Genomic DNA, 115343 nt, shown 5'->3' on the forward strand with positions numbered 1-115343 from the left:
CCCTCGCGGGCGGCCATCAGCCTGGCCCAGGCCAGCCGGTATACGGCCAACTGGGTGGCGACAGCCGGTTGTTCGGCGGCGCTCGGTTCGGCACCGGTCTTCCAATCCACCACGACCCAGCCGCCGCCCGGTTCGGCGAACACCGCGTCCATGCGACCGCGAATGACGGTTCCCGCGATGGAGGTTTCGAAGGGGATCTCCACCTCGAGCGGACTGCGGTGCGCCCACGGCGAGTTGAGGAAGGCGTTCTGCATCTTCGTCAGCTCGGCATCAGCACTGGCGTCGGCGAATTCGTTGTCGGCGGCACCGGGCAGTTCATCGAAGCCGAGCAGGCGATCAGCGGCGAACCAGCGCTGCACCCAGGCGTGGAAGGCAGTTCCGCGCCGCGCCATGGGATTCGGCGGGAACGGCAGTGGACGGCGTAGCCGGGCAGCGAGCCTGGCGGGGTCGGCGCGCAACTCCACCAGCGCGGTCGCGGCGATCTGGCCCGGTAGCTCGACCACCTGCGCAATCGCTTGGGCCGCTTCATATTCGGCAAGCAGGGCATCGACGTCTGCGGCCCACCCGTCGGGGTCGTCGGCAGCAGGGTCTGGTTCGAGGTCGGCGTCGGCGTCGGCGTCACGGCCGGGGCCAGCGGCGTCGAAGTCGGTGGCGGCAGGGAGGTCGGCAGCGACGAGGTTCACCGGAGCGGCGGTGGCGTGCGGGGTGGCAGGTTGCTGGCCGGGGGTGTTCGGTGAAGCCGACTTGTCGGAGGGGGCGCCTACTATCCCTGTTATGTCGTCGGACTCGTCAACCAAGCGCAGTTGCGCGAAATCGTCTGGGGCGCGGGCACTGTCGCGAACCTTGCGACCTTTGGCGGCTCGTGGAGCGGATAGCTCCGCGAGGGCGGCGCGCACGAGGGCGGCACCCTGTTCGATGGGGTCGCGACGGTTGCCGAGCGGGTCGCGTGGCCAGCGCGCGGTAGCTGGGTTGTCGGTGAAGGGGTTGACGGCCTCGACGGCGGGCGGCTCGTCCCAGCGGTCGATATCGACCGCGCCGAAGGCGGGACTATCGGAGGATTCGCTGGCATTTTTGAGTTCGAGCAGGAAATCGGAGGGCCCCTTGGGGGAGGCGCCGGTTTCGGCCCAGTGGTGTGCCGAAACGAGAAGAACGCGTTCGGTTCTGGTGAGCGCGACATAGAAGAGGCGGCGATCCTCATCAAGGCGGCGACGATCCAGCGCTTCCTTGTGCGCCTTGATCGCCCGCTCGAGGTCGGCGCGGTCATAAAGGTCCGAAAGGTCGAGAACGGGAACGCCTTCCGCCGCGTCATCGGTTCGGCGATCGCCGCGCAGGGTCGTCGGCAATTCGGCTAGCGCGCCCAGCCAACTGCCCGACGCGGCCCCCGAGGGGAATACACCGCGAGTCACGTGCGGCACCGCCACGATTTCCCATTCCAAGCCCTTCGCGGCGTGCACAGTCAGCACCTGCACCCGGTCGCGTGCCACCTCGACCTCACCCGGTTCCAGGCCGTTCTCGACCGCCTCGGCTGCAGCAAGGAAGGCGAGCAGCCCGCCGAGCGATGCCCCCGAATCGCTCGCATACCCGGCCACTACCTCGGCGAAAGCGTCGAGATGTTCGCGGCCCGCACCGGCACCCGCCATCGCCCGGCGAGCCTGGGTCTCCACCCCGACTCCGATGGTGCGCTCCACGTCGGCGACCAGTTCGGTAAGCGGCTGCCCACTGCGTTCCCGCAATGCGGCGAGCTCCTTGCCCAACGCGACGATCCGTGCGCGACCCACATCCGAATACTGTTCGCGCGGACCGGGATCGGCAATCGCGTCGGCCAGGCCCGCCTGTTCGGCCGGCTCCGGCGCAACCTCGCGCAGCGCGGCGGCCAGCGCGGCAGTATCGGTTATCTCGTTCGCATCGCCGTTGTTCAATCGGCTGATCGACAGGTCACGGGCCCGCCGCGCGAGCGCCGCGATATCGGCGACACCGATGCGCCAGCGGGCGCCGGTAAGCACGCGCATCGCCGCGCTGCCCGCGCCGGGTTCCGCGATCAACCGCAGCGTGGCGACTATATCCGCGACCTCGGGTGTCGCGAGCAGCCCGCCGAGGCCGACGATCTCCACCGGAAGTCCTTGTTCTCGAAGAGCTTCCGCAAGAGGGGCGGCATCGGCGTTACGGCGCACCAGCACAGCCGAGGTCGGTGGCGGCTGCCGCGCCTCGTATCGCAGCGCCCATTCGGCGGCGATCCGGCCTGCGACCCAATCTCGTTCGTCTGCAACAGTTTCGGTCAGCGCCAGCGCGACTATGCCCGGCTCCGCCTCGGGTTTCGCACGCAGTGCGTCCACCGTAACGCCATCACCATCGATGGCCTTGCGCCGCAATGGGTCCGCCACCAGGTTCGCCAGTGCGAGCGCCTCCGGCGGGTTGCGCCAACTGGTCAGCAACGGCAGGGTCGGCGCGGGCACCCCGGGGGCACTGGGAAAGTCGGTAGCGAAGCGGGGCAGGTTCGCGGCCGAAGCACCGCGCCAGCCGTAGATCGACTGCATCGGATCACCTACCGCGGTAACCGCCAACCACTGCTGACCGGATGAGATGCCGCCGAACAGCGCGGAAAGCAGCACGCGCTGGGCGTGGCCGGTGTCCTGATATTCGTCGAGCAGCACGAGACGAAAGCGGGCTCTTTCAGCGGCCGCGACCTCGGCGTGTTCTGCGGCGAGACGGGCGGCCAGCGACATCTGAGCACCGAAATCCAGGGCGCCACGTCGGCGCAGTGCTTGCGCGAGCTGATTGACCAATGGCAGCAAAGCGACGCGTTCACTTTGAGCGGCAACAATATTCAGCAGGGCTTGACTCGGCCCGCCGCGCTGGCGCGGGCCCGCGGGCAGGGTGTGGACCAGCTTCTCCAGTTCGGTGTGTGCCTCGGCGAGTTGCTCAGGCTCGACGAGATGTTCGGCGAGCTGCCCGGAGAGCGCGAGCACGGCCTCGGTGACCGAGACGGGGGTGCGATCGGTGTCCAGGTCGCCGTCCCAATTTCGCACGACCTGGTGCGCCAATTGCCACAGCTGAGTTTCGGTGAGCAATGTCGCCGAGGGTTCCACCGGCAGCAGCAGGCCGTGCTCGGTGAGCAGCCTGCCCGCGTAGGAGTGGTAGGTGCTGATCTCGGGTTCCGCACCGGCCAATTGCGCCCGCAGCTCCCCCGACGCGTCGAGTTCGCGCAGCAATGGCGAACCCGCCAGCCGTGCCAATCGAGTGCGGATGCGAGAGGTCAACTGTTGGGCTGCTTTTCGGGTGAATGTGAGACCGAGCACCGCGTCGGGCAGCACGAGCCGATTGGCCACCATCCACACCACACGGGCGGCCATGGTCTCGGTTTTACCCGCGCCCGCACCGGCCACCACCAGGGTCGGTCCCGGCGCGGCCGCGATCACCGCGGCCTGCTCGTCGGTGGGCGGCGGCAGCCCGAGCGCCTCGGCCAGCCGGTAGGGCGTCACCCGAGGCTGTGTCACTCGTCGGTCACCTGCCTTCCGGTGTCCTGGACCGGGCAGCTACCCGCCACAGCGCAATGCCTGCAGCCATCGTTGCGCATCGCGAGGTAGCTCGGCCCCTGAGTTGCCGCCGCCGCATCGTGAATTGTGCCGCGCCACTTATCGAGCGCCGCTGCGTCCAGCGGCGGCTGCATCCGCTGGGTAGCCCCCTCCTTACTACTCGGCTTAGCGACATACACCAGCCGAGCCCCACCGGGTTCGCTCAAACCGGCACCCACTTCGCCTACCGCGCCATCGAACTCACTCCCCGCAACCACACCGGAATCACTCGCCACACCACCTGATTCGCCTGTAGCATCGCCAAGGGCCCAGGATTCGACTGTCGCGCGGCGGGTCTCGATATTCGGCACGCTCGATTCTCCCGCAGCACCATCGGATTCGGCTGAGGCATGCCCCGCACTCGCATCGCCGACGGACTCGCCCAGCGACGCGTCCAGCGCGCCCAGCGCGGCAGCGACCTGGTAGGTCGCCAGTTGGGGATGGTCGACGGCGGCCTGCTTGGTGATGGGTGACTTTCCGGTTTTCACATCGACGATGACGAAACGACCGAGAGCATCGCGTTCCAGACGGTCGATGCGCCCCCGAATCCGTACCGGCCGTTCATCTTCCGTGCGCGCCGGTAGCACGCAGTCGACCGGAATCTCGACACCCGCCTGGGTGAGTTCGCCACGGGTATTGCGGACCCAAGCCATGAACGTCTCCAGCATGGCCTCGGTGCGGCGCAATTCCTGACGCGAGTGCCAGCCGGTACCGGGATCGACAGCCTGCCATGCCTTGTCGAGCGTGGCCCGCACCTGCGCCTCGGGCACCTTCCCGGCTAGGGCCTGCACCAACGTATGCACCAGATTGCCCTTGACGGCGTGCGGATTGTCGCCGTCGGTGCCGCCGTGCCGTTCCAGCGCCCACCGCAGCGGGCAGGTGCGCAGCAACTCCACCGTCGACGGTGACAGCGCGACGGCGGCCTCATCCTCTTCCCACAGCGAGCGCCGCGAGCTGAGATCCGCAGTGCCGTACCAGTCTTCGGGGTGAGTGCCGGGAACCCCCGCATCCGCGAGCCGGGCCAGCTGATGCGCGGCGCGGCGGCGGCGTTGCGGATCGGCGTCGAAATCGCAGACCACGCCGCGCAGTTCGGCGACGAGCGAATGCATGACGAGCGCCCGGCCGGGATCGGCGACCGGCAGCGCGCCGAGTTCGCTGTCGTCGTCGTGGCCGAGGAGTTCGGCGAGGAAACGCGAAGGCACGAGATCGCGTTCGCCCGAGACCGATTCGACGGCGGTGACCAGCAACGATTGCCTGGCCCGGCTACACGCGACCAGCAGCAGCCTGCGCTCCTCGGCTAGGATGGGCGCGGCCCGACTCACCCGCTCCCCCGCGTCGACAATGCCCGCAGTGAGGTCGACCAGGTCCTCGTTGCCCAGCAGCGTCCCGCGTGGCCGCGGATTCGGCCAGATACCCTCCTGCACGGCCGCGACCGCGACCACATCCCATTCGCGGCCCGCCGACGCGTGTGCGCTGAGCAGCGCGACCGCCTCGCCCGGCGCGGTCAGCGCGCGGCTGTCGTGCGGAATCTCCTGCTGGAGAAGATATTCGACAAACCCTTCGATGCTCGCGCGTGGCAGCCGGTCCACATAGGCGGCGGCCGTGTCGAACAAACCGACGGCCGCGTCGAGATCTCGATCGGCCTGCATACCGACCGCACCGCCACGCTCGGACTGCGCGACCCAGCGCCGCTCCAGCCGCGACCCGGTCCACAGCGCCCACAGCACATCCTCCAGGCCGGCACCGCGGCGGCGGGCCTTGACAGCGCGATCCAGTGCGGCGAGCACGCGGCGCAACGGCGCGGCCTCGACCTCGGTGAGCCGCTCCAGAATTCGACTGTCGGCCTGACCGATCAGCACATCGCGCAGCATCTCCGCCGAAGACCGGTCGACGTTGGTGCGCCATTCGGCCGCACCGTCACCGGGCCCGGAGGCCGGCTTACCGACTCCCCGCTCGGCGTTATCCGATTGCGCTGCAACGGTATTCGCATCCGATTCGCCTGCCACCCATCCAGTTTCGGGTTGGTCGCGTTCAGAGCCGTCGTCTCCGTCCGCGATTTCAGGTTCGGGATTCGCGCCTGGCCATTCGGAGTCGCGAATATCCCACTCGGGTTCGACGCCGTACCAATCGGCATCGTCGGCGGCCCGCTCGGGGGCATATCCGCCCTGATCGACCGGGTCGTATTCGGTCCTCGGCTCACCTGCCTCGATATCGGTGATGTCACGAGGTTCGGCGGTGCCCCATTCGGCCTCGTCGATATCGGGCACTGAGCTCATCTGCCGCGCGCTTGCGGCCTCCAGCACGCTGCGCCTGATCCCGCGCCGCAGTCGGCGCAGGGTGATCTGGTCGGCGCCACCGAGCGGGCCCGCGAGCAGATCCATGGCGTCCTCGGCGGAGAACATGGCATCCTCCCCGCCGCGTGCCCCCCGGTTCGCCCGCTCACCGGCGAGGACAGCCCGCAACGCGAGCAGCATCCAGGCCGCGCCACGGCGGCGCGCCAGCGGCGCGTCGAGCGCGGGCTGCTGGACCGGCACACCGGCCGCGAGCAGGGCGCGGCGCAGCGGCGCCAGCGACAACGGGATAGAGCGCACGATCACCGCCATCCGCGACCACGGCACACCTGAGGTGAGATGGGCCCGGCGCAAATGGTCGGCGATCAGCGCGGCTTCCTTGGCCGGGGTGGCCAGCACTCGCACCCGCACCTCGGTGCCGTCGAGACCCGGTTCCGTCGCGTGATCCGGCAGCGGAAACCGTTGCGGCGCACTGCCGGGTAACTTGGCCGCGACCCGAGCGACGGCCGCCTGCACCTGACCACCCGATCGGTGATTCTCGCGCAGGATGATTCGCTGCCCATCGGGCACGTCGAGATCGGCGACAAACCGTGCGTCGGCACCGCGGAAGGTGAAGATGCCCTGATCCGGATCACCCGCCACCACCGCAGTGCGTGCGGCGGCGCCGATCACCCGCACCAGTAACGCGGCCTGCGGATCGAGGTGCTGAGCGTCATCGGCCAGCAGATACCTGATCCGGGATCGTTCCTCGGCAAGGAGATTCGCATCGCCTGCCAATGCGTCCAGCGCCGCGCCGATGAGTTCGGCAGCATCCAGGGCGGGCGCGGTAGCCTCGGGCGCCTCGACCCCCACCGACCAGCGCAACAGCATCGCCTGCTCGTAGCGCATCGCGAACCTGCCTGCGGCCACCCATTCCGGTCGCGCGTTCTCGCGGCCGAGCCGCGCCAGATCCTCGGGGCCGAGGCCGCGTTCGGTGGCGCGCAACATGAGGTCGCGCAACTGTTCGGCGAACCCGCCGAGCGCCAGCGCGGGCTGCAACCGCTGCGGCCACAGACCAGTCGCCCCCGCCGCGATATCGAGCAGGTCGCCGCGCAGCATCTCGCGCAGCACCGCATCCTGTTCGGCACCGGTCAGCAAACGCGGCGGCGGGTTGCCGTGCGCGGTGGCGTGTCGCCGCAACACCGAGAAAGCGTAGGAGTGCAGGGTGCGCACGAGCGGCTCTCTGGTGGCACCGGGCACCCCGGATTCGAGGTCGCCGCGCCCGGTCAGCCGCGCGGTGACGGCATCGCGCAACGCACCGGCGGCCTGCTTGGAATGGGTCAGCACCAGCACCGATTCCGGATCGGCTCCCGCGCTGATTCGCTCGGCGGCCAGCTCGATCAACAGTGTCGTTTTGCCCGTGCCCGGCCCGCCGAGCACCTGCCACGGCCGCCATCCGGGGCGGAGCGGGCCGTGGGCGGCCTGGGCATCGAACAGCGCGCGGACATCGGCACCCCAGACCCGAGGCCGGGGTGCCGCCACATTTCGGCGAACAAGTCGCACCGCGCTATCCGATCGCACCACGCGGGCTATTGCAACAGACGCGTCCGACACTCGCCGCGCCGCTGCGCACTGCGACGAGTTTCGATACCCGTCAAACTGGATCCGTGTCCCCCCTCAATGTCTATCACTTCGGTCCCCCCACCGGACCGATCGTGCTGGCCCTGCACGGTGTAACCGGCCACGGTAAACGCTGGGAAGCCCTCGCCACCGAGCATCTGCCCGATGTTCGAATAATCGCCCCCGACCTGCGAGGACACGGCCGTTCGACCGCATTGCCGCCATGGAATTTCGAAACCATCGTGCAGGATCTGGTCGAGCTTCTCACCGCCGAGACCGACGAGCCCGTGGTGGTGGTCGCGCACTCCTTCGGCGGCGCGTGTGCACTGCATCTTGTCGATAGCCACCCGCACTTGGTGCGGAAACTTGTGTTGCTCGACTCGGCGATCGCGCTGGAACCGGAGCTGCTGATGGATATCGCGCTGTCGAGCCTCGCCTCGCCGGACTACGAGAGCTCCGAGCACGCACGCCGAGACAAGGTGGCGACCGGTTGGGGTGAGGTGGAACCGCGTCTGGTCGACGCCGAACTCACCGAGCATCTGATGCCTATCACCGATGGCCGCGTGGGCTGGCGGGTCAGCCTGCCCGCCATCAACTCCTACTGGGGCCAGCTGGCCCGTCCCTATCGGCTGCCCCCCAAGGAGCTGCCGACGGTGCTGGTTCAGGCTATGAAGGTGCGGCCGCCGTTCGTGACGCCGGAGTTCCGGGTGGCGCTGACCGAGCGTCTCGGTGACAATCTGACCCTACTCGAGTGGGACTGCGAGCACATGGTCGCCCAGGCGCGTCCCGCGGAAACCGCCGCGCTCATTCGATCGGTGCTCTGAGTCTCGATGGCCACCACCGACGACCAGATCGAGCGGGTCCGCGAACTCGTCGCCACGATCCCGCCCGGCCAGGTTGCCACCTACGGTGACATCGCGGCCGCCGCCGGACTTTCGACGCCGCGCACGGTCGGCTGGATCATGCGAACGGACTCCGCGGATCTGCCCTGGCATCGAGTGATCGGGGCCGGCGGGCGGCCTGCCACGCATCTTGCCGACCGACAGTTGCGGCTGCTGGCGGCTGAGCGGGTGCCGATCCACGACGGGCGAGTCGACCTGCGTGCGGCCCGGTTTCGGTTCCCCGACACACCGAGCGACCACCCTCACGCAAATCCGGCCCCGCCGCCCACGTTCGGCGGTTACCGTTGAGTCATGTCCACCCGCCTGGCGTGTGTCGTGTTCGATACGGACCGGCCCCGGTCCGTCGCGAACTTCTGGGCCGAGCTGCTGGGCTGGGGCGTCACCGTAGACAGACCCGATGAGGTCGATGTGGCGGCACCCGATCCCGACGGTCACGAACTCGCCCTCGCCTTCCTTCCCGCGACACGCGCGAAGGCCGGCAAGAACCGTATCCATCTCGACCTCGCCAGTCGCTCCATCGACCATCAGCAGGTGCAGGTGGATCGCGCGCTTTCGCTCGGCGCGCGACGCATCGATATCGGGCAGGGGGCGGTGTCGTGGGTGGTGCTCGCCGATCCGGAGGACAACGAGTTCTGTGTGCTGGAGCCACGGGAGGAGTACGTGGACACCGGCGCGGTCGCGGCGATCGTGGTCGATACCCGCGACCCGGTGCGGCTGGCCGAATTCTGGTCCGCCGCGTCCGGGTGGCCGGTGGAGCACGTCGGTGCGCGAATGGCCGGACTGCGCTCGGCGACGGGCGTCGGCTCCTGGTTGGAGTTCGTCCGTACCCCCGAGGTGAAGGCCGGGCGCAATCGGCTCCATCTGGACCTGGCGTCCTTCCCCGCCGAACGCCAGGCCGACGAGGTGGCTCGGCTGCGGGCGGCCGGCGCGGTACCGCTCGACGCACCGGGCGGCGGTGGCGCGCCCGGGCAGATGCTCGCCGATCCCGAGACCAATGAATTCTGCCTGCTCCGGCCGGCCGCCGACTTCTCCGCCGTGTGATCGACGTGGCCACGTCGGCGGCTACGGGGCGCCGACGAATTAGCATGTCGGCCATGTTGTCCCTCGCTCCGGGCCCTCGCCGGTGACGGCCGCCGACGCGATCATCCTCGCGGGCGGACGCGCCAGCCGTATGGGCGGTGTCGATAAACCCGCCATCGTCATCGGCGGGCGTTCCATGCTGGACGCGGCCCTCGCTGCCGTCGCCCGTTGTGGCCGCACCGTGGTCGTCGGGCCGCATCGAACAGAGCTGGATCCACTGGTGCGACAGGTTCGGGAGGTACCACCCGGTTCGGGCCCGGTGGCGGCGCTCGGCACGGGACTACGGGCGCTCGGGACCGACACCGCGCCGCTGGTGGTGGTGCTCGCCGCGGATATGCCGTTCCTTACCGACGCGATGGTCGCCGAATTGATCCGGTACGCGACCGAATCCGGTGCGGACGCGGTGTTCGCGGCCGACAAGTCGGGGCGGCCACAGTATCTGGTCGGGGTGTGGCGCCGCGCCGCACTCGCCGCGGCACTGGCGGCGCTGGGTTCACCGGTCAATCAACCGATGAAGGCGTTGATACCGACCGATAGCGCGACGGTCACGATGGCGGGGATCGCCGATTGCGATACCGAGGAGCAGGTCCGGCTGGCGCAAGCCGCCGTGAGCGATCGACTGTCATCCGAAATTTCTTCGGGCACAATACCTTCGGAGCGACCGCCCTCAGCAACCGCGGCCGCCATCGAGCGTCTCGCATCCCGAGATCACCCCGTGCTCGCCCTGGACGACGCTCGACAGGTGCTGCGGACGAACATCTCCCGGCTCACTCGGTACCGAGCCGAACTCCGCTCGGTACCGGGCGCCGCGCTCGCCGCCACGCTCGAGGCGGCGGGCCCACTACCTCGGTTCGATGTATCCGCGATGGACGGATATGCCGTGGCGGGTCCGGGTCCGTGGCGGGTGCGGCGCGATATCGGGTTCGCGGGTGGAGCGCGGCCGGTCGGGTTGCTGACCGGTGAGGCGGTGCGTATCGCTACCGGCGCGCATGTCCCCGATGGCACGACCAGCGTCGTCCGCGACGAATTCGCGCGAATCGAAGAGGCCGAGACGCTGCATCGCCTGCCCGGCACCCCACTGCGCGAGGACATCCGCCGTCGCGGCGAGGACCGCGACGCAGGCGATCTCATCGCGCCGGTGGGCACCCCGGTCGATGCGACCCTGATATCGGCCGCGGCCAGCGTCGAAGTGAACGACGGCTTGGTGCGCGGGCCCGTGCGGGCGCGCATTGTCATGACCGGCGACGAAATCCGCAGTGCGGGGCCACTGCGGATGGGGCAGACCCGCGATTCGATTGGTCCGATCCTGCCGGACATGTTGTCCAGGTATGGAATTCACACGACCGACCGTTTCCACCTCCGCGACACTCCCAATGGTTTCGACGAAGTCCTTTCCGCCGCAACACATTGCGATTTGCTGGTCGTTGTCGGAGCTACCGGCGGTGGCGCCGCCGACCAACTGCGTGGCGCCCTGGCACGCGCGGACGCCCGAATCCTGGTACACCGCTTGCGACTACGCCCGGGCGGTTCCACGGTGGTCGCCGAACTCACTACCGGCGCCGTTGTCCTCGGCCTGCCCGGCAACCCCTACGCCGCCATCGCCGTCCTGATGACACTCGTACCGGCCATCGTCAACGGACGCACCGGCAGCACCCCGCATCGGCCGCTGTACGGCCCTCTGCACAACGCCACCGATATCGCCGGTCCGGTCCCGCGCGTCGTGCCCGCACGCATCGCCCCCACCGGCGGCTGGGACGGCGACCCACACATCCGAACCGCCCATCTGGGCGGCCTCATCGACCGCGACGGCCTGGTCATCGTCCCGGCCGACGCCATCGACGGTGATCCGGTCGAATTTCTACCCCTCCCCACCTGATCCGGAAACTATTTTTCGCCTGTTCCCAGCCGTAATTGCCCCGCACAATCGGCGATTACAATTTTCCTCTTCCCCGAATGATGCATGCTCGCTACTGTGTGATGGTTAGGCGAAAACTAATCCTCCGGAAAGGACCGAGTGGAGATGGCTGAAAAGTCGAAGAAGACGCCTAAGAAAATGCCCAAGCAGATGCCGAGGCAGCAGCAACAGCAGCGCCAGGAGCAAGGGGTACCGCCGAACGAACGTCGTCAGCGCGAGGACAACGATCGCCGCCCTGACCAGCAGCGGCGGTCATAACCGATCAGACCTGAGCTGATCGGCGACAACTGATCCAAATCTTGTGTAAATGGGCCGCCGGTTCCGCATAGCGGGGCCGGCGGCCTATTTCGTATTACGCACCCAAACGCAATAGTGGCGTATCGGGGTACACATCTTCCACCACCATTCTGCGCGCGAAAATATCCACCCCCTCGAACAGGCCGCGGCTTTCCGCTCAGGAGCCGGAGATGCCGATCGGTGGGCGGACCGCGGCAAGGTTGCCCGGCTGCACCGACGCGAAGATCCGCCGTGCCTGCACCGCGACGGTACCGGTCGACCACGGCGCCAGCGCCGTGGTGAACATCAACTCACACCACGACATGGCGGGTACGTCACCGGCGGCAAGCGTTGCGATGAGCGACATTTCGGTATCATGGCCCGCCCACGCGGCGATCAACCAGGCCGCGTCGAGGCGGCCGAGAAACTCCTCGGCGTCCTCCGGCGGCCCGTGCGGCGTATCGACCGCGAGGTGAACGATGGCAGCGATCGCGTGCCGCATACGAACATCCAGTCCCACGGCATCGTGCAGCAGCAACGCTTCCAGTGCGGCGCGCAGTTCAACGTCAGGATCGATCGGCGGCTTGGTGGCACGCGAAGTGCGGATCATGGCAATCGTCTCCCTCGAGTCGGTGTTGAGTTGTGTCGGAGCGGTAATCGAACGCAGCGCGCAGTTCTCCCGCGCGGCGGCGTCGTCGCCGTCTTCGACCAGGCTGACCAGTGCGCCCGGGTTCCAGTCGAGTTTGCCGAAGACCCGGCACCAATCCAGCGCCGGATTATCCTCTGCCACCATCACATCCAGCGCCAGCCCCGAAATCGACGCGGCGCAGGCCAGTGTGACCGCGTCCACATCGGGCTCGGTGATGGTCAGATGGAGGGTCGCCTCGTTGTGGCCGGCGTCGGCGCGGACCCGGCCCGCCAGCCAGACCGCCCGCGCGGCCGCGGCCATGGCTCCGGCGCGTCGATTACCGTGCGGGTGATCGGCATCGCTGTCGAGGAAGGGGCCGAACCACAGCACACGGCCCTCGTCGCCACACACCGCGAAGGTACCGTTGGCGCAGTCCGCGGCGGCGGCCAGCGTGATGTGGGGTACGAACTGGTTCTCATTCACCATGGAACACTCACTCCCGCAATGCGCGCGCTACCTGTCCCCATCCAACGGTAAGTCTCGGTGTCTTCGTTAACTCCGAAATCTCTGATAGACGGATCAAATACGTTCTCGTGTAGGTTGTCCAGGGCAATCAATAGCGTCGCGCACGCCCTGTGGGGTACTAACACCATCCAGTGAAATCCCTGCTCGGGCAATTTGGGGGTCAAGGCCATTACGGCAAGTTACGGTCATACCGTGCGCCATGATCGATCAGTCTCTGCCACAGTCATTTTCACATTCGGCCGGGTTCATGGCCTTGGCAATGCCGGTCGAACTCCCGTTCGATCGCGCGCGAAAACTGTTGGCAGCAGCAGGAATCAGTTCGTATGCGTGAAATCTGGACGCCTGCAATGACTTTGCGCGATAGTCGCGAATCCTCCGATACCCGCCTACGGACCGGCGGACGCCGGGCAGGTCGTTCGTATCCCGAGAAAGAACAGCACCCGGCCCGGATAACTGCCGGAGTCCACCCGGAACATCTGGACATCGAGACTGAAGCACTCCATGGTCTCCAAGTCGCGGATATGCATCGGCTGGTCCCGGCCGTACCTCGTACCACCCGAGGTCCACATTTCGCGGAACTCCGGATAGCGGCCGAGTTCGTCGAGCAGGTCGGTGGCCCACGCGGTATCGCCCGACTGGCCGATCAGCCCGCGCAACCAGTCGACCGTGAGCGCGGCCTCGCGCCGCCAGTCGACCATGACCCGCCTCGACAGCTCGTTGCGGAATAACCACAGCAGGATATTGCCGTCATCGGCCAGCCCGGGGAAGGTCGAGATATAGGCGTCATTGCACGCCAGTACGTTCCAGCGGGTATCGAGATAGCTCGCCGCGTTGGGGCGGTGCAGCCGCAGGCCGTTGCGCATGTCGTCGCTGATCTCGGCACGCAACTGCGGGACCGCCGGAAAGGTGTCGTCGTAGAGACCAGCCAGATCGAATAGATGTCTGCGTTCGGAATCGGCGAGCGGGCTGATTCGATCCAGATATCCGATCAGTGCGGTCACCACCGCCCTGGTGGGATGGTCGCGATCCCCACCCTCCAAATGGGTGATATAGCTGGAGCTGACACCCGCCGCGAATGCCAGCTTTTCCCGGGATATTCGGCGCTCATCGCGCAATCGGCGCAGTAGGCCCCCGAACGTTGGCGGTCTCAATTGACCACTATCTCCGGCGTCGGTCGACTTGCTCAGCACAGCAATCCACTCCTACGAAGCTGTTGACACATCAAGGTTGGGCACTTCCGAATGGGAAGTGAGCCGAGCTACCGACGTCGCCTGCGACACCGGCTTCTGTGGGGTATACATGGGTCCAATCGTCGACGATGCGAGCCACGCCCACGACACATGAATATAAACGATATTGTTTCTTTATATTCGATTCTTCCGTATTTAACCGCTACATCACAGCTACCAAATGAGTGCGAATCCGCCTCGCCTCCACCAACATTCGGCGCCGACGCCGCGAGTCGGATCATCAGCCCGATTCCACAGCTCGAAGGGGACGTCGTGGTCAGTTCATGCACCAGCTGATGCCGGCGACGCACTGCTTCGATTGGGTAAATACTTTCGCCGGGACGAGGTCTCCGCCGATCAACGCAGCCTTCATCAGGTCGGCGGGCGCGGGGCAGTCGAATTCTACCGAGACCGCTGGTCACACGACAAGGTGGTGCGCTCGAAGTACGGCGTCAACTGCACCGGGTCGTGCTCATGGACGATCTATGTCAAGGACGGCGTGATCACCTGAGAGTCATCCGGTATTCCCACACAGAATCAGACTGTCTAGTTGCCGTGATGCCCAGGGGCAGACAACATCTGATGCCATGCCGTCGAATTCGTTGAACCCCGCGGGCGATGTTCCGGATACCGGGATCCCTGCAACTCTCGCCGCCGATATGACGATCGCCGAGCAGCATGCGTGGCATCGAGCGCGCCTGCGGCGCCATCCGGTCTCCCGGCGCAATGTGTTGCGCGGTGCGGCCGCGGCGGCGGCCGTCGCGGCCGCAGGCACCTCGCCATTCGGGCGGCGCGCGTACGCCGAAGATGCGCAGCTCGCGGTCGGCGGACGGCACGTGGGATACGGGCCGGATGCGGCCAGTCAGCTGCGATTCGCCGCGCAGCTGTCGCGTCCGCCCGCAGGCACGAAGGTCTTTCTCGATCATGGGCCGACTCCCGCTCTCGGTGGGTCTATCGAAGCGGAGGTGCGCAATCTGCTGACGCAGGTGCCTTCCTCCGACGGCGGAGTGCTTGCGGCCGAACAGTTTTACGTGCACGCACCGGTCGACGGCCTACCGGGCCGGGTGCCGCATTTCTACCGGTGGCGGACCTCCGATGGCTTCGTCGGTGACATCAAATCCGCCGCACCGGCCATGCCGAGCGCACGGGCCGCGATCCTGCCCTTCCGCTTCACCATGATGGGCGATCAAGGCACCGACCAAACTCCCGGACAACCATTGGGTGTCGCACCCGGTGACTACGACGACAAGTACTACAAGCCCGACAACGACCCGGCAGTGCCGCACGCGTCCAACGTGATTCGCCAAATCGTCGCGGCCGAGCCCGATTTCCATATTCTCGCCGGAGACATCGCCTACGCCGACCCCTCCGGAGGCGGTAAACCGAACCAGTTCGTCGCGCACGGCGGACAACTGCCGAGCGGGTTCGACAAGTACAACCCGTATGTCTGGGATGTCTACTTCGGTGCCATCGAAGCCAGCGCTTCCCAGACGCCGTGGATGTTCACCACCGGCAACCACGACATGGAGGCCACCTACGACACACACGGCTACGGCGGACATTTGGCGCGGCTGGACTTTCCCGGCAACGGTCCCGCAGGCTGTCCGTCGGCGTATTCGTTCACCTACGGCAACGTGGCCGTGCTCTCGCTCGACGCCAATGACGTCACCTACGAGATCCGCGCGAACACCGGCTATTCCGGTGGGGCACAGACGAGTTGGGTCGAGCGCAGCCTCGCCGCCTATCGTGCGGACCCGGACATCGATTTCATTGTCTGCTTCTTCCACCACTGCGCTTACTCGACCACGGAGTCACATGCCAGCGACGGCGGCGTCCGCGACGCGTGGGCCGGGTTGTTCGACCGCTATCAGGTGGATCTGGTGCTACAGGGCCACAATCACGTCTACGAGCGCACCGACCCGATCCGCGCCGGTGCCGCGACCAAGGTGGCCGGCGACAACTCGATCGTCTACCCGGAAACCGACGGCACCATCTACTACACCGTCGGCGGCGGTGGCCGTCCCCGATACGAATTCCAGTCCGGTTCACAGGAAACCTTCCGAGGCCACGAACTACCCGACACCGCCGTCCCCAACAGCTATGTATGGACACCGGGCGGCGACAAACAGGACGAGGACGCCGTATGGTCGCGTGTCCGCTTCCGCAACTACTCGTTCTTGCGAGTCGACGTCCGACCCGGCATATTCTCCAGCGAAATGGACGTGATCGCAGTCGACGAATACGGCCGCGAATTCGACCGGGTCACTTTCCGCCGCATGGCGGTTGCTTGACCGACGACAGACCGTTCACCGAAACAGTGCCTCCACCAGACGAACGACGGCGACGGTGTCGGCGACTACCCCCACGGGCTCCCCCAGAGCCGACACCGGATACCACTCGATGAGATCCGGAATGGCCAGTCCGATGGTGTCCACCCCATCCGCATCGCGATATCGGACCCGCTCTACAGAGGTGAAATCGTCGGGCACCGTCCCCGGCACGACCTGACACACCACGACACGGCCTTTCCCAGCCGAAAGATATCGAGGACCGGATAGCACCAGTACATACACCGGTACGACCGACTTCACGGCAAGCAAGCGGCGAATCTCACCCTGCCTCAACGGGAATCGGCCGAACGCACCCGATCTCGCAGCCGAATCCGCTCGGCCATCCAGTCCTCGGTGATGCCGAGCAGCGCGTCGACCTCCTTGGACGCATTCCACATGTCACGATCCAAACGGTCCTGGATTGCCTCGGTCACCCATTGCGAGACATTGCCTGCCGCTGCCGCACGTAATCGCGTATCGAGATCGTCGGAGATCTTCATCGATAGCTGCTGAGTCATACTTGTTAGGTTACCGCCCGTAACACCACCTGTCAGGCGCCGATGGCGGCGGCGAAGATGGGCCAGGAGAGGTGGACGTCGTCCTGCCAGTAGGACCAGGCGTGCGGCGCGGAGCGGAAGTTGACGGTGGCGGGGATGCCGAGGGCGGCCAGGCGGTCGGTGAAGGGGCGGGTGCAACCACCGATGACGGTTTCCATCACGCCGCCGACGAGCACGCGATCCAGCAGCCGTATGGGGTCGCCGTCGATACCGGGATCGCTGAGGGTCTCGTGTGCGCCGGGCGCACCGTTGCCCGCGGAAATGTAGAGGGCGACACCACGCAGGCGCTCCGCGTTGACCATCGGGTCGTGCTCGGCCCAGGCCGGGTTGTCGGGCGCACCCCACATGTTGTCGGCGTTCGCCCCGAACAGCGCGAGCTGGGAATGCACGTACGCGTTGGCCACCGCGTCACTGGTACGCGGGCAGCCGCTGTAGGCGCCGACCGCCTGATAGAGACCGGGCGCACCGGTCGCCAGGTTCAGCGCGGAGGTCGCCGACATGGACAGTCCCGCAATGGCATTGCGCCCGGTCATCCCGAAACGGGATTCGAGCAGCGGCGGAAGTTCCCTGGTCAGAAAGGTTGTCCACTGATTGCGCCCGAGTGCCGGATCGTCGCGCAGCCAGTCGGTGTAGTAGCTGGCGCGTCCGCCCATCGGCACGATCACGTTGACGTTCTTGTCCGCGAAGAAGTCCGCGATATCGGTGCGGCGCATCCACGGTCCGCCGTCCTCACCGCCATCGACCGCGTTCAGCAAATAAAGTGCGGGCGCACCGGAACCGGGATGCGACATCCATAGCGTGATCGGACGATCCATCGCCGCGGAGTGGACCACCACCTCGAATTCGCGTCCGCCTAGTGGACGTACGTCGAGAATGCGGGAATCACCGGGATCGGCCGCGGCCACTGCGGCCGGGACCATCGCGGCGATCAGAATGAGAAAGGACACCAGGCATCGCATCAGCCGGTACATGCCATGGATTCTCGCGCACTGACGCCACGGCGCGCGGACATTCAGTGGGCGTGTTCGCCCCGATTTGCCCGCATGGACTCATTGCCCATTACTCACGGCAACGGCAGGTTCGGCGACGCGCGAGATGGCAGGCCAGGGGCCGGGCCGATCACCGCGACCAGGTCGGAGTTGGTGAGCTGAGCGTGGAAATACAGATGTGGGCCGGTATCCGCTCCGGCGGCCGGCCCGGTAGCAGGCGGTGATTCGGTCAGACGACGCGAGCCTGTACCAATTCCCGTGCGGCAGTTCGGTAGCGGTGGGCTATGAGACGGACCACGGCCGGGTGGACGCCGATGGGTTCGGCGACGCCGTCCGCGCCCGCGTCGTACAGTCGCTGCTGGAACAGGCCGTGCGCCAGCAGGTATGAAGCGATGAACACGCGCCGAGCACCCGAATCACGCAGCGAGGCGACGACGTCTCGCACGCGAGGCGACCCCGTGGCGACATAGCCGATTCGGACCGGCGAACCGAGGTACTCGCTCAATATGGCCGCCGCACGTCGAATATCCTGGCGGGCACGGGCATCGGAAGATCCGGCCGCCGCGAACACCACAGCGTCACCGGGTCGCCAACCGGCCGCACGCAAGCGCATGAGCATGACACCGGCCAGCGCCGGGTCCGGCCCCATGGCCGCGGTGACGACAACCTCGGGATGCCCGCTCTCGGCCACCTCGCGTGGGACATCCCGATACACGTGATAACCCGATGCCAGGAAGGCCGCAACCACCACCGCGGGAACAGATTCCCCTGCGGCAGCGGTCAGATCGCGTAGCACCTCCGACGGTGACGGACCGAGCACATCCACGAATGCGGTTCGCACCCAAGGTTTCTCGGACGCGATACCGACCGTCTCGGCAGCACGTGCGTCACGCCCCGCAATCATGGCACCGAGCTCGACCGGCACCGCCTCGGCCAGCGTCGCGATCATCTGCACGCCCCGGGTACTCCTGGTGCCGTGCGCCACCAGTACCAGGGCCGCAGGCGTCACAGGCTCCCCGCGATCTGTGCGTATCGTGGTGTCCGGGCCGGGTTCGCGATACCGGCGGCCGGGGTGACGGCCCGTGGGTAGTCGGCGGGGTCGAGCGCCAGCCGGTAGCCCCGTTTGACCACTGTCTGAATCGCTTTCGGCGTGCCGAGCCCCGCACGCAACCGGGCGATCGCGGTTTCCACGGCATGGGTGTCGTCACCGCGGCCGGGTAGCGCGGCGAGCAGATCCTCCCTGGACACCACCCGGCCCGGCTGACGAGCCAGCGAACGCATCAACGCCATCGGCGCGGGCGCCAACTGCCGCACCGAATCGTCGACCACCACACAGGCCCCGCGCACGCTGATCGTGTGCCCGGCCGCCGAGATCCGATTCGCCCGGCGCGGTAGTTCTTCGGCGACATGCCGGGCCAGCGCACCCAGGCGCGCCCGCCCCGGCATAGAGGTGGGAACGCCGAGGTCTTCCAGCGGCGCCGCCGTGATAGGGCCGACACACGCGGGCAGCACGCGCCCGCGCAATGCGTGCAGTACCCCCTCGAGCAGTCCGGTTTCCTTGGCGCGCATCAACAGTGACGCCACGGCCGGCGCACTGGTGAAGGTCACACAGTCCAGGCTCGCGGTGACGATACCCTCGATCAGCTGATCCATCGGGGTCTGATCCTGCGGCGGTGTCCAGCGATACACCGGCACCGGGATCACATCCGCTCCGGCGCAACGCAATACCTCGCAGAAGTCGGGAACCGGCTCCCATTCGGTGGTAGCACCGTGCAATTGGACCGCGATCCGCACGCCCTCCACGCCTTCGGCAAGCAAATGATCGAGCACCTCGGCGGAAGATTCCGAGGCGGGCGACCATTCCTCGCGCAGTTCCGCCGCCCGGATGGCGCCCTTGGCCTTCGGCCCGCGCGCCAGCATCCGTGTCGCGCCGAGCGTGGTGCGTAGGTCCTCGGCCAGGCCCCATCCTTCAGCCGCCTCCATCCAGCCGCGAAACCCGATTCCCGTGGTCACGACAACGAGCTGCGGCGGATTGGCGACCAACAGCCTGGTCACCCGCTCCAATTCGGTGTCGTCGGCGAGGGGAATGATGCGAATGGCGGGTGCGGAAACAATGTCCGCGCCACGCCGGGTCAGCAGCGTGGCGAACTCGTCGGCCCGCCGCGCCGCCGTAATGCCGACCGTGAATCCGGCGAGGCTGGAGCCCGCGTCGGGAGTTGTCATGCCGATCCACCGTCCGAGTAGTCGAGTCCGGCGACCGGCTCGTTGGAAATCGAAACGATGCCATCCTCGACGCGCACCGCATAGACCGGCAGCGCTGCCGAATCGTCGTCCAGGCAGCGCCCGTCGACCAGGGAGAAAGCCTGCTTCAGCAGCGGCGACGCAACGACCGGGACACCGCCGCGATCGCCGGCGATGCCGCGCGACATCACAGCCGCCCGGCCGATCGGATCAATATTGCCGACCGCGTAGACAACGCCGTCCGACAGCAGGAACACAGCGGCCTGGCGGCCACCCCTCAGCAACACCGCAACGCCGCGGCCGGGAATCAGGTAGTCGAGCCGGCACGCGTGCGTCCACCCGACGGTGGTAGTGGTGGTGGTGCGGCCGGGGTTATCGATCACGGTCATCGGTGTCATCCTCCAAACGCCTTACCCATTGGTACCGGCGCCCTGTTTCTCTGGGGTTAAGCGGTCATTGCCCACGTGTAGCGACCGGGACTTCCGGCATGCCGAGCAACACAGGCACCTTCCGTGCCCCGCTGTCATCGAATGAGATGGTCGGGTCGGCCTCGGTGGGAGCATTGACGAAGGACACGAATCGCGACAGCTTCTTCTCGTCATCGAGCACCGCCGTCCATTCATCGCGGTAACCCGCGACGTGTTGGTCCATCGCCGCCTCCAGATCGGCGGCGATCCCGAGGCTGTCCGCGCAGACGACCTGCTTCAGGTAGTCGATGCCACCCTCGAGGGCCTCCTGCCAGGGCGCGGTGCGCTGTAGTCGATCGGCGGTACGGATGTAGAACATCAGATACCGGTCGATGTAGCGGATCAGCGTCTCGTCGTCGAGTTCGCCCGCCAGCAATACGGCATGCTTCGGGGTCAGGCCGCCGTTGCCGCCGACATACAGATTCCAGCCGTTCTCGGTAGCGATGACCCCGACGTCCTTGCCGCGCGCCTCGGCGCACTCGCGGGCGCACCCGGACACCGCCAGCTTCAGCTTGTGCGGCGAACGCAGCCCCCGGTATCGCTTCTCCAGCAGCACCGCCATGCCGACCGAATCCTGCTGGCCGTAGCGGCACCAGGTGGACCCGACGCAGCTCTTCACCGTGCGCAGCGACTTACCGTAGGCGTGGCCGGATTCCATGCCCACATCGACAAGGCGCTTCCAGATCAGCGGCAGTTGCTCGACGCGCGCGCCGAACAGGTCGATGCGCTGACCACCGGTGACCTTGACATAGAGCCCGAATTCCTTCGCCACCTCACCGATGGTGATCAGTTGCTCGGCGGTGACCTCGCCGCCCGGCATCCTCGGCACCACCGAGTAGGTGCCGTTCTTCTGCATATTGGCCAGGAAGTGGTCGTTGGTGTCCTGTAGCGCCGCCTGCTCGCCGTCGAGAATGTGCTCACTCGAGGTCGAGGCCAGGATGGAGGCGACCGTCGGCTTGCAGATATCGCAGCCACTGCCCTTGCCGTGCTTGGCGATCAAACCCGAGAAGGTGCGGATGCCGGTGACCTGGACAATCTGGAACAGCTCGGCACGTGACTGCGAGAAGTGCTCGCACAGCGCCTTGGACATTTCCACACCGGACTGTTCCAGCAGCTTCTTGATCATGGGAACGCAACCGCCGCACGAGGTTCCGGCTGAAGTGCACTGCTTGATACCAGCGATATCGCAGGCACCGTCATCGATGGCCCCACAGATCGCACCCTTGGAAACGTTGTTGCAGGAACAGATCTGGGCGTCGTCGGGTAGCGAGCTGGCACCGAGTTCGGCGACGGCCGGTGCGATCAGCGCGGCGGGCTCGGCGGGCAGCGGACGCCCGACCAATGGCCGCAGCGCGGAATACGCGGTGGCATCGCCGACCAGGATGCCTCCGAGCAGTATCTGCGCGTCATCGGAGACAACGAGTTTCGCGTAGGTGCCCTTGGCCGCATCGTGCAGCACCACCGACAGCGCGCCCTCGGTGGTGGCGTGCGCGTCACCGAAGCTGGCGACATCGACACCGAGCAGCTTGAGCTTGGTCGACATATCCGCACCCGGGAATTCGCCTGCGCCACCGAGCAATCGGTCCGCGACGATCTCGGCGGTGGTGTAACCGGGGGCGACCAGGCCGTAACAGGTTCCCTCGACGGCGGCGCATTCGCCGATGGCGTAGATGCTCGGATCCGAGGTTCGCAGTCCGAGATCGGTGATGATGCCACCGCGTGGGCCGACATCGAGACCGCTGTCGCGAGCGATCTGATCGCGTGGGCGTACCCCGGCGGAGAAGACCACGAGCGCGGCATCGATCGCCGACTCGTCGGACAGCGTAACCGTCACGTGCCCAGGCGCTTTCGCCTCGATCGAGGACGTACCGACGCCGGTGTGGACCTGAAGTCCGATCTCGGTGACCAGTTTCTCCAGAATCGCGCCGCCACCCTCGTCGACCTGCGCCGGCATCAATCGCTGGTTGTACTCGACGACATGCGGGGTCAGCCCGAGCAACCGCAACGTGTTGGCCGCCTCCAACCCGAGCAGGCCACCACCGACCACCACGCCGACCGCGCCAGGTCCAGCCGCCTGCGCCACCGTCCGGATGCCGTCCAGATCATCGATGGTCCGGTAGACGAAGCATTCCGGCAGATCGTGACCGGGCACCGGCGGTACGAACGGATACGAACCGGTGGCCAGCACGAGCGCGTCGTAGGCGATGGTGTCACCGGCCGAGGTGGTGACTTTGCGTGCGTCGCGATCGATGGTGTCCGCGCGCTGCCCGAGCCGCAGTTCGACAAGCTCGTCACCGGCGTATTCGTTGCCAGGCAGAGCGAGTGCGCTCGCATCCCAGGTCCCGACGTACGAGGACAGGCCGACACGATCGTAGGCGGGCAGGCGCTCCTCGCAGAGCACGACGACCTGCCACTGCGCGACCCCGTCGCGAGAACGCAGCGCCTCGACGAACCGGTGCCCGACCATGCCGTGGCCGACGACGACGGCGGTCTTGCGCCGGTTGGGCTCGACGATGGGATTCATGATGTCCTCCTGGCGGGTTCGAGCGTCAGGCGCGAGCCGACGTGCTGGCGGAAGGTGCGGCGGCAGTACCGGAGGACGCGGCACCGGACGGTTCCGAGTGCTCGGCCTCGAGGACGAACGCCTCGGCCTCCGCGATGACGGCGGAATCGACCGAACGCAGGCTCGGGCGGCGCAGGAAGACCGCCCAGGTCACCAGGGCACACAGCACATAGAAGGCCATGAACACCCAGAACGCGGTCGTCGCGGACGCGGTAGCGGCGTATGAGGAACGCAGCACCAGGTTGATCCCGACGCCACCGAGGGCGCCGACCGCACCGACGAAACCGATGAGTGCACCGGAGGTGTTCTGGGCCCAGGCCGCCCGCGAGGCCGGGCCGACGTCGAGACTCTTGGACTTGGCGTCGAAGACCGACGGGATGATCTTGGTGACCGACCCGTTACCGATACCCGACAGCACGAACAGCGCGATGAATCCGAGTACCAGCGCGGCCATCACACCGCCGGTGGGCACACCACCGTGGCTGTCACCGATGGTGCTCGCCACCGCGACGAGCACGGCCGCGGCCATCATGGCGCCGAAGGCATAGAACGTGACCCTGCCGCCACCGATCCGGTCCGCCCATTTGCCGCCGTAGGGGCGGGCCAGCGAACCGAGCAGCGGCCCGATGAACGCGATTTGCGCCGCGTGCAGCGCGGCCTGCGCGGCGGAATCGCCACCGGCCTTGAAGCTGATCTGTAGCACCTGGCCGAAGGCGAAGCTGTAGCCGATGAACGAACCGAAGGTGCCGATGTACAGGAACGCGATAGCCCAGGACTGCGGCACTTTCAGCGCCGTGATCATGTACGACAGGTCGGCCTTCTGATTACGCAGGTTGTCCATGTATAGCGCGGCGCCGACACCGGCGAGCGCGATGAGCACCAAGTAGATCGCGCAGATCAGCGAGGCGTAGGAGTTGCCGAGGGTCGCGATGACCAGCAGCCCGACCAGCTGGATCACCGGCACACCGATATTGCCGCCGCCCGCGTTCAAACCCAGCGCCCAGCCCTTGAGCCGCTGCGGATAAAAGGCGTTGATATTGGTCATCGAGGAGGCGAAATTGCCGCCACCGAAACCGGCGAATGCCGCGACGATCAGGAATGTCGTATACGACGTGCCCGGCTGGTTGATGAAATACAGCGTCAGCAGCGTCGGGATGAGCAGCAGGACCGCACTGAAAATGGTCCAGTTCCGGCCGCCGAACCTGGCGGTGGCGACGGTATAGGGGATCCGCAGGATCGCGCCGACCAATGTCGGCATCGCGACCAGGAAGAACTTGCCCGCCGTATCGATGCCGAACTTGTCGGTCGGCATGAACAACACCATCACCGACCAAATCGACCAAATCGAGAACCCGACATGCTCGGCGAACACCGACCAGATCAGGTTCCGTGTGGCGACGTCCTTACCACCCGCCTCCCAGGCCGCAATATTTTCGGCATCCCAATGCTCGATGTTGCGGTTGCGCGTCAGCGTGCTCAACAGGGCCTCCCAAAAATGCGGTTGGCCCAACGGTATGAAACGGGTATTGCCGAAATGCTGCGCGAAATGACCGTCAAATCAACGGTTGCTCACCCGTCCACTCGGCAGCGGGTGAGAACCCATGGAATGTTTCGAGCATGTGACACAAAGGTTTCCGCGCGTCACAAACAGCCGACTCGAGGATTGTCGACGCGTGAGGTGTGACCTGTCACGCACAGCATGACCGGCCCCGCACACTCACGCGACTCGAGCGGTGAGCATTTCTGGCGTCAATTCCGGCCTTGCGTCAATTCCAAGTGTCTTCCAGCATCCGCGGCTTGCATGCCTGCCAGGCACCGGTCAACAGCACCAGCACCGCGACGGTCAGCATGGCGAACGGGGCCAGCCAGCCGCCGGTGGCGGTACGCAGCATGCCGAACAGCAGCGGCCCGACGCAGGCCACGGCGTAGCCGACACCCTGGGTGAAACCGGACAGCGAGGCCGAACCCTGTGGCGTGCGGGTGCGCATGTTGATCAGCGTCAGCGCCATCGGGAACGTGCTCGGGCCCAGGCCGAGCAGCACCACCCACAGCACCGGCGCGCTCATGGGCGCCGTCAGCAGCCCGGCGAACGCGATGAAGAAGAAGACCGCGCAGCCGACGACGAACGGGAATGGGTTGCGGAAGCGCGCCACCACGGTCGGAGCTGTGAATGCCGACACCAACCCGACCAGTGAGAACAGGCCGACCATGGTTCCGCCGAACGTGGCGCTCGCCCCCGCCTCGGCGAGGATCTTCGGCAACCAGGTGAAGATCGCGTAGGTGGTCAGCGAGGTCATGCCGAACATGCCCGCCATCCCCCACGCGACCGGCGAACGCCACACCTTGCCCTTCGGCTCGGCATCGGCGGCGGGTAATCCGGTGGTGTCCACCAGATCTCGGCCACGCCGGTCACGCAGCACACCGATCCACGGCAGGGCCGCCGCGAATCCGAGCACCGCCCACAGTCCGAGCGAAATCCGCCAGCCGTACGCGTCCGCGACCGGCACCGCGATCAGCGCGGGCACCACCGTGCCCACCTGCACCATGGTGATGTAGAGCGAGCTGATGACCGCGAGGCGGTCCGGGAAGTACCGCTTCACCAGCGGTGGGATCACCACATTGCCGATGCCCATGCCGGTCAACGCCAGCGCGGAGAACACGAACAGCGCCGCCGTACTGGAGACCATGGCCCGGATCAACATGCCGGACCCGGCCATCAGCATGGCGATCATGGCGGTGCGCTCCAGGCCGAGCCTGCGCACGAAGATCGGCGTGAGCAGACCGGAGACCGCGAACATCGCGGTCGGAATCATGCCGAAGACGCCGATGACAGCGGTCGAATAGCCGATATCGGTACCGATCCGCTCGGCCAGCGGGCTGAATGCGGTTACCGCAACACGGAGGGTGAGCGCCGACATCACAATCGCCGCGAGGACGAGCAGGCGCCCCTTGGTCAGTGCGCGCCGGCGCTGCTCTACTGGGGCAGTGTCGGGTGCGACGGCGTCGGATCCGGTCGTCGTCTCCTCGAAGGTTGCGGTCACCGAGAAATCATAGGATGACCCGATGATAGGGGGCAACAATTTGTGATCAGCGGTACCCTGATGCGGTGCAACCAGTCCGGCGCACCAGCCTCATAGCCCAGGTCACTGAGCAGCTGCGTGCCGAAATCCGTTCCAGCCGTTGGCCTATCGGCTCCCGAATCCCCACCGAACCGGAGCTCACCGAACTCACCGGCACCGGTAGGAACACGGTGCGCGAGGCAGTACAGGCGCTCGTCCACGCAGGCGTGCTCGAACGCCGCCAGGGCTCGGGAACCTATGTGATCGCCGCCTCCGAAGTCGGCGGGACCCTCGCCAAGTACTTCGCCGACGCGGAGGAACGCGACGTCCTCGAGCTACGCCAAGCCCTCGACGTCACCGCCGCCGCGCTGGCCGCACGCCGCCGTGACGACTCCGACATCGTGAACCTCGAGCGCCTGCTCGAAGAACGCAACCAGGAGTGGAGCACACAGAACAGTCCCGCCGTCGAGGCGGATGTCGCTCTGCATCGCGCGATCGTGGTCGCCAGCCACAACGCGGTATATCTGGAGTTCTACGATTCGCTGCTGCCGACCATCGAGCAGGTGATCCGCGCACGTACGCTGAAATCCGACGACGCCTACGACATGGAACACAAAGATTTGGTGCAGGCGGTCATAGACGGGGACTCGGATCGGGCCGCGCAAGCCGCTCGATGCTTCCTCGGCTCGCTCATCGCCGAATACCCCGACGCCAGGTAATTCTGAACGGGCGGTAACCGGTAGCCGAAACTGGTACTTCGACGCCGCGGGGTAGTCCGGCGCAAAGCAACTGTCCAGCTGTATCACCCCTCTGCGGGGAGGCCCGGCTCGCCCGGTAGCACGATGTGAATCAAAGTGCCGCCACGTTCCGATGTCTCGACTGCGATTGTCCCGCCATGCTTGGTCACTACCTGTTCGACGATTGCAAGACCCAGCCCTGACCCTGGCATCGACCGTGCGGCCGTCGCCCGGTAGAACCTCGCGAAGACCAGCTCGCGCTCGGCTACCGGGATTCCCGGGCCGGCATCATCCACCGTGAACGCCATAAGGCCCGACGTGTTCTCGCGCATGCGGACCCGCACGCGTTCACCCACCGGGCTCCACTTGGCCGCGTTGTCGAGCACGTTCAGCAGCGCACGCTCTAGGCCCGCCTCGTCGCCGACGACGAACCACGGGTGCAGTTGGGCTTGGAATTCGATGCCGCTGCGTCGCCGCCGGACTCGCTCTAGCGCGCGTTCGGCCACATCACTGATATCGATCTGCTCGTAGACCGTCTCCGGGGCGTCCTCGCTGGCCAGATCCACGAGATCGCCCACCAGCGTGGACAGTTCCTGGATCTGCCCCATGACGTCAGCGCGCAGTTCGACCATGTCCTCGTCAGGTATGCGTCGTGCTCCGGGCCGCGAGGACGCGATGAGTAGTTCCATGTTGGTACGCAGCGAGGTCAGCGGCGTCTTGAGTTCGTGGCCCGCGTCGGCCACCAATTGCCGCTGCCTTTCGCCAGATTCGGTCAGGGCGCGCAGCATGGCGTTGAAACTCCTGGCGAGCCTGGCGAGTTCGTCGTCACCGGTCACCGGAATCGGGGTCAGGTCGTCGGTGCAGGCCACCCGCTCGGTGGCGGCGGTGAGCCGGGCGATCGGCCGCAAACCGGTGCGGCCCACGGCCGTTCCCGCCGCAGCCGCCAGCATGACGCCGAAGCCGCCGACCACGAACAGCAACCACGCCAGCCGATCGAGGACTTCCTGAGTGGATTGCAGACGTTGTGAGATCACCAGAGTGGAACTGGAATGTGTGCGCTGTGCGAGTACGCGCTGATTGCTCACGGTGCGCAGCGAAAAGCTCGCGTAGCCACGCGCAACCGCAATCTCCGCACTGCCGATCGGCGGCGCGGCGCTTTGTCCGATCACGTAGCCCCCCGATCGACTGTCCGGGTAGATCAGCGCGACGCCGATATCGTTGGAGTACAGGCTTCCCACGGTCAGGGCCTCGAGATAGTTCATGCTTTCGACGTTTTTGGCGATCATGACCGAAGCCCTCGTGCGCAGTCGCGAATCCACATCCGCGTACAGCGACCGAGCCACCATCGAGTAGGCGGCGATGGAAGTGAACGCGACAGCGACAGCCACCACCGAGGCGGCCAGCAATGTAACCCGCCAGCGCAGCGAAACCGAGCGCATCAACGGAATCGGTGGGCGCATGTCAGTTTTCGGCACATGCCGCATGACCATAAGTCTGCCCACAGCGACTGAGAGACTACTGAGAACGGCCACTGCGCCGGAGCGAGTCAACGCGGGAGCTGAAGCGCCTACGTCGTGGAATCGCTCACCTTCCGGTCGCACTTGATGTTCGCACCACCTGGAGACTATTGGTCAATACGGTAAATGGATGCCGTCGCGGACTTCGGTGACGGTACGGGTGATCATTTGCTGGAGAGTGGTGGTTATTCGGTCGTTGGTGCTGGGTTTGACGGTTATGGTGTGGGTGCCGAAAGTTACGTAGCGGCCATCGTTTTCTATGTCGTTGATTTGGAAGTCTTTGCGGCCGTGAATGTGTCGGTTGTCCGCGCTGCCCATTGCGTAGACGCCGACGTGGCTGATCATGGTTGTCACGCGGGTGAAGAATTGTTCGAATTCCTCGCGTGGGGTCGGTCGCCAGGTGTCGCGGACGGGCGGGCGGGGCCGGTCGAGTTCCTCGGCTGTTACTTCCAGTTTCTTGCCTTTGCCGGTGTCGCAAACGGGAAGCACGTTGACCACCGCGCGCGCTACCGCACCGGCGGGCAGCAGCGTCAGAACCACATCACCGTCGGGGTCTTCGCGCGGTCCCGGTTCCTGCACCGCGATCGCGCCGTGCTGGTAGTGCACCCCGGCGTGCGCGCGCAGCTTGCGTTCGCGGCGCGCGCCGACAAAACCGGCGAGCTCCACCCTGGCCTCCGGCGCGAGCAGCACCTCAACCGCTCGCACCAGATCGTCGTCGATGTGCGGCCGCACCGACCGCGCCGCCTCCTGCCGCAATCGCAGTGTGTCCGAACGGAATTCCGTCGTGTACTGGTGACGTAACGGATAGGGCAGTACGTCGCGGCCGGTGGACTCCCACAGTGTCCGGAAATCGAGCGCGCTGAACCGCCAGCTCCGCACCTCAAGCATCAAGAATGTCCTTGTCGTATCGGGTTATTCACCGATGACCGGCGGCACCGTCTTGGGCAGTTCATCGAGCCCGGTGAGTTCGTCGCCGTGTTCCTGAGTGATCAGGTAATCGGGCGTGCCCTTGCTGGACTCTTCCTCCGATTTGCCGCCGCGCGCACCCGGTCCCATCCCACCCATGCCGGGCATACCGGAACGCCCGCCCGCAGACCCGGATTTCCCAGCAGCCGGGCTCGCCGACGACGAGTTGTTCGGCGTGCCGGGAATCGAACTACCCGCGCCCGGGACCCCCGAACCCGGCGAACCCGAACCGGACGGACTTCCGCTGCCCGGCGATCCCGGGCCGGAGCCAGGGGTAGTGGGCGAGGATGGCGTGGCCGCGGCCGGCGTGGTGCCGTCACCGGCGTCGGCCGACTGCGGTGTGGTGGTGTCGGAACTATCCCCGGACTGGTTACTCGACGGCGTGGTCGGCTCGTCGGCTGATTCGGAGCCGGTTGAATCCTGTCCGGGGGTTTCTGTGTCCGAAGGCTTTTCGTTCTCGTTGTTATTACCGCCACCAGGTTTGTCATTGCCGCCACCGGTCGGGCGGTCGCCACCGGGAGGCCGGTCGCCGCCGTCGCCCGGCTTCGCGACCTGCGCCGGACGCGGTATCACCGGCACATTGGTGTCAGCTTCCTTCACCACCGGGGCGTACACCGTGCGCAGCACCCGCAATGCCTCGGTCTTCGAATTAGCCTCGGCGACATCATCATTACGCCAGCCGCGACCGGCCGTCCAGGACCGGAGATTGTCCACGCCGCTGCGATGTTCCGGCACATGCGGGACCAGTTCCTTCGTCGGCGCCAGCCCGGTCTGTAGTTCGGACAGCTTATTGCCGGTTAACCGGGCCGCGTTCGTAACCTGCGCGCCCTGGGCGGCGTAGTCGCGGACCGCGCCGGCCGCAGAGTTGCGTGCTTCGCCCCGCCACACACTGTCGTCGGTGGCCTTGGCCATTGCCTGAGTAAAGGTATCGAGGGAGGTCTGGTGCTGATCGGCGATGGTGTTCCACGCGGTCACCAGATTGCTGACCGACTCCAGATTGATCTGGTCGACCTTCCCACGCAACGTGGCGAGGGTGTCCTTTTCGAATTCATCCTCGACGAGGACTTCCTTCGCCCGGAATTCCCCCTGGAATCCGACATCGGCGGCCTGGCCACGCACACCATCGCGCTGCCGGTTGTATCTGTCCTGAACCTCGTACGGATCGGAGTCGGCCTGTAGGTCTTCACCGGCGATCCAATCGGTGATACCACGAAGCAGCCTCGGACCCACATCGAAGATCTCCAGGCTACTGAATGGATTACCCATCAACCCACCTGCTCTCGGACCTCGGCATTGCCATTACTCATACAAAAACCTCCCCGATTAATGCGGTAGCTCCGGCACAATTGAATCGCAGGCGCAAGACGAAATGGCCCAGCGATCTTCGGGATTGTCGACCGCCCCCTTGTTCGGCACCCTCACAGGTTTCCCCACACCCGGATCGGACTGGTCGGCAATCGCAGCGGCACAGGTACTCGCATTCGATGTCGCATCCACGGTGTCCCCACACCCGACGCCACCACGAAACCAAGCGGCATAATCCGGCGCCTCATCCCCACCCTCTCAACCTGCGACGACTCAGGATTCGCCAACTCTAGCAGACGACCAGTTCAGCCCACTTGCGTGTCCGACCTGGCATTACGCCCGAATTCCACTGTGGCGAAATGGCGGATATCCGCGTCCGGTAGCACCGATGGAATGTCCGCGCGAACTGGTCCGCCGCCCGGTCGAGCAGTGTGGGTTGTTCGGTTCCGCGACAACGGCACTCGCGGCTCGTCAGACGCTGCGCGTACCGGCCGACAGTGCGGCTGATCAGGATGATGTCATGCGTGGGAAGGTGCTAGAGGCGTCCGGTGTTGTTCGATTGCCTATATCGGACGCGGCTGGTCGCCGTGCAATCGCTGCCCAGGAGATGGACTACATGACGACAGCAGTCGATCACGGACATGAGGGTTTACGGCTCGATGAGCTGCCCGTCCGGCCTATCCATCGCAAACTTGTGGTCCTCGTCGGCATCGGCCTGTTCTTCGATCTGTATGAGCTGTTCCTGGCCGGGACCGTAACCGGCGTGCTGAAGCAGCAGTTGCATCTGTCGACGTTTCAGCTCAGCGGAATCCTCGCCTCGGCCTTCGCCGGTCAGTTCCTCGGTGCGCTGGTCATCGGCAGGCTGTCCGATGTTTTCGGGCGGCGGCGCATGTTCCTGGTGAATATCGCGCTCTATTCGGGCTTCACGCTGCTCGGCGCGTTCAGTCCGAACGTGATGTTCCTGATGGCGACCAGATTCCTGGCCGGGCTGGGTATCGGCGCGGAAATGACCGTGTCGGACACCTATCTCTCCGAGGTCGTTCCGCCGCAGGTCCGTGGCCGCATGATCGCCATCGCCTACACCATCGGCTTCCTCGCCGTGCCGTCCGTCGGCTTCCTCGCGAAATGGCTGGTTCCGTTGGAGCCCTTGGGTTTCGACGGCTGGCGCTGGCTGTTCGTGATCGGCGGGCTCGGCGCGGCGCTGGTGTTCGTCGCACGTCGCGAAATGCCGGAGTCGCCGCATTGGCTCGCACGCAAGCAGCAACGGGCGCCGTCCGCACCGTTCAGCGCTATCATGCGGCCACCACACCGACCGCGCACCGCGCTGTTCTCCGCGGTCATGATTCTGGAGGTCTTCGGCTACTACGGGTTCGGCACGCTGGCGGTCCTGGTGCTCGACCACAAGGGATTCACCGTCGTGACCTCCTTGGCCTATCTGGCCGTCACCTATCTGGGTTATCCGCTGGGATCACTGGTGGCGATCCCGCTGATGGAACGCTTCGAACGCAAGCATCTATTGATGGCATCGGCAGCGCTGATGGCGGTATTCGGGCTGATATTCGGGTTCGGCACCACCGCGGCGGTCATCATGATCTCCGGCGGGCTCTACACCATGGCAAGCAATGTGTTCTCCGACGCGCTACACGCCTATCTCCCCGAATCGTTCCCGACGACCGTGCGCGGCACAGCCGCGGGCGCGACCTACTCACTATCGAAGCTCAGCACCGCCATCCTGCCGTTCGTCCTGCTGCCACTATTGGACCGCCCGAACGGCCCCGGCCTGGTCTTCACGGTCATCACCGCGGCCATGGTGACACTCATCGTGCTGGTAGCGGCGTGGGGGCCGGTCACAGGAAGACGAGCGCTGGACGCGGAGTGACCGAACCCGACCGATAACACAGCGGCCAAGGAGCCATGACCACGCGAATATCAGTGGCTACCAATGAAGTTCGCTATCGCTCGGCTGGTCCGGGTGCACCCGCCCACTGCGGCAGTGGCTCGCAACGGGAAGCCCATTCGGCCGGAATGCCCGAAAGACCCAGGCGCGCAGCGAGAATGCCGCCGACAATGGCGCAAGTGGTGTCCACATCACCGCCCGCGCTCGCGGTTGCCCAGCAGGCTTCGACGAAGTCCGTGGGATGCTTCGCCACAATCCACAGGCAGAACGGGACGGTATCGGGCGCGGAGACCTCGCGGCCATTGCCCAGCGTGGCGGCGGCGCTGCGCGGATCTCGCAGGCTCGAAAGAGTTCGCGCGGTGGCGATTCCGTCGCGAACCAAACCTGCGGGAGTGTATTCGGCCACCGCGTCGAGCAATTCGGCACCGGTCAGCTCGGGTCTGCACGCCGCCAGCGCGGCGGTGATCGCTACCGCGACGGCCCCGGCGACGCCCTCGGGATGGGTGTGGGTGACCTCCGCCGAAGCGATGGCTTCGCCCGCCACCCGGTCGAGATCGTCAGCGAAGTAGGCACCGAGCGGCGCGACTCGCATGGCCGCACCGTTGCCCCATGAGCCGCGCCCGTCCCACGCCTGCGAGGCCAGTTCGCGCCAGTCCCCGCCTTCTTGGCGAATCAGCCGCAGCATCCGGTTCACCCCCGGCCCGTAGCCACGGTCGAAATCGTGGTGCGCTGCAAAGGATTCGGCGAGCGCATCCTGATCGATTTGCCCGTTCCGATCGAGTACCGCGAAAATGGAACAGGCCATCTCGGTGTCGTCGGTCCACCACCACGGATCCGGCGGCAGCGAACGCGCCTGCAACGCAGGCAGATTAGCGGGAACGAAAAAGCAGGAGCCCCATGCGTCGCCCACGGCAAGACCGTGCAGCGACGCGACGGCTCGGGAGCGACAGTCAGCGATCATGAAGAACTAGTCTTCCAGACCATAACCCGGCCCGTCTACCACCGGGAACTCGAGCGAGTCAGCTCTCGCGTGTCCAAGCAAGCGCGATGTGCATCTCACGAAATTGCCAGCCGACCGGCGTTCGCACTGCAATGCAGGCGACTTGCAGGCCACATGCTCGGTGGGTGGCTCGCCATCGCGATAGAAGTGCACGAGCTGGCTGATCACTCAGCTGGCCGCGCACGCCCACCGGCTGGCCTCCGACGGATTCGCCGGAGTGGGGGCGCGCGGATACCTCGCTTCGGACTCGAAGCTTGCCTCGGTGAAGTGCGGCGCGCTTCATGACTGTTCCGGCACGACAAAGCGCACCCAATCGTTCCCGACCCCGAGGGCTACCTCAATGAAGCACGGCACGTTCCATGTCGATGCCGAGTCGATCACGGCGGCGGCGGTCGGGATGGGTGGTGTTGGTGTGTGAGGTATTCGTCGGGGTGGTGGTAGTGGTTGATGCGAGCTCGTTGGTTGGGGTCGATGGATTTTGGTGGGATCCATTGGGTGCGTGCGGGTTTCGGGCATTTAGTGGGGGTTGCGGTGGTGGTCCAGTGGCGGGGGCCTTTGCCGATGAGGTGGTGGTGGGGTTCGCAGGTGAAGGTCAGCTGGTCCGCGTCGGTCGCACCACCATTGGCCCACTCGTCACGATGGTGGGTTTGACAGAGATAGCCGGGTTTGGTGCAGCCGGGAAAAGTGCAGCCGATGTCGCGGGCATGCAACATGATGCGTTGGTCGGCTGAGGCGATGCGTTTGGTGCGGCCGAGGTAGAGGGGGCGTCCGGTGGTGTTGTCGAACAGGGCGAGGTAGTGGTGGGCGTGGGCGGCCATTCGGATGAGGTCGTGGATCGGTAGGAGGCTGCCGCCGCCGGTGACGACTGGTGGCCCGGATGCCGTCAGTCGGCCCGAATGTGTTTGCTCGACAGCGTTTTGCAGCTGTTGAATGGTGGCGGTCGCGATCACTGTGACGGGTAGTCCTCGGTGCTGTCCGAGGTCACCGGAGGTGAGCATCGCGCGTGCCAGCGTTTTCAGGGCGTCGTGTTGACGTTGTCCAATGTTGCGGTCATCGCGCTCGACTGCGTCGGGGTCGGGTTCGCCTGCTACACGTACTGGGGCGGGGCCGGGTTCGCTTGTCACTTGTGTCGGGGTGGGGTTGTCGGGGTTGTTGATGCCGGGTTTGGCGAGTTTCGCGAAGCAGGCTTCGAGGTAGGCGCGTAGTTCGGGGTCGGCGATGAGGGTGCATTTACTCATCAGGTCGGGGCCTTGGCGCCCCATGGTGAACGAGCGGCGGCGGGCGCGGTCGGTGTCGTCGAAGGTGCCGTCCGGATTGATAATCGCTTCCACCCGTTGCGCGACCTTCCGCAACTGGTCGGGCCGCAAAACCTTTGCATGCCCCGCTAATTCGGCCTCGGCACGCACGCGGGTCGGGGTGTCGACGCACGCGGGCAGGTGCCGAAAGAACTCCCGCACTACCTGTACATGTGCCGGCCCGATCGTGCCCGCGCATTGCGCGGCGGCAGTCGCGGGCAACTCCGGTTCCAGGACTTCCCCATCGAACATGCTGCGATGCGCCAACTCTCGCGCTAACCGGCACCGCGCACGCGCCTCTCCGGGACTGATCCGCAACCCGTCAGCCAAGGTATCCGCCACGGTGTGGGTAGCGAAATCGCTATTGCTCCACTGCGCATCGATTTGCGCGATCAACTCCGAACCCAACCCCGGCAATGCCCGCACCACAGTTTCCAGCCGCGCCAGCACCCGCAACCTATCCTGATTCGAAAGGCGGTCGGTCCGCGTATTCATCACCTGGGAAAGTCCGGCCTCGAGGGCGCACAACGCCGCCTCCACCGACGGATCGGCAACCGGGGCGGAGTTCGAAGGCATGTTCGAATCCTATCGCGAATCCTATTGCCGGTCACCCCTTTTCACATTCCGGGCCGTCGACACCGCACAATGTGAATATCCGCTATTCCATTCCACCGCAGGGGATTTCGGATTCGAATATTCGGCAGCGGAATATTCCGATGATCAATGCGGGCCGACCGTGAACGTCGTTCGAGCCTGGAGCGGCTGCGGACACCGAAGCGGGGCATGGATTCCGGCCGAGCCCACCGAGATGCGGTCGACAAACGACAGCGTGTGGACGAAGACACCTTGAACATCCGAAACATGATGATTCGATGTCGACAATCCCCTTGCCGCCGAACAGGTTACGGATCAACCCACCTGATCGGTAGCATTCGCGATCGGAGCCGCGTTCTCGATATCCTGACCGGTAATGCGCTTGAAGGAAATCGCCATGACCTCGCGCATGTTCTTCACGGTCTCGACATTCTCCGCAATGACTTCTGCGAGCGAATTTCCGGTGCCGCTGGCCTGGGTTCTGAACTTGGCTTCCAGCGCCTTTGCCATCTCGAAATTGCCGAAACCCGAGACGCTTTCGGCCTGCTGTACCCGCTCCGCCAGTAGGTCAAGGGCGTCGATGCGCTGGGCGCACGCCGCGAAGCATTCCCGTGCAGCAACCTCATCATCGAGGTAGAGTTCCCCGCCCCTTGCCTGCTCTGCCAGGTTTCGCCATTTCTCTACGTCGCTCACACCTGTTGCCCCCGGTTCTATCTACTTCGGCAGTATCGGAACAATTTTTTCACCAACGCGCGCCAAGACGCTACACGGGTCCTCCGGGTTGTCGACACTCATACGGCCGAGGATCTGGACCTGTAGCGCGCCTTGAGCGGCCGGAAACACGGCGTTGCACTGGGTCTCCCAGCCTTCCGCACGGAACTCGCGGCCCTGGCGTCCCGCGATCGTCACGTCCTGGAAACCGATGTTTCCCGGCTTGGTCTCAAACTCGGACACCGGCTTACCCGTCGAATACAGGCTTATCGCGTACGCCGGACCGCGCCATTTGCAGACTTCCAAACCGACCTGGTGCACACCCGCGATCCCAGCCTCCTTGGTTGCCGGATCGACCCCCGCCGCCCGCAACGCGTCATCAGGAACCTCCGTGCACGGATCGAACAGAGCAGGGGCCGCAGTCGTACTACTCGCACTCGGCGACCCATTCGTGGTAGTCCCGCACCCAACTGCACTCGACGCCAACACAATACCGAGCAGCGTCAACGTGATTCGGCGCTTCATCCCCACCCTCTCAACCTGCGACGATTCAGGATGCGGCAACTCTAGCAGACGACCAGGTGGGTTCCTCAGCGTGCGAATCTCTACGCGGCGGATCGGTCGATCGTCACCGTTCGAGTCCCCTTGCCATGTTCCTGAGCAGGTCTCTCGATGGCTGTTCTTCCAGCGCGGCGGACTCCAGCTTTGCGCGAATCGCCTGGAAACGCGTTACGTCGTACTCTTCCTCGAAGATCATGGTTCCGACTGCACCTTCGGTATAGACGACCGATGGCTCGCGATTGGGAAAGTCCAAAATAATGTATGGGGGTGTCGCGATACCGGACGGAAAACCGGCCGCGAACGGCACGATTCGGACTGAAACGTTGTCGCGAGTACTCATATCCGCAATATGACGGAGCTGCGATGCCATCACTCGGGTAGATCCTACGATGGTGCGCACGACGGACTCGTGAAGCAGGAAGTCGGCAGGCACTGGTTTGATTCGTCGGGTAAGGATCTTCGCTCGACGTGTTCGCAGCACTACGCGCTGAACCACGTCTTCAGCAGTGCCGGATATCGTGAGCACTTCGATATTTCTCGCGTAGTCGGCGGTCTGCAACAGCCCCGGTATGACGAGCGACTGGAAGAAGTGCAGCCCGGTCGCCGCCCCTTCCAGTTGGAGATATGGGTTGAACCCCGGTCGGCTCATGCTGCGATGATCCTGCCACCACACCTTCGTATCCGCTTGCTCTACAAGTGATTTCAGATACTCGATGCGATCTTCCGGTAGCCCGTAGTACTCACATAGGTAATCGATGTCCCGAACCCTGATCTTTTCGTTCTGCCCGAGCTCCAGCCGCCCTAGCGTGGATCGGCTCATCTCCAAGACCTCGGCTACCTGCTCGAGGGTGTAGCCGTTGGACTGGCGCGCGTCACGCAGCACTCGGCCCAGTTGGCGACGCGGGAGCGTCGTGCTGCTGAGGTCCGACTTGGTACCCACCATCGTGCGTGTCCCCCCTGACTTCTCGTGGCATGACCTGTGTTTTCCCACGGCGAGCATGATCGTGCGCCAACTCGGGAAACTGTCAGGCCGTATGGGCTTCTTGCTGCACACCACCCATTTCCAGTCTCCTGTCACGCGCGCACTCCGCAGCATATGCCCATGGCCGAACAACACGGAAGCAGTTTCGGAGCGTCCGCGAAACCACAAGTCGCACAAGCATTTACACCGCCCCAAAAACCGGACCGTCCGAAAGCGGTCGGGTTCGTACGGGATGAGTCGCCGGGTGCCGACGCGTCTCGGCATGCGGTCGCGGTGCGGCGGCACGCACGCTCGCTGGGATATGAGTACGTGTACACGGTGCGGCCGCCGCGCGATGTCACCGATCCGGTCGGGTTCGTGCTCGGTATCGCGGCGGGGCTCGCGGTGGCCGCGATCGTGGTCTACGACCTGACCTGCGTCGACGACCTGCCCGCCCGCGTGTGTGACGCCTTCGACCTGGAAACGGTGTGCCCACCGATCACCTGGGCGCGGGTCGCCGCGACGACACCTACGGCGGAGATGCCGCAGTGAACGACGCAATGCATCCCGCACCCGAAGTCCACAACCACACCGAGGCAAGCCTGGCCCCTGGCGGGGTCAGCGAGGCGCTGCGTGCCTGGCCGGAGGTCTGCGGCTACGCCGAGGTGGACCTGGCCCATGAGCAGATGCGGGTCCACCGTGGCTGCCGGATCGAGCGATGCGCGTGGAAGGCGGCGGCTTATCACACGCTGGTGTCGGCGGGTCGGCTCGCGCCGCAGGCGATGAGTCCGCGCGAACGTGCCGCCGCGCACGGCGCGCGGTTTCCACCGCTCGACGAGCCCGGCCACACCGTCCCAGGTCCGCCCGCGCACACGCTGCACGAGGTGCTGGCCCGCCTGTCCGAGCTGACGACGGCGCCGGACGCATTCGGAAGGTGAAACTAGTTGCGCCAGACCATAATCGGAGATCTCCACGCCGGTTGGCGGATCGTAGGACATCGCATCGAAGTCCTCTGCCTCTGCGACGACACCGACCCGACCCCCGCCTACCGCATGCGCAACGGCGGCAAAACCGTACCGATTCCCTTGGGACAGCGCGGATTCATCGCATTCGACGAACGCGCCCTGCCAGACCTGGCACAGGTACGGGAATGGTTCCCACACCACCACCGACTATGGGACGCCGTGCGCGCCCAATTCTGGGACGCCCTATTACCCACTGGCACCCCGCGCTCCCGAAACCCTCCCACCAACACCAACCACCGCTAACCCCAACCTTTCCCATCCAACAAAGCACCGACTGGCACCCAGCTCTGCGTCGCGGCACGCACCGACCACACCCACGACCTCATACGGGTCACCGACCGAAGAGGGGACATGTCCCAGCGCCGAAATCAACCACGGCACCGGCCGAAGGCACCGCGACCGGCGAAGCCGGATGCGATCCGATTCCCGCCGCGTGCCACCATCGACGCCCTACTCAGCGCCATGATCACCGAACATAGCTGCGGCACAGGTGGATACGACATCATCCACTTCTGGGGATTCGCCCGCACCGGCGATCCGGCCACGCATGACACTGCCCATATCGCGATCGATCCGGACCCCGACGCCGCACGCTCACCGGTTCTGGATTCCGCCGAATGGCTGATGCGGCGATTCCCGGGCCGCATCTGGGGATTCGGGCTGGCCTATCGGACATTCGGTGAACTGTTCACCCGCCCCGGCGACGCGCTACGAGCCGCCCGCGCAGGCCGGACCGACCAGCGCGACACCGTCGAAACTATATGCGCAGCAACAATTTTCGACGCCCGCGCCCGCGCGTACACGGCACTGACCTACACCCACCTCCCCGAACTTACCCCACCTCCCACCTGGATGGACGATACCCGCGAAACCACCGACACTTGGATCGATCTCTTCGATCGCCGCAGCGCCGCCGCACACGCCTGGGCCGCGGCGATAACCCTCGACCCCGAGGCCAACCACACCGCCATCACCCGCCTGCGAACACCATGAAACCTGGCCACGGTTCCCGGGCCACAAGAATTTTCGGACCACAGGAAACAGCCCTACAGCATCAAGCGAACCATGTCGGCGGTTCGAGCCAGACCAGGGAACGCCTCCGGTGTCGAACGCGGGTGCAACGCGTGCACGGCGAGGCGGAACATGACCGCGCGCAAACACATCTGCGGCCATTCGGGTAGGTCCGACCAGCGCTCGAGCAAGCCGTCATCGGCACCGCCCCAGGCGAGCGCATCGACGACGATAACCCCGGACGCCCACGGCGCCGGACGCCAATACGGCGTGATGTCGGTGAGCCCGGGAGTGAGCGCACCCTCGAAAAGGACGGTGCCGAACAAATCACCATGCACCAGCTGCGCGGGCGTCTGCACCGGCTTGCGGAGGGTGGCCAGTTGGCCGATCAACTCCATGCTGCGCTGCGTATCGGGAGTGGTAGCCAGTGGAACACCACCGGCACGCAGGCTGCGCAACGGCACCGCCTCCCAGGCGGCGCGGTCGGCGGCGACGAACACATCGACATCGACCCACGGCGCCACCGGCGGCTGCACCAGAAAACGGGGCCGCTCGAGCTTCGCGGTGGCCTGATGCAGGCGCAGCGATACCGAGACGACCTCGTCGTGCCGAGGCTCGGGAACCCCCTCCAGGAACGTGTCCCCGCGCCAGCCGGACACCACATACCGGCCGTCCGTCGCACGCACCGGGCGCGCCAAACGCAGACCGTCGACCTTCAATGTCTCACGCACCCGAGCCGACCACGCAGCCCTGGCATGATCGGCGACCGGACTGAGCACCACGTCACCGAGACGCCAGCCACCATCCCAGTCTCCCAGCGGAACCGGGGTCACTTCGCGTAGACCGAACGTGGCGCGCACGTGCTCGGGAGGTTCCACAGAAGTCACGGCCGTACCGTAACTCGCGCATGTTTAGGCACGCCTGCGGCGCGCCGTGTCTGATGGCAGCGCCTGCGGCGCTGCGTGTTCGCGGCCCCCAAGTCTCGAGTCCGCGGACTCGAGACTTGCGCCTGCGGCGCGTGCGCTTCGAGCCCTCGGACGCAAGCCGGCCGCGAACGGTCGCTCATAAGACTCGCTCCGTAGTGGGTGCGTTCGGAGAGTCTGTTGCGAGCCTGTGTCAGTACACCGGCAGCGACGGGTCTATCTGGTTCGCCCACGCGATAACGCCACCTTGCAGATGCGTGGCGTCGGAGAACCCGGCGCGCTTGAGGGCGGCAAGGGCTTCCGCGGAACGGATACCGGTCTTGCAGTGCAGCACGATCGGACGGTTCTGCGGTAGCTCCGACAGCGCGTCACCGGAGAGGATGCGATCCTTCGGGATGAGCTTGGCACCCTCGATGTGCACGATGTCCCATTCGACGGGCTCGCGCACGTCGATGATCTCGACTTCCTTGCCCGCGTCGATCAGATCCTTCAATTCACCCGCGGTAATCGTCGAACCGGCTGCGGCGGCCACGCCTTCTTCGGACACCACACCGCAGAACGCCTCGTAGTCGATCAGCTCGGTGATGGGCTGACGATCCGGGTCACGACGCAGCTTGATGGTCCGGTAGGTCATGTCGAGTGCGTCGTAGACCATCAGCCGACCGAGCAGCGGCTCACCGATGCCGGTCAGCAGCTTGATCGCCTCGGTCACCATCACCGAACCGATGGACGCGCACAGCACGCCGAGCACACCGCCCTCAGCGCACGAGGGCACCATGCCGGGCGGCGGAGCCTCCGGGTAGAGGTCGCGATAGTTGATGCCGCGCCCGTCGGGAGCGTCCTCCCAGAACACCGAGACCTGGCCCTCGAAGCGGTAGATGGAGCCCCAGACGTAGGGCTTTCCCGCGAGCACCGCGGCATCGTTGACCAGGTAGCGGGTGGCGAAGTTATCCGTGCCGTCGACGATCAGATCGTATTCGGCGAACAGCTCGACCGCGTTCTCCGGTTCCAGCCGAATCTTGTGCAGCCGCACGTCGATTCCCGAGTTGATCTCCAGGATGGAGTCACGCGCGCTGTCGGCCTTCGGGCGACCGATATCGGATTCACCGTGAATGACCTGACGTTGCAGATTGGAGGCGTCGACCTCGTCGAACTCGACGATGCCGAGCGTGCCGACCCCCGCGGCGGCCAGGTAGAGCAACGCGGGCGAGCCGAGCCCACCGGCGCCGATCACCAGCACCTTCGCGTTCTTCAACCGTTTCTGTCCGTCCACACCCATATCGGGGATGATCAGGTGGCGGCTGTAGCGGGCGACCTCGTCCCTGGTCAGCTCCGCGGCCGGCTCGACAAGCGGCGGGAGGGACTTAGGTGATGACACGTCCAGAACTCCTCGAATCGAATTGGCTGATCGCAATGTGCGGCTATGCGGTACGTAGCTATCAACACCGACGATCGAACCGTTCTTCCCGAATCATCGTCGCGCATCAGAAACCGGGCGCCACACCCACCCCATCAACCACGTGGGAAGGGCCACGGGTTGAACCGGCAGCGCTTGCCGTCCATGGGGACCACGCCGTCCGGGTCGAGCGCCGCGATGTCGTTGTTCCTGATGCCGAAGGTCTGCTGCATCATCACCGGCGCGAGTCCACCGTCGGTTTCACACGGCTGATGCTGGTGGTAGCCGATGGCGTGGCCGACCTCGTGATTGATCTGGTACTGCCGGTAGGAACCGATATCGCCCTCGTAGGCCAGCGCGCCGCGCACCCAGCGGACCTCCGACAACACCACCCGGCGCAGATCGGCGTTGAAGCACGACGAGTCGATCGGGATATCGAATCCGCATGCCTTACGGGAGGATTCGCGTGAGGTGAGCGAGACACGGAAGTCGGGCTCACCCTTGTCGATGCGGCGGTAAGCGAATTTGGGATCGTGCGCCCAGCTCTTGGGATTCCCGAGGGTGCTGTCGACCATTTTGGCAACCGACTCGTCGCCGCCGAACCCGGAAGTATCGACACCATCCTCGATCTCTACGGTATAGCTGAATTTGAACTCCGCGCCGGTCCCGATCTGGGCGGTGGTTCCCGGCACCACATGCCAGGTGCCCGCGGCGGTCTCGGTGAGGGCGCCGCCCTCGGGTAGGGCCCCGCTGGGCAGATCGGCCGGAAAGTGCCCGTCACCGGGTGGCGCCCCGATGATGCCCGCCGAGGCCGCACGTGGGCTCAGCTGCCCGAATCCCGGCGCACCCCCCGAGCCCGCGATGACGTCCGATCCGTCGCGTACCGCGTCGACGACCACCAGCACGGTGACCACGAACAGCACCGGGAGCGCGTACGCCCGCCAACCGTAGGTGGATACGAAACGGCCGAGCGCACTTTGCTTTTTGGCCGCGCGCTCGGGGCGGGGCGTGCGCGAAGGACTGTCATCGGGTGCGGTGGGATCCCAGCGCGCACGTAATGGCTGATGGGAACGATCCTGGGTTTCGTGCACGCCGAGCGGGTCGTAGACCTCGACGCCGCCGTGCTCACGAACACCCTGGTCCTGCTCATTGTGCGGTGTGATTCGTGGCCTTGTCACAGGGCCGGCCCCTGCGGAATGGGACGCGGCGGGGCGGCGGGGCGGTACGGTTCTCGCCCGCCGCCGGGTCTTGCCGGTCGGTCGGTCACACCCATCAGACTCTCACAGTGCGCGACAACAGCACTCCGCAAGACCCGAAAGTCACCGACACCGCATCGTAGGGTTTGCTGCGACATTCCTCACCGTCAACGGCGGGAAACGACCCGGGTCGGCGCAAACGCGATGAGCGGGTATCGTTCTGGGGATACCCGGTGCGCACCCCTTTCTTGCCGGGGCATTGACTGGGAGAGCCGAAAAATGACTGACCTCGCGGACCGGATGACGTCCCGCAGATCGTCGCCCGGCGCCGCAACACCGCCAAAACGCGGTACCCGGCTTCCACGCGACGAGCGACGGCTACAGCTGCTCGCAGCGGCAAGCGAAGTGTTCGTGCAGCGTGGCTATCACGCCGCGGGCATGGACGAAATTTCACAATGCGCCGGAGTGAGTAAGCCGGTGCTCTATCAGCACTTCACCAGCAAACTCGAACTCTACCTTGCGGTTCTACAGAACTACGTCGACATGCTGGTGTCGAGTGTCCGCCAGGCGCTGCGCTCGACCACCGACAACCGGCAGCGCGTCCGCGCCGCCGTGCAGGCGTACTTCGACTTCGTCGACAACGAAATGCAGGGCTTCCGACTGGTTTTCGAGTCGGATCTGACCAGCGAGCCGCAGGTTCAGCGCCGGGTCGAACAGGCCACCGAGGCGTGCGTCGACGCGGTCTTCGATCTGGTCGCGCACGATTCCGGCTTGGACCCTTACCGCGCAAGGATTCTCGCGGTCGGCCTGGTAGGCACCAGCCAGTTCACCGCCCGCTACTGGCTGGAGGCGGACCGGCCGATCCCGAAGGAAGAAGCGGTCGACACCACCGTCGCACTGGCGTGGGGTGGCCTGTCGCACGTCCCGCTGTCGCGACTGAACTCGCCCTACTGAGCTTCAAATGAATAGAGCCCCTGTCCTGGCGAGGACAGGGGCTCTTTTCGGTCCTCAGACAGCCGCGAAACCGACTCGGCCACCCGTGACGGTACCGATTTCGACGTAAGCGACCTTGGCGGCCTGGATCAGGAACTTGCGGCCCTTCTCGTCGGTGAGCGACACGACGCCGCTGTCGCCGCTCAGCGCACCGGACACCAGCGCCTCGACCTCGTCGGGGGTCTGCGAGCTATTGATCACGAGCTCCCGCGGGCTATCCGAAATACCGATCTTGACCTCCACGGCCAACCTCCGAACCTAGAGTTCTGTGCTGTCGATCCAAGGCTAATGCAGGCCGCTGCGGCCGGATGCACGCCCACCTGCGCTGTCAGCGAACATCAGTACGAGGCCCGGTATCGAAGGTGCACGGACGTTACTTGGGTTCGATCAGCTGGATCTCGAGTTCGATCTTGACGGCGTTGCTGAGCATGCCGGGCATCGGTCCACCGACGCCGAAGTCGGTGCGCTTGATAATGCCCGTGGCGGAGAAACCGGCGTGCCGATCACCAGTGCCCCCGAATTCCTGCACCCCGCCCCATTCGACCTCCAGGGTGAGCGGCTTGGTGACCGCGCCGAGCGTGGCCTCGCCGGTCACCTCGAAGGTTTCGGCGATCACGACCGGTTCGGTGACACGGAAGGTCAGGGTGGGACGGTTGGCGACATCGAGGAAGTCGGCGCTGCGGATGTGGGCGTCGCGATCGGCGTTGCCGGTGTCGAAGGAATCGGTGTGGATGGTCGCGACCAGGGTGGCGGCGGTGCCGGACTCATCCACGACGAACTCGGTCTCGAAGTTGGTGAACCGGCCCCGGACCTTGGAGATGCCAAGATGGCGAATGCTGAACTCGACCGAGGAATGGTTGGTGTCCAGCGCCCAGAAGCCGGAGGCGAGCGACGTCGTAGCGGTTTCGGAGGAAGTAGTCATGTCAAACACAATGACCGGACCACGGTCCGGTAGCCAGACCGTGATTATCCTGGACCTCGCAGGGCGCGGATAACTACCCCAGGACAAGGCACGATAAATCATGGCACGAAACGGATTCGCCGAATTCCTGGTCGCACGACGCGCGGAATTACGGCCGGCGGACGTCGGGATGCCCAAGGGCGGACGACGCCGGACCCCCGGGCTGCGCCGCGAGGAAGTCGCTGTGCGCGCCGGGGTCAGCGCCGACTATCTGGCCAGGCTCGAGCAGGGCCGCGACATCAATCCTTCGGTCTCGGTCGTCGACGCTTTGGCCAACGCGCTGCTGCTGGAAGGCAAGGAGCGACACCACTTCGGTTGGCTGGCACTGACTTCCACCAAACCGCAACAGTGCCCGAAGGCCGAATCCGCCGAGGAAACCCTGGCGCCGACGCTCGAAGCCATCCTGCGCGCACTGCAACCCACGCCCGCCTTCGTGGTCGGCCGCGGCCTCAACGTGCTCGGCTGGAATCCGACGTGGGAAGAGTTGGCGGCCCCGCTCGGCCTGCTCGACGATCCGGACCACCTGAACCTGGTCTGGTATGTCTACACGCATCCGCAGGCCAGACGGGTGCTACGAAATTGGTCCGAAGTCGCCGACAATTTCGCCGCCGAACTGTCCCGCGCCGACATGCGCTGGCCCGGCGACGATCAACTGCGCGAGATAATCGGCGCACTACGGCAACACCCGGATTTCGCGGGCCGCTGGCACACACATCGCCTAGCCGAGCACAGCACCGGCCTGCTGCGGTTCGACCATCCGGAGCACGGGCATCTCGATATCACCTTCGAGACCCTGCAAGCCGACAGCAGTCAAAGCGTCGTCGTCTGGCTCAACGAGCAGACCCAGGTGCGTGTCCCCGAACTACGTCTGGTGGACAACCGGGCGGTGAACGAGTGAACCGCTCAAATTCCTAGGACGGCCATCCGTTCGGCGTGGCTGGCCTGCATGCGCTCGAACAGCGCCGCGATGCCGTTCAAATCGCCGGTCGCGGTGAGCACGAGATCGGTGAGTTCGTCGCGCTGGGCCATGACGTACTGCGCCTGGGTGATGGCCTCGCCGAGCAGCCGCCTGCCCCAGAGGGTGAGCCGGTCGCGCTCGGCGCGGCTCGTGGCGACCGCGCGGCGAACCTCCTCCACCACGAACTCCGAGTGGCTGGTTTCGGCGAGTACATCGCGGACCACGGCGGCGACCTCGGGGCTCAGCGCGCCCGCGATTTCGGTGTAGAAATCGGCGGCGATGCCGTCGCCGACGTAGAACTTGACCATCGACTCGAGCCAGGTCGATGGGTCGGTGGAGTCGTGGTAGGCATCGAGTGCCCGCACATAGGGAGCCATGGCGTCGAAGACTCCGACGCCACGCGCGGCCAGTGCGGACTCCACTGTTTCGAAGTGCCGCATCTCCGCGGCGGCCATCTTCGCGACGGCGACCTTGCCCCGCAGCGTCGGCGATAGCTTGGCCTCCTCGGCCAGCCGATAGAACGCGGAGATCTCGCCGTAGGCGAGGACCGCGAACAGTTCGGTGACCCCGGGTTCGTCAGCGACGATGGATGAAACTCCAAGTGCGGCGGATGGCTGGGCTCCCATGAGTCACAGCGTAGTACTCGGCTGGGATCACGCGGCTTCGCGCACGAATTCCGTACGCGATCCATCCACTCGACTACGGCCACGCCCGGCGCGCAATACCGACGCCACCGGAGCCGGATTCGCCACGCGAGTTGAATTGGCATGTCGCGCAGCTCCCGTCGAGGGATTTGGCAAGCAAATGAGACTTTTGTCCCGGAATTGCCGAGGCGGCAATTCGAGCCACGCACAATATCACGCTACAATCATTGCGGACAACGAAAATTTTCGCCGACCGAGGTTGCCGGAACCAGTGTTCGCCACGGCTCGTGGCGATTCATATTTCGGCCCCGGACGGGCTTCGATGTCCGAGAAAATGTGCGCGCACCAGATCCGCATCACCAATGCGCCGCGCCGATGTCTCCAGGTAGCTGCCGCGCAGATGGCACCCACTGACATCAGGCTGTAGCCGGGGTGAATATCACAGGCGGATACGTGGTTGTCGCGGGCCGGCCGGTCCGCCCCACGCCTCGTGCGCGCGTGACGCGATAACGAGGAAAGGCACCATCCTGAGCAAGATCACTGTCGAACAGGAACCCGGCATCGCAGACACTCTGCTGACCGCCGAACTGGACGAAACACACTCCGCCCCGACATTCACCGAATTGGGTGTGCGCACGGAAATCGTGCGGGCACTCGGCGAGATCGGAATCGAACGCACTTTCGCAATCCAGGAACTCACCCTTCCGCTGGCGCTCGCCGGTGAGGATCTCATCGGCCAGGCGCGAACCGGTATGGGTAAGACTTTCGGATTCGGTGTGCCGCTCTTGCACCGCATCACCACCACCGGCAGCGGGACGACGCCGCTGGATGGAACCCCCCGCGCACTGATCATCGTGCCGACGCGCGAGCTGTGCATCCAGGTCACCCAGGACCTGGAGAACGCGAGCAAATACCTGAAGAACCACCAGGGCCCGCTGCGCGTGCTGTCCATCTACGGTGGGCGCCCCTACGATTCCCAGATCGCGGCGCTGCGCTCGGGCGTCGACGTAGTCGTCGGCACTCCCGGCCGGCTGATGGACCTCGCCGATCAGGGACACCTGATCCTGGGCAAGATCGGCGTGCTCGTCCTCGACGAGGCCGACGAAATGCTCGATCTCGGCTTCCTGCCGGATATCGAACGCATTCTCGGCATGGTGCCCACCCAGCGTCAGACCATGCTGTTCTCGGCGACCATGCCCGGCCCGATCATCACCCTGGCCCGCACCTTCCTGACCAGGCCGACGCATATCCGGGCCGAGGAGCCACACGATTCCGCGGTCCACGACCGCACCGCGCAGTTCGTCTACCGGGCGCACGCGTTGGACAAGAGCGAGTTGATCGCCCGCATTCTGCAGGCCGAGAGCCGCGGCGCGACGATGATCTTCACCCGCACCAAGCGCACCGCGCAGAAGGTAGCCGACGACCTCGCCGAGCGCGGATTCTCCGTCGGTGCCGTGCATGGCGACCTGGGACAGATCGCCCGTGAGAAGGCACTCGGCAAGTTCCGCAAGGGCGCCATCGACGTGCTCGTCGCGACCGATGTCGCGGCGCGCGGTATCGACATCGACGACGTCACCCACGTCATCAACTACCAGTGCCCCGAGGACGAGAAGACCTACGTGCACCGGATCGGCCGCACCGGCCGCGCCGGACGTACCGGTGTCGCGGTGACCCTGATCGACTGGGACGAACTCAACCGCTGGGCCGGCATCGACAAGGCGCTCGGACTCGGTATCCCGGAGCCGGTGGAGACGTATTCGCGCTCGCCGCACCTGTTTTCGGAACTCGGCATCCCGGAGGGCGTGACCGGTACCGTCCGCAAGCCCAAACCGGAACGCGACGACGACGCGGTGGTCGTCGAGCGGCCCGCGCGCGCTCCGCGCAAGCGCAACCGCAGGCGGACCAGGGCGGGCGAGCCCATCGAGAGCGACACCAGCGCCACCGTGGACGACGCGACCGCAACCCCCGAGGACGCGGATAACGGCGCCGGACCGGACAACGCGGAAGAGAACGCCGACAAGCCAGCCCGCCGTCGACGTCGCAGGCGCAAGCCCGCCGACGACACCACCGCCGCGGATAATGGCAACACCGCGCCCGAGCACACCGAGGCCGCAGCGCATACGCCCGCGACCGACGACGACACCGGCGAAGACCATAACGGCAATGGCGCCGGCGACTCGGACGAGCAGCCTGCCCGCCGTCGACGGCGACGGCGCAAGCCCGCCGACGCGACTGCCAGCGATAACGAAGCGGCGAACGGCTCGGACGCGCCGTCCATCGCGGCCACCGCCTCGGTCTAGCGACCCAGATCCGCTACTCTCGCAATCGTGCTCGCACCTGAGCGGCGGACGCGCGCCGACATCATCGCCGCAGTCGCGATCGTCGCACTTGTCGGGATCGCGGCGGTCTTGGTGTGGGCGCGCGGCGACGCCAACGGCACCGAATCGGTGACCGCCGACCATCCCGCATCGACCCCGGCGACGGCCGATCGACTGCCGGGCACCCTGCGCGAGCTGTGGCATGCCCCCGACGGGGCCGCGTCCAGGGCGCTGGCCGCGGCGGGGGCGGTGATCACCGCCGATGACGGTGCGGTGGTCGGCCGGGATCCACAGACCGGTGAGCAACTGTGGCTCTACCGCCGCGATATGCCGTTATGCGGGGTGGAGTCGCAGTTCGGCACGGTCGTCGCGGTGTACCGGGATCAGCGCGGCTGCAGCCAGACCACCCAGCTCGCCGGGGACAGTGGTGCCCGGCGTACCGCGCGCAGCAGCTACATGGATCCCACACTGCGGTTGTCTGTCGACGGCACCTACACCCTCGCGCAGGGACCGCAGCGGCTGGAGATGTGGCGCTCGGATCTGGTGCGCACCCTCGAATACGGCTACGTCGACGCGCCGGTAAACGTGAAAACCCAACCGCGCAAAGGCTGCTCGCTGCTGTCGTCGGCATCGAGTTCGTCGCGGCTCGCGGTGCTGGAACGCTGCCCCGCAGATCCCGCCAACCGATTGACCGTCCTCAATCCGGCACCCAAGGAGAACACGGTGCCCGAGGAGTACGGCTCGCACGTCCTCGTCGGGCCGGGCACCGATTCCGCCGACGCGCGAGTGCTCGCGGTGTCCGACAACCGAATCATGCTGTATCTGCCGGGCGAGCCTGCGGCGGCGGGCGCCGAGGCGGCGGTACCACGGCTGGCGGTATACGACGCGAACGGGAATCCGCTTGTGGTGCACCAGCTTTCCGCGCCGCTGACCGAAAATTCGGCGACGGTCCGAATCAGCTCGGCCTTTTACGTTTTCACCGGCAACAGCGTGATCGCCTCGAGCGCAAGCACATTCGATCCGCTGTGGACGACACCCGACGCACTCGGCACGCCCGCGTTGATGGCCGGTCGGGTGCTGGTCCCGGTGGCAGGCGGGCTCGTTGCCCTCGATCCCGGCTCCGGTGCCGAGGTGGCCCGCATCCCCTTCGAGCGCACCGGCTACGACGGCTCCCCCATCTCGCTCGCGGTGCTCGGCTCCACCATTCTGGAACGGCGCGGCGGCGAACTGTACGCACTCGGCTGACCACGCGCACCCGCCGTGGTGGACGTGCCCCATGATGGATTCATGTCCGCACTGGAAAATGTCCGGCTTGTGCTGTTGCGGCACGGCGAAACGACCTGGTCGACGCAGCAGCGCCATACCGGCCGCACCGATCTGCCGCTCACCGAGCGCGGCGAGGAACAGGCCAGGGCGGCCGGGCAATTGCTGACCGCGCTGAAGCTGCGAGGCCCGCTCGTGCTCACCAGCCCCCGGGAGCGCGCGATGCGAACGGCCGCGCTCGCGGGGCTCACCGACCCCACCGTCGACGACGATCTGTCCGAATGGGACTACGGCGACTACGAGGGAGTCACCACCGCGCAGATCCGTGAGACGGTGCCCGGCTGGACCATCTGGACCGGCACGGTACCGGGCGGTGAAACCGCCGAGGATGTTCGTGCCAGAGCCGACCGGGTGCTCGCGTCGGTCGAGCCGATACTGCCCGATCGGGATGTCGTGCTTGTCGGCCACGGGCACTTCTCGCGGGCGCTGATCGCCCGCTGGGCCGAGCTCGAGTTGCGGGAGGGCCGCCGGTTCTTCATGTCGACCGGCGCGGTTTCGGTTCTCGGTCATGACCACGATGTACGAACCGTCCTCGCGCACAACCTCGTACCCGCGTCGAACGGAGCCGTACTGTGACCGCGACCGGCCGCATCCGCCGCGCTACGCCCGCCGACGTGCCCGCCATGGTCGAGCTCGTCTATGACCTCGCCGAGTACGAAAAAGCAAGGCACGAGTGCATTTTGACGGTCGATCAGCTGCACACCGCGCTGTTCGGACCGACGCCCGCGCTGTTCGCGCACGTGGTCGAAGAGAACGCCGGTGTGGTCGGCTGTGCCATCTGGTTCCTGAACTTCTCCACCTGGAAGGGCGTACACGGCATCTATCTGGAGGACCTGTACGTCAAGCCGGAGACGCGAGGGAAGGGCTACGGCAAGGCCCTGTTGACCGCACTCGCCGAAGAAGCGGTCGCCAATGGTTACGGCCGCGTCGACTGGTCGGTGCTCACCTGGAACACCCCGTCCATCGATTTCTACAAATCGCTCGGCGCCGCCGGACAAGACGAGTGGGTCGGCTACCGCCTCGAAGGCGACGCCCTGGCCACTCTCGGCCGCGGCGCACCAGCCGGGCCGAGCTGATCGGAAGCGGCGATGATCAGCCGGGGACTCGGCTAATCGGGATCGATCCCGTATTCCTGTGCCATCCACCGCGAGGAGGGCGGCGCGAACAGCAGCACCAACGCGGCGACCACCACCACGCCGAGCAGCCCACCGAGTACCGGCCGATGCGAATCGGTGAGCAGTGACCAGGTAACCGGCAACAGCAACAGTTGCGCGATCACCGCGATCGCGCGACCCCATCGCTGTCCGAGCAACAGTCCGATTCCCGCCGCGAGTACCGCACCACCGAGAATCCCGAACCAGGCCGCCGTGCCGTACCCGTTCGCGGCGGTCTGGTCGTGTCCGAGCAGCCCGCGCACGATCAACACGATCGCCACGATCACCGCGACGCCGCCCTCCAGCGCTACCAGCCCACCCGCGCCTCGCACCGTTATCGGCACCGCGGAAATCTCATCCTTGTCGCTATCGGCCACGCGCTCAGCCTAAGCGCGCCCACTAGGCTGCGAGCGTGCGGACGTTGCTGATCGTGAATCCGAATGCCACCTCAACCACGCCGGCGACGCGAGACTTACTCGCGCACGCGTTGGAGAGCCGGACTCAGCTGACCGTTGCGCACACCCAGCATCGCGGCCACGCGGCGGAATTGGCGCAGTGGGCATCGACCAACGAAATGGACCTGATCGTCGTGCACGGCGGCGACGGGACGGTCAACGAGACCATAAACGGCTTCCTTCCGCTGCCCGAGTTGAATGATGGCCAGGCCTGGCTGCCCCGGCTCGGCGTGATCCCGGGCGGCTCGGCGAACGTGTTCGCCAGGGCGCTGGGAATCTCGCCGGACCCGGTGACGGCAACCAATCAGCTCATCGATCTGCTTACCCTCGACCGCGACCGCAAGATCGGTCTCGGCATCGCCGATGATCGCTGGTTCACCTTCAGTGCCGGCGTCGGCCTCGACGCCGATGTCTGCGAAGCGATCGACGCGAGTCGCGCCGCCGGGCACACGGCAACTCCATCAAGATATATTCGAACAACTGTGCGACAATTCTTTCGGAACAAGCGTAAAGAACCAAGCGTCCGAATCGAGATACCTGGACACAAACCCATCGAGGACGTGCACTACGCATTCGTCACGAACGCAACGCCTTGGACATTTCTGAACTCGACCCCGGTGCACACCAACCCGGGCACGACGTTCGAAACAGGCCTCGGAGTGTTCGCCGTACGTTCGATGGCGGTGGTTCCGACGCTGTTGCTCGCCCGCCAGCTCCTGGCCACCGACGGAAATCCCAAGTCGCGCAATTTATTTCGAGACGACGACGTGCCATCGGTGCGGGTCGAAGCCGCAGCACCGATCGGCCTGCAAATCGATGGCGACTTTATCGGAAAACGCAACATGGTGGATTTCACAGCCGTGCCCGAGGTGCTCGAGGTCGTCGCACCACGCCCCTCCTGAGCACGAAACGCGCGAAAAACATCGCTGTTGCGCTGCAAAAATCGGATAGAGCGAGTAAAACTTACCGAGCAGGGGCCCCAAGCGGGACCCTGATGGCGTGAGCTTCCCCACGGTGCACTAGATACCTATTGACATCTACGGTGTTCGTGAAAGCATTCACAAGCAACCGTGCGGAAACATTCGATACGCACAAGTGAACGATCCACAAACCGTCGGCGCCCCTTGTGGCGTCCAGTAAAGGAGCAGAGGAATGGACTGGCGCCACAAGGCCATCTGTCGCGATGAGGACCCCGAGCTGTTCTTCCCGGTGGGTAACAGCGGTCCCGCGCTCGCGCAGATAGCTGATGCCAAGCTGGTCTGCGCTCGCTGCCCCGTTACCGCCGACTGCCTGTCCTGGGCCCTGAAGTCCGGACAAGACGCCGGTGTATGGGGTGGCATGAGCGAGGACGAGCGCCGTGCGCTCAAGCGCCGCAACGCGCGCACCCGCACCCGCACTGTCGTCTGATTTTTCGGGCGACCGGCGTTACCGGGCCATTCAGCCCGGACCGGTAACGCATTAAGCCCGGCACCCCTCGAGGTGCCGGGCTCAGTTGTTTATTACGGCCCGAGGTAGGTAGTTTCTAGCGGCCCGAGCGCCGTCCGAGCGGGACCCGCAACACCGCGTCGGTGCCGATGTCAGCGCCCGGATGCAGTCCGATGGAGCCGCCCAATTCGGCGGTTACCAGGGTCCGCACGATCTGCAGCCCGAGGCGGTCGGAGGACTCCATGCTGAAACCGGGCGGCAGACCACGGCCGTCGTCGCTGATGATGACATCCAGCCAGCGGGCCGAACGCTCGGAACGTATCGTCACCGAACCGTTTTCGCCGGAATCGAAGGCGTGCTCGATGGCGTTCTGAACCAATTCTGTCAGCACCATAACCAGCGGAGTCGCGCGCTCGGCGGAGAAGACACCGAGCGAACCAGTCCTGCGTACCTTGATGCGCGCGGTATGCACGGTGGCGACATCGGCCATGATCGGCAGCAGCCGGTCAACGACCTCGTCGAGGTCGACCTCCTCATCCACCGACATCGACAGCATTTCGTGCACGGACGCGATCGAGGTCACCCGGCGCACCGATTCGGTAAGGGCGACCTGCGCCTCCTCGTTCTCGGTGCGGCGGGCCTGCAACCGCAGCAGGGCCGCCACAGTCTGCAGATTGTTCTTCACCCGATGATGAATCTCCCGGATCGTCGCGTCTTTGCTCAGCAGCGCTCGATCCCGGCGTTTGACCTCGGTGACATCGCGCACGAGCACTGCGGCACCAGCCAATTCACCGTGCGGACGCAACACCAGCGTGCGCAACAACACGGTGGCGCCGCGGGCCTCCACTTCCATCCGGCGCCCGGTTCGCCCGGCCAGTGCCGCCTGGATATCGCCGACCACCTCCTGGGCGTCGAACGGATCGGTGATCAGCGAACGGGTGGTGACGGCCAGATCCTGGCCGGCCAGATCGGCTTGCAAACCCATGCGGTGATACGCCGACAATGCGTTCGGGCTGGCATAGACGACGATGCCTTCGGTGTCGAGCCTGATGAACCCATCGCCCGCGCGCGGGCTGGAATGGGTTGCCGCCCGATCCTCGGTGGTCGGGAAGGTGCCGTCGGCGATCATCTGGCACAGGTCATCCGAGCAGGCCACATACGCGATCTCCAGGGTGCTACGCACCCGCGACCGCTGCCGGTCGGTGTCCCGGCTGAGCACCGCGATGACATCGTCGCCGCAGCGAACCGGAATGGCCTCGCGCACGGCGTGCACCGGACGCGGGTGATAGACCCCCTCCGCCTCGGCATCGCTATCGGCGCGCACGATCTTGCCGGTGGACAACGCCTCGAACACCTGCGGATGATCGGCCTTCGAAGCCAGATCACCTACCCGATCCTCCAGATGCACGGTCGGCGCCGTCGTCGGACGGCATTGCGCGACGCACACGATATCCGCGCCATCGGTGATGGGGCCCGCACCGACCCAGAGCAGCAGATCAGCGAAGGACAGATCGGAGAGCAGCTGCCAGTCCCCGACCACACGTTGCAGATGATCCACGGCGACGCCGGGGAGATCGGTGTGCTCGGCCAGGAGCTCGCTCAGTGTCGCCATGCTCTAGGTTAACCGCGTCGACTCGCTCAGGAGATAACCGCGATCAGGTCACCCTGTTGCAGAACCTGCCCCGGCTCGACCGAGATCGAGGTGACTTCGCCGTTGATCTCGGTGAGGACCGGGATCTCCATCTTCATGGACTCGAGTAGCACCAAGGTTTGGTCGGTCTCCACCTTGTCGCCCACTGTGACCTCGACGGTGAGCACCGTCGAAACCATCTCCGCGCGTACTTCCTCAGCCATGACACCCCATTCGCTAGTCGGCGCTGTATCCGCTGAAGCTACAGCCAACCACACATGAAACAATGGCCTTCAACAGAAGGGAGACTACCGATGGGTAAGCGTGGTCGTAAGAAGCGCAGCCGCAAGGGCAACGCAGCAAACCACGGCAAGCGGCCAAACGCCTGAGCCGTTGTGCTGACAGAACGCGAGCGGCACGCCCCTCCTTGACGGAAGAGCGTGCCGCTCAGTCGTTTTCGGGCCCGGTCTATCTCAAGCCTCGGGTGTCTCCACCCGCGCCACCGTGACCGATCGCCGAATCTCGACGGTCAGCCGGTCGCGCAGCGAATCCGGGGCCCGGTCACCGCTGCATTTGCGACTGAGCAAACCCTTGACCTTCTCCTCGATGCCGTACGCCTCGATGCACGGCGAGCAGTGGTCCATGTGGTGTTGCAGGCGGGCTCTGGTCGCCGCGTCGCATTCGCCGTCGAGCATGAGCCAGACGTCGGCCAGGACAGCCGTGCAATCGAGTTCCATATCGGGGTCGCGCTCCGCAGCCGAGTCCGTGGTTCGCTCGCTCACTGCTTGACCTCCTGGCGTTCCGCCCCATTGCGGTTGAATCCACGTTCGCGCGCTACATCGGCGAGCAAACCCTTCAGCTGCTTGCGACCGCGGTGCAGCCGGGACATCACCGTACCGATGGGGGTGCCCATGATGTCGGCGATTTCCTTATATGGAAAGCCCTCGACATCGGCGTAGTACACCGCCATCCGGAACTCTTCCGGCAGCTCCTGCAACGCGGCTTTGATGTCGTCATCCGGCAGCGCGTCCAACGCCTCCACCTCGGCGGAACGCAAACCCTGCGAGGTGTGCTCCGCGGTGGCGGCGAGCTGCCAGTCGGTGATCTCGTCGGTCGGGTACTGCGCGGGCTGACGCTGCCTCTTGCGATAGGAGTTGATGTAGGTGTTGGTCAGGATCCGATAAAGCCAGGCACGCAGATTGGTGCCCTCCTTGAAGGATTTGAATCCCTGGAACGCCTTGACATACGTCTCCTGAACCAGGTCCTCCGCATCGGCCGGATTCCTGGTCATGCGCAGCGCGGCGCCGTACAACTGGTCGAGCATCGGAAGCGCGTCCCGCTCGAACCGCTGTGCCAGCGCGGTTTCGTCGACCGCGGCGCCGACCGCACCGTCGGTCACCACATCGTCGTCGCTCGTCACACCTGTCCCTTCGATTGCCGTACCTGCCAAATCTACCGGCAGTGGCATTTCCGAGGGGAAGTGGTCATTCATCGGCGACGCCCCGGTCCATACCGGACGTTCCTCGACCAGAACGGACACCCGACACATCTCCTTTACGTCGCGCACAACGCTGCTTGTGTATTTGCGTGCAACAGACAAGGCCCCGGCTGTGTTCCCGGCGCAACGTCGCGGCATCGGAAAATAGGTGCCGAACCCGGGCCGGGGAGACACTATGGTGTCCGGCATGGCCGCAGCCTCGACTCCGGCGATTCGCACCCTGGTCACGGCCGGAGTGGCGCATCGCGTACACGCCTACACCCACGATTCGCGCGCCGACTCCTATGGCGCGGAGGCGGTCGACGCGCTCGCCACGCAACTCGATGTCACGGCGGCGCGGATCTTCAAGACGCTTGTGATCGAACTGTCCACCGGAACGCTGGCCGTCGCGGTGCTGCCGGTGCCGAACACGTTGTCGCTCAAGGCCGCCGCGGCGGCCCTCGGCGCACCCAAGGCCGCGATGGCCGACAAGACGAAGGCCGAGCGGGTCACCGGTTACGTGCTCGGCGGCATCTCCCCGCTCGGTCAGCGCAAGCTACTGCCGACGGTCGTGGACGCCTCGGCGCTGGAGTCCGACCGGATGCTGTGCAGCGCGGGGCGGCGCGGGCTGGAGATAGAGCTGGCGCCCGCCGATCTGATCCGGCTGACCGGCGCCGTCACCGCGCGAGTGATATCGGTGTAATTGACTCCGATTCGCGGCGAACTATGCGTTACTGGACGGGCCAGATTCGTCCGACCCCGAGGATGTGATGCGAAATGTCTCTGCGCACCATGATCATCTCCCTGCTCGGTGCGCTGGTCCTAGCCCTGAGTTCGGCGGCACTACAGGCCCCTACGGCCGCAGCCGCGCCGGACCACCCCTCGGTGACACAGGTCGGTGACTTCCCGTTCGACGGGCTGGGCACCGGTGACACACCGAAGATTCCGTACAAACAGGGCACCCCGAAGAAGGATGAAAAGGCCGACAAGGCCGAGAAGCTCGGCGGCAGCCTCGCCGGCAAGGTCATCGACCTGCTCTCCGACGTCGTCAAGTGCGGGCTGAATATCGCGACGCCGAGCGTCAAGTGCCAGCTCTGATCTGACAAGACCGAACGGGCTGGGCGATCACAACAGGCTGATCTGCCCGGCCTGTTCCGTGTCCGATACCGGCCCACCCGAGACCGTGGCAAGCAATTGTGGCCCGTTGTTCCGGACACTGTTGACCAGATCCGGCACCGGACGTGCCACGATCCCCGATACCGTGTCAGCACTCGGCGTCTCGAGCAGCGATGCGGGCGCCGGATGGCCCGGATCCAGCCAGGCGTCCCAGCTCTCGCGCGGCATCGGCAGCGGCATTCGATCGTGGACGCGGGTCAAGTCGCCGACCGCGTCGGTGGTCAGAATCGTGCAGGACAGCAGTGGTTCGCTCGTCGGCTGCGCACGGTCGCGCCACACCGACCACAGGCCGGCCATGTACAGCCGGGAACCGTCGGCGGCGGACATGTAGAACGGATGCTTGGCCGCCTTCCCCTTCGCCCCGGCCAGCACGTCGGGCTCGACGACCCATTCGTACCAGCCGTCCATCGGCACCAGGCAGCGTCGGTACTTCACCGCGTCACGGAAGGACGCGGTGGTCGCGGCCTTGTCCGCGCGCGCGTTGAACAGCGGTTTCCCCTTGACCGGCACTCCCGGCTCGGCAACCTTGGTCCACACCGGGATCAGGCCCCATCGCATACGCCGGACCCGCAGTTTCGGATCGTCGTCGGGGTGGTCGCGGTCGTGGCGCTCGACCACCGTCAGCACCTGTGTCGTCGGCGCTACGTTGTAGTTGGCGAACCCGCCGGTCGGAGTATCGGCGCCGGTCTCGTCGACGGCGTCCAGCTCGGCGGCGAGCCGACCTGGGGCGGTGGTCGTCGCATATCGTCCACACATACCTCGATAGTCCCACCCGAGGTGGATAAAGTCCGGAACAATGATGGATAGACGGTGACGCCATGAGAGTTCTGACATAGCATCCTCTCAAAGAATGAGCAGTAACTTGTGCCATCCGTCAATGACACACCGCCGCCGCACCCGGTAGTGAGGAGAAACCCACCGTGACAACCACCGAAACCAGCCCCGCGGCGCCGGAAACGAGGCTGACGTCGGTCGACCCTGCCACCGGCGAGATCATCGCCACGCATACCGTCGCCGATGCGGACGCGGTGGCCGCGGCGGTGGCCACCGCACGTAGCGCCGCGGCCACCTGGGGTACGCTGAGTTTCGACGAGCGCCGCAAACACCTGCTGCGATGGTCGACCCAACTGGTCACGAGATCCGACGAATTCTGCGCACTGATCCACCAGGAAAACGGCAAGCCGGTCGACGACGCCTTCCTGGAACTCATGCTCGTCCTCGAGCACATCGCTTGGGCCGCGAAGAACGCCAAAAAGGTTCTCTCGCCCAAGAAGATCTCACCCGGCGCGCTGATGTCGAACTTCTCCGCCCGCCTCGAACAACACCCACTCGGCGTCGTCGGCGTGATCGGCCCATGGAATTATCCGGTCTACACCCCGAACGGCTCTATTGCCTACGCGCTCGCCGCGGGCAACACGGTGGTGTTCAAGCCGAGCGAATTCTCCACCACCATCGGCAATTTCCTCGCCGACACGTTCAAGAAGGCCAACCCGGAATTGCCCGACGGCGTCTTCGAGACCATCAACGGTTTCGGCGCTACCGGCGCCGCACTGGTCACCTCCGGTGTGGACAAGCTCGCGTTCACCGGGTCCACCGCCACCGGCAAACGGATCATGGCCGCGGCCGCGGATTCGCTGACTCCGGTGCTGCTGGAATGCGGCGGCAAGGACGCCGTGATCGTGGCGGGTGACGCTGACATCAAAGCCGCCGCCGACGCCGTCGCCTGGGGGGCGACCTCCAATAGCGGCCAGACCTGCGCCGGTGTGGAGCGGGTGTATGTGGATCGGTCCGTGCGCGAACCGTTCGTCGCGGAAGTGAAGCGCATTCTGACCGGCGTCAAGCCCGGTTCCGGCAGCGACGCCGCCTACGGCCCGATGACCATGCCCAGCCAGGTCGATATCGTGCGCCGCCACATCGATGACGCGCTGAAGAATGGCGGCACCGCCGTGCTCGGCGGACCGGAATCGGTCAAGGCACCGTTCATTGAGCCGGTCGTGCTCGTCGACGTGGACGAGAACTCCGAGGCCGTCTGTGAGGAAACCTTCGGCCCGACCGTCACCATCCGCACCGTGGACAGCGTCGACGAGGCGGTCGAACTGGCCAACAAATCCAAGTACGGCCTCTCCGCCGCGGTGTACTCGAAGAAGGACGGCCTCGAAACCGCGCGCAAGTTGCATGTCGGCGCCACCTCGGTCAATTCGGTGCTCGCCTTCGCCGCCATCGCAGGACTGCCCTTCGGCGGTGTCGGCGACTCCGGCATCGGCCGCATCCACGGCGAACCCGGTCTGCGCGAATTCTCCCGCCCGCATTCGATTGCCGTGCAGCGCTTCGCGATCCCCGGTATGGCGCTGCTCAGCTACTCGCGCACCAAGTCCACCATGAAGCTGCTGCGCAAGCTGGTGCCACTGCTGCACGGGCGCCACAAGTAGCGCGTCAGAACATTTGGCGCGACGATTCCAGGACGACCGACCAGGACTCGATTCGGCTCCGGCCTCGTGTCCGAACCGGCGATAGGCGAAGATGGACGAGTGAGTCTCTGGCCAGCGCCCCATGTCGATGTACCCGTGCACGCGACCGTGACCTTGCCCGGATCTAAATCCATTACGAACCGGGCGTTGATCTTGGCAGCCCTCGCTGACAGACCGTCGACGATCTCCGGTGCGCTGCGTAGCCGCGACACGAATCTGATGATCGGCGCGCTGCGGGCGATGGGCGCGGGCATCGATGGCGCCGGCGACACTCTCACGGTCACGCCCGCCGCGCTGGGTGGCGGCACCGTCGATTGCGGTTTGGCCGGCACCGTGATGCGGTTTCTGCCGCCGGTCGCGACGCTGGCCGACGGCGATGTGGCCTTTGATGGTGACGAGCAGGCGCGGGTCCGTCCGCTCGGCACCATTCTGGACGCGCTACGCGGGCTCGGGGCCGATATCGACGGCAACGCCTTGCCGTTCGTCGTGCGTGGCGGAGGCGGGCTGCGCGGCGGCAAGGTCACCATCGACGCGTCCGGATCGTCGCAGTTCGTCTCCGGGCTCTTGCTGTCGGCGGCCCGATTCGATGAGGGCGTGGTCGTACACCACACCGGCAAGGCGCTGCCGTCGATGCCGCATATCGAGATGACCGTGGAGATGCTGCGGCGCGCCGATGTCGCCGTCGAGTCGCCCGCGGACAGCCGTAAGGCGCAGACCTGGACGGTGACGCCAGGCCCGATCCGCGCGGTGGATTGGGATGTCGAGCCGGATCTGTCGAATGCCACGCCGTTCCTTGCCGCCGCGGCTGTCACCGGCGGCGAGGTTCGCATCCCGCACTGGCCGCGAATCACCACCCAGCCCGGTGATGTGATCCGGGAGATCCTGGTGCGGATGGGCGCCGAGGTCAGCCGGTTCGACGGCGTGATCACGGTGCGCGGCCCAGAACGGCTCGCGGGTATCGATATCGATCTGCACGATGTGGGCGAGCTGACGCCGACGGTGGCCGCCCTTGCCGCACTGGCGGATTCGCCGTCGTGGCTGCGCGGCATCGCCCATCTGCGTGGCCATGAGACCGACCGGCTCGCGGCGCTGTCCACCGAGATCAACCGGCTCGGCGGCAATGTCACCGAGACCGAGGACGGGCTGGAGATCACCCCAGCACCGCTGCACGCGGGCACCTGGCATTCCTACGCCGATCACCGAATGGCAACGGCGGGTGCGATTCTCGGGCTGCGGGTGCCCGGGATCGAGATCGAGGACATCGGCACCACCGCGAAAACGCTGCCGGGGTTCGTCTCGTTGTGGGAGCGGATGCTCGATCCGACGTTCTCGGATCAGGGAGCGGCACACTGAAACGTCCCAGGGGAAACGCGGGTTACGACGAAACCGATGTCCGGGTTCGTCCGGGCAAGAGTTCCCGTCCCCGCACGAAAACCCGTCCGCAGCACAATGAAGCGGAATCGGCGATGGTCGTCGCGGTGGATCGCGGTCGCTGGGGTTGCGTACTCGGCGGTGATCCGCACCGCCCGATCGTCGCGATGCGGGCGCGCGAACTGGGACGCACCCCCATCGTGGTGGGTGACGAGGTGGACGTGGTCGGCGATCTGTCCGGTAGGCCGGACACTCTCGCCCGCATCGTCCGGGTCACCGAACGCCGAACGGTGTTGCGACGCACCGCCGATGACAGCGACCCCTTCGAACGGATCGTCGTCGGGAACGCCGAACAACTCTTCATCGTGGTCGCGCTCGCCGATCCGCCGCCACGCACCGGGTTCGTCGAACGCGCCATGGTCGCCGCGTATGCCGGTGGACTGCAACCGATTCTGTGCCTGACCAAACACGATCTGGCCACCGAATCCGAATTCGCGGCCGCCTTCGACGATCTCGATCTCACCATCGTCTACGGCGGCATCGACGATCCACTCGAACCGATCAACGAACTACTCGACGGCCACCTCACCGCGCTCATCGGGCACTCCGGTGTCGGCAAGTCCACCCTGGTGAACCGCCTTGTCCCCGACGCGGATCGCGCGGTGGGCATCGTCTCCGGTGTCGGCAAGGGACGTCACACCTCCACCCAGTCCGTCGCGCTGCCGCTCCCCGCGGGCGGCTGGGTCATCGACACCCCCGGCGTGCGCTCCTTCGGCCTCGCCCACATCACCCCCGACGACGTCATAGCCGCCTTCACCGACCTCGCCGCAGCCATCGAAGACTGCCCCCGAGGCTGCACCCATCTGGGTCCACCAACCGACCCGGAATGTGCCCTGGACCAACTCTCCGGCAAAGAACGCCGAGTCGCCGCCATACGCCTACTACTGACAGCACTGAACTCCAACGACCCATGGGTAGTCGGAAACAACTAGCTGTGGGCGGCCAGGATGTTGGGGCGGCTGGCCGGCGAGTGCAGCACCCGAACCGCTCAAACAACTCCCTCGCAGCGAGCCACAACGATCAGTTGTGCGCCCATAGGATGGGCCAATGGACACCGAGGCAGTGCGATCGTTCGTCCGGGCGGCCGAGCTCGGACAGCTGCAACACGCAGCCGACGAACTGGGCGTAACACAGCAGGCGGTCTCGAAGCGGATCGCCGCCCTAGAACGCGAGCTGGAGGTCCGCCTGTTCACCCGCACCGCCCGAGGGGTCGAACCGACGCTCGACGGCCAGGCGTTCCTCCCACACGCACGGAGCATCGTCGCGGGTGTCGACCGCGCCATCACCGCGGTCAGGCCGGGCTCGCGGGCCCTTCGGATCGACGTTCTAGGCCTGCGAAGCGCGCAGGCCGTCGTTCTACACGACTATTGGCGGTCGAATCCCAAAACCGACCTCGACGTAGTGACCCTCAGGGTCGACGACCCGCACGTGGCCGCCGCCGCCGTCCAGGCAGGCGATATCGACGCCTCGTTCCGCACCGTCACCGATCCGGCCACGCTGCCGCGCGACGTGCAAATGATCCACGCCTTCGACTCCCCACTGGAACTCCTGGTCGGCCCCAGGCACCCACTCGCCTCCGCACGAACACTGACACCACCCCAGCTGCGCAAGCTTCGGATCTGGGTGCCGGGTATCGTGCCCCGAAGCGAATGGGCAGAGTTCTACGATCAGCTCGCCACCGCCTTCGACCTCCGCATCGACGCGGCAGGCCCGAACTTCGGTAACGAGGTACTCCTCGACACCCTCGTAGACTCCGCCGACGTAGCCACCCTCGTCGGCGCACGCGACCGGTACATCTGGCCGACGAACTACGACCTACGCCGCATCCCGATCGCTAACCCGACACTCGCCTACCCGCTGTCCCTCATGCTTCCTAGAACGAATCCGCACCCCGGACTTCAGGCGCTCATCAACCACCTCGCAAGCCTGACACCGCTCCCCGAAACCGCCTGGCTCCCGTCCTGGGCAACAACACCACGCCGCAGCACCGACGACATCACGCACACTCACCCCTAACAGTCGTTTGCGCAAGTCCATCACCACCATGACTCGCCCAACCGCTCGCCACCGAGTCGACTCGATCTGCCGCCCCGATACCCGAAGGCGCCCATGGACAAGGGCGCCTTCGTGATTCGGTGCGGCTAGTGCCGCCGACGCGACCTCGGCGCTTTCTTCGGCTTCGCCTGGGCGCGCGCGGCCTCGCGGCGTTCCCGGCGGGTGGCGCCATCGCCGTATTCCTCGGTATCGCTGTGCACGGCAGCGCGACCATCCTCGGCGGGACCCGAGTAACTGAAGCCGCGGGCGTTGGAGTCGTCGATTCCCTTGGCGCGCAAGGCAGCCGGGGCACCATTGGACGCGGCGGGGGCCTCTTGAGTTGGCAGCGGGCGGGGCGCGGCCATGGCGCCGACCGGCGAGCGCAGACCCGCGTCGACCGAAACGCCCTCCGGCTGCGGCTGCTGCACCTCAACCTGCAGGTTGAACAGGAAGCCGACCGACTCCTCCTTCAGGCCCTCCAGCATCGCGGAGAACATGTCGAAGCCCTCACGCTGGTATTCGACCAGCGGATCGCGCTGCGCCATCGCGCGAAGGCCGATGCCTTCTTTGAGGTAGTCCATCTCGTAGAGGTGCTCGCGCCACTTCCGGTCGAGCACCGAAAGCAGTACCTGGCGTTCGAGATTGCGCATACTGCCCTCGCCGGCCACGCCGTCGATCTCTTCCTCGCGCTTCTCGTACGCGTCGTGCGCATCGTCGAGCAGCGCCTCGGCGAGTTCCTCCTTGGACAGGTCACCCGCCTCACCGACGGATGTCTCACCGGTCAGTTCCTTGGAGTCGACAGCCACCGGATACAGCGTCTTCAGCGCGGTCCACAACTTGTCGAGATCCCAGTCCTCCACGTACCCTTCGGCGGTCGCGCCGTCGACGTAGGCGGTGATCACGGCCGAGATCATGCTCTGGACCTGCCCCTCCATATCCTCACCGCGCAGGATCCGGTTGCGCTCGCCATAGATGACGGTGCGCTGCTGATTCATCACCTCGTCGTATTTGAGGACGTTCTTGCGGATCTCGAAGTTCTGCTGCTCGACCTGCGTCTGCGCGCTCTTGATGGCCTTGGAGACCATCTTCGCCTCGATCGGCACATCGTCGGGCAGGTTCAGTCGCGTCATGATCGATTCCAGTGCGGCACCGTTGAATCGGCGCATCAGCTCATCACCGAGCGACAGGTAGAACCGGGATTCGCCCGGGTCGCCCTGACGGCCGGAGCGACCACGCAGCTGGTTGTCGATACGACGTGATTCGTGCCGTTCGGTACCGAGCACATACAGCCCGCCCGCGTCGCGGACGGCCTCGGCGTCCTGCGCGGTCTTGTCCTTGACCCGCTCCAGCGTCGGCAACCACGCGGACTGGTACTCATCCGGCGTCTCCACCGGATCCAGTCCCTCCTTGCGCAGGATGATGTCGGTGATGATGTCCGGGTTGCCGCCGAGCACGACGTCGGTACCACGACCGGCCATATTGGTCGCCACGGTCACCGCGCCCGGCCGGCCGGCCTCGGCGATGATCTCGGCTTCCTTCTCGTGAAACTTCGCGTTCAGCACGGTGTGCGCGATGCCGCGCTTGGTGAACTGCTTGGACAGGTACTCCGAACGTTCGACGCTGGTGGTACCGATCAGCACCGGCTGGCCCTTTTCGTGCCGCTCGGTGACGTCGTCGACCACGGCGGCGAACTTGGCCTCTTCGGTCTTGTAGATCAGGTCCGATTGATCGTCACGGATCATCGGCTTGTTCGTCGGGATCGGGACCACGCCGAGGGCGTAGATCGAGTGCAGCTCGGCGGCCTCGGTCTCGGCGGTACCGGTCATGCCCGATAACTTGTCGTAGAGGCGGAAGTAGTTCTGCAGGGTGATGGTGGCCAGGGTCTGGTTCTCCGGCTGGATCTCGACGGCTTCCTTGGCCTCGATCGCCTGGTGCATGCCCTCGTTATAGCGGCGCCCGACCAGGATGCGGCCGGTGAACTCGTCGACAATGATCACCTCGCCGTCGCGGACGATGTAGTCCTTGTCGCGCGCGTACAGCTCTTTGGCCTTGATGGCGTTGTTCACGTAGCTGACCAGCGGCGAGTTGGCCGCCTCGTAGAGGTTATCGATACCCAGCTGGTCCTCGATGAACTCGACGCCCGCCTCATGCACGCCGATAGTCCGCTTCTTGATGTCGACCTCGTAGTGCAGGTCCTTCTTCAGCAGCGGCGCGATCCGCGCGAACTCGGCGTACCACTTGCTGGAGGCGTCGGCCGGGCCGGAGATGATCAGCGGCGTCCGAGCCTCGTCGATCAGGATGGAATCGACCTCGTCGACCACGGCGAAGTTGTACCCACGCTGCACCAGATCGTCGAGCGAGTGGGTCATGTTGTCGCGCAGGTAATCGAAGCCGAACTCGTTGTTGGTGCCGTAGGTGATGTCGGCGTTGTAGGAGGTGCGCCGCTGCGCCGGGGTCATACCGGACAGGATCACGCCGACCTCGAGTCCGAGGAAGCGGTGCACGCGACCCATCCACTCGGAGTCACGCTTGGCGAGGTAGTCGTTGGTGGTGACGATGTGCACGCCCTCGCCGCTGAGCGCGTTCAGGTACGCGGGCAGCACCGAGGTGAGAGTCTTACCCTCACCGGTCTTCATCTCGGCGATATTGCCCAGATGCAGCGCCGCGCCACCCATGATCTGCACCTTGTAGTGCTTCTGGTTCAGCACGCGCCAGGACGCTTCGCGGGCCACCGCGAACGCCTCGAGCAGCAGGTCGTCGAGCGACTCGCCATCGGCGTAGCGCTCCTTGAACTCATCGGTCTTGGTCTGCAGCTCAGCGTCGGTGAGCAGCTCGATCTCCGAACCGAGCGCAAGGACCTCGTCCGCGAGATGGGCCAGGCGCTTGACCGTGCGACCCTCACCAATCCGTAGCAACCTCGTCAGTGTCAGCGCAGGCACGGGTCTCGTCAGTCCTCTGGTCGGTGTGTCAAATGTTCGGCCCCACCCGGGTCGGGCAGTGTGCGCAGCCGGTGCGCACGTTCCCCGCCGGACATGGCGGAATCCGCAGCACGCCCCATGGTAATGCGGCACCCATGGTAGGCGCCGATGACCTGCGACATACCGCCCCACCCCGCGCGAGCACGGAGCCCGCGGGCCGTTTCAATTCACCGTACTCGTCCAGCGTCGGGAGGCGACGACACGTCGTAGCACGCGGCAAACCCGCCCCGACGCGCGCCCATCGTGCAATCATTCGGCGAATCGAATTGCTGCCGAACCCGTTTCAGCACTGTGTCGTACGATGTAAGCCGCCTATCGTTCCGGTGCCGAGGGCAACGCCGGTCCGGCTCCGCTCGCCATGAGACGACACGCGATGGCGGCCACGGTGGCGCGGCTGATGTGGGCAGCCACGAGTAGCGACCCCCGGAATACGCACCTCCTCCTCTGTGATCGATTCGAGTTCATTCGAGCTCGAATCGGTGGAGAATGCGATGAAACCAGGCAAGGGTCGACAGGTGTTCATCGAAAGGAGCATCGGACAGCGTGACCACGAGGTTGACGCCGCAGGACACGGCGTTCTATCGGCTCGAGTCGAGCAGCAATCCGATCCACATCGGCTCTCTCGCGATCGTCCGGAATACCGAGTCCGGGAAACCAGTGCTCGACTACGACCGGCTCGTCGACGTCGTCGAAGCCAGGCTCTCCCTGGTTCCCCGCTACCGCCACAAGGTCTGCGAGATCCCATTCGCGCTCGGCCGCCCCGTTTGGGTGGAAGACAGCGCGTTCGACATCACCTTCCATGTTCGGCATTCAGCGCTGCTCAGCCCTGGAACCGACGAACAGCTGCACGAACTCGTGGCCAGGCTGGCCTCGCGCCCGTTGGACCCGACTCGCCCGCTGTGGGAGATGTATCTGATCGAGGGCCTGTCGGACGAGCGAAGCGCGATCTTCACCAAAACGCATTCGGCGCTCGTCGACGGGGACACCGCGCTCGAGATCGGGCACGTGATCCTCGATAGCGGCGCCTCCCAGCGCCGGACCGCCGACGACGCGTGGGTCGCCCCACACGAACCCTCCGAGGTGGAGCTGTTGGCCGGCGCGCTCACCCACCTCGCGACACAGCCGCGGGAGGCGTTCGAGGTGGTTCGGGACGCGCGCGCGGTCACGATGATGGGCGCCGCGAGCAAGGCCGTCGAGTCCGTGGTGTCGGCGGTACGCGCGGCCACGACCAGCACTCCGGATAGTCCGCTCAATGTCAAGACCTCACGCGATCGATGCCTGGACATCGTGCGCACCGAGCTGGACGACTATCGCAAGATACGCACGAAGTTCGACTGCTCGATCAACGATGTGATCCTCGCGGTAGTCACCGGCGCGCTGCGTAATTGGCTGCTCTCGCGCGGCGAGGCGTTGACCGAGTCGACGACGGTACGCGCGGTGGTGCCGATATCGGTCTACGTCGAGGGGATGGACGGCGACCAGCCGGAACCGACCAGCGAGGTCTCCTCGTTCCTCATCGACCTGCCAGTGGGCGAACCCAATCCGGTGATGCGGTTGTCGCACATCGCGCACGCCGCGGAGGCCAATTGCAAACATCGGCGCGGCGTTCGGGCGCGCACGCTGATGCATCTGGCCGGATTCGCTCCGGCCAGCCTGCATGCCATGAGCGTGCGCGCGGCGAGTACGTTCGCAGGGCACACGTTCAATCTGGTGATCACCAACGCGCCGGGTCCGCAGCTGCCGATGTACATCTGTGGCGCGCGGATGCTGGAGACGTACCCGGTGGCGCCGCTGCTGCGTAATCAGGCCGCGAGTATCGGGATCACGTCCTATGACGGACGCGTCTTCTACGGGCTCAATGCCGACCGCGACGCGATGGCTGATATCGGTGTGCTGGCCGCGTCGGTTCACGAATCCATGGAGGAGATGCTCGGTGCCTGCGTCTGATCACGGCAAATCCGATCGCACCGCGTTGCGGGTCTACATTCCCGCGACCGTCCCGATGCTGCGCGAACTCGTCGCGAACCGGGAGCTGTTTCCGATCGGCGGCACCGCCTTCGCGGTCACCCCGACACTGCGCGAGGCCTATGCCTCGGGCGACGACGACGAACTTGCCGAGGTCGCGATGGGTGAGTCCGCCCGCGCCTCGCTGCGCCTACTCGCTGCCGAGCGTGACGATGTCGCCGAATCATCCGAGCCCTCCGAGGGCGGTACCGACCCGGTCGGCGGCACCGAGCCGGGCGCCGCGAGCCACCGTCCGGTCTACCGGCGCGCGGTGATCGCCGCCGACGTGACCGACGCGAAACTACGCCCAGACCTCGACGACGCCGTGGTGCGGCTGACCGGCCCGATCACCTACGAACGGATCGCCTCGGTGCACGTCGATCTCGCCGAGGCCGAACCCGAGGTGGCCAAGGCGGTGGATGTGGTCGACGCCGCGGACCTGGGCGATACCGACGCCGAGTTCGTACTCGGTGACGCCGAAGACCACCAGCTCGCCTGGTACGCCGCGCAGGAACTCCCCTTCCTACTCGATTTGCTGTGAGCCCTCGCACTCGGCCTCACCACTCCACCTAACCTACGATGCCGTAACCTAGCTTCGAGACGGCTTCGACGACAGCCGCCACAACAGGAAGACGAACGGCATCAATGGTCTTGAAAAAAGGGGGATTCTCGATGCGGGGTGTTCGCGAGTGGCTGGAGGCACCAGCCGCTGACGTTGCCGAGCGCGGTGGCCGGCTCAACGTGCTGCGTGGCGCTGTCGCCCGGGTCACCACCCCGTTGCTGCCAGACGATTACCTCCACCTGGCGAATCCGCTGTGGTCGGCGCGCGAGTTGCGCGGCCGAATCGTCGAGGTGCGCAAGGAAACCACGGATTCGGCCACCCTGGTTATCAAACCGGGCTGGGGTTTCGACTGGAAGTATGAGCCGGGTCAATACATCGGCATCGGCATCCTGATCGACGGCCGCTGGCATTGGCGGTCGTATTCGCTGACCAGCCCACCGAACTGGACCGCCCCCGAGCACGGCGGCAAGCGGCTGATCTCCATCGCGGTCAAGGCCATGCCGGAGGGTTTCCTGTCGAGCCACCTTGTCAGCGGCGTCGCCAAAGGCACCATTGTGCGCCTGGCCGCGCCGCAGGGCGGCTTCGTACTGCCCTACCCGCCGCCGGAGAAGGTGCTGTTCCTCACCGCGGGCAGCGGTATCACGCCGGTCATGTCGATGCTGCGGGCGATGGATCGCCGCGAGAAGGTGACCGATGTCGTGCACGTGCACTCCGCGCGTACCGCCGACGATGTGATGTTCGGCGCCGAACTGCGGGATCTGCACGATCGGCACCCCAGCTTCTCCTCACATCTGCAGCTCACCGGCGAACAGGGCAAGTTCTCGCTGGCGAGACTCGACGAGCAATTCCCCGACTGGCGCGAGCGCCAGACCTGGGCGTGCGGCCCGGCCGCGATGCTCGACGAGATCGAGCACCACTGGCGCGACGCGGGCGTCGCCGACCAGTTGCATATCGAGCGATTCGAGATCGAGCGCTCCGCCGTCGGTGAGGGCGGCACCGTGACTTTCGGCAAGTCCGGGCGGTCCGCGGAGGTGGACGGCGCGACGAGTCTGCTCGAGGCGGGCGAATCGGCGGGTGTTCAGATGCCGTTCGGCTGCCGGATGGGTATCTGCCAAACCTGTGTGGTGACAATAGCTTCCGGCCACACCCGCGATCTGCGCAATGGTGACGAGCGCCGCGAGGGCGACAAGGTGCAGACCTGTATCTCGGCCGCGGCGGGCGACTGCACACTCGACGTGTGAGCACCGGCATCGTGAGCGACCCCGAGGCGTAGGCGTTGCCAGGTACCCTCGGGGTACAACCCGCAGCGAAAGGACCCCGGTGGCCATCACCGACATCAAGGCGTTCGCTCATCTCACCGCGGCGGACATCGAGACGCTGGGGCAGGAGCTCGATTCGATCCGCCGCTCGGTGGAGCTGTCTCGCGGTGAGCGCGACGCCAAATACATTCGACGCACTATCGCCGCGCAGCGCGCGCTCGAGGTCGCCGGACGCGCCGCACTCTTCGGCAGCCGCAACCGCTGGGCCTGGCTCGGCGGCACCGCGCTGCTGTCGGTCGCGAAGATCATCGAGAACATGGAACTCGGACACAACATCAGCCACGGGCAGTGGGACTGGATGAATGACCCGGAAATCCACTCCTCCACCTGGGAGTGGGATCAGACCGGGCCGTCGTCGCAGTGGCGGCGGGCGCACAACTACTCCCACCACACCTATACCAACGTGCTCGGCAAGGACGAGGATCTCGGCTTCGGCATCCTGCGCATGACCCGCGACGAAGCGTGGCGGCCAGTGCATCTGGTACAGCCGTTCGCGAATCTGCTGCTGGCTGGGACTTTCGAGTGGGGTATCGCGATCCACGACTGGTCCATCGAGAAGGAACTCTCGGATCCGCCGCCCTACCGGCTGATATCCGAGCCGGACCGTGAGTTCGGGCGGAAGATCGCACGTCAGGTCGGCAAAGACTTCGTGTTCTATCCCGCGCTCACCGGCCGGGCCTTCAAATCGACGATGAAGGCGAACGCCACGGCCAACCTGGTGCGCAACCTGTGGGCATACGCCGTGATCTTCTGCGGTCACTTCCCCGACGGTGCCGAGAAGTTCACCGTAGAACAGTTGAAAGGCGAGACCAGCGGCGAGTGGTATCTGCGGCAGATGCTGGGGAGCGCCAACTTCGAAGCCGGGCCCGCGATGGCATTCATGAGCGGCAACCTCTGCTACCAGATCGAGCACCATCTGTTCCCCGACCTGCCGAGCAACCGGTACTCGGAGGTCGCGGTGCGGGTGCGTGAGCTCTGCGACAAGTACGACCTGCCCTACACCACCGGCTCACTCGGCAAGCAGTACCTGCTCGCCTTCCGGACCATCCACAAGCTCGCGCTGCCGGATCGGTTCCTGCGACGCACCGCCGACGATGCCCCGGAGACATCCTCGGAACGCAAGTTCGCGGGAATCACTCTGCCTTCGCTGCCCAATACCGAACGCTGGTCGGAGACGTGGGCCGAGACCCATATCCTGCCGGTGGACCCGACGACCGGCCGCAGGTACGGACTGCGCTCCGCGATGCGTGAGGTGAAGGTTGTGCTGCGAGAGAAGGCACGCCAGGAGAAGGAAGTGCTGCGCGAGGCGAAGGTGGCGTTGCAGGAGAAGGCACGGCAGGAGAAGTCATCGCTGCAACAGAAAGCCGTGCGCGAGAGGGCAATGCGCCGAATTCGGCGCAATCGCCGCTAGCATGCTCCGATCATGATCGCAATGGGGGATTTGCCACACTCTCCATAACCTACGGTCTCGTAACTTACGGTACTGTAACCGCCATGGCAATCTCGGATGTCAAGGAATACGCCCATCTCACCGAAGCCGACGTGGAAGCACTCGGCGCGGAGTTCGACGCGATTCGGCGCGATATCGAATCCTCGCGCGGCCAGCGCGACGCGCAGTACATCCGTAACGTCATTCGACTGCAGCGCGCACTCGAGATCAGTGGCCGCGCCGTACTTTTCGTCAGCTTCCTGCCGCCGGCCTGGCTGGCCGGCGTAGCCCTACTCGGCACGGCCAAGATCATCGAGAACATGGAGATCGGGCACAACGTCATGCACGGGCAGTGGGACTGGATGAACGATCCCGAGGTCCACTCGAGCTCCTGGGAATGGGATAACACCGGCCCGTCCAAGCATTGGAAGCAGACGCACAATTATCTGCACCACAAGTACACCAATGTGCTCGGTATGGACGACGATATCGGCTACGGACTGCTGCGCGTTACCCGTGACCAGCGCTGGAAACCGTTCAACATCGGCAATCCCGCCTACAACCTGCTGCTGCAGCTGTTCTTCGAGTACGGCGTCGCGGTCCAGCATCTCGAGCTGGGCAAGGTCGGGCGCTACAAGCCGGGCTCACCGCAGCGTGCCGAGTTCGAGGTGAAGCGCAACGAGGTACTGCTGAAAGTCGGCAAGCAGGCGGGCAAGGACTACGTGCTTTTCCCGCTGCTGACGGGGCCCGCGTTCTTCTCGACACTGACCGCGAATATTGCCGCGAATATAGTCCGCAACGTCTGGACCAATGCGGTGATCTTCTGCGGGCACTTCCCCGACGGTGCGGAGAAATTCACCAAGGCCGATATCGATGGCGAATCCAGGGGCCAGTGGTACCTGCGCCAGATGCTCGGCAGCGCCAATATCTCCGGCGGCCCGGTCACGCACTTCATGACCGGCAACCTGAGCCATCAGATCGAACACCACCTGTTCCCGGACCTGCCGAGCAACCGGTACCGCGACATCGCGGTGCGGGTGCGCGCATTGGCCGAGAAGTACGATCTGCCCTACACCACAGGTGCGCTGCCGGTGCAGTACTTCAAGGCGTGGCGCACCATCCTCAAGCTGTCGCTGCCCAACAAGTATCTGCGCGCCACCGCCGACGACGCCCCCGAGACCGCCTCGGAGCGCAAGTTCGGCGGCGACGCCTACCCGACGGTCGACCCGGTCACCGGCAGACGCCGCGGCCTGCGCAGCGCGCTGGCCAAGGGCAGGCTCCCCCGTCGCCTCGCCGGATCCCTGGCGAGCCGGCGCCCGAGCTGACTCCTGGTCGGTTCCCCCCGTGCGGCTACTGGTTGACTGAGCGGATGTGTGCTGCCGAACTGAGTGTTTACGAAGCGATCCGAATGCGGCGCGACGTGCGCGCCGAGTTCACCGGCGACGCCATCGACGAGGACACGCTGTTACGCATCCTCGAGGCCGCCCATTGCGCGCCGAGCGTTGGTAACTCGCAACCCTGGGATTTCGTCGTCGTCAGGGAGCCCGCCACCCTGCGCACATTCGCCGATCATGTGGCGGCCAAGCGAACCGAATTCCGCGACGGACTGCCGCCGGAGCGGGCCGCGACGTTCGAGCCGATCAAGATCGAGGGCATTACCGAGAGCGGCACCGCGATCGTGGTCACCTACAACCACGACCGTGGTGGTCCGCAGGTTCTCGGCCGTGCCAGCGTGCCCGAAACCGGTATCTACTCAACGGTTCTGGCGATCCAGAACCTCTGGCTCGCCGCGACCGCCGAGCAGGTCGGCGTCGGCTGGGTGTCGTTCTATGAGACCGACTTCCTCGCCGAGCTGGTCGGGCTCCCTGATGGCATCCGCCCCGTCGCCTGGCTGTGTATCGGACCGGTCGACGAATTCCAGCGGGTTCCCGATCTGGAACGGTTCGGCTGGCGCACCGGGCGACCACTCAGCGATGCCATCCACCACGAGCGATATCAAGCCTGACCGCCAACATCAATCACGATGTCCGCATGGCACCTCGGTTCGATCAGACTCGTTCCAGCACCGCCAACGCGCCGATACCGCCCGCAGCGCCAACTTTTCGATACTGGTGCCCCCGCGGACCAGGCCGTCCCGTGTGATCTCCGTGCCCTCGGGTGGCCAGCGCCGAGATTCGACAGAAAAACCCGGCCGACGCGATCGGGCACCGGCCGGGTTAGACATATTCCTACGCGAGCCGAATCAGGCCGTAATCGAAAGCGTGACGACGGTAGACAACCGACGGCCGGTCGGTCTCCTGATCCTGGAACAGGAAGAAGTCGTGACCGACCAGTTCCATCTGGTACAGGGCGTCATCAACGGACATCGGGGTCGCGGTGTGCACCTTGGTACGGACAATGTGTCCGGGACCGGCCGCGTAATCCAATGCCTCCGACTCGGGAGAACGGCCATTGTCACTGTCGGGATGATCGTGTGCCTCGACCGTGCCGTTGGCCTGAACGAACAGGGAGTCGTCGGTCAAGTCGGCGGTGGCTTGGGCAACCGATACCGGCGTTTTGTCCCCATAGTGCACCCGGCGCCGATCCTTGGTGCGACGCAGCCGACTCTCCAGCTTCGCGGTCACGGACTCCAACGCCGCGTAGAAGCTGTCCGCGCATGCCTCGGCCCGGACGATCGGGCCCTTGCCGCGCGCGGTGATCTCCACCCGCTGGCAGCTTTTGCGCTGGCGGCGGTTGCGTTCGTGGAACAGCTCTACATCGAAGAGGAAGATCGACGGATCGAAGCGTTCGAGTCGGGAGAGTTTCTCCGCGACATAGATTCGGAAGTGATCAGGTACCTCGACGTTGCGACCTTTCACAACGACGTCCGCACCGGTGATCCTTGGTTCGTCCGTCGGGGGTTGCTCTGTCGGCTCGAGGGCGCCGGAATCCAGCACCAGAGAATCGGCATCTTTCACTGAAGGTCGTGAAGAAGTCGTCACGCGTACCTCCGAGATATGGCCGCACGGACCGATGCGCGTGCGGCGGGATTGAGCTGTGCCGATCGAACAATCTCTCGGCACACGGTGTCCGAGGCGCCACCTCCAAACTCTCGGTTCGGGTGTGTGACCGCGACGCTAGTACGCCAACCGGTGGTCCGCCAGTATTCACGCAAATTTCCCGGCGTCAAGCCGCACACATCACCAACACGGCACGTATACATACTCCGATTCCTGCCAGCGCGCGGACCGATTCGCGGGCCGTCGCGCCGGTCGTCAGCACGTCGTCGACCAGGACTACCTCGGCATTTACCGGGATTTCGGCGGCTGTGCCGTGATCGGAGCAGACCATGATCCGACCACGGAGATTATGCCGCCGCTCACTGGGTGTCAGGCCCACCGAATCCCGCACTCCCCACCACATCCGCACCAACGGCACCGCCTGGCAATCGGGTAGCCACCTCGCCGCTTCCCGGGTCGCCCTCAGCACCGGGTCACCGCCGCGTCTGCGGGCCGCCGCCGCCCGACTCGGTGCCGGAATCAGAACCAGTGGCCGATCCGCCGCTCGCAGCCGTGCCAGCCCACCCGCAAGTGCCAGCCCGAGCGGCTCGGCCAGATCGAGCCGCCCGCGTTCCTTCGCCGCGAGTACCGCGCGCCTGCCCGGCCCCGCATATGGTCCGAGCGCCCAGCATGGCACGCCGGGATCGGTGCGCGGCCGGACCCGCACCGGGGTCGCCGCCAGCGCCGCAGCACAGTCCACGCACCAGCGCACCCCCGCCGCGCCACATCCGGCACAGGCGGCGGGCAGAACCAGATCCAGGAGGGTCAGCATCGAGCAAGTCTGCGCGACCCCACCGACAAGGTCAGCCGGGCAGCACCGGAACGGCATTCGCACCGAGGCCGGGCACCTCGCGCCAGTACGATTCACCGCCCGCGGGACTGCTGGTGAATTCGAGCACCGCGCGCGAATCGGCAACATACTGATGCTCCGGAGACACACTGACCAGCCGAACCGGCGAGGTCAGATTGCGACCGGTCACCGACGACAAACCGGAGCCGTCGATCTGCACCGTGCGCACCGGATCCACGTTGCCCTGGCAAGCGATCATGATCGTGTCGCCGGTGAACCAGTCCAGCGATATCGCCGGGGTACTCAACTCGAGCGCCACCGGAAGCGGCGAGGACAGTGCGTACTTGCCGTTGGGCTGCGGGACGACGACCGCGATATAGACCTTGCCGTCCGCGATCAGCGCGGCCCGCGCTCCCGTCCGGGAAATTCGCAGTTCGGTGATCGGCAACCGCGGTGCCGAGGCGGACGTCGCGTCGGTCAGCGCCGAAATGTCGACATCCTGCACCGAGACGGTTCCGGTGCCACGATCATTGACCGCGCGGATCACCCGTTCACCATCGATGACCGCCCACGCTGCGCCACCGTCCGCGGTCCAAGACGGTCTGGTGATGGTAGCGCCCTCGGCGACCGGGAAGGCGCTGCCACCATAGCTGCCGATCATCAGTGTGCGCGCAGGCTCCGGTCGCGGCCGCCCGGCATCGGCGACGGCGGCGACGAGTTGACCATCCGGTGACAGCCCGACCGACTGTAGATTGTTGACGGCACCGAAATAGCCCGGCGGTGTAACCATGCCGTCCCCCGTGACCTGCACCAGGGAACCATTGCGCACTGCGTGTAACCCGACGCGATTCTGGGTGTGCTCCACCAGATTGAGCTGATCGACGTCGGCGACCGACCAGCCGTTCGCAGCGTAGCGATCATCGAGGGGCTTCCCGTCGGCCAGCAGCATGTACGGACCGAGGATGTCGGCAGCGGCCAGGGTGAGCACCACCTGTCCGGCGAGCAGCTCGCGGTCTCGCTGAGACAGGCCGCCCGCACCGGCGAAATCGATGCGCACCCCGCCGAGCCCGACACCGACCTCGCCGGAGTCACTGGATGCCTTGGTGATCGGGCCACGCACCGCGACGGGCGCGGCGAGTTCATTGCGCACCACCGGTGCCAGCTCGGGCTGACTGCCCTCGGTGAGCAGGCTCAACAAACGTTCGGTTAGCTGGCTCTTGGCCACCGAGATCCATCGCAGATCCGGGACAGCGGCGGTGCCCGACTGATCGATGAAATACAGCACGTTGCGCTGGTAGGACTTGGCGAAGGCGGTCTGGTCCATCACCACACCGTCGGGCAGCTGGTCGATGCGCCATTCGTCGTCGACCTTGCTCATCTCGATCTTGTTTTCCAGGGTGCCTTCGGTGGCCTTGTAGGAGCCGTTCGGTGCCAGCTCGCCTACCTTGCGCGCCCGAATCACATAGGTGGCCTTGTCACCTGAACGGGATTCGCGCAGCGTATCCGCCTTTTCCACGATCGTGGTGCTCTTCGCGTCATCCCAGCGCGCCGCCTCCGACACTGTCATGTATTGCCTGGCGGCCGCATGCCGATTCGTCGGATCGGCGGTCGCCTGCAGGAAGTCTCCCAGCAACAGGTCCGGATCGCGGCCTTGGATGGGCGACGGCGGCCCATCGGTGGCGGGTGCGCGGTTGATAGTGCCCAACGCTTGTGGAGCGGAGGATTCCGGCAGGCTCGCGCACCCGGTGAGTACCAGCAACGTCACGAGAGCGGTCGCGCCAAGCCCGGCCCGCCGCCGCAACCTCCGGTACGTCGCGCGCATGTTCATGACTGTACGTCCCCGCCACGGCCGAGCAGGGTGTCGCCTGACTGTCCGGACTTGCCGACGCCGGCGTCGTCCGCGCTGTCCTCGGCGTGCGGGCCGACACCATTCGTAGCCTCGGTCTTGGTGGGCTCGCCATGGTCGACGGACTCCGCCCGGTCGGCGGAGTCGGCCACCGGCTCGACAGCCCGGGGCGTGGACTCGCCGGATCGAGGCACGGACTCGCCGGACTCGGTCACCGCTTCGACGGCATCCGCGCCGGGATCCTCGGTCGCGCCCTCATCCAGCTCGACACCATCGGCAGCCACCGGCTCTACCAACCGAACCTGCGGATGTTTGCGCGACGCGGGTTCCAGCGCCAGCGGACTCGTGCCGAGTTTCTTGCCACGCACCAGCGGCAGCGTGAGCCGGAAGCTGGCGCCGACACCGACCTCGCCCCACGCCTCGAGCTTGCCCTCGTGCAGATTCGCGTCCTCGACACTGATCGCCAAACCCAGCCCGGTACCGCCGGAACGACGCATCCGCGACGGATCCGAACGCCAGAACCGGTTGAAGACCAGCTTCTCTTCGCCCGGTCGCAGCCCGATCCCCTGGTCCCGGACGATTACCGCGACCGCATTCGCGTGGAGGTCACCGCGCATCCGGATCAACACCGGCTTACCCTCGCTGTGGTCGATGGCATTGGCTAGCAGATTGCGTAGCACCCGCTCCACCCGGCGTGGATCGACCTCGGCGACCAGCGGTTCCTCCGGCAGGTCGATGACCACCTCCACACCCGCCTCCTTCGCCAGGTGCCGGACAGTGGAGATCGCGGCACGCGCGCACATGCGCACGTCAAGGGATTCGACCTGTAGTTCGGCGACACCCGCGTCGTGGCGGCTGATCTCGAGCAGGTCATTCAACAGACCTTCGAAGCGGTCGAGCTCGGTGACCAGGAGTTCGGCGCTGCGCGCGAGTGCGGGATCGAGGTCGCCGCTGCTGCCATGGATCAGATCGGCTGCCATACGCACCGTGGTCAGCGGGGTACGCAACTCGTGGCTGACGTCCGAGGTGAACCGGCGCTGTAGGTTGCCGAACTCCTCCAGCTGGGTGATCTGGTTGGACAGACTCTCGGCCATCTCGTTGAAAGCCTGAGCCAGCCGTGCCATGTCGTCTTCGCCGCGTACCAGCATGCGTTCCTTGAGCCTGCCGTCGGCGAAGCGTCCCGCGATCCGGGCTGCCGAGCGGATCGGCAGCACAACCTGGCGCGTCACCAGCGCGGAGATCGCGGCAAGCAACACCAGCAGGACGACGCCGCCGATCATCATGGTGCCGCGCATCAGCGACAGGCTGCGTTCCTCGTTGGCCAGCGGGAAGATCAAATAGATCTGCAGTGTGGGGATATCGGCACTCGGGCTGCCGATGATCAGCACCCGGCCGTGATAGCCCTCCGGGTTCGCTATGGTCGCGAACTGGTAGCTGACCTGGTTGCGCTCGACGAATCGGCGTAGTTCCTCCGGCACCTCCTGGATCGGACCGGAGTGGATCTGCTGCGGCGGCATGCCGCCGACGACGCTCAGCGCCGAATCGAAACTGCCCGCAGCGCCAGTGGATTGGCCGGTGCCGCCGCGGCTGGACAGCGCGTTGCGCGCCTCTTCCAGCCGCTGCGGCTGGGCGCCGATATCGTGCACACCAGCCAGCTGGCTCTCCACCGTGTTACGCGCCCGGTCCATCTCCTCGACCGCGGCGTTGATCTTCGCGTCCAACAGTCGGTCGGTGATCTGGCTGGTCAACACGACACCCAGGATCGTGATGACGATCAACGACAGCGTGAGTGTCGAGACGATGACGCGCAATTGCAGCGAACGGCGCCAGACATGGCCGAGCGCGGTGCCGACGTCCTTGAACCAGGCCATCGTCGGCGCGAGCGATCGTTCGAGACGTTGGACTACCCCTCCTGGGCCACTCGAACGATCGGCATCGCCTTCGGTCACGGGGGTCCGGCCTTGTAACCGACACCGCGGACGGTCAGCACAATCTCCGGATTCTCCGGGTCTTTCTCGACCTTCGCACGTAGTCGCTGGACGTGCACGTTCACCAGGCGGGTGTCGGCGGCATGCCGGTAGCCCCAGACCTGCTCGAGCAGCACTTCACGGGTGAAAACCTGGCGTGGCTTGCGGGCCAGCGCGACAAGTAGATCGAACTCCAGCGGCGTCAGCGAGATCTGCGCGCCGCTGCGGGTCACCTTGTGCGCGGGTACATCGATGACGATGTCCGCGATGGACAGCAGTTCGGCCGGTTCCTCTTCGGTGCGGCGCAGGCGGGCACGTACCCGCGCGACGAGTTCCTTGGGCTTGAACGGCTTGACGATATAATCGTCGGCACCGGACTCCAGCCCGAGCACGACGTCGACCGTGTCGGTCTTCGCCGTGAGCATCACGATCGGCACTCCGGAATCGGCCCGCAGCACGCGGCACACATCGATGCCGTTCATGCCGGGCAGCATGAGGTCCAGCAACACAAGATCGGGGCGGATCTCACGAACGGCCGCCAGCGCCTGCGTGCCGTCGCCGACCACATGCGGGTCGAACCCTTCCCCGCGCAAGACGATCGTGAGCATCTCAGCGAGCGCCATATCGTCGTCGACGACCAGAATCTTCGGCTTCATAATTACTATGGTGTCATCTCTCCGGTTCGGATCGGGCCGCCACGCCAACACTCATGGGATCCCGCGGCACATCCAACCTTATCGGCCCACGATTTCGGCGAGTCGCGCGGCCAATGCACTCGGATCGTCATCGGATCGGTATATCCACCACGGGCCGTACCAGTCGCGTTCGGCCAGCTGTCGATACACCGCACCGGTGCGGGCCTGGAGCCCACCATCGCGCTCGTAGGCGTCGAGCGCGCGAGTGTCGTCGAGTTCGCCTCGCCTGCGCGCCCGGTCGGCCGCCACCTCGGTGGGCACGTCCAGCAACAGCTGCGCATCCGGCACCGGCAGCGCGAACCTGCCGAACTCCAATTCGCCGACCCAATCAACGATTTCGCCGTCGGCCGACTGTTGTGCCCTAGCCGCCGAGTAGGCCGCGTTGGAAGCGACGTAGCGATCGAGGATCACAAGGTCGTTGGCGTCCAAAAGATTCGACAGTTCGATCCGGGCATCGGCTCGGTCCAACGCGAAAAGCAACGCCATGGCGTTGATCGAGGCGGCGAGATCGCCATGGGCACCACGTAGCGCCTGCGCCGCGAGATCAGCGTGCACCGATCGACCATAGCGCGGAAACGCGAGCGTACCGGCCCGCACACCACTGTCGCGCAATCCGGTGAGCAGCTTCTCGATCAGCGTCCGCTTTCCGGCACCGTCGAGGCCCTCTACCGCGATGAAGACGCCCATGCGCAGGAGATTACAGGCGACCGTGACGCGGCTTCGGGCACCCCTTCGGAATTCCGTTCGAGATGTTACAGCTTCAGTTGCCCGCAAAATTCAGGTCTAACGGAGGAAGGCACCTGGCGGGCAAAGTAATTCACGATCCATCACCTATCGCGAAGGACTATCCGTGACCTCGACCACCAGCCGTCGCACCCGACGAGTCGCCGTAGCCGTGTTCACTTTGGCGATCAGCGCCGGCATCGCCTGCGGCACCGCCGCCGCCGCACCGCTGCCGCTGACTCCCGCCGAACCAACGCCGAGCCCGGTGGTCGACACCTCGCAGGGAGCCGCGATCGGAGCGACGGGCAGCGCGAGCGGCAACCCGTTGAGCAAGATCGATCCGCTGAGTGCATGCTCGCCCGGCACGGTCTGCTGATAACGGCCATACCAGCACCGCCAGCCGAAAAAGCGCAGGCCCGCTGACCGGAAAGGTCGACGGACCTGCGCTTTTCTATTGCTCAGTACCGGTAGTGCTCCGGCTTGTACGGGCCCTCGACATCGACGCCGATGTATTCGGCCTGGTCCTTGCTGAGTTTGGTCAGCGTGCCGCCGAGCGCCTCGACGTGGATGCGAGCGACCTTCTCGTCCAGGTGCTTCGGCAGTCGGTAGACCTCATTGTCGTATTCCTCGGGCTTGGTCCACAGCTCGATCTGCGCGATGACCTGGTTCGAGAAGCTGTTGCTCATCACGAACGACGGGTGGCCGGTGGCGTTGCCCAGGTTCAGCAGACGCCCCTCTGACAGCACGATGATCGCCTTGCCGGACTCCTTGAACGTCCACAAGTCGACCTGCGGTTTGATGTTCAAACGTGTTGCGCTGGAATGCTCCAGCGCCGCCATGTCGATCTCGTTATCGAAGTGGCCGATATTACCGAGGATGGCCTGATCCTTCATCGCCTTCATATGGTCGAGGGTGATGATGTCCTTATTGCCGGTCGAGGTGATCACGATATCGGCGTTGCCGATCGCCTGCTCGACGGTGACCACGTCATAGCCATCCATCAGCGCCTGCAGCGCGTTGATCGGGTCGATCTCGGTGACCTGCACCCGGGCGCCCTGTCCCGCAAGCGATTCCGCACAGCCCTTGCCGACATCGCCGTAACCACAGATCAATACTTTCTTACCGCCGATGAGCACATCGGTGCCGCGGTTGATCCCATCGATGAGCGAGTGGCGAGTGCCGTACTTGTTGTCGAATTTGCTCTTGGTGACCGAGTCATTGACGTTGATCGCTGGGAACACCAATTCGCCCGCGGCAGCGAACTGGTAGAGCCGCAGCACGCCGGTGGTGGTCTCCTCGGTGACGCCCCGCACCGATTCGGCGATCGCGCTCCACTTGCCCTTGTCGGTCTCGAACCGCTCGCGCAGCAGGCTCAGGAACACCGTGTACTCGGCGGAGTGCTCCTCGTCCGCCGGCGGCACCACACCGGCATGCTCGAACTGCGCGCCGCGCAACACGAGCATGGTGGCGTCGCCACCGTCGTCGAGGATCATGTTCGCATGCAGCGGTGATCCGTCTGCCGAGGAAGGCCAGGTGAGCATCTGCTCGGCGGCCCACCAGTACTCCTGCAGGGTCTCGCCCTTCCAGGCGAAGACCGGGGTGCCCTTGGGCTCCTCGACCGTGCCGTTCGGGCCGACGACGACGGCCGCGGCGGCATGGTCCTGGGTGGAGAAGATGTTGCACGAGGCCCAGCGCACCTGCGCACCGAGCGCGACCAGGGTCTCGATGAGCACCGCGGTCTGGATCGTCATGTGCAGAGAGCCGGAGATGCGGGCGCCCTTCAGTGGCAGCACGTCGGCGTACTCGCGACGCAGCGCCATCAGGCCGGGCATCTCATGCTCTGCGAGACGAATCTCCTTACGGCCGAACTCGGCCAGCGACAGGTCCGCCACCTTGTAATCGATGCCATTGCGGACATCGGGGGTCAGGGATGTGTGTGCGGGAAGTTCCGAGGTCGTCATCAGCCTCTATCTGCCTCTCCTGGATGTCGGTACTCCAGGCAAGGCTAGTCGCTGAATCGTGCCCGTGGACTACACGGTTGCCCCGAAGTCGGTCAGGATGCGGCGGCGCTTGCGGGGCTGAATATTTGCGAGGGTGATGTCACCGCCGTAATGCGCGAGCACGCGATGATCCATGACGCGTCTCCACAGCGGTGGAATGACGGCCAGCACGATCATGGTGGCGTAACCGGCAGGCAGTTGCGGCGCCTGCGTCGAACTACGCAAGGTCTGGTATCTGCGCCCTGGATTCGCGTGATGGTCGCTGTGGCGCTGAAGATGGAAAAGAAAGATATTCGTAACCAGCCGGTCGCTGTTCCAGCTGTCACTCGGTGAGCAACGCGCGTAGGAGCCGCTGGGGCGCCGTGCCCGCAGCAGCCCGTAGTGCTCGACATAGTTCACCGTCTCCAGCAGCGCGATACCGATCACGGCCTGCAACAACAGATACGGCGATATGCGCAAACCGAATATGGCCAGCAGGGTGCCGAACAACACCACGCTCATCGACCACGCCTGCAGAATGTTGTTGTGCACGCTCCACCAACGGTGCCCCTTGCGCGTCAGCCTCTCGTGTTCCAACGTGAGGGCGGAGCAAAAACCGCCGGAAATGGTGCGTGGCAGGAACTCCCAGAGCGACTCGCCCATTCTCGCGCTGGCCGGATCTTGCGGCGTCGCCACTCGGACGTGATGGCCGCGATTGTGCTCGACGAAGAAATGCCCGTATCCCGACTGCGCGAGCGCGATCTTGGCCAACCAGCGCTCCATGGGCTCAACCCGGTGTCCGAGTTCGTGCGCCGCGTTGATACCGATGCCGCTGACAAAACCCAATGTTGCTGCGAGACCGAGCTTGTCGACGATGCTCAGTTCGTCACCGGCCCACATGTAGCAGGCGATGCCGAGGCCGATCAGCTGGATCGGCAGGAACAGATATGTGCACCACCGGTAGTACCGATCCTTGGACAGCAGCTCGTAGTCCTCGTCGCGCGGATTGCTGCCGTCCTCGCCGACCAACCGATCCAGGATCGGAATCACGATCAGCACAATGATCGGGCCGATCCACCACAGGGCGACGGCACCGGTATGCAGGACCAGCTGGGAGGGCAACAGCGCGCACGATGGGGCGATCAAACCCAAAACCCACAGATGGCGTTTGGGATCAACTGATCCCCTCGGTTTGCCAACCGATTGCACGTTTGCCCCACTAAAGAAGAACCCTGACTCCGACGGATTAGGATACCTTCAGGCTTTGGGTGTGTTCCACAGTGGGAAGTGTGCAAACTGTGGCCATATCCAGCCAGTTGGTTCACAGACGGGTTCTGTCGTGGCGACCATCGCTGGACGCCGGTCCCAGCCTGCGGCGAAGAACGCCGTGATGTCAGCGTGGTTCGCGTGCCGCCAGGATCGCCTCGACGTATGGACTCAGCAGATTGCTCAGCTCTGCGGGGGCGTTGCGGCCGGGCGCGGGCGGGGTCGGAATGTAGCTGAGCGCGATACGCACCAACGCCTGCGCGAGCACGTCCGATTCCGCCGCCGTCGCGCCCACCCAGCTGTGCTGGAATACCGCCGCCAGCCGCACAGTGGCGTGATCGATGAGCGGCTCGGCATCGAGGGTGATCAGTCGCAACAGATCCAGCTTCACCTCGCCCGCCAGCAGCGACTGCACCAGCGGGTCCGCGGCGGCCTCCAGGAAGAAGCCGCCGAGCCCCTCCCGGAAGGCCGACCGGACATCCTCGACATTGCTATCGATCGCCGAACGAACATGGTCGACCAGGTCATCGGCCAGGCGCAGCGCATAGGACTGTGCCAGGCCCGCCCGCGACCCGAATTCGTTGTAGAGGGTCTGCCTGCTGACCCCAGCTCTGGTCGCGACATCACCAAGGGTGATCTTCGACCAGTCCCGTTCGGTCAATAGCTCGCGCATGGCATCAAGGACCGAGGTGCGCAGGAGTTCCCGCGCCGCCTCCTGATAAGGAACCCTCGGCCCGGTGCGTGGCATACCCGCGACCCTGTCACGGCGGTATGCCGCAGTCAAAATCTCACGACCGCTCGATCTCGACCATGTAGAAGTCGGCCTTCGCGGCACCACAGTCCGGGCAGGTCCAATCGTCGGGGATGTCGTCCCAGCGGGTTCCCGGTTCGATCCCGTCATCGGGCCAGCCCTTCGCCTCGTCGTATTCGAAGCCGCACTGGATACATTGGAACAGCTTGTACTCGGTCACTTCCCGGCTCCTTTGCCTTTTGCGATATCCGCACCCGGTCCGCCGACCGGCTCGAAGTCGATTTTTTCCCGCACGCCGCAGTCCGGACAGCACCAGTCCTCCGGAACCACGGCCCACGCGGTGCCCGCCGGGAATCCCTCGTGCGGCGCACCTTTCGCCTCGTCATAGACGTAATCGCAAACAGGGCATCGAAACGCGCTCATACCGGGCTCGCCTCCGTACCACCACCGACACCCGTAGCCCCGGCACCGTAGCGCGCGATCACCTTGTCCCGCTTGGCCGGATGGATGTTCGCCAGGGTGATGTCACCGCCATAGTGCGCGAGTACCCGCTTGTCCATCACCCGACGCCACAGCGGCGGGAAGTAGGCCAGCAGGATCATGCTGGCGTAGCCACTCGGCAGGTTCGGCGCACCGTCCCAGCTGCGCAGCGTCTGATAACGCCGGGTCGGATACGCGTGATGGTCGCTGTGGCGCTGCAGGTGATACAGGAAGATATTGGTGACGATGTGGTCGCTGTTCCAGCTGTGCACCGGTGCGGGCCGCTCATACCGGCCTGACGCGGTCCGCTGTCGAACCAGGCCGTAGTGCTCGAGGTAGTTGACCGACTCGAGCAGGCTGAAACCGATCACCGCCTGCAGGATCAGATACGGCAGCACGGCGATACCGAACACCGCGATCAGCACCAGGTACAACACCGCCGACATGAGCCAGGCGCTGAGCACCTCGTTCCGGAGGCTCCACGGCTTCTTGCCGAGCCGCTCCAACCGAGCCCGCTCCAGTCGCCACGAGGAGGTCAGGCTGCCCCAGACGGTGCGCGGCCAGAACGCCCAGAATGACTCGCCCACACGGGAACTCGCGGGATCCTCCGGCGTCGCGACGCGCACGTGATGACCACGGTTGTGCTCGATGTAGAAGTGCCCGTAGAACGACTGGGCCAGCGCGATCCGCGACAGCCAGCGCTCCAGGTCGACCTTCTTGTGCCCGAGTTCGTGCGCGGTGTTGATACCGATACCGCCGATCATGCCGACGGTCAACGCCAGGCCGATCTTGTCGACGATATTCAAGCCGCCGTCCATCCCGAGCCAGCTCACATTGTCCGCGGCGATCAGGTAGCACGCCATGATCAGCGTCGCGTACTGGAACGGCAGATACAGGTAGGTGAGATAGCGGTAGTACTTGTCGTTCTCCAAGTACTCCATCACCTCGTCCGGCGGGTTGTCACCATCCGGGCCGAAGAAGATATCGGCCAGCGGGATCAGCACATAGACCAGCACCGGCCCCAGCCAGAACGGCACCTCGGCCAGGCGATGCCAGCCCAATTCGTTGAACGCCCAGATCAGCGGCAAGCCGATCGTGAAAAGGCCGGTTGGGGCGAACAGCCCCCATAGCCACATATAGCGCTTGCGATCACGCCACGCCGACGCCTCGACATGCCGGGCGGACGTATCGGTATCTGTCGACATGGTTGTCTCCATTCAGAGCGGCACACCATATGTGATGCGCGTTACCACCTGATATTGACATTAGATATCGACTTGTCTCTTGTCTATACAAATCAATAGATTTGTAAAGCTGAACAAAACCGCGCCCGCTCACCGAGCTGGAACGGGGTCATTACAACGACCTGTCAACGCAACAGCACATCCGCGTCGGCTGGCAGCGCGTCGATCGGCCACCAGCGCAGGTCGGTGGATTCGGCGCTGCGCACCGGGACCGCGCCGAGCGGCGCGACGATCCGGAACAACAGATCCAGATGCCGAGTGGGGACACCGAGCGAGCACGTGATCGGATGCGCCTGAGCTCCGTACAGCTCCGGATCCAGACACAGGTCTTCGATGCCCGATTCCTCGGTGGCCTCGCGCAGTGCCGCGCCCGCGACGGTGTCGTCGGTCTCCTCACAGTGGCCGCCGAGCTGTATCCAGCGACCGACCCGAGGATGCAGCGTCAGCAGCACCTCGCGTTGATCGTGGGAGAACACGACCGCCGACGCGGTGATGTGGCCGGGGACATGCGCGCGCAGGCAGCCGCGCGGTGCGCAACCAAGGAAGGCCAGCATGGCCTCACGCAGCGAAGCGTCCGAACCCACTGCGGGAGACCAGGATTCGAGCAACGCCGTGGCCGACCGGTGCAGCGAGCCCGCGCTCACAGTTCGACCAGGCCGGCACCGGAGCCGGACACCAGACGTGGGGTCAGTTCCTCGAGCGGATGACCGATAGCGATGCCGCCCAGCGGATTCCAGTCCTCGTCGAGACCAAGCACGTCACGAGTGATCTCCGGCGCGAAGATGGTGGATCCGATCCAGCAGCTACCGAGCCCCTCGGCGGCCAGGGCGACAAGCAGCCCCTGCACCGCGGCGCCGACCGCGACGGTGAACATGGTCCGCTCGTTCGCGCGACGCCGCTCGTCCGGGTAGTCGTGCGCACCGTCGGGCACACAGAACGGGATGATCACCTCCGGGGCGTCGAAAAGGATTCCGCCACGAGCGATTCGGCGCTCAACCCGCTCGGGCGACAAACCGTCGGCGGTGAGGTCGGCGCGCCACTTCTCCGCCATCGCCTCGAGCAGTTGGTCGCGCAGGCCCCGCTTGCGCAACCAGACGAATCGCACCGGATGAGTGTGATGCGGCGCGGGCGCGGTCAACGCCACCGCGACGGCCGCGCGAATACGCTCAGGATCAACCGGCGCGGCCGCGAACTCCCGGACCGACCGGCGCAGCAGCACCGCCTCCGAGCGCCCCTTTTCGATCGCCTCCGCGGTGCCGAGCCAGAACAGGTCTTCGACACCGCCGCGCAGTAGATCGGCCGCCGTCGATCCGTCGTCGCTGACCGGCAGCCCACGCACCACCGCGACCGGAACGCCACCGAGCTTGCCCTTCACCAGGTCCGCGGCGGCCGCGAGTTCGTCGGCGACCGCGACCTGGGTAACTTGCAGTTCATTCCCCTGCCCGTCGGTCGCCCCCGCGTAGTCGTGCAGTACCCGCAGCCCGGCGGCGCCGATGGCGGCATCGGTCTGGCCATTGCGCCACGCACGTCCCATCGTGTCGGTGATGACCACCGCGACACGAACCCCGAGCCGTTCGGCCAATGCCCCGCGCAGCGCCTTGGCGCTGGCATCCGGATCGGCGGGCAACAACACCAGTTCGCCCTGTTCGACATTGGAGCCGTCCACCCCCGAGGCGGCCTGAACGATGCCGAGCTTGTTCTCGGTGATGAGGGTGCGGCCCTTACGTGCGAGCACCCGCACAGCTTCCTGGTCGACAAGCTTGCGCCGCGCCACGTCGCGTTCTTCGGGGTCCAGCGGGGCGGCGACAATCCGCCCCTCTGCCTTGGCCACGATCTTGCTCGTCACCACGAGGATGTCCCCGTCCACCAACCACGGCGCGCACGCGGCGATATGCTCGGCGAGGTCGTCGCCGGGCCGGAATTCCGGCAACCCGATGATCGGCAGAATCCGCAGCTCGGCCGCCGCATGATCGCCGTCGAACCGGTCGAGCCCGGCTTCGCGCTCGGTCACGATCTCCTGTTCGGTCACGGCTTCACTCCCGCGAGGTCGAGCGCCTCCCGCACAATCTCGGCGGTGGTAGGCGGATCGGTCATCAACAGCGGCACACTGCGTACCTCGACGCCGGGCACGTCGGCGGTGTCGGTGCTGTGGATCAGCCAGCCATCGAGGATTCCGGTGGCCGAGCGCGCACCGTAATAGCGGCCGATCGCCTCGGCCGTGGTATCGACGCCGATCACCGAAAGGCACTCGTCCGCCATGCCGCGCAGCGGTTTCCCGTCGATTACACCGGACACTCCGATCACCTTGGCCTCGGTGGTGCGCAGCGCGCCGCGAATGCCGGGCACGGCGAGGATCGAACCGATGCTCACCACCGGGTTCGACGGAGCCAACAAGACGACGTCGGCAGTAGATATGATCTCTATCACATTTGGCGCAGGGGTGGCTCCATCCGCCCCAATTGTGGCGAATCCATGAGTCTCGATGTCCGCGCGGTAGCGAACCCACCACTCCTGGAAATGGATCGCGCGGCGTTCGCCAGAGTTGTCGCGGTCACTCACAACGACGTGCGTTTCACAACGATCGTCGGTTGCGGGGATCAGTTTTACGCCGGGCTGCCACCGATTGCATAGCGCCTCCGTTACCGCGGAGAGCGGATACCCGGCGCGCAACATTTCACTACGAACCAAGTGCGTCGCGATATCACGGTCCCCCAGCCCGAACCAATCCGGCTGGGCTTGATATTTGGCCAGCTCTTCCTTGGCATGCCAGGTTTCGCCGACCCTGCCCCAACCGCGGTCGGTATCAATTCCACCACCGAGGGTGTACATGCAGGTATCGAGGTCGGGGCAGATACGGAGGCCGTGCATCCAGACGTCGTCACCGACGTTGACGATCGCGGAAACATCCGCCTCGGGCAGTAGTTCTCGAACGCCTTGCAAGAATCGCGCGCCACCGACTCCGCCCACCAGGACGGCGATCCGAGGCCCATTAGCGGGTGCGGTGCCCGCTTGTTCTGGAGTCACATCCACACAGCCTATGCGGTGCCGAAGCGGGCGCGGTTCAGGACATATTTGCTGCTCATTTGCTATTCCATGGTTCAAGATCAACGCGGAATGCGGTTGCGGATAGTAACGGAATAGCGACAGCGGCTTGACCATCGACACGTCCGGCGTGTCTAATCACAGTCATGTCATTTTCGGGTTCGCGCGAGAGCCCAAGGCGCGGATAGCATTTCGAACAGATGTTCGCACCGGAATGACAAGCTCGGGGATGTCCGCGAGACAACGTCGCGGGGTAGGGCCGTCGGCGTCCGTGTTGGCCCGACGGAAAGAATCATTCTGCGCTAACACACAGTGAGGAGGCGGAGCGATGGCCAACGACATGGTCTCGCCGACCGATTCCACAGCAGGCGCAGCACGTGGCGTCTGCACAGACATCGGCCGGATCGAGCATGAGGGGGTTAACGAAGTCTCAGCACCACCCCTGCTCAGCTTGGTCGTCACGGGCTTCGATGAGATGTTCGAATCCATCGAAGAACAGTGGCAGGAGCGGGCCCTGTGTGCCCAAACAGATCCCGAGGCGTTCTTCCCCGAGAAGGGCGGCTCGACCCGCGAGGCGAAGCGGATCTGCCTGGGCTGCGAGGTACGCGGTGAGTGCCTGGAATACGCACTCGCACATGATGAACGCTTCGGCATCTGGGGCGGCCTCTCCGAACGTGAGCGGCGCCGTCTCAAGCGCGGTATCGGTTAAAGACGTGAGCCCGGCTCGCCTCGATGTACACCATCGGGGCGGGCTGGCCTAGATTTCATGCATGGCGCATTTCCGGAACCGACGACCGCCTACCGCACGGTCGGTTATCCGCAGGGGTCGCGGATTGCGCGGGCCGATGCTGCCACCGACCGTGCCGGCTTGGCGGACCCGCGGTCAGCAGTTCGATCGACTGGTGCTGGAAGCCTTCGCACCGCTGGACACCCGCTGGCACGATCGGCTCACCAAGTTGGACATCGCGGTCGACGACGTGCCGAAAATCCGTCCGCTGCACCCTGATTCGGTCACCTGGCCGGACGAGGTGGTGGCCGACGGGCCGGTACCACTTTCGCGACTCATACCGGCGGGCGTCGATCGGCACGGCGTCGCGACCCGCGCCAGGGTGGTGCTGTTTCGGAAACCACTCGAACTGCGCGCCGGCGACCCGGACGACCTCATCGATCTACTGCGCGAGGTTCTCGTCCAGCAGATAGCCACCTACCTCGGCGTCGACCCCGACCTCATCGACCCCGAAGAGGGCTAGGCACCCAGCGAGATTCGGACAAGTCTCACCTGACACTCGAGCGTGTCTGCCTCCATCCGACCGTCGACCGGGTTACTCTCGACGTCGTGATCCCCATGCGTCGTTGTTGCCGACCAGGTTGCAAGAATCCGGCCGTCGCGACGCTCACCTATGTGTATTCCGACTCGACGGCAGTGGTAGGCCCGCTCGCGACGGTCGCGGAACCGCATTCCTGGGATCTCTGCGAAACCCACGGCTCCAGGATCACCGCCCCGAAAGGCTGGGAGATGGTTCGCCATGAAGGCGGATTCTCCTCCAGCACACCGGATGACGACGATCTGACCGCACTGGCCGAAGCCGTACGCGAGGCCGGCCTGCGCCGTCGGCCGCCCGAACACGATCAGCGCGGCTACGCTGACTATGCCCCGCCGCCGCCCCGCACCACCCGTACCGGCCGGCGCGGGCATCTGCGAGTACTGCCCGACCCCCCTGGCTGACCAGTGTCGGGAGTGTCCGCGGCAACCACTAGGGTGGTTCCCATGACAGACGCGCGCTCTGCCGAATTCGTGAACGCGGTGATCAAGGCTTACGACGTTCGCGGGGTAGTCGGCGAACAAGTCGACGGCGAATTCGTCAGGGACGTAGGGGCTTCCTTTGCCAGGCTGATGCGCGCCGAGGGTGCGAACCGGGTAGTCATCGGACACGATATGCGTGATTCTTCGCCGAGTCTGGCCACCGCCTTCGCCGACGGCGTACTGGGCCAGGGACTCGATGTCGTGCACATCGGGCTCGCGTCCACCGATCAGCTGTACTTCGCTTCCGGTCACCTGGATTGCCCCGGCGCCATGTTCACCGCGAGCCACAACCCGGCCCGCTACAACGGCATCAAGATGTGCCGCGCGAAGGCACTTCCGGTCGGCCAGGACACCGGCCTTGCCACGATCAAGAACGAGCTCATCGAGGGCGTTCCCGGCTACGACGGATCGCGTGGCAGCGCAACGAATCTCGACCTGCTCGACGATTACGCGCAGTACCTGCGCGGACTGGTCGAACTCGATGAGATCCGCCCGCTGACGGTCGCGGTGGACGCGGGCAACGGCATGGGCGGGCACACCGTGCCCGCGGTGCTCGGCGCGCTGACCCAGTTGACTGTTGTACCGCTGTACTTCGAGCTCGACGGCTCGTTCCCCAACCACGAGGCCAACCCGCTGGACCCGAAGAACCTGGTGGATCTGCAGGACCTGGTGCGCAAGTCCAGCGCCGACATCGGCCTGGCCTTCGACGGCGACGCCGACCGATGTTTCGTGGTGGACGAGAACGGCGACCCGGTCTCGCCCTCGGCGATCACCGCGCTGGTGGCCGAGCGCGAACTGGCCAAGGAGCCGGGCGCGGTCATTATCCACAACCTGATCACCTCGCACACGGTGCCCGAGCTGGTGAGTGAGCTCGGCGGCACCCCGGTGCGCACCCGGGTCGGCCATTCGTTCATCAAGCAGGAGATGGCCGCCACCGGCGCGGTATTCGGCGGTGAGCACTCGGCACACTATTACTTCCGCGATTTCTGGGGCGCGGATTCCGGGATGCTGGCCGCGCTGCATGTGCTCGCCGCGCTCGGCGAGAAGGATCGGCCGATCTCGGAGCTGATGTCGTCGTACGCGACGTACGCGGCATCCGGCGAGATCAACTCGACCGTCGTGGACGCACAGGAACGGACACTAGCCGTGGTCGAGGCGTTCGAAGAGCGGGCGGTATCGATCGACCGGATGGACGGGGTGACGGTACAACTCGCCGAGGATGCCTGGTTCAATCTTCGCGCGTCGAACACCGAACCGTTGCTCAGGCTGAACGTCGAGGCCCGATCGCCGGAGGAAGTAGACGCACTCGTAACCGAGATTCTGAGCATCGTTCGCTCCTGACTGGAATAGTGGAATCACAGGCCTTGGATTCGCCCGACCTGGGTTCGGTGTGGATGGCACAGCGCGATGAGGGGAGGTGGGACACCCGATGATCGCTGGAACCCCGGTACTCGACCTCGACGATGCCGCTTCACTGGAGGCTGCCGATAACGGTGGCGCCCTACGTTCTGCCGCTTCCGGTGGCGCGCAGGTGCGTGCCACCGCGGCGGCCGTCGACGAGGACGTGCTCGCACGCCTCGCCGATATACGCCCACGCAGCGTGGTACTGGTATCCGGCGCGGGCCGGGCCGCACGCGCCGCACATTTGCTCGTCGCCACGCTCGGCGACCGGGCGAGCCTGCCCATCGTCCCGGTGACCGCATTGCCGCCATGGGTCGGACCGCTCGACGTGGTGATCGTCGCGGGCGATGACGCGGGCGATCCGCGATTGATCGACGCGATCGACCGAGCGGTGCGCCGCGGCGCCGAAGTGGTTGTCGCGGCACCGCACGAAGGGCCGCTCCGCGCGGCGGCGGCGGGCCGTGCGGCGCTGCTCCAGCCACGCGTGCGGGTGCTCGACCACAATCGGCTGCTGCGGTTCCTGGCCGCCGGAGTAGCGGTGCTGCGCATCGTCGATCCGGCGCGCGCGGGCGCGGCGGTGCCCGATCTGTCCGAGCTCGCCGATGTGCTCGACGCGGAAGCGTTGCGCGACGGGCCGCACCACGAGGTCTTCCATAATCCGGCCAAGACCCTGGCCTCGCGCATGCACCAGCACGGGATCGTGCTCGCGGGCGACTCCCCCGCCACGGCGGAGCTGGCCGAGCATGCTGCCGAGGTGCTGTTGCAGTCCGCGGGCCGGGTGGCCACCGCGGTCGATCTCGCCGAGGCCGTCGCGGCGAATCCCCGAATGGTCGAGGTCTCGGGAAATGCCGCGCCGAATTTCGATCCGCTGTTCCACGATGAGGAACTCGACGGCCCCGTACCGGTGGACCGCATTCGGGTATTCGCGCTCAGCACCGATGTCGACAAGTCCGCCGCACGACGCAGGCTCGCCGTGTTCGGTGGCGGATCGGGACCGGTGGACGCCGACCTGGTGAGCGCCGACGTCGATCTGCTGCACACCACGCTGACCGATCCTTCGGTGCCGACACCGGCACGGAAAGATGAACCGGGCCTCGGCGAGGGCGGCGGCGGTACCACCGGGCACGGCACCGAGATCGAACAACTCGCGGTGCTCGCGGTGCGGCTCGAAATGGCCGCTGCCTATCTGCGGCTGCTCGGTTCGCGCGTCGGCACGACGGAAAATCAAGAACAGTACGGGGGACGTTACTAGTGCACGAACTCGTTGGTGCGCTGCGTTCCTATGCCTGGGGCTCGCGCACCGCGCTCGCTCAGTTGTGCGGCCGACCGGCACCGTCCGCGCATCCGGAAGCCGAACTATGGTTCGGCGCCCATCCCGCCGACCCCGCGCACGTGCGTATCGGCGGCCGGACCCGCTCACTGCTGGAGTTGGTCTCCGGCGATCCGGACCGGGAACTAGGTTCCGCCGCACGGGAATTCAATGGACGACTGCCGTTCCTACTGAAGATCCTCGCGGCCGAGGAACCGTTATCGCTACAGGCGCATCCGAGCTCGGCACAGGCCAAGGCCGGATTCGAACACGAGAACCGGACGCGGGTGCCGTTCGATTCGCCGATGCGCAATTACCGCGACGAGAACCACAAGCCCGAACTGGTGGTCGCATTGGATCGGTTCGAGGCGCTGGCCGGATTCCGGCCGCCGGAACGCACGGTGGAACTACTGCGAGCCCTCGACGTGCCCGGCCTTCATCCGTACGCGGATCTGCTTGCCGCCCAACCTGATTCGGCCGGTTTGCGAACTCTGTTCACCACCTGGATCACCCTGCCCCAGACCGCGCTGGCCACGCTGCTGCCGCAGGTACTCGACGGGTGCGTCGAGTACCTGTCCGACAAGGGTTCTCGGGAATTCATCCCCGAGGCGCGCACCACACTCGAGCTCGCCGAAGCCTATCCGGGCGACGCAGGTGTACTCGCGGCACTACTGCTCAACCGTCTGACACTCCAGCCAGGACAGGGCCTTTTCCTCGCGGCCGGGAATCTGCACGCCTACCTGCGTGGCGTCTGCGTGGAAATCATGGCCAACTCCGACAATGTGCTGCGCGGTGGTCTCACGCCCAAGCACGTCGATGTGCCGGAACTGTTGCGGGTACTGGATTTCGAGCCCATCGACCTGCCGGTGGTGCTGCCGGAACCAGTCGGCGACGGATCGGTCCGCTACCGCACCCCCGCACCCGAATTCGCGCTGCGCCGCTTCGACCTGACCGCCGGTTCCGGACAGGTACCGCTGACCTCGGCGGGCCCAGGAATCGTACTGTGCACCTCCGGTACCGTACGGCTACTGCACCAGGACGACCAGCTCGTGCTGGAACGCGGCGCCGCGGCCTGGATCTCCGCCTCGGACACCGACATCCGCGCCCAGGCGGTCGACGGCAACGCACAGCTCTTCTGCGCCTGTGTCGGCGGTACCACCTGACCAGCGCAAAACCGCTCGAATGGCCCTCACGCCACCCCCTCCCCTAAGCTGTCTATTCGAAAGAGCTGTCCATTCGAAAGCTCTAGGCCCCACGCACCCACAACGGAGCGAGTCTTACGAGCGACCGTTCGCGGCCGTGAACACGCCGCGCCAGCGGCAAATAAACACAGGAGGCGCGGTGTCGGCTGGTGGCGGTAAGAAGGCGATTCTCGCCGCATTATCGGCGAACGCGGGGATCGCGGTGGCGAAGTTCGTCGGCGCGGCGATCACCGGTTCGGCGTCGATGCTCGCGGAGGGCGTGCACTCGGTTGCCGACACCGCCAACCAGGGGCTGCTGCTGCTCGGTCAGCGCCGCGCCGAGCAGGATGCCGACGACCTGCATCCGTTCGGGTACGGGCGCAACCGCTACTTCTACTCGTTCATCGTCGCGCTGGTGCTGTTCACGCTCGGTTCCGCCTACGCGATTTACGAGGGCATCCACAAGATTCAGCATCCGGAGGAACTGACCTCGCCGATTGTCGCGATCGTCATCCTCGTTTTCGCGGTGGCGTTGGAGGGATACAGCTTCCGCACCGCGATGCGTGAATCCATGCCACTCAAGGGCGATTCGAGCTGGTGGCGGTTCATCCGTAATTCGCGCAGTCCGGAACTGCCGGTGGTTTTGCTCGAGGACAGCGGCGCACTGATCGGTCTGGTCTTCGCCCTGGCCGCGGTGGTGCTGACGGTAGTGACCGGCGAACCGATCTGGGACGGTATCGGCACGCTCGCCATCGGCCTTCTGCTCGGTGTCATCGCGCTGATTCTGATCGTGGAGATGCAGAGCCTGCTCATCGGTGAGGGCGCGACCCCGGAGGAGGACCACGACATTCGCACCAACCTGGTGGACGGCGCGAACATCGATCGGGTCATCCACCTGAAGACTCAGTACCTCGGTCCGGAGGAATTGCTCGTCGCCGCCAAGGTCGCGATCGCTCCCGGACTCGGTATCACCGAGATCGCCGCGGCGATCGACGGCGCGGAGGCTCGGGTACGCGCGGCGGTGCCCGCAGCGCGGATGATCTATCTGGAACCGGATCTCTATCGCACGCAACGTGGCTGAGCGGCGCGATCAGTCCGCCAGCACCGGCGTCCGCAGCAGGTCGAGCGGATCGGTGTGGATATCGAAACGCTCGCGCAGGATGTGGCGGGCCGCGTGCAGTCCGTTCATACCGTGCACGCCGGGGCCCGGCGGGGTCGATGCGGAGCACAGGTAGACACCCGGCAGCGGTGTGGCGTAGGGATTCCAGCGTGGTGTGGGCCGGAAGACGGTCTGGGACAGCGTCATCGCGCCCGCAGAGATATCGCCGCCCACGTAATTGGCGTTATGGGAGGGCATTTCGGCGCCGGTGCGGACATGGGTGGCGAGGATGAGGTCGGCGAAACCGGGAGCGAACCGTTCGACCTGGGCTATTACGGTGTCGGTCATATCACGGGTGGAGCCGTTCGGGACGTGCGCGTATGTGTAGAAGGTATGGCCGCCCGCCGGGGCGCGCGTCGAATCGACCACCCCTGGCTGGATGGCGAGTACATACGGCCGCGGTGCGTGTTGTCCTGCGGCGACGGTCTTTTCGGCGGACATTGCCTGCGCGCGAGTGCCGACCAGGTGCAGGGTTCCGGCGAGCTCGCAGCCGTCGGCCTGCCACGGCACCGGCCCCGATAGCGCGAAATCGACCTTGCATGCCGCGCCGCCGTATCGGAAGCGGCGCAGGCGGGCGGCGAATCGATCGGGTAGCCGCGAGCCTGCGACGCGCAGCAATTCGGCTGGGGCGGTGTCGAATACCACTGCGGCGGTGTCTCCGAACTCGTCGAGTGAACTCACCCGGTGTCCGGTGATGACGCGACCGCCCAGTCGCCGCAGTTCGGCGATCAGCGCGTCGGGGATGGCCTGACTGCCACCGCGCGGGAGCACCCAGCCACCCGCATGTGCGAGGGTACTGAGCAGCATCCCCGCGCCGACGGCGGGCAACGCCCGAGGTTGTGTGATCGCGTGCGTCGCGACGCCGGTCAGCAACGCGGGCGCGACATCGTCACGAAACCGCAAGTTCCACAACGGAGATCCCTGCTCGAGCATGCGCATACCGAAACGCATGGCGGTCGGCAGGTTCGCCGGTAGGTGTCGCAGATCCGACGTCGCGAGGTCGACGACATCGCTCCAGTGCCGAACCAATGGGCCGAACAGCGATCGCCAGGCGGCGCCGTCGCGGCCTAGATCCGCGGCGGTCCGATCCAGATCGTGCCAGGCCAGCCCGGCGGTGCCACCATCGAGCGGGTGCGCGTAGGACACCTGTGGTGTCAGCAGTTCCACCCCGTGCGCGGGTAGATCGAAGGCGCGGAAGAACGGCGACGCCAATGCCATCGGATGCGCGCCCGCGCACACGTCGTGCCGATAGCCGGGCAGCGTCAGCTCGGCGGTCTGTGAACCGCCACCGGCGGTCTGCTGCGCCTCATGCACCTCGACATCGAGACCGGCGCGTGCCAGGATCACTGCCGCGGCGAGTCCATTGGGTCCGGATCCGACAACCACAACATCAGCCATAGTTACCACTGTGCCCTGCCCGGTGCGCCGACGCTGTCAGGTGAGATGAACAAGTCAACTCCGCCATCCGGTCCACTGTGCCATCAGCACGACTCAGACCACGTATCCCACTTGCCGATGAATTCGCAAGCGGGAGCACGTCTTATCCTCTGAACACCCCGGCAGCGGGGTCTACGCGATACAGGAGTGCTCACCATGAGGGGGCGGGCGGGGATCCGGGTTCGACGATCCCGTTAGGCCGTGACCAGGTCCTTGGGCTCGGGCTCGGGCTGCGGCCGGTGCGCATCGTCGACCATGGTCTGCTCGTCGAAGGGCAGTTTGCGATCGAGCACCTCGCGGACGCGATCGATGTCGATCGTCTTGGTCCAGGTGCCGACCAGCACGGTGGCCACCGCATTACCGGAGAAATTGGTGAGAGCGCGGGCCTCGGACATGAACCGGTCGATGCCGACGATCACCCCGACGCCGTCGAGCAGTTCGGGCCGGTGACTTTGCAATCCGCCCGCCAGCGTCGCCAACCCGGCGCCCGTCACTCCGGCCGCGCCCTTCGACGCGACAATCATGAACAGCAGCAGGCCGATCTGTTCGCCGATGCTCAGTGGCTTGCCCATCGCCTCGGCAATGAACAACGACGCCATGGTCAGGTAGATGGCGGTGCCGTCGAGATTGAACGAATATCCCGCCGGTACAACAACACCCACCGTGGTGCGCTCGACGCCGAGATGCTCCATCTTCGCGATCAGCCGTGGCAGCGCCGACTCCGACGACGAGGTACCGACGATCAGCAGATACTCGCGCGCCAGGTAACGGCAGAGCTTGAGGATCGACACCCGCGAGACCGCCCACATCAGCACGCCGAGGACACCGAATACAAACACCAGACAGGTCAGGTAGAACGCGATCATCAGGGTCGCCAGCTTCACAACAGCATCCAGGCCGGTCTTGCCGACCACGTTCGCCATCGCGCCGAACGCACCGATCGGAGCCAGCCACAGGATCATCGACAGAATCCGGAACACCAGCTTCTGAAGTGACTGCACGCCGCGCAGGATGGGCTCGCCCGCGCTGCCCATGGCCTGCACGGCGAATCCGACCAACAGCGCGACGAACAGGGCTTGCAGCACGCTACCCGCCGTAAGGGAGGAAACCAGCGTGGTGGGAATGATGCCCTGGATGAAGTCCCAGGTACCACCCGCGCTGTGTGCCGTCTTCGCGTATTCCGCGCCGGCGTTGGCGGTCTTCGCGATATTCAATCCGGTGCCCGGCTGCAAGAGATTGCCGACGACAAGGCCGATGCCGAGCGCCACGGTCGACATCACCAGGAAGTATCCGATGGCCAGGCCACCGACCTTGCCGACGGTGGCGGCCGCACGCACCGAGCCGATACCGAGGACAATGGTGCAGAAGATGACCGGCGCGATCATCATCTTGATCAGATTGACGAACATCGTCCCGAGCGGGCCCATCGACTGACCGACGCCGGGCGCGAGCCAGCCGACCAGAATTCCTGCGATCACCGCGATGATTACGGCGAGATACAGCCAATGGGTGCGGTCGCGCCGCTGCGGTTTCGTTGGCTCGGCCGTGTTGTTTGTTCGCTCGCTCATGGCGGTTTCTGTCCTCTTCGGTGGTACCGGCATGAGGTGGCTCACCACCTCTTGTGACAATGTTGGCGGCCGGCGTGACCCCGGTCACGCTTTGGTGCATTACGTTCAAACGTTGGTGAGGACAGCTTGTGAGACGTGGTCGGCTCTCTCTGGCCGGGCAGGCCTTTGTGCTGCAACTGGTGGTCCTCGCGCTGATGATCAGCATCGGGGCGGTACTCGCGGTGCTCGATGCCCGCCACGACAGCGACGTGACGACCACGCGTGAGGTCACCGCCGTCGCGGTGAGCGTGGCCCAGGTGCCATCGACCCGCGCGGCGGTCGGCACCCCGGACCCCACGCCCTTGCTACAGCCGGTGACCGAGCGGATCCGCCAGGACACCGGCATGGATTTCATCGTGGTGATGGCGCCGGACCGGACCCGCTACACCCACACCACTCCGAGCCAGATCGGCCAGCCCTTCAGCGGCAACATTGATCGCGCGCTGGCCGGAGAGACCTTCACCGAAACCTTCACCGGCACCCTCGGGCCATCGATTCGCGCGGTGACGCCGATTTACGACGGCGCGACGGTCGTCGCGCTGGTATCGGCCGGAGTCACCCGCGCCCGCATCGGCGACCAGGTCGCCACCCAGCTGCCGCTGATCCTCGGTGTCGCCGCCGCAGGTCTGGTGGTCGCGGCGGCGGGCTCGTTCCTGCTGAGTCGCCGGATTCGTCGTCAGACACACGGTCTCGCGCCGGACGAACTGCGCGCGATGTACGAGCAGCACGACGCGGTACTTCATTCGATTCACGAGGGGCTGGTGGTGTTCGGGCGCTCCGACGATTCCGCGGAGGTCGTCAACGACCAGGCCCGCAAGCTGCTCGATCTGCCCGAAGGTCCGGTACGACGCGGTGATCTGCCGCTATCGATGCAGCGAATGAGCTGGGGTGCGGTGCGCGACGAAATGCACGTGACGACCGATCGGATCTTGCTGGTCAATCAGGACGTGGTGACCTGGGAGCGGCACCCGATCGGCACGGTGATGACGGTGCGCGACCACACCGAATTGCGTGCGGTGATGGGCGAACTCGATTCGATGCGCGGATTCGCGGAATCGTTGCGCGCTCAGGCGCACGAATCGGCGAACCGGCTGCACACCGTGGTCACCATGGTGGAGCTGGGTCGATACCGAGAGGCGGTAGAATTCGCCACCGCCGAACTCGAACTGTCCCAAGCACTTATCGATCGGTTGCTCACCTCGGTCGGTGATCCCGCGCTCGCGGCGCTGCTGCTCGGCAAGGTGAACCAGGCCGCCGAACGCAGCATCGAATTGACAATCACCGAGGACACCGCGCTCGACTCGACCGCACCGCTGTCCGCGCACGAGACGGTGACGTTGGTCGGCAATCTGATCGATAACGCCATCGACGCCGCCGCGGACGGCACCGATGGCTGGGTGGAGGTGACGGTGAGTCAGTTGGACGCGAAGCCAACCGAAGTTGGTGCGGCACGGGGGGAAACAACCGGCCTCGGTGCCGGTTTCTACGTCCGGGTCGCCGACAGCGGTCCCGGTATGTCACCCGAGGCGTTCGCCCGTTCCGCAGAGCGCGGCTACTCGACCAAGGCGGACCATCAGGGCCTCGGTCTAGCGCTGGTGCACCGTTTGGTCGACCGTCACGGCGGCGATATCCGAACCGAACGTGATCCGGAAAGCGCGGTCTCGGTGACGATTCCATGAAAGGGCAGAGCATGATCCGGGTCCTGATCGTCGAGGACGAACCACTGATCGCGGAGGCGCATCGCGCCTATGTCGATCGCATCACCGGTTTCACACCGATAGGTATCGCGCACACCGGGCGTGACGCGATGCGTGCCGCCGCTGACGCCGCGGCCGAGGGCGAGCCGATCGATCTGGTACTCATGGACATCGGGCTGCCCGATGCGAGCGGACTGGATGTCGCCGCGGCGCTGACCGGCCTGGCGCCGCGCCCCGATGTCATCGCCATAACCTCGGCCCGTGATCTCGCCATGGTGCGCACCGCCGTCTCTCACGGCGTCATCCTGTATCTGCTGAAGCCGTTCACCTTCGCGGCATTTCGCGACAAACTCGAGCGCTACCGCGAATTCCGCACGGCGCTGCCGGCGGGCGAGACCGCCATCTCCCAGCAGGACATCGACCGCGCTCTCGGTGCCCTGCGCACCTCCGACCAACGCGCCGCCGCACCCAAAGGTGTTGCGCCGCAAACACTCGATGAAATTTCTCGCGCGGTCCGGGCCGCCCCCGATGGCATGACCGCCGCGGATACCGCCACCAGCGTCGGGGTATCCCGCATCACCGCCTGGCGCTACCTGGAGAAACTCGCCGAGGACGGGCTGGTCACCCGTCGCTCCGACTACGGCCGGGCGGGACGTCCGAAGACCCGCTACCTCTGGCGGGTCAGAAGCTGATTCGACTGTGCTCGGCCGACGAATCAGACATCGGTCGAGAAGCGGATGCCGCCGTCCGGTATGTCGACACCGGGCCAGATCCGGGCACCACGCAGTAGCTCGCAGCGGGCGCCGACATTGGCGCCGTCGCCGATGACAGCGTCGCGCACCAGGGCGCGGGGGCCGATGCGGGCACCGAAGCCGATGATGGACCGTTCGACGGTGGCACCCGCTTCCACGCGGGCACCGTCGAATAGGATCGCGCCGTCGAGCCGAGCACCCGCGCCGACCTCGGCACCACGCCCGACGACGGTGCCGCCGATGAGCAGGGCACCGGGCGCCACGCCCGCACCCTGGTGGACGAGGAATTCGCCGCGCTGCCCCGGCAGTGCCGGCGAGGGGGCGATGCCGCGAACCAGATCCGCGGACCCGCGTACGAAGTCCTCCGGGGTGCCCATGTCACGCCAGTACGAGGAATCGACATGCCCTTGGACTCGGGCCCCCTCGGCGAGCAGCGCCGGGAACACCTCGCGTTCCACCGAGACCGGGCGACCCGAGGGGATCTTCTCGATGTATTCGCGACGGAAGACGTAACAGCCCGCGTTGATCTGGTCGGTCGGCGGATCCTGCGTCTTCTCGAGGAACGCGGTGACCCGGCCGTTCTCGTCGGTGGGCACACAGCCGAAGGCGCGCGGATCGCTGACCCGGACCAGATGCAGCGTCACATCGGCGTGGGTGGACTCGTGAGTGTCGAGAATCGCGCCGAGGTCGGTCCCGCCGAGCACATCACCGTTGAACACCATGATGTTGTCCGCGCGCAGTTTGGGCAGCACATTGCGGATGCCGCCACCGGTGCCGAGTGGTTCGGTCTCGGTGACGTACTCCAGTTCCAGGCCGAGATCGGCGCCGTCGCCGAAATGCTCCTCGAACACCTCGGCCTTGAACGATGTGCCGAGCACGACGTGGTTGATCCCAGCGTCGGCGATGCGGGCGAGCAAATGCGTCAGGAACGGCAGTCCAGCCGTCGGCAGCATCGGCTTGGGTGCGGACAGGGTCAGTGGTCGCAGCCGCGTGCCCTGACCGCCGACCAGAATCACGGCGTCGGTGCCTGCGTTTCCTGCCATCGAGCTTCCCCTGTTCACAGTGGATTGATTCAGTGTGCGTCCCGCGCTTGTTGACGCAGCGCAGATCGAACCGCAATTCGAGACCGGATCGCAAGTCCGGCCCGCAGCGCCAGCCGCAATGGCGCCTGCCACCAGTGCGGATGCCGATCGGCCTGGAAACGGTAGGCGCTGGCATGGTGTGCGGGCAGCATCACCTCAGGATGACGCCCGGCGGCATGTCCCTTGGCGTGGGTTACCTCGGCCGACGGCACGAACACGTTGTGCCAGCCCGCCTTGCCCATCCGGTCACCGAAGTCGACGTCCTCCATGTACATGAAGTAGCGAGAGTCGAAGCCGTCGATGGAATCGAAGGCCGCCCGTCGCACCAGCAGGCACGAACCCGACAGCCAGCCGACTGCCCGCTCGGAGATCTCCTCGTTTTCCTGCCGGTAACGGCGCGTCCACGGGTTCGACTTCCACACCGTGCCGAGGATCGCGTGTCCGGCGCCGTCGAGCAGGCCGGGCACCGAACGCGCCGACGGGTAGACGCTGCCATCCGGCTCGAGTACCTTCGGTCCGATCGCGCCCGCGCGCGGCCAGCGCTTCGCCGCGGCGAGTAGCTCGTCGATGGAATCGGTGCCCCACCGCACATCAGGATTGGCGATGAGCACGAACTCGATCGCCGGATCGATCTCCGCGACCGCCCTGTTGATCGCGCCGCCGTAGCCGATATTGCCGCCGGTGCGCAGCAGTCGCACATGCGAATTCGCTTCCGCCGCAAGCTCCGGCACACCGTCGACGGACCCGTTGTCGGCCAGGATTACCTGTGGCTTCTCATCGGTGGCCTCGGCCAGCGTCGTGATGAAGTGCTCGAGGTGCTCACCCGGCGAATACGTCACGGTCACCACGACCAGCCCTCCGGGGGCGGCGGAATCGGATTCGGCTGTGTCTTCGGTTCGCTCGGTGCGCTCGCTCACGACATGCCAGCCTAGTGGGCACGGCCGGGCATCGCCCGTTCAGCGCCCGCGCGTGGGTGCGGCGGCCGTCTAGCCGGACCGGTTCGACAGCGCGTCACCGAGGGCGACCCGCCAATCCCGCAGCGGTGTGAGCCCGGACACGACCCAGGATTGGTTGGACAACACCGAATATGCCGGGCGCCGAGCAGGTCTCGGAAACGCGGTCGAGTCGCACGGATGTACGCGCGCTGGATCGGCTCCGGCTCCGGCGAAGACCGCACGGGCCAACTCGAACCAGCTCGCCTGACCCGCATTGGTGGCGTGCAGCAGTCGTGGCGCGTCCGGGCGGCCTACCAGTTCGAGCAGGGCGGCGGCCAAGTCAGCGGCATAGGTCGGGGAGCCGAGTTGATCATCGACCACCTCGATGGTGTCGCGTTCGCGTTCCAGCCGCAGCATGGTCGTGACGAAATCACTGCCCGTCGCCGCGTACACCCAGGCGGTCCGCACTACATGCGCTTGCGTTGTCAGGCTCAGCACCGCCTGTTCGCCCGCCAGTTTGGACCGGCCGTACACGGTCGCGGGACCGGTCGGATCGGTGGTGTCATACGGGTGGTCGTGGGTACCCGGGAACACATAGTCGGTCGAGAGATGGATCAGCCGGGCGCCGGCTCGGGCGCACGCCGCCGCGAGTACGGCCGGTCCGGTCTCGTTGCAGGCGAAGGCGGCTTCCGGATCGGACTCGGCCTGATCGACGGCGGTATAAGCCGCGCAGTTGAGCACGGTGTCACCGGGTTCGAGTACCGCCCGCACGGCGATCGGGTCGGTGATGTCGAGTTCACGGTGTCCGAAAGCGTGAGCGCCGGGTGCCAGGCGGAGGATCTCTCGCCCGACCTGGCCTCGTGCGCCGGTCACGATCAGGCGAGATGGGGCGGTGGCGGCGGGCGGCGGCACAACGGTCACGCGGCAAGTCTGGCACGCCGTGACACCTGCGGTTGAGGTCCAGCGCGGTAACCCTTGGTTAGCCTGGACCCAACGGCGCGGGGGCTACCAGATACGGGGCGGTCTGGCGTGACCGAAAGAACGCTCGAGTTTGTCGAGAGGATGCAGAATTGCCGCAGCGGAGCAGGACCTCGATGCCATCGCGGCGATCCGGAGGCGATAGCGGCCTCGCCTCCCTGGGACCGATGCGCGCGTTCGTCGCGGTGGGTGCGGTATTGGTCCTGGCTATCACTGGCTTCGCCTGGCACAGCGTCGATTCCCTCATCTCCAACATCGAACGCATCGGCGGGCTCGGCCTCGGCGGTGGCCGCGACGGCGCCGTGGACATCCTGCTGGTCGGGGTGGACTCCCGCACCGATGCCCACGGAAACCCACTGAGCCAGGACGAACGCGCCATGCTGCACGCGGGCGACGAGGTCGGCACCAATACCGACACCATCGTGCTGATGCGCGTCCCCAACGACGGCCGCTCCGCCACCGCGATCTCCATTCCCCGCGACTCCTATGTCGATATCCCCGGCATCGGTATGGGCAAGATCAACTCGGCCTACGGTGCGACCAAGGAGACCCAGCGCCAGAAGCTGATCGACCAGGGCGTCTCCGAGGTCGATGCGGACAAGCAGTCCACGCGGGCGGGACGTCAGGCGCTGATCAAGTCGGTGGCCAATATGACCGGCGTCACGGTCGACCACTACGCCGAGGTGAGCCTGCTCGGATTCGTGCTGCTCACCGATGCCGTCGGCGGTGTCGATGTGTGCCTGAACAATCCGGTCGACGAATGGATGTCCGGCGCGGAATTCCCCGCGGGTCCGCAGCGATTGAACGGCCCCGAGGCGCTGAGCTTCGTGCGGCAGCGTCATGACCTGCCGCGCGGTGACCTGGACCGGATCGTTCGCCAGCAGGTCTTCATGGCACAGCTGGTCGGGCAGGTACTCAACGCGAAAACGCTCGCGAATCCTGGAAAGCTGCAACAGCTGAGCGACGCGGTCGGACGCACCGTCGTATTGGACGAGGATTGGGACGTGCTGGCGTTTCTGCAACAGCTGCAAGACCTTACGGGTGGCCAGGTGAAATTCGAGACGGTCCCGGTCACCGATCTCAACGGCACCACGGCCGACGGCGAGTCGGTGGTCCGGATCGATCCCAAGGCAGTCAAGGCGTATGTGTCCGCGTTGGTCGGCGGCGATGACAGCGACGAACCCGCGGAGCCCGCGGTGGATCCGGACACGGTTACCGTCAGCGTCTTCAACGCCAGCGGGGTCGGCGGTCTGGCCGGACAGGTGGCGCAGGCCCTGACATCGAAGGGCTTCCATGAGGGTCTGGTCGGCAACTACTCCGGCTCCAGCGTCACCAGCAGCCGGGTGCTGGCCACGAAGACATCGGATCCGAAGGCCAAGGCGGTGGCCACCGCGCTCGGCGGGCTGACGGTCGTCGCCGATCCGTCGTTGTCCCCAGAATCGATCAGCGTCGTCGTGGCGAGCGACTATTCTGGTCCGGGTTCGGCCGCGAGCAGCATGTTCGATATCTCCGGGACATCGTCGGCCACCGCAACCCCCGTTCCGCCCGCCCCACCGATCGACGCTGGCCAGACAGGACCGAAATGCGTGAACTGAACGATGCGTGACAAAGCCAAGGCACTCACTCTGACCGAGTTGGTGCTCGATCCGATCCTCGAACGCGAACCCGCGGGTCCGCGGGTCACCTACTACGACGATGCCACCGGAGCCAGGATCGAACTATCCGGGCTGACGCTGGCGAACTGGGCGGCCAAGACCGCCAACCTGATTCGCGACGAATTCGGGCTGAGCCCAGGCGCCAGAGTCGCGGTGCTGTTGCCCGCGCACTGGCAGACCGCCGCCGTCCTACTCGGTTGCTGGTGGGCGGGCACCGAAGTGGTGCTCGGGCCCGATCCCGATGCCGATCTCGCGCTCGCCATCGCCGAACGGCTCGACGAAACCGAGGGCGTCGCCGAGGTTGCCGCGTTATCGCTGGACGCGTTCGGCATGCCGGTGCGTGATCTTCCGGTAGGCATCACCGATTTCGCTACCTCGGTACGCGTGCACGGCGACCAATTCCTGCCGCGCGGCGCCGGTGTCGCACTCGACGGTATGCCGGTGACCGAGGTGCTTTCGGAGGCCAGGAAATCGGCCATGCGGCAAGGGTTCTCCGAGGGCGACCGGGTGTTGTCGAGCACGCCGTGGGATGTCCCGGCGGAATTGATAGATGGGCTGGTCTCGGTGCTGGCTGTCGGCGCCTCGCTGGTGCAGGTCGTCAACCCCGACCCGGCCCAGTACGAGCGGCGGATGGCCTCCGAGCGGGTCACCGCGCGGCGTTGAGGCGGGTGCCGCGGCCTAACTCGGTATAGATCGGGGTCCGACCACAGGACGTTCCACAACCGCACACGGCTTCCGTACGGTGGAGTTATCGCACAACGATGGGGTTGGTGAGAAATGAAGCCGCAATATTGGTTCCGTTGGCTATCGGTGCAGGGCGCCCCTCGTTTGGTGCTGCGCACCCAGGCTCGACGTGGTGATAACTTCGCCCAGCTGATGGGCGGTCCGAGCGGACAGACCGATCCATATCCACTCATCGAGCAGCTACGCGGCGAGGTCGGGCGCGGGCCCGGCAGGTTGCTGCGCACACCCATCGCCTGGGCCGCCTTCGATCATGAAATGTGCCGAGCCATCCTGCGGGATAATAGGTTCGGGGTGCGCACCACCGAAAGCTTCAACGTTCCCAAACCGATGCAGAAGCTGGCCGAGCGCTTTCCACTCCCGCCGAGTCCGGTCGAGCCGCCATCCATGCTGGTGATCAATCCACCCGAACACACCGCGATGCGGCGCCCCGTTTCGTCGGCCTTCACACCGCGCGCCATCGGCAGGCTGCGTGAGCGCATCGAAACCGTCACCGAGGAATTGCTCGATGCGCTGCCATCGGGCGGGTCAGCCGACCTGATCGAATCATTCGCCGCGCAGGTGCCGATCGCGATCATTTCAGAGATGCTCGGCTTCCCCGAACGCGACCGGCAGCTGTTCCTCGACTGGGGCGACGCGGCGACGCCGCTGCTCGATGTGGGAATCTCGTGGAAGTCCTATCGTCGCGCGGTCGGCGCGATGGAGGTGATGAACGACTACCTCGACGGGCATATCGCACGTCTACGCCGCGAACCGGGCGACGATATCCTCAGCAACCTGGTCAGCGCGGGTGAACTGGATACCTTCGCGCTCGAGGCCACCGCGAGCCTGCTGATGGGCGCGGGCTTCGAAACCACGGTCAATCTCATCGGGAACGGTGTGGCGCAACTGGTCGCCCACCCCGAGCAGCTCGATCGCCTGCGCGCCGAGCCGGAGTTGTGGGGCAATGCCACCGAAGAGGTGCTGCGCGTCGACGCGCCGGTGCAGACGACGGCGCGCATCGCGTTGACCGACGTGGAACTCGACGGTATCTCGTTGCGCAAGGGCAGTACCGTCGTACTGTCGCTGGCCGGCGCCAACCGTGATCCCGAGGTATTCCCTGATCCGGGCACCTTCGATGTCGGGCGCGCGAACGCCAAGGAACACTTGACCTTCAGCAGCGGCATCCACGTCTGCCTTGGCGCCAGTCTGGCCCGGATGGAAGCCACCTATGCCCTGCGATCACTCTTCGAGCGCTTCCCCGACCTGCGACTGGACGGCCCACCGCAACGCCGAAACCTGTTCACCCTGCACGGATACGAACGCATGCCGGTCCGTTTGGGTCGCCGTGCGAGTAGTCCCGCGCCGGAACCCACCGCCGTATAGCCGCGTCCGGACCACAACCCCGGGAGGTGTCCCGGGGTTGTGCGAGAAGCCAACCGCCTCAGCTGAATCCGACAGCCTGTTCACCCCACGCGGTGTGCTGTTCCCGGTCCGGGTTGTCCACCACGCGGTCGATGGCGTCGATCAGCAGGGTGGTGCGGGTCGCCGGGTGGTAGGGCGGCCAGTGCTTGGAACCGTCGATGGCCGCCGGGACACCGTGGGTGGCGAAAGCCAGCCAGCGGCGCATCATGCGGCCGGAGACTTCGGTGGCGACCTTGCGACCACCGAGCCAGAAGGTGGGGTCGTGATTGAAGGTGCCGAAGTTACCGAATACGTACGGCAATTCGGTGGCGTGGCCCGCGCCGACCCGGGCGGCCTTCAGCATGGGGGTGGCCTGGTCGAAGCGGTACATCCAGGTCGGCGAGTGAGTGGCGTGCGCATCTGAGACCCAGTGCGCGGGCATACGGAACGCCGCGTCGGTCGACATGGCCAGCGCACCACGGGTTTTGTCGAGATCCGGGTAGGCGGAGGTGATTTCGGCGATGCGCTCGTGGGATAGTTCGGGATGGTTGGCCGCCACGTCGCGCAGCATGACGTTGACCGCGTCCGGCGTTACCGGCATGATCGGCGACCGGAATACTCGAAACAGTGACGCCTCATCCTTATTGGTGCCGATGATCAGCGGCACCCGGTGCGAGCGGCCGCGCTGGAACTGATCGATCGGATAGCTCGGGATCAGGTCACCATCCACCACTGGCGCGGCGGCCAGCCTGCCCGGTTCCTTCAAGGGGACCTCGTCGAGCAGCACACCCGCCGCGCTCACGATGCGATCGAGCGGACACTCGAGCAGCTCGATCGCGCGTGCGGCGGGCAGTTCCAGCAACTCCAGGAACCGTTGTGCGACACCGGCCGCGCGTTCCTGGCCGAATACCGTTGTGGCGGGAGGGCTTTCCGCGATCGCCCGGTGGAACAACCCCGCCGAGCGCGGCGAGGTGAGCAGCGCGGTCACGCATCCGGCACCGGAGGACTCGCCGAATACCGTCACATTGCCGGGGTCGCCGCCGAACGCGGCGATATTGTCGCGCACCCATTCCAGTGCGGCGATCTGATCGAGCAAGCCCAGGTTAGGCGTGAAGTCATCCGACAGCGAGGACAGATCGAGAAAGCCGAGCGCGCCGAGCCGGTAGTTGACCCCGACGATCACCACGTCACCCGCTTCGACCAGCTTGCGGCCGTCATAGATGCCCTGGGCCGCGGTACCGAGGCAGTATGCGCCACCGTGCAGCCACACCATGACCGGCCTGGGTTCGCGCGTCTCGATGGCGCGGCGCGGCGCCCAGACGTTCAACCACAGACAGTCCTCGCCCATGCGCAGGTCCGAGTCGACCGGAACCATATTGCCCATGGTCTGTGGGGCGATATCCCCGAAGGTCACGCAGTCTCGGATTCCCTCCCACGACTGTGGCGAGCGGGGCGGGCGGAAGCGATTCGGCCCGGCCGGCGCGGCCGCGTACGGAATGCTGCGCCACGTGGCGACCTGGCCATTCCATCGGCCCCGAACCCGCCCATGCGCTGTTTGTGCGACAGGCTCGGCGCCGTCCACATCCGAGCTCGGTTCGGTCTCGAACTGAGTGCTCATCTTCCGCACCTCCTGCCCACGACCACAGGCGGATGCTAGAAATTTGCTCCGCTCGGGTCAGACGCCTCGTAATCTCTTCTCCGAGGGTACGTCGACACCGCAAGCGGGACTGGTTGGACGCTCTTACCGATTGCGGGCCGATACGCTGACACGCTGGATCAATCGTGTTTATCGGCGTGGCCGAGATCACGGTCCGGCGCGACCCGGTCGCGCACCCGCTGCTTGAGCACCGCGATATCGGGGAACCCACCGTCGGCCTTGCGTTCCCACACCTGCTGGTCGTCCACGGTGATCCGGAAAACGCCACCCGACCCGGGGATCAGTGCGACCTCACCGAGGTCGGTCTCGAAGGTGCTGAGCAGTTCCTGCGCCATCCAGCCTGCCCGCAGCAGCCAGCGGCACTGTGTGCAGTATTCGATCGCGACACGTGGCATGGGTGGCACGCTACCGGTCACGGCTCGATGACACCGTCGAGGTAGACCCAGGCGCCGTCCTCACGGACGAACCTGCTGACCTCGTGCAGCGAACCGCGCTCGCCATCGGCGCGATAGTGCGCGATGAATTCGACGGTGCCGATGTCGTCGAACGGACCGCCGCGTTCGGTACGCACGACCTCCAGCAGTAGCCACCGCTGCGCGGGATCGAGTTCGAGGCGCGCGGGCCTGGTCCGGGAATGCCAGGACCGGCGCAGATAGTCGGTGTCCCCGACGGCGAACGCGGTGTATCGCGACCGCATCAGCGCCTCGGCCGTCGCCGCGCCCCGCTCCCCCACCAGCAGCGGCCCGCAGCACACCGCGAGCGGCTCCCCGCGCCGACACGGACATACCTCGACTGCACCCATCCTTACATCGTGCAAGCTCGGCGTGGCACACCGCACGGCGGGCCGGCGAACGCGGCGTTCAACGAACATCTGTGGTCGCCAGCACCGTCGCGATCATCGCCGTCTGCTCGCGCCAGCGGCGCAGGTCGGTGACGCTCGGCGCGAGTTCGTAGTCGTAATGGTGGGCGGCGCGCGAGAGCGCGGACCATACCGTCGCCACCTGCGCGGCGGTCTCAGGTCCGGCGAAGACCCGTAATGCCATGAGCTGTGCGCGCATCGGACAGCGCGTCAATTCCGGGGCCACCCTCGCCCACAGTTCATCGACGCACTGTTCGAGAGCCAGTCGCAGAATCCACACGGTCGCGCGCGACCACAGACCGTCGGCGTCGGTGACAGTTCCGTCGAGCAGCCGGTCCACGGCATCGAATCGATCGGCCACCGTGGGTCTCGGCCTGCGCGCCACCGCGCCCCGGCCCGCAGCGCCGCGGCGCGGGCCACCCTTACCGGAGCCGCGACGCGACCCCTGCCGCGCGCTCACGCGCGCAACCAGGCGACGAACCTGTCGGTATCCGCGATCAGTTCGCGCATGCCGCGCCCGATCGGCACGTGCGCGCCCGCCGTCGCGTCACGCAGCGCGTCCACCACCCATTTACCCTCTCTCGCAAGGTGTTTGTTGAGATCGTCGACCCGCCCGGAGACCCCCATCACCGCGAGCGCGACCATCGCGCGGGTGGTGTGCGCGCCCTCGATGTGCCGCTCCACCTCCCGATGGTCCATGCCCTCGGCCAGCAGATTGCGCCTGGCCCTGGCCAGGCTGGCCGCCTCGACGGCCGACCGGCAGCAGGTGGCGACCAATTCATCAGCGATCGCGGGCGGCAGCTGCGGGGTCCGGGCCAGCGAACGCGCGTCGTCGAGATAGCGGCGCACCGGATCACTCGACACCCGCACCTCGACCACCGAACGCTCGCGCCGTTGCACCTCGAGTACGGAGGCGTCCAGTTGCAGTCGGCGCACCGCCTCGGCCAGCCGCTCGTCATGGGTGAATACGACCACCTGCCGCGTCCACGCGACATAGGCGAGTACCCGGGCCAGACCGTCCACTTTCGCCGGATCCATGGCCTGCACCGGGTCGTCGATCATGACAAAACGAAATGGACTCTGCTCCACGGTGGCACGCGGCAGAAACAGCGAAAGGCCCAGCGCGTGCAATTCGCCCTGGCTCATGACTCCGAGCGCCGCACCGTCGACCTCGTCGACGGTGACGTCGAGCAATACCCGGCGCGCGGTTCCGGCGTTGCCCTGCAAGCGAATTGCGCCCAGCTCGACATTGCTCTGCTGACGCAGGGTGTGCCAGACCCAGCGCGCCGTCGTCTCCAGCGGAGCCATTCGTTCGCCGCGTAATCCCGCGGTAGCCGACTTGAGCCAGTCCTCGGCCCGTTTCACCGTGCGCAGGGTGCCGACCTGGGTGGCCACCCGCCGGGCACCGTCGAGCCAGGCGATGATCCTGGGCACCAGGGGCAACCAGACTTCGTCGAGGCGATTGAGCTCTTTGCGCGTGCCCTGCTGCAGCAGGGCGAGTTCATCGACGAGTCGCGTGTGCGCGCCGCGCAATCGGTCCGCAAGGTCCGTGGTGTAGTCGGCCGAGGCCAGCGCGGCCCATTCGGCCCACGCCCGGCGAACCGCGGTGGTGTCGACGGTGGGCGGGTAGCGCGGGTCGAAATCCAGTTCCGCCGGAACATGTTCCGGTAATGCGCGTGCCGCGCGAACGGCTCCGCGCAATTCGGCGCGCGCGGTCGCGAGCGCGTCGACTCGCGCCGTCAACGCGGCGATCGAGGCATCCGCTTCCGCCGCCCAGGCATCGTCCAAGTCCCCACGTCCGCAGACCGGGCAAACGCAGATACCGCTCGCGACGACATGCTCGCGCGCGCGCCGCAGTAACTCCAGCAACCGAAGGTCGGCCTCGGCGTCGGCAGTGGTGTCGCGGGCCAGAACTTCGCCGCACTCTTCCAGCCGCGCCGCCACCGTCTCGACCTCGGCTCCGGTGGGTACCGCAAGGCGCACGATCGCCCGCAGACCCGCAGGTCCGGACGGGTCGTCGGCAGTGCCGAATACCTCCCGGCCGACGGCTGGCAAATCGGGTTGAGACGGTCGCAACAGTCCGGCCACCCGGGCGGCGCGATCATCAGCCACCTGTTGCAGCGCGGTTATCAGCTCGAGGCGTTCCTGCCGTGAATCGCGTCCCGCACGTTCGAGTTCCAGGCGGCGCGCGCGAATCCGCTCCTGCGCCAGGGTCAGTTCGTCTAGACCGAGCAGTTGGTGCAGGGCGTCGAACAGATCGCTCGGCTTGCCGTCGACCAAGGCGCCGAGCTCACTGTAGGAAAGGAACGGGCGATACAAATCCAGTAGCCCCGACCAGCGTTCGGCATCGAAATCCGTTGGGGCGGCATGCGGTCGCCGTTCGGTCCAGCGCGCCTCGGTGAGGGCGGCCTCGGGCGACCACTCCTTGGTGATGGTCAGCTCGGAATCGCGTCCGGCGGTGAGCAATTCCAGCTCGATTCGCGCGTCACCGGCGTGCAGGTTGCGCCAGCCCTCCCGCCAGGCCGCCGAGCGTCCTTCCCAACGGCGGTTTCCGCCGGTGAGCGCCAATTCGGCGGCCTCGGCGAAACTGGACTTGCCGCTGCCGTTGCGCCCGACCACCAGAGTCAGGCCGGGGCCGGGCGGCAACTCGAGCGACACCTCGGGGCCGATGCCGCGAAAGCCGCGTACCCGGATGGCGCGCAGGAATATTCCGGAACCATCGAATTCTGTTGTCCGGTCGCCGGATTCGGTGCCGAGAGCTTGCAGGACCGCATGCGAGACATCGGCGGTCACGGCAGGATCCTCCGCGAGCCGACGAGCTACCACCTCGGTGAGCCGTGGTACGGCCTCGGTAGCCGGTTCGGACTCGGTAGCCGGTACGGCCTCGAGATCGGTGCGCATGCGAAACCCCCTCCACCACCGAATTGCGTCCTGGCGGTCCCAATGCCCGGTGCCACTGCCGAAAAGCTGTGCGCGACGCTACCCGATCGCGCCGAATTCGCGCACCGTATGTCTTGAATGTGCTCGCGAATGGGTGCGAACCTGCCCGCGGGGATGGTATGGCCATCGAACGGCAGGGGGCCGCGCTCGATGTCCACCCCTCGCCAGCCCCGGCGGGCAGCTCGATGGTGTCTCACCCGGTGTGGGCGGCTCGGTCGAGCCGAACAGAACAGAATGCCAGAGATAAACCTCCATGCGCAAGACCAACGGCGTGGCGGCACGATATCGAATCTCATGTCCGCACAGCGATTTCCATTGAAACGCGTGCGTAGAGCCGTGCTTGTCGCCGAGCGGGTCGCCGAGCCCAGATGTGGACATGGTTCACCCGCCGCCACCTGGCATGTACGACGTGTCGGTGGGGTGTGCCATCGTGGTGGCCATGACCGAAACGGGGGAAGAGATGAGCCGTCATCGAACGGGGACCGCTCGATGACCGCACCGTGGACCGAGGAGCAGGTCACCGCGCTCGCACCGGACGCGGGCTCACTGTCCGCCGCACGGAAACTCGCCGGACGCTGGCACGGCATCGGGTATCGCGATACCGCGCTGTGGGGTCTGTGCAAAGGCAGTGGCGCCAAGCCTTATCAGACGATCGTCGATCTGACGGGTCCGGCGTACAAGTGCTCGTGCCCGAGTCGTAAATTCCCGTGCAAGCACGCGTTGTCGCTGCTGTTCGCCTGGTCGGCCGGGATGGTCGACGAGGCGGCGCAGGTAGCCGATTTCGCGGCCGAGTGGATCGCGAGCCGCGCCGCGCGAGCGACCGCGCCCGCGAGTGAAACCGCCACGCGTACAGCGAATCCGGCGACCGCCGAACAACGCCGGGTGCGA

General features: G+C 65.8%; 106 protein-coding genes and 1 pseudogene (2 of these 107 running past the window's edge). 48 read left to right on the forward strand and 59 right to left on the reverse strand.

Annotated elements, in window-relative coordinates:
* Both LKE06_RS00590 and LKE06_RS00595 read right to left on the reverse strand, forming a co-directional pair.
* Positions 1-3494, reverse strand: the 5' portion of a protein-coding gene (locus LKE06_RS00590) for an ATP-dependent helicase (protein ID WP_227996210.1). It extends 157 nt beyond the left edge of the window; only the first 3494 of its 3651 coding nucleotides appear in the window; the start codon lies at positions 3492-3494; its stop codon lies off the left edge, out of view.
* A complete protein-coding gene (locus tag LKE06_RS00595) occupies positions 3491-7405 on the reverse strand; it encodes an ATP-dependent helicase (RefSeq protein ID WP_227996212.1) in 3915 nt (1304 codons plus the stop codon). Before LKE06_RS00595 ends, LKE06_RS00590 begins: the two co-directional genes overlap by 4 nt.
* Positions 7406-7509: 104 nt before the next feature.
* Between LKE06_RS00595 and LKE06_RS00600 the strand changes: the two genes are divergently transcribed.
* The 5 genes from LKE06_RS00600 to LKE06_RS00620 all read left to right on the forward strand — a co-directional run bounded on the left by LKE06_RS00600 (position 7510) and on the right by LKE06_RS00620 (position 11617).
* The gene (locus LKE06_RS00600) at positions 7510-8286 is read left to right on the forward strand and encodes an alpha/beta hydrolase (RefSeq protein WP_227996214.1); all 777 of its coding nucleotides are present in this window, start codon (positions 7510-7512) and stop codon (positions 8284-8286) included.
* A 6-nt stretch (positions 8287-8292) separates the two neighbouring features.
* Complete coding sequence (locus tag LKE06_RS00605; RefSeq protein ID WP_227996215.1) at positions 8293-8652, forward strand: MGMT family protein; 360 nt, start codon at positions 8293-8295, stop codon at positions 8650-8652.
* 3 nt (positions 8653-8655) lie between these two features.
* Complete coding sequence (locus LKE06_RS00610) at positions 8656-9405, forward strand: VOC family protein (RefSeq protein ID WP_227996217.1); 750 nt, start codon at positions 8656-8658, stop codon at positions 9403-9405.
* 82 nt (positions 9406-9487) lie between these two features.
* Complete coding sequence (locus LKE06_RS00615) at positions 9488-11320, forward strand: NTP transferase domain-containing protein (RefSeq protein ID WP_227996218.1); 1833 nt, start codon at positions 9488-9490, stop codon at positions 11318-11320.
* A 144-nt stretch (positions 11321-11464) separates the two neighbouring features.
* The gene (locus LKE06_RS00620; RefSeq protein WP_227996220.1) at positions 11465-11617 is read left to right on the forward strand and encodes a hypothetical protein; all 153 of its coding nucleotides are present in this window, start codon (positions 11465-11467) and stop codon (positions 11615-11617) included.
* Between the two features lie 196 nt (positions 11618-11813).
* On the opposite strand, the gene LKE06_RS00625 is transcribed toward LKE06_RS00620, so the two are convergent.
* Both LKE06_RS00625 and LKE06_RS00630 read right to left on the reverse strand, forming a co-directional pair.
* Positions 11814-12749, reverse strand: a complete 936-nt coding sequence (locus LKE06_RS00625; protein ID WP_227996221.1) for a hypothetical protein — start codon at positions 12747-12749, stop codon at positions 11814-11816.
* 425 nt (positions 12750-13174) lie between these two features.
* Entirely contained in the window at positions 13175-13939 is a 765-nt protein-coding gene (locus LKE06_RS00630; protein WP_227996223.1) for an MmyB family transcriptional regulator, read from the reverse strand.
* A gap of 388 nt (positions 13940-14327) precedes the next feature.
* Here LKE06_RS00630 and LKE06_RS00635 point away from each other — a divergent pair.
* Together LKE06_RS00635 and LKE06_RS00640 are read left to right on the forward strand one after the other, a co-directional pair.
* Positions 14328-14525: pseudogene (locus LKE06_RS00635) on the forward strand (molybdopterin-dependent oxidoreductase); the annotation flags it as partial.
* 79 nt (positions 14526-14604) lie between these two features.
* Entirely contained in the window at positions 14605-16308 is a 1704-nt protein-coding gene (locus tag LKE06_RS00640) for a metallophosphoesterase (RefSeq protein ID WP_227996225.1), read from the forward strand.
* Positions 16309-16323: 15 nt separating this feature from the next.
* Here the strand turns inward: LKE06_RS00640 and LKE06_RS00645 are convergent, their stop codons facing one another.
* The 9 genes from LKE06_RS00645 to LKE06_RS00685 all read right to left on the reverse strand — a co-directional run bounded on the left by LKE06_RS00645 (position 16324) and on the right by LKE06_RS00685 (position 26205).
* Positions 16324-16608: a hypothetical protein gene (locus LKE06_RS00645; protein ID WP_504787507.1), complete on the reverse strand. Its 285-nt coding sequence runs from the start codon at positions 16606-16608 to the stop codon at positions 16324-16326.
* A gap of 29 nt (positions 16609-16637) precedes the next feature.
* Positions 16638-16865, reverse strand: a complete 228-nt coding sequence (locus LKE06_RS00650) for a hypothetical protein (RefSeq protein WP_227996228.1) — start codon at positions 16863-16865, stop codon at positions 16638-16640.
* A 32-nt stretch (positions 16866-16897) separates the two neighbouring features.
* Positions 16898-17875, reverse strand: a complete 978-nt coding sequence (locus tag LKE06_RS00655; protein WP_227996230.1) for an alpha/beta hydrolase — start codon at positions 17873-17875, stop codon at positions 16898-16900.
* 247 nt (positions 17876-18122) lie between these two features.
* Positions 18123-18902 (reverse strand): sirohydrochlorin chelatase, encoded by a 780-nt coding sequence (locus tag LKE06_RS00660; protein WP_227996231.1) that lies wholly within the window; start codon positions 18900-18902, stop codon positions 18123-18125.
* The gene (locus LKE06_RS00665) at positions 18899-20116 is read right to left on the reverse strand and encodes a uroporphyrinogen-III synthase (protein WP_227996233.1); all 1218 of its coding nucleotides are present in this window, start codon (positions 20114-20116) and stop codon (positions 18899-18901) included. Before LKE06_RS00665 ends, LKE06_RS00660 begins: the two co-directional genes overlap by 4 nt.
* Positions 20113-20523 (reverse strand): nitrite reductase small subunit NirD, encoded by a 411-nt coding sequence (gene nirD, locus LKE06_RS00670; protein WP_227996235.1) that lies wholly within the window; start codon positions 20521-20523, stop codon positions 20113-20115. The genes LKE06_RS00665 and nirD overlap by 4 nt, the downstream gene beginning before the upstream one ends.
* 64 nt (positions 20524-20587) lie before the next feature.
* Positions 20588-23125 (reverse strand): nitrite reductase large subunit NirB, encoded by a 2538-nt coding sequence (nirB, locus tag LKE06_RS00675; protein ID WP_227996237.1) that lies wholly within the window; start codon positions 23123-23125, stop codon positions 20588-20590.
* A 25-nt stretch (positions 23126-23150) separates the two neighbouring features.
* Positions 23151-24647, reverse strand: coding sequence for an MFS transporter (locus LKE06_RS00680; protein WP_227999210.1), 1497 nt, complete (start codon positions 24645-24647; stop codon positions 23151-23153).
* A 283-nt stretch (positions 24648-24930) separates the two neighbouring features.
* Complete coding sequence (locus LKE06_RS00685) at positions 24931-26205, reverse strand: CynX/NimT family MFS transporter (protein ID WP_372477266.1); 1275 nt, start codon at positions 26203-26205, stop codon at positions 24931-24933.
* Between the two features lie 65 nt (positions 26206-26270).
* Here LKE06_RS00685 and LKE06_RS00690 point away from each other — a divergent pair, with 65 nt between their 5' ends.
* Complete coding sequence (locus LKE06_RS00690; RefSeq protein WP_227996243.1) at positions 26271-26942, forward strand: FadR/GntR family transcriptional regulator; 672 nt, start codon at positions 26271-26273, stop codon at positions 26940-26942.
* Positions 26943-27025: 83 nt separating this feature from the next.
* Here LKE06_RS00690 and LKE06_RS00695 read toward each other — a convergent pair whose 3' ends face one another.
* From LKE06_RS00695 to LKE06_RS00705, 3 genes are all read right to left on the reverse strand, one after another.
* A complete protein-coding gene (locus tag LKE06_RS00695) occupies positions 27026-28450 on the reverse strand; it encodes a HAMP domain-containing sensor histidine kinase (RefSeq protein WP_372477337.1) in 1425 nt (474 codons plus the stop codon).
* A gap of 141 nt (positions 28451-28591) precedes the next feature.
* The gene (locus LKE06_RS00700; RefSeq protein WP_227996246.1) at positions 28592-29365 is read right to left on the reverse strand and encodes an ESX secretion-associated protein EspG; all 774 of its coding nucleotides are present in this window, start codon (positions 29363-29365) and stop codon (positions 28592-28594) included.
* 24 nt (positions 29366-29389) lie between these two features.
* Positions 29390-30709: a hypothetical protein gene (locus LKE06_RS00705; RefSeq protein WP_227996248.1), complete on the reverse strand. Its 1320-nt coding sequence runs from the start codon at positions 30707-30709 to the stop codon at positions 29390-29392.
* Positions 30710-31364: 655 nt separating this feature from the next.
* On the opposite strand from LKE06_RS00705, the gene LKE06_RS00710 reads away from it, so the two are divergent.
* On the forward strand, positions 31365-32627 hold the full coding sequence (locus tag LKE06_RS00710; protein ID WP_227996250.1) for an MFS transporter: 1263 nt from the start codon (positions 31365-31367) through the stop codon (positions 32625-32627).
* 73 nt (positions 32628-32700) lie between these two features.
* On the opposite strand, the gene LKE06_RS00715 is transcribed toward LKE06_RS00710, so the two are convergent.
* From LKE06_RS00715 to LKE06_RS00735, 5 genes are all read right to left on the reverse strand, one after another.
* Positions 32701-33606, reverse strand: coding sequence for an ADP-ribosylglycohydrolase family protein (locus LKE06_RS00715; RefSeq protein ID WP_227996252.1), 906 nt, complete (start codon positions 33604-33606; stop codon positions 32701-32703).
* Positions 33607-34022: 416 nt separating this feature from the next.
* Positions 34023-35516 (reverse strand): HNH endonuclease signature motif containing protein, encoded by a 1494-nt coding sequence (locus LKE06_RS00720; RefSeq protein WP_227996254.1) that lies wholly within the window; start codon positions 35514-35516, stop codon positions 34023-34025.
* A 333-nt stretch (positions 35517-35849) separates the two neighbouring features.
* Complete coding sequence (locus LKE06_RS00725; protein WP_227996256.1) at positions 35850-36227, reverse strand: hypothetical protein; 378 nt, start codon at positions 36225-36227, stop codon at positions 35850-35852.
* A 21-nt stretch (positions 36228-36248) separates the two neighbouring features.
* Complete coding sequence (locus tag LKE06_RS00730) at positions 36249-36770, reverse strand: DUF3558 domain-containing protein (protein ID WP_227996257.1); 522 nt, start codon at positions 36768-36770, stop codon at positions 36249-36251.
* A 103-nt stretch (positions 36771-36873) separates the two neighbouring features.
* On the reverse strand, positions 36874-37749 hold the full coding sequence (locus LKE06_RS00735) for a helix-turn-helix domain-containing protein (protein ID WP_227996259.1): 876 nt from the start codon (positions 37747-37749) through the stop codon (positions 36874-36876).
* 159 nt (positions 37750-37908) lie between these two features.
* Between LKE06_RS00735 and LKE06_RS00740 the strand changes: the two genes are divergently transcribed.
* The 4 genes from LKE06_RS00740 (at position 37909) to LKE06_RS00755 (ending at position 39785) form a co-directional block, all read left to right on the forward strand.
* On the forward strand, positions 37909-38319 hold the full coding sequence (locus LKE06_RS00740) for a hypothetical protein (RefSeq protein WP_227996261.1): 411 nt from the start codon (positions 37909-37911) through the stop codon (positions 38317-38319).
* On the forward strand, positions 38256-38705 hold the full coding sequence (locus LKE06_RS00745) for a hypothetical protein (RefSeq protein ID WP_227996263.1): 450 nt from the start codon (positions 38256-38258) through the stop codon (positions 38703-38705). The genes LKE06_RS00740 and LKE06_RS00745 overlap by 64 nt, the downstream gene beginning before the upstream one ends.
* Before the next feature lie 6 nt (positions 38706-38711).
* Entirely contained in the window at positions 38712-39035 is a 324-nt protein-coding gene (locus LKE06_RS00750) for a hypothetical protein (protein WP_227996265.1), read from the forward strand.
* A gap of 108 nt (positions 39036-39143) precedes the next feature.
* Positions 39144-39785 carry a hypothetical protein gene (locus tag LKE06_RS00755; RefSeq protein WP_227996267.1) on the forward strand — a complete coding sequence of 214 codons (642 nt, stop codon included), beginning with the start codon at positions 39144-39146 and terminating at the stop codon, positions 39783-39785.
* A 53-nt stretch (positions 39786-39838) separates the two neighbouring features.
* Here LKE06_RS00755 and LKE06_RS00760 read toward each other — a convergent pair whose 3' ends face one another.
* From LKE06_RS00760 to LKE06_RS00770, 3 genes are all read right to left on the reverse strand, one after another.
* Positions 39839-40690, reverse strand: coding sequence for a TIGR02569 family protein (locus LKE06_RS00760; RefSeq protein WP_227996269.1), 852 nt, complete (start codon positions 40688-40690; stop codon positions 39839-39841).
* A 229-nt stretch (positions 40691-40919) separates the two neighbouring features.
* Complete coding sequence (gene moeZ, locus LKE06_RS00765; RefSeq protein ID WP_227996272.1) at positions 40920-42104, reverse strand: adenylyltransferase/sulfurtransferase MoeZ; 1185 nt, start codon at positions 42102-42104, stop codon at positions 40920-40922.
* A gap of 134 nt (positions 42105-42238) precedes the next feature.
* Positions 42239-43213, reverse strand: coding sequence for a DUF3152 domain-containing protein (locus LKE06_RS00770; RefSeq protein WP_227999212.1), 975 nt, complete (start codon positions 43211-43213; stop codon positions 42239-42241).
* 384 nt (positions 43214-43597) lie between these two features.
* Between LKE06_RS00770 and fasR the strand changes: the two genes are divergently transcribed.
* Positions 43598-44272 (forward strand): HTH-type transcriptional activator FasR, encoded by a 675-nt coding sequence (gene fasR, locus LKE06_RS00775; protein WP_227996274.1) that lies wholly within the window; start codon positions 43598-43600, stop codon positions 44270-44272.
* A 54-nt stretch (positions 44273-44326) separates the two neighbouring features.
* Here the strand turns inward: fasR and LKE06_RS00780 are convergent, their stop codons facing one another.
* A complete protein-coding gene (locus LKE06_RS00780; RefSeq protein ID WP_227996276.1) occupies positions 44327-44554 on the reverse strand; it encodes a DUF3107 domain-containing protein in 228 nt (75 codons plus the stop codon).
* A gap of 130 nt (positions 44555-44684) precedes the next feature.
* Positions 44685-45233, reverse strand: coding sequence for a YceI family protein (locus LKE06_RS00785; RefSeq protein ID WP_227996278.1), 549 nt, complete (start codon positions 45231-45233; stop codon positions 44685-44687).
* 100 nt (positions 45234-45333) lie between these two features.
* Between LKE06_RS00785 and LKE06_RS00790 the strand changes: the two genes are divergently transcribed.
* A complete protein-coding gene (locus LKE06_RS00790) occupies positions 45334-46170 on the forward strand; it encodes a helix-turn-helix transcriptional regulator (RefSeq protein ID WP_227996279.1) in 837 nt (278 codons plus the stop codon).
* Between the two features lie 5 nt (positions 46171-46175).
* Here the strand turns inward: LKE06_RS00790 and LKE06_RS00795 are convergent, their stop codons facing one another.
* On the reverse strand, positions 46176-46856 hold the full coding sequence (locus tag LKE06_RS00795; protein WP_227996280.1) for a ferritin-like fold-containing protein: 681 nt from the start codon (positions 46854-46856) through the stop codon (positions 46176-46178).
* Positions 46857-47380: 524 nt separating this feature from the next.
* Between LKE06_RS00795 and LKE06_RS00800 the strand changes: the two genes are divergently transcribed.
* From LKE06_RS00800 to LKE06_RS00815, 4 genes are read left to right on the forward strand one after another with little or no spacing between them, the layout of a single operon-like run.
* Positions 47381-49174 carry a DEAD/DEAH box helicase gene (locus tag LKE06_RS00800; RefSeq protein WP_372477338.1) on the forward strand — a complete coding sequence of 598 codons (1794 nt, stop codon included), beginning with the start codon at positions 47381-47383 and terminating at the stop codon, positions 49172-49174.
* 27 nt (positions 49175-49201) lie between these two features.
* Positions 49202-50437: an Rv3212 family protein gene (locus LKE06_RS00805; protein ID WP_227996281.1), complete on the forward strand. Its 1236-nt coding sequence runs from the start codon at positions 49202-49204 to the stop codon at positions 50435-50437.
* A gap of 42 nt (positions 50438-50479) precedes the next feature.
* Entirely contained in the window at positions 50480-51091 is a 612-nt protein-coding gene (locus tag LKE06_RS00810) for an acid phosphatase (protein ID WP_227996282.1), read from the forward strand.
* Positions 51092-51138: 47 nt separating this feature from the next.
* Positions 51139-51591 (forward strand): GNAT family N-acetyltransferase, encoded by a 453-nt coding sequence (locus LKE06_RS00815; RefSeq protein WP_255648642.1) that lies wholly within the window; start codon positions 51139-51141, stop codon positions 51589-51591.
* A gap of 32 nt (positions 51592-51623) precedes the next feature.
* Here the strand turns inward: LKE06_RS00815 and LKE06_RS00820 are convergent, their stop codons facing one another.
* A complete protein-coding gene (locus tag LKE06_RS00820; protein ID WP_227996285.1) occupies positions 51624-52046 on the reverse strand; it encodes a hypothetical protein in 423 nt (140 codons plus the stop codon).
* Between the two features lie 35 nt (positions 52047-52081).
* On the opposite strand from LKE06_RS00820, the gene LKE06_RS00825 reads away from it, so the two are divergent.
* Together LKE06_RS00825 and LKE06_RS00830 are read left to right on the forward strand one after the other, a co-directional pair.
* A complete protein-coding gene (locus tag LKE06_RS00825; protein ID WP_227996287.1) occupies positions 52082-53026 on the forward strand; it encodes a diacylglycerol/lipid kinase family protein in 945 nt (314 codons plus the stop codon).
* A gap of 250 nt (positions 53027-53276) precedes the next feature.
* Positions 53277-53531 (forward strand): WhiB family transcriptional regulator, encoded by a 255-nt coding sequence (locus LKE06_RS00830; RefSeq protein ID WP_011211115.1) that lies wholly within the window; start codon positions 53277-53279, stop codon positions 53529-53531.
* 115 nt (positions 53532-53646) lie between these two features.
* Here LKE06_RS00830 and LKE06_RS00835 read toward each other — a convergent pair whose 3' ends face one another.
* Both LKE06_RS00835 and LKE06_RS00840 read right to left on the reverse strand, forming a co-directional pair.
* Positions 53647-55161: a sensor histidine kinase gene (locus LKE06_RS00835; RefSeq protein WP_227996288.1), complete on the reverse strand. Its 1515-nt coding sequence runs from the start codon at positions 55159-55161 to the stop codon at positions 53647-53649.
* Positions 55162-55187: 26 nt separating this feature from the next.
* Positions 55188-55403, reverse strand: a complete 216-nt coding sequence (locus tag LKE06_RS00840; RefSeq protein ID WP_227996290.1) for a biotin/lipoyl-binding carrier protein — start codon at positions 55401-55403, stop codon at positions 55188-55190.
* A 90-nt stretch (positions 55404-55493) separates the two neighbouring features.
* On the opposite strand from LKE06_RS00840, the gene LKE06_RS33055 reads away from it, so the two are divergent.
* Positions 55494-55568: a 50S ribosomal protein bL37 gene (locus LKE06_RS33055; RefSeq protein ID WP_022597109.1), complete on the forward strand. Its 75-nt coding sequence runs from the start codon at positions 55494-55496 to the stop codon at positions 55566-55568.
* Positions 55569-55652: 84 nt separating this feature from the next.
* On the opposite strand, the gene rsrA is transcribed toward LKE06_RS33055, so the two are convergent.
* Positions 55653-55916 (reverse strand): mycothiol system anti-sigma-R factor, encoded by a 264-nt coding sequence (gene rsrA / locus LKE06_RS00845; protein ID WP_227999214.1) that lies wholly within the window; start codon positions 55914-55916, stop codon positions 55653-55655.
* Positions 55917-55957: 41 nt separating this feature from the next.
* Positions 55958-56728, reverse strand: coding sequence for a sigma-70 family RNA polymerase sigma factor (locus LKE06_RS00850; protein ID WP_255648646.1), 771 nt, complete (start codon positions 56726-56728; stop codon positions 55958-55960).
* A 136-nt stretch (positions 56729-56864) separates the two neighbouring features.
* Here LKE06_RS00850 and ybaK point away from each other — a divergent pair, with 136 nt between their 5' ends.
* Together ybaK and LKE06_RS00860 are read left to right on the forward strand one after the other, a co-directional pair.
* Entirely contained in the window at positions 56865-57359 is a 495-nt protein-coding gene (ybaK, locus tag LKE06_RS00855; RefSeq protein WP_227996292.1) for a Cys-tRNA(Pro) deacylase, read from the forward strand.
* Positions 57360-57433: 74 nt separating this feature from the next.
* Complete coding sequence (locus tag LKE06_RS00860; protein WP_227996295.1) at positions 57434-57754, forward strand: hypothetical protein; 321 nt, start codon at positions 57434-57436, stop codon at positions 57752-57754.
* A gap of 27 nt (positions 57755-57781) precedes the next feature.
* Here the strand turns inward: LKE06_RS00860 and LKE06_RS00865 are convergent, their stop codons facing one another.
* Positions 57782-58588, reverse strand: coding sequence for an SOS response-associated peptidase (locus LKE06_RS00865; RefSeq protein WP_227996297.1), 807 nt, complete (start codon positions 58586-58588; stop codon positions 57782-57784).
* A gap of 164 nt (positions 58589-58752) precedes the next feature.
* Here LKE06_RS00865 and LKE06_RS00870 point away from each other — a divergent pair, with 164 nt between their 5' ends.
* The 4 genes from LKE06_RS00870 to LKE06_RS00885 all read left to right on the forward strand — a co-directional run bounded on the left by LKE06_RS00870 (position 58753) and on the right by LKE06_RS00885 (position 63747).
* On the forward strand, positions 58753-60261 hold the full coding sequence (locus LKE06_RS00870; RefSeq protein WP_227996299.1) for an aldehyde dehydrogenase family protein: 1509 nt from the start codon (positions 58753-58755) through the stop codon (positions 60259-60261).
* Between the two features lie 99 nt (positions 60262-60360).
* A complete protein-coding gene (aroA, locus tag LKE06_RS00875) occupies positions 60361-61653 on the forward strand; it encodes a 3-phosphoshikimate 1-carboxyvinyltransferase (RefSeq protein ID WP_227996301.1) in 1293 nt (430 codons plus the stop codon).
* Entirely contained in the window at positions 61650-62663 is a 1014-nt protein-coding gene (gene rsgA, locus LKE06_RS00880; RefSeq protein WP_227999216.1) for a ribosome small subunit-dependent GTPase A, read from the forward strand. The genes aroA and rsgA overlap by 4 nt, the downstream gene beginning before the upstream one ends.
* Positions 62664-62778: 115 nt before the next feature.
* Positions 62779-63747 (forward strand): LysR family transcriptional regulator, encoded by a 969-nt coding sequence (locus tag LKE06_RS00885; protein ID WP_227996303.1) that lies wholly within the window; start codon positions 62779-62781, stop codon positions 63745-63747.
* 125 nt (positions 63748-63872) lie between these two features.
* On the opposite strand, the gene secA is transcribed toward LKE06_RS00885, so the two are convergent.
* On the reverse strand, positions 63873-66704 hold the full coding sequence (secA, locus tag LKE06_RS00890; RefSeq protein ID WP_227996305.1) for a preprotein translocase subunit SecA: 2832 nt from the start codon (positions 66702-66704) through the stop codon (positions 63873-63875).
* A gap of 582 nt (positions 66705-67286) precedes the next feature.
* Between secA and LKE06_RS00895 the strand changes: the two genes are divergently transcribed.
* From LKE06_RS00895 to bluB, 6 genes are all read left to right on the forward strand, one after another.
* The gene (locus LKE06_RS00895; RefSeq protein WP_227996307.1) at positions 67287-68690 is read left to right on the forward strand and encodes a WS/DGAT/MGAT family O-acyltransferase; all 1404 of its coding nucleotides are present in this window, start codon (positions 67287-67289) and stop codon (positions 68688-68690) included.
* 55 nt (positions 68691-68745) lie between these two features.
* Positions 68746-69288: a DUF6912 family protein gene (locus tag LKE06_RS00900; protein ID WP_443678128.1), complete on the forward strand. Its 543-nt coding sequence runs from the start codon at positions 68746-68748 to the stop codon at positions 69286-69288.
* A gap of 131 nt (positions 69289-69419) precedes the next feature.
* Entirely contained in the window at positions 69420-70550 is a 1131-nt protein-coding gene (locus tag LKE06_RS00905) for a ferredoxin reductase (RefSeq protein ID WP_227996309.1), read from the forward strand.
* A gap of 79 nt (positions 70551-70629) precedes the next feature.
* Entirely contained in the window at positions 70630-72039 is a 1410-nt protein-coding gene (locus LKE06_RS00910; RefSeq protein ID WP_227996310.1) for a fatty acid desaturase family protein, read from the forward strand.
* A gap of 83 nt (positions 72040-72122) precedes the next feature.
* Positions 72123-73382, forward strand: coding sequence for a fatty acid desaturase family protein (locus tag LKE06_RS00915; protein WP_227996313.1), 1260 nt, complete (start codon positions 72123-72125; stop codon positions 73380-73382).
* A gap of 44 nt (positions 73383-73426) precedes the next feature.
* On the forward strand, positions 73427-74062 hold the full coding sequence (gene bluB, locus LKE06_RS00920) for a 5,6-dimethylbenzimidazole synthase (protein WP_227996315.1): 636 nt from the start codon (positions 73427-73429) through the stop codon (positions 74060-74062).
* Between the two features lie 223 nt (positions 74063-74285).
* Here the strand turns inward: bluB and hpf are convergent, their stop codons facing one another.
* The 6 genes from hpf to LKE06_RS00950 all read right to left on the reverse strand — a co-directional run bounded on the left by hpf (position 74286) and on the right by LKE06_RS00950 (position 81080).
* Positions 74286-75038 (reverse strand): ribosome hibernation-promoting factor, HPF/YfiA family, encoded by a 753-nt coding sequence (hpf, locus tag LKE06_RS00925; protein ID WP_372477267.1) that lies wholly within the window; start codon positions 75036-75038, stop codon positions 74286-74288.
* Between the two features lie 184 nt (positions 75039-75222).
* The gene (locus tag LKE06_RS00930; protein ID WP_227996317.1) at positions 75223-75867 is read right to left on the reverse strand and encodes a ComF family protein; all 645 of its coding nucleotides are present in this window, start codon (positions 75865-75867) and stop codon (positions 75223-75225) included.
* A gap of 31 nt (positions 75868-75898) precedes the next feature.
* Entirely contained in the window at positions 75899-77713 is a 1815-nt protein-coding gene (gene lpqB, locus LKE06_RS00935) for an MtrAB system accessory lipoprotein LpqB (protein WP_227996318.1), read from the reverse strand.
* Complete coding sequence (mtrB, locus tag LKE06_RS00940; RefSeq protein WP_227999219.1) at positions 77710-79602, reverse strand: MtrAB system histidine kinase MtrB; 1893 nt, start codon at positions 79600-79602, stop codon at positions 77710-77712. Before mtrB ends, lpqB begins: the two co-directional genes overlap by 4 nt.
* A 74-nt stretch (positions 79603-79676) precedes the next feature.
* The gene (gene mtrA / locus LKE06_RS00945) at positions 79677-80354 is read right to left on the reverse strand and encodes an MtrAB system response regulator MtrA (protein ID WP_255648366.1); all 678 of its coding nucleotides are present in this window, start codon (positions 80352-80354) and stop codon (positions 79677-79679) included.
* Positions 80355-80432: 78 nt separating this feature from the next.
* Positions 80433-81080, reverse strand: coding sequence for a dTMP kinase (locus LKE06_RS00950; RefSeq protein WP_227996320.1), 648 nt, complete (start codon positions 81078-81080; stop codon positions 80433-80435).
* Between the two features lie 163 nt (positions 81081-81243).
* Between LKE06_RS00950 and LKE06_RS00955 the strand changes: the two genes are divergently transcribed.
* Positions 81244-81492 (forward strand): hypothetical protein, encoded by a 249-nt coding sequence (locus LKE06_RS00955; RefSeq protein ID WP_227996322.1) that lies wholly within the window; start codon positions 81244-81246, stop codon positions 81490-81492.
* A gap of 82 nt (positions 81493-81574) precedes the next feature.
* Here the strand turns inward: LKE06_RS00955 and ahcY are convergent, their stop codons facing one another.
* The 9 genes from ahcY to cofD all read right to left on the reverse strand — a co-directional run bounded on the left by ahcY (position 81575) and on the right by cofD (position 89860).
* Positions 81575-83077, reverse strand: a complete 1503-nt coding sequence (ahcY, locus tag LKE06_RS00960; RefSeq protein ID WP_227996324.1) for an adenosylhomocysteinase — start codon at positions 83075-83077, stop codon at positions 81575-81577.
* 69 nt (positions 83078-83146) lie between these two features.
* Complete coding sequence (locus LKE06_RS00965) at positions 83147-84241, reverse strand: alkane 1-monooxygenase (RefSeq protein ID WP_227996327.1); 1095 nt, start codon at positions 84239-84241, stop codon at positions 83147-83149.
* 247 nt (positions 84242-84488) lie between these two features.
* Entirely contained in the window at positions 84489-85109 is a 621-nt protein-coding gene (locus LKE06_RS00970) for a TetR/AcrR family transcriptional regulator (protein WP_227996329.1), read from the reverse strand.
* A 40-nt stretch (positions 85110-85149) separates the two neighbouring features.
* On the reverse strand, positions 85150-85332 hold the full coding sequence (locus tag LKE06_RS00975) for a rubredoxin (RefSeq protein WP_227996330.1): 183 nt from the start codon (positions 85330-85332) through the stop codon (positions 85150-85152).
* Positions 85329-85535: a rubredoxin gene (locus tag LKE06_RS00980; protein ID WP_227996332.1), complete on the reverse strand. Its 207-nt coding sequence runs from the start codon at positions 85533-85535 to the stop codon at positions 85329-85331. Before LKE06_RS00980 ends, LKE06_RS00975 begins: the two co-directional genes overlap by 4 nt.
* Positions 85532-86797: an alkane 1-monooxygenase gene (locus tag LKE06_RS00985; protein WP_227996335.1), complete on the reverse strand. Its 1266-nt coding sequence runs from the start codon at positions 86795-86797 to the stop codon at positions 85532-85534. Before LKE06_RS00985 ends, LKE06_RS00980 begins: the two co-directional genes overlap by 4 nt.
* A gap of 164 nt (positions 86798-86961) precedes the next feature.
* On the reverse strand, positions 86962-87480 hold the full coding sequence (locus LKE06_RS00990) for an NUDIX hydrolase (RefSeq protein ID WP_227996336.1): 519 nt from the start codon (positions 87478-87480) through the stop codon (positions 86962-86964).
* Positions 87477-88865: a coenzyme F420-0:L-glutamate ligase gene (locus LKE06_RS00995; protein ID WP_372477268.1), complete on the reverse strand. Its 1389-nt coding sequence runs from the start codon at positions 88863-88865 to the stop codon at positions 87477-87479. Before LKE06_RS00995 ends, LKE06_RS00990 begins: the two co-directional genes overlap by 4 nt.
* Positions 88862-89860 (reverse strand): 2-phospho-L-lactate transferase, encoded by a 999-nt coding sequence (gene cofD, locus LKE06_RS01000; protein ID WP_227996338.1) that lies wholly within the window; start codon positions 89858-89860, stop codon positions 88862-88864. The genes LKE06_RS00995 and cofD overlap by 4 nt, the downstream gene beginning before the upstream one ends.
* 493 nt (positions 89861-90353) lie before the next feature.
* On the opposite strand from cofD, the gene LKE06_RS01005 reads away from it, so the two are divergent.
* From LKE06_RS01005 to LKE06_RS01035, 7 genes are all read left to right on the forward strand, one after another.
* A complete protein-coding gene (locus LKE06_RS01005) occupies positions 90354-90587 on the forward strand; it encodes a WhiB family transcriptional regulator (RefSeq protein ID WP_227999222.1) in 234 nt (77 codons plus the stop codon).
* A 61-nt stretch (positions 90588-90648) separates the two neighbouring features.
* On the forward strand, positions 90649-91128 hold the full coding sequence (locus LKE06_RS01010; protein ID WP_227996340.1) for a metallopeptidase family protein: 480 nt from the start codon (positions 90649-90651) through the stop codon (positions 91126-91128).
* A gap of 95 nt (positions 91129-91223) precedes the next feature.
* Positions 91224-91604: a DUF3499 domain-containing protein gene (locus tag LKE06_RS01015; protein WP_255648657.1), complete on the forward strand. Its 381-nt coding sequence runs from the start codon at positions 91224-91226 to the stop codon at positions 91602-91604.
* 42 nt (positions 91605-91646) lie between these two features.
* Entirely contained in the window at positions 91647-93023 is a 1377-nt protein-coding gene (locus LKE06_RS01020) for a phosphomannomutase/phosphoglucomutase (RefSeq protein ID WP_227996344.1), read from the forward strand.
* An 88-nt stretch (positions 93024-93111) separates the two neighbouring features.
* On the forward strand, positions 93112-94335 hold the full coding sequence (locus tag LKE06_RS01025) for a tobH protein (protein ID WP_227996346.1): 1224 nt from the start codon (positions 93112-93114) through the stop codon (positions 94333-94335).
* Complete coding sequence (manA, locus tag LKE06_RS01030) at positions 94335-95555, forward strand: mannose-6-phosphate isomerase, class I (RefSeq protein WP_227996348.1); 1221 nt, start codon at positions 94335-94337, stop codon at positions 95553-95555. The genes LKE06_RS01025 and manA overlap by 1 nt, the downstream gene beginning before the upstream one ends.
* Before the next feature lie 178 nt (positions 95556-95733).
* Complete coding sequence (locus tag LKE06_RS01035) at positions 95734-96654, forward strand: cation diffusion facilitator family transporter (protein WP_227996350.1); 921 nt, start codon at positions 95734-95736, stop codon at positions 96652-96654.
* 9 nt (positions 96655-96663) lie between these two features.
* On the opposite strand, the gene LKE06_RS01040 is transcribed toward LKE06_RS01035, so the two are convergent.
* Positions 96664-98130: a phytoene desaturase family protein gene (locus LKE06_RS01040; protein ID WP_227996352.1), complete on the reverse strand. Its 1467-nt coding sequence runs from the start codon at positions 98128-98130 to the stop codon at positions 96664-96666.
* Positions 98131-98363: 233 nt separating this feature from the next.
* Positions 98364-99737, reverse strand: coding sequence for a cation:dicarboxylate symporter family transporter (locus LKE06_RS01045; protein WP_227996354.1), 1374 nt, complete (start codon positions 99735-99737; stop codon positions 98364-98366).
* A gap of 194 nt (positions 99738-99931) precedes the next feature.
* Here LKE06_RS01045 and LKE06_RS01050 point away from each other — a divergent pair, with 194 nt between their 5' ends.
* Positions 99932-101455, forward strand: a complete 1524-nt coding sequence (locus LKE06_RS01050; protein WP_227999223.1) for a sensor histidine kinase — start codon at positions 99932-99934, stop codon at positions 101453-101455.
* Between the two features lie 11 nt (positions 101456-101466).
* On the forward strand, positions 101467-102165 hold the full coding sequence (locus LKE06_RS01055; protein ID WP_227999224.1) for a response regulator: 699 nt from the start codon (positions 101467-101469) through the stop codon (positions 102163-102165).
* Positions 102166-102188: 23 nt separating this feature from the next.
* Here LKE06_RS01055 and manB read toward each other — a convergent pair whose 3' ends face one another.
* The 3 genes from manB to rfbD form a co-directional block, all read right to left on the reverse strand.
* Positions 102189-103268, reverse strand: coding sequence for a mannose-1-phosphate guanylyltransferase (gene manB, locus LKE06_RS01060; protein ID WP_227996356.1), 1080 nt, complete (start codon positions 103266-103268; stop codon positions 102189-102191).
* A 29-nt stretch (positions 103269-103297) separates the two neighbouring features.
* Positions 103298-104161 (reverse strand): glycosyltransferase family 2 protein, encoded by an 864-nt coding sequence (locus tag LKE06_RS01065; RefSeq protein WP_227999225.1) that lies wholly within the window; start codon positions 104159-104161, stop codon positions 103298-103300.
* A gap of 132 nt (positions 104162-104293) precedes the next feature.
* Positions 104294-105163, reverse strand: coding sequence for a dTDP-4-dehydrorhamnose reductase (gene rfbD, locus LKE06_RS01070; RefSeq protein WP_227996359.1), 870 nt, complete (start codon positions 105161-105163; stop codon positions 104294-104296).
* Positions 105164-105387: 224 nt separating this feature from the next.
* On the opposite strand from rfbD, the gene LKE06_RS01075 reads away from it, so the two are divergent.
* The 3 genes from LKE06_RS01075 to LKE06_RS01085 all read left to right on the forward strand — a co-directional run bounded on the left by LKE06_RS01075 (position 105388) and on the right by LKE06_RS01085 (position 108981).
* A complete protein-coding gene (locus LKE06_RS01075; protein WP_227996361.1) occupies positions 105388-106815 on the forward strand; it encodes an LCP family protein in 1428 nt (475 codons plus the stop codon).
* A 3-nt stretch (positions 106816-106818) separates the two neighbouring features.
* Positions 106819-107538, forward strand: coding sequence for a TIGR03089 family protein (locus LKE06_RS01080; RefSeq protein WP_227996364.1), 720 nt, complete (start codon positions 106819-106821; stop codon positions 107536-107538).
* A gap of 114 nt (positions 107539-107652) precedes the next feature.
* Complete coding sequence (locus LKE06_RS01085; RefSeq protein ID WP_227996365.1) at positions 107653-108981, forward strand: cytochrome P450; 1329 nt, start codon at positions 107653-107655, stop codon at positions 108979-108981.
* 58 nt (positions 108982-109039) lie between these two features.
* Here LKE06_RS01085 and LKE06_RS01090 read toward each other — a convergent pair whose 3' ends face one another.
* The 5 genes from LKE06_RS01090 to LKE06_RS01110 all read right to left on the reverse strand — a co-directional run bounded on the left by LKE06_RS01090 (position 109040) and on the right by LKE06_RS01110 (position 114416).
* Complete coding sequence (locus LKE06_RS01090) at positions 109040-110617, reverse strand: carboxylesterase/lipase family protein (RefSeq protein ID WP_227996367.1); 1578 nt, start codon at positions 110615-110617, stop codon at positions 109040-109042.
* Positions 110618-110775: 158 nt separating this feature from the next.
* Entirely contained in the window at positions 110776-111051 is a 276-nt protein-coding gene (locus tag LKE06_RS01095; protein WP_227996370.1) for an Rdx family protein, read from the reverse strand.
* Positions 111052-111068: 17 nt separating this feature from the next.
* Positions 111069-111458: a YchJ family protein gene (locus LKE06_RS01100; protein ID WP_227996371.1), complete on the reverse strand. Its 390-nt coding sequence runs from the start codon at positions 111456-111458 to the stop codon at positions 111069-111071.
* A gap of 58 nt (positions 111459-111516) precedes the next feature.
* Complete coding sequence (locus tag LKE06_RS01105; protein WP_227996374.1) at positions 111517-111975, reverse strand: hypothetical protein; 459 nt, start codon at positions 111973-111975, stop codon at positions 111517-111519.
* The gene (locus LKE06_RS01110; RefSeq protein ID WP_227996376.1) at positions 111972-114416 is read right to left on the reverse strand and encodes an AAA family ATPase; all 2445 of its coding nucleotides are present in this window, start codon (positions 114414-114416) and stop codon (positions 111972-111974) included. The genes LKE06_RS01105 and LKE06_RS01110 overlap by 4 nt, the downstream gene beginning before the upstream one ends.
* Before the next feature lie 528 nt (positions 114417-114944).
* Here LKE06_RS01110 and LKE06_RS01115 point away from each other — a divergent pair.
* Positions 114945-115343, forward strand: partial view of a DUF5691 domain-containing protein gene (locus LKE06_RS01115; protein ID WP_227996378.1) — the beginning only. 2499 nt of this gene lie beyond the right edge of the window; the window shows 399 of its 2898 coding nt (coding positions 1-399); its start codon is at positions 114945-114947; the stop codon falls past the right edge of the window.

Source organism: Nocardia australiensis (genome assembly GCF_020733705.1).
Taxonomy (GTDB): domain Bacteria; phylum Actinomycetota; class Actinomycetes; order Mycobacteriales; family Mycobacteriaceae; genus Nocardia; species Nocardia australiensis.

Coding starts and splice junctions, on each gene's coding strand:
- LKE06_RS00605 (WP_227996215.1), top strand. CDS start 8,293: ATGGCCACCACCGACGACCAGATCGAGCGGGTCCGCGAACTCGTCGCC.
- LKE06_RS00610 (WP_227996217.1), top strand. CDS start 8,656: ATGTCCACCCGCCTGGCGTGTGTCGTGTTCGATACGGACCGGCCCCGG.
- LKE06_RS00620 (WP_227996220.1), top strand. CDS start 11,465: ATGGCTGAAAAGTCGAAGAAGACGCCTAAGAAAATGCCCAAGCAGATG.
- LKE06_RS00625 (WP_227996221.1), bottom strand. CDS start 12,749: ATGGTGAATGAGAACCAGTTCGTACCCCACATCACGCTGGCCGCCGCC.
- LKE06_RS00640 (WP_227996225.1), top strand. CDS start 14,605: ATGCCGTCGAATTCGTTGAACCCCGCGGGCGATGTTCCGGATACCGGG.
- LKE06_RS00650 (WP_227996228.1), bottom strand. CDS start 16,865: ATGACTCAGCAGCTATCGATGAAGATCTCCGACGATCTCGATACGCGA.
- LKE06_RS00655 (WP_227996230.1), bottom strand. CDS start 17,875: ATGTACCGGCTGATGCGATGCCTGGTGTCCTTTCTCATTCTGATCGCC.
- LKE06_RS00665 (WP_227996233.1), bottom strand. CDS start 20,116: ATGACAACTCCCGACGCGGGCTCCAGCCTCGCCGGATTCACGGTCGGC.
- nirD (WP_227996235.1), bottom strand. CDS start 20,523: ATGACCGTGATCGATAACCCCGGCCGCACCACCACCACTACCACCGTC.
- nirB (WP_227996237.1), bottom strand. CDS start 23,125: ATGAATCCCATCGTCGAGCCCAACCGGCGCAAGACCGCCGTCGTCGTC.
- LKE06_RS00695 (WP_372477337.1), bottom strand. CDS start 28,450: ATGGTCATGCGGCATGTGCCGAAAACTGACATGCGCCCACCGATTCCG.
- LKE06_RS00700 (WP_227996246.1), bottom strand. CDS start 29,365: ATGCTTGAGGTGCGGAGCTGGCGGTTCAGCGCGCTCGATTTCCGGACA.
- LKE06_RS00705 (WP_227996248.1), bottom strand. CDS start 30,709: ATGGGTAATCCATTCAGTAGCCTGGAGATCTTCGATGTGGGTCCGAGG.
- LKE06_RS00710 (WP_227996250.1), top strand. CDS start 31,365: ATGACGACAGCAGTCGATCACGGACATGAGGGTTTACGGCTCGATGAG.
- LKE06_RS00715 (WP_227996252.1), bottom strand. CDS start 33,606: ATGATCGCTGACTGTCGCTCCCGAGCCGTCGCGTCGCTGCACGGTCTT.
- LKE06_RS00720 (WP_227996254.1), bottom strand. CDS start 35,516: ATGCCTTCGAACTCCGCCCCGGTTGCCGATCCGTCGGTGGAGGCGGCG.
- LKE06_RS00730 (WP_227996257.1), bottom strand. CDS start 36,770: ATGAAGCGCCGAATCACGTTGACGCTGCTCGGTATTGTGTTGGCGTCG.
- LKE06_RS00735 (WP_227996259.1), bottom strand. CDS start 37,749: ATGGTGGGTACCAAGTCGGACCTCAGCAGCACGACGCTCCCGCGTCGC.
- LKE06_RS00740 (WP_227996261.1), top strand. CDS start 37,909: ATGGCCGAACAACACGGAAGCAGTTTCGGAGCGTCCGCGAAACCACAA.
- LKE06_RS00755 (WP_227996267.1), top strand. CDS start 39,144: ATGTCCCAGCGCCGAAATCAACCACGGCACCGGCCGAAGGCACCGCGA.
- fasR (WP_227996274.1), top strand. CDS start 43,598: ATGACTGACCTCGCGGACCGGATGACGTCCCGCAGATCGTCGCCCGGC.
- LKE06_RS00785 (WP_227996278.1), bottom strand. CDS start 45,233: ATGACTACTTCCTCCGAAACCGCTACGACGTCGCTCGCCTCCGGCTTC.
- LKE06_RS00790 (WP_227996279.1), top strand. CDS start 45,334: ATGGCACGAAACGGATTCGCCGAATTCCTGGTCGCACGACGCGCGGAA.
- LKE06_RS00795 (WP_227996280.1), bottom strand. CDS start 46,856: ATGGGAGCCCAGCCATCCGCCGCACTTGGAGTTTCATCCATCGTCGCT.
- LKE06_RS00810 (WP_227996282.1), top strand. CDS start 50,480: ATGTCCGCACTGGAAAATGTCCGGCTTGTGCTGTTGCGGCACGGCGAA.
- LKE06_RS00815 (WP_255648642.1), top strand. CDS start 51,139: ATGGTCGAGCTCGTCTATGACCTCGCCGAGTACGAAAAAGCAAGGCAC.
- LKE06_RS00830 (WP_011211115.1), top strand. CDS start 53,277: ATGGACTGGCGCCACAAGGCCATCTGTCGCGATGAGGACCCCGAGCTG.
- LKE06_RS00835 (WP_227996288.1), bottom strand. CDS start 55,161: ATGGCGACACTGAGCGAGCTCCTGGCCGAGCACACCGATCTCCCCGGC.
- LKE06_RS00840 (WP_227996290.1), bottom strand. CDS start 55,403: ATGGCTGAGGAAGTACGCGCGGAGATGGTTTCGACGGTGCTCACCGTC.
- rsrA (WP_227999214.1), bottom strand. CDS start 55,916: ATGGAACTCGATTGCACGGCTGTCCTGGCCGACGTCTGGCTCATGCTC.
- LKE06_RS00850 (WP_255648646.1), bottom strand. CDS start 56,728: ATGTGTCGGGTGTCCGTTCTGGTCGAGGAACGTCCGGTATGGACCGGG.
- ybaK (WP_227996292.1), top strand. CDS start 56,865: ATGGCCGCAGCCTCGACTCCGGCGATTCGCACCCTGGTCACGGCCGGA.
- LKE06_RS00860 (WP_227996295.1), top strand. CDS start 57,434: ATGTCTCTGCGCACCATGATCATCTCCCTGCTCGGTGCGCTGGTCCTA.
- LKE06_RS00865 (WP_227996297.1), bottom strand. CDS start 58,588: ATGTGTGGACGATATGCGACGACCACCGCCCCAGGTCGGCTCGCCGCC.
- LKE06_RS00885 (WP_227996303.1), top strand. CDS start 62,779: ATGGACACCGAGGCAGTGCGATCGTTCGTCCGGGCGGCCGAGCTCGGA.
- LKE06_RS00900 (WP_443678128.1), top strand. CDS start 68,746: ATGCTGCGCGAACTCGTCGCGAACCGGGAGCTGTTTCCGATCGGCGGC.
- LKE06_RS00905 (WP_227996309.1), top strand. CDS start 69,420: ATGCGGGGTGTTCGCGAGTGGCTGGAGGCACCAGCCGCTGACGTTGCC.
- LKE06_RS00915 (WP_227996313.1), top strand. CDS start 72,123: ATGGCAATCTCGGATGTCAAGGAATACGCCCATCTCACCGAAGCCGAC.
- bluB (WP_227996315.1), top strand. CDS start 73,427: ATGTGTGCTGCCGAACTGAGTGTTTACGAAGCGATCCGAATGCGGCGC.
- LKE06_RS00930 (WP_227996317.1), bottom strand. CDS start 75,867: ATGCTGACCCTCCTGGATCTGGTTCTGCCCGCCGCCTGTGCCGGATGT.
- lpqB (WP_227996318.1), bottom strand. CDS start 77,713: ATGAACATGCGCGCGACGTACCGGAGGTTGCGGCGGCGGGCCGGGCTT.
- mtrB (WP_227999219.1), bottom strand. CDS start 79,602: ATGGCCTGGTTCAAGGACGTCGGCACCGCGCTCGGCCATGTCTGGCGC.
- mtrA (WP_255648366.1), bottom strand. CDS start 80,354: ATGAAGCCGAAGATTCTGGTCGTCGACGACGATATGGCGCTCGCTGAG.
- LKE06_RS00950 (WP_227996320.1), bottom strand. CDS start 81,080: ATGGGCGTCTTCATCGCGGTAGAGGGCCTCGACGGTGCCGGAAAGCGG.
- ahcY (WP_227996324.1), bottom strand. CDS start 83,077: ATGACGACCTCGGAACTTCCCGCACACACATCCCTGACCCCCGATGTC.
- LKE06_RS00970 (WP_227996329.1), bottom strand. CDS start 85,109: ATGCCACGCACCGGGCCGAGGGTTCCTTATCAGGAGGCGGCGCGGGAA.
- LKE06_RS00980 (WP_227996332.1), bottom strand. CDS start 85,535: ATGAGCGCGTTTCGATGCCCTGTTTGCGATTACGTCTATGACGAGGCG.
- LKE06_RS00985 (WP_227996335.1), bottom strand. CDS start 86,797: ATGTCGACAGATACCGATACGTCCGCCCGGCATGTCGAGGCGTCGGCG.
- LKE06_RS01005 (WP_227999222.1), top strand. CDS start 90,354: ATGTTCGAATCCATCGAAGAACAGTGGCAGGAGCGGGCCCTGTGTGCC.
- LKE06_RS01010 (WP_227996340.1), top strand. CDS start 90,649: ATGGCGCATTTCCGGAACCGACGACCGCCTACCGCACGGTCGGTTATC.
- LKE06_RS01015 (WP_255648657.1), top strand. CDS start 91,224: ATGCGTCGTTGTTGCCGACCAGGTTGCAAGAATCCGGCCGTCGCGACG.
- LKE06_RS01020 (WP_227996344.1), top strand. CDS start 91,647: ATGACAGACGCGCGCTCTGCCGAATTCGTGAACGCGGTGATCAAGGCT.
- LKE06_RS01025 (WP_227996346.1), top strand. CDS start 93,112: ATGATCGCTGGAACCCCGGTACTCGACCTCGACGATGCCGCTTCACTG.
- LKE06_RS01040 (WP_227996352.1), bottom strand. CDS start 98,130: ATGGCTGATGTTGTGGTTGTCGGATCCGGACCCAATGGACTCGCCGCG.
- LKE06_RS01045 (WP_227996354.1), bottom strand. CDS start 99,737: ATGAGCGAGCGAACAAACAACACGGCCGAGCCAACGAAACCGCAGCGG.
- LKE06_RS01050 (WP_227999223.1), top strand. CDS start 99,932: ATGATCAGCATCGGGGCGGTACTCGCGGTGCTCGATGCCCGCCACGAC.
- LKE06_RS01055 (WP_227999224.1), top strand. CDS start 101,467: ATGATCCGGGTCCTGATCGTCGAGGACGAACCACTGATCGCGGAGGCG.
- manB (WP_227996356.1), bottom strand. CDS start 103,268: ATGGCAGGAAACGCAGGCACCGACGCCGTGATTCTGGTCGGCGGTCAG.
- LKE06_RS01075 (WP_227996361.1), top strand. CDS start 105,388: ATGCGCGCGTTCGTCGCGGTGGGTGCGGTATTGGTCCTGGCTATCACT.
- LKE06_RS01080 (WP_227996364.1), top strand. CDS start 106,819: ATGCGTGACAAAGCCAAGGCACTCACTCTGACCGAGTTGGTGCTCGAT.
- LKE06_RS01085 (WP_227996365.1), top strand. CDS start 107,653: ATGAAGCCGCAATATTGGTTCCGTTGGCTATCGGTGCAGGGCGCCCCT.
- LKE06_RS01090 (WP_227996367.1), bottom strand. CDS start 110,617: ATGAGCACTCAGTTCGAGACCGAACCGAGCTCGGATGTGGACGGCGCC.
- LKE06_RS01095 (WP_227996370.1), bottom strand. CDS start 111,051: ATGCCACGTGTCGCGATCGAATACTGCACACAGTGCCGCTGGCTGCTG.
- LKE06_RS01100 (WP_227996371.1), bottom strand. CDS start 111,458: ATGGGTGCAGTCGAGGTATGTCCGTGTCGGCGCGGGGAGCCGCTCGCG.
- LKE06_RS01110 (WP_227996376.1), bottom strand. CDS start 114,416: ATGCGCACCGATCTCGAGGCCGTACCGGCTACCGAGTCCGAACCGGCT.